The sequence below is a fragment of the Microbacterium sp. NPDC089320 genome (assembly GCF_040684875.1).
GTDB lineage: Bacteria > Actinomycetota > Actinomycetes > Actinomycetales > Microbacteriaceae > Microbacterium.
Genome location: NZ_JBFBGY010000003.1, coordinates 341,373 through 451,889 on the forward strand (window position 1 = coordinate 341,373; position 110,517 = coordinate 451,889).

Annotated in this window: 116 protein-coding genes and 3 tRNA genes (1 of these 119 cut by a window edge); 29 read left to right on the forward strand and 90 right to left on the reverse strand. The window is 67.9% G+C overall.

From position 1 onward, the window contains the following. The 9 genes in view from AB0N61_RS10145 to AB0N61_RS10185 are tightly spaced (at most 20 nt apart) and all read right to left on the reverse strand, a layout consistent with a single transcriptional unit that may run on beyond the window. On the reverse strand, nt 1-854 hold the 5' portion of the coding sequence (locus AB0N61_RS10145) for a hypothetical protein (protein ID WP_363363672.1). It extends 349 nt beyond the left edge of the window; 854 of the gene's 1,203 nt are visible here — the first part of the coding sequence; it begins with the start codon at nt 852-854; its stop codon lies off the left edge, out of view. After that, entirely contained in the window at nt 838-1,932 is a 1,095-nt protein-coding gene (locus tag AB0N61_RS10150) for a hypothetical protein (RefSeq protein ID WP_363363675.1), read from the reverse strand. Before AB0N61_RS10150 ends, AB0N61_RS10145 begins: the two co-directional genes overlap by 17 nt. Before the next feature lie 2 nt (nt 1,933-1,934). Then, nucleotides 1,935-2,441 (reverse strand): hypothetical protein, encoded by a 507-nt coding sequence (locus AB0N61_RS10155; RefSeq protein ID WP_363363678.1) that lies wholly within the window; start codon nt 2,439-2,441, stop codon nt 1,935-1,937. Further along, nucleotides 2,441-3,511 carry a tRNA (adenosine(37)-N6)-threonylcarbamoyltransferase complex transferase subunit TsaD gene (gene tsaD / locus AB0N61_RS10160; RefSeq protein ID WP_363363681.1) on the reverse strand — a complete coding sequence of 357 codons (1,071 nt, stop codon included), beginning with the start codon at nt 3,509-3,511 and terminating at the stop codon, nt 2,441-2,443. Before tsaD ends, AB0N61_RS10155 begins: the two co-directional genes overlap by 1 nt. Further along, nucleotides 3,508-4,014 carry a ribosomal protein S18-alanine N-acetyltransferase gene (gene rimI, locus AB0N61_RS10165; RefSeq protein WP_363363684.1) on the reverse strand — a complete coding sequence of 169 codons (507 nt, stop codon included), beginning with the start codon at nt 4,012-4,014 and terminating at the stop codon, nt 3,508-3,510. Before rimI ends, tsaD begins: the two co-directional genes overlap by 4 nt. Next, a complete protein-coding gene (tsaB, locus tag AB0N61_RS10170; RefSeq protein WP_363363688.1) occupies nt 4,011-4,634 on the reverse strand; it encodes a tRNA (adenosine(37)-N6)-threonylcarbamoyltransferase complex dimerization subunit type 1 TsaB in 624 nt (207 codons plus the stop codon). The genes rimI and tsaB overlap by 4 nt, the downstream gene beginning before the upstream one ends. Before the next feature lie 20 nt (nt 4,635-4,654). Continuing rightward, nucleotides 4,655-5,152: a tRNA (adenosine(37)-N6)-threonylcarbamoyltransferase complex ATPase subunit type 1 TsaE gene (gene tsaE, locus AB0N61_RS10175; protein ID WP_363363691.1), complete on the reverse strand. Its 498-nt coding sequence runs from the start codon at nt 5,150-5,152 to the stop codon at nt 4,655-4,657. Next, nucleotides 5,149-6,255: an alanine racemase gene (alr, locus tag AB0N61_RS10180; protein WP_363363694.1), complete on the reverse strand. Its 1,107-nt coding sequence runs from the start codon at nt 6,253-6,255 to the stop codon at nt 5,149-5,151. Before alr ends, tsaE begins: the two co-directional genes overlap by 4 nt. Beyond that, nucleotides 6,252-6,611, reverse strand: a complete 360-nt coding sequence (locus AB0N61_RS10185) for a holo-ACP synthase (protein WP_167946056.1) — start codon at nt 6,609-6,611, stop codon at nt 6,252-6,254. The genes alr and AB0N61_RS10185 overlap by 4 nt, the downstream gene beginning before the upstream one ends. A gap of 298 nt (nt 6,612-6,909) precedes the next feature. On the opposite strand from AB0N61_RS10185, the gene AB0N61_RS10190 reads away from it, so the two are divergent. Then, complete coding sequence (locus AB0N61_RS10190) at nt 6,910-7,743, forward strand: DUF559 domain-containing protein (protein ID WP_363363698.1); 834 nt, start codon at nt 6,910-6,912, stop codon at nt 7,741-7,743. Nucleotides 7,744-7,858: 115 nt separating this feature from the next. On the opposite strand, the gene glmS is transcribed toward AB0N61_RS10190, so the two are convergent. Together glmS and coaA are read right to left on the reverse strand one after the other, a co-directional pair. Further along, the gene (gene glmS / locus AB0N61_RS10195) at nt 7,859-9,706 is read right to left on the reverse strand and encodes a glutamine--fructose-6-phosphate transaminase (isomerizing) (RefSeq protein WP_363363701.1); all 1,848 of its coding nucleotides are present in this window, start codon (nt 9,704-9,706) and stop codon (nt 7,859-7,861) included. 57 nt (nt 9,707-9,763) lie between these two features. Then, nucleotides 9,764-10,708 carry a type I pantothenate kinase gene (gene coaA / locus AB0N61_RS10200; RefSeq protein WP_167946052.1) on the reverse strand — a complete coding sequence of 315 codons (945 nt, stop codon included), beginning with the start codon at nt 10,706-10,708 and terminating at the stop codon, nt 9,764-9,766. 36 nt (nt 10,709-10,744) lie between these two features. Between coaA and AB0N61_RS10205 the strand changes: the two genes are divergently transcribed. After that, entirely contained in the window at nt 10,745-11,689 is a 945-nt protein-coding gene (locus AB0N61_RS10205; protein WP_363363706.1) for a Ppx/GppA family phosphatase, read from the forward strand. A gap of 33 nt (nt 11,690-11,722) precedes the next feature. Here AB0N61_RS10205 and glmM read toward each other — a convergent pair whose 3' ends face one another. The 7 genes from glmM to AB0N61_RS10240 all read right to left on the reverse strand — a co-directional run bounded on the left by glmM (nt 11,723) and on the right by AB0N61_RS10240 (nt 17,925). Continuing rightward, entirely contained in the window at nt 11,723-13,081 is a 1,359-nt protein-coding gene (glmM, locus tag AB0N61_RS10210) for a phosphoglucosamine mutase (protein ID WP_167946048.1), read from the reverse strand. Nucleotides 13,082-13,095: 14 nt separating this feature from the next. Further along, entirely contained in the window at nt 13,096-13,581 is a 486-nt protein-coding gene (gene rpsI / locus AB0N61_RS10215; RefSeq protein ID WP_167946046.1) for a 30S ribosomal protein S9, read from the reverse strand. 27 nt (nt 13,582-13,608) lie between these two features. Beyond that, a complete protein-coding gene (gene rplM, locus AB0N61_RS10220) occupies nt 13,609-14,055 on the reverse strand; it encodes a 50S ribosomal protein L13 (protein WP_167946044.1) in 447 nt (148 codons plus the stop codon). A 179-nt stretch (nt 14,056-14,234) separates the two neighbouring features. Next, complete coding sequence (locus tag AB0N61_RS10225) at nt 14,235-14,903, reverse strand: endonuclease/exonuclease/phosphatase family protein (protein WP_167946042.1); 669 nt, start codon at nt 14,901-14,903, stop codon at nt 14,235-14,237. A gap of 129 nt (nt 14,904-15,032) precedes the next feature. Next, entirely contained in the window at nt 15,033-15,866 is an 834-nt protein-coding gene (gene truA, locus AB0N61_RS10230; protein ID WP_363363710.1) for a tRNA pseudouridine(38-40) synthase TruA, read from the reverse strand. A 52-nt stretch (nt 15,867-15,918) separates the two neighbouring features. Next, a complete protein-coding gene (locus AB0N61_RS10235; RefSeq protein ID WP_363363711.1) occupies nt 15,919-17,460 on the reverse strand; it encodes an APC family permease in 1,542 nt (513 codons plus the stop codon). Between the two features lie 90 nt (nt 17,461-17,550). Further along, entirely contained in the window at nt 17,551-17,925 is a 375-nt protein-coding gene (locus AB0N61_RS10240; RefSeq protein ID WP_363363713.1) for a helix-turn-helix domain-containing protein, read from the reverse strand. A gap of 94 nt (nt 17,926-18,019) precedes the next feature. Between AB0N61_RS10240 and AB0N61_RS10245 the strand changes: the two genes are divergently transcribed. Continuing rightward, nucleotides 18,020-18,865 carry an SDR family oxidoreductase gene (locus tag AB0N61_RS10245; protein ID WP_363363715.1) on the forward strand — a complete coding sequence of 282 codons (846 nt, stop codon included), beginning with the start codon at nt 18,020-18,022 and terminating at the stop codon, nt 18,863-18,865. Between the two features lie 88 nt (nt 18,866-18,953). Here AB0N61_RS10245 and AB0N61_RS10250 read toward each other — a convergent pair whose 3' ends face one another. The 7 genes from AB0N61_RS10250 to AB0N61_RS10280 form a co-directional block, all read right to left on the reverse strand. Beyond that, on the reverse strand, nt 18,954-19,307 hold the full coding sequence (locus tag AB0N61_RS10250) for a hypothetical protein (RefSeq protein WP_363363717.1): 354 nt from the start codon (nt 19,305-19,307) through the stop codon (nt 18,954-18,956). Continuing rightward, a complete protein-coding gene (locus tag AB0N61_RS10255; protein ID WP_363363719.1) occupies nt 19,304-19,927 on the reverse strand; it encodes an Asp23/Gls24 family envelope stress response protein in 624 nt (207 codons plus the stop codon). Before AB0N61_RS10255 ends, AB0N61_RS10250 begins: the two co-directional genes overlap by 4 nt. Continuing rightward, the gene (locus tag AB0N61_RS10260; RefSeq protein ID WP_363363721.1) at nt 19,924-20,490 is read right to left on the reverse strand and encodes a sigma-70 family RNA polymerase sigma factor; all 567 of its coding nucleotides are present in this window, start codon (nt 20,488-20,490) and stop codon (nt 19,924-19,926) included. Before AB0N61_RS10260 ends, AB0N61_RS10255 begins: the two co-directional genes overlap by 4 nt. Nucleotides 20,491-20,613: 123 nt before the next feature. Further along, complete coding sequence (locus tag AB0N61_RS10265; protein ID WP_363363723.1) at nt 20,614-21,075, reverse strand: Asp23/Gls24 family envelope stress response protein; 462 nt, start codon at nt 21,073-21,075, stop codon at nt 20,614-20,616. A gap of 158 nt (nt 21,076-21,233) precedes the next feature. Next, nucleotides 21,234-22,427 (reverse strand): M20 family metallopeptidase, encoded by a 1,194-nt coding sequence (locus tag AB0N61_RS10270; protein ID WP_363363725.1) that lies wholly within the window; start codon nt 22,425-22,427, stop codon nt 21,234-21,236. Next, nucleotides 22,424-23,866, reverse strand: a complete 1,443-nt coding sequence (locus AB0N61_RS10275) for an MFS transporter (RefSeq protein ID WP_363363726.1) — start codon at nt 23,864-23,866, stop codon at nt 22,424-22,426. Before AB0N61_RS10275 ends, AB0N61_RS10270 begins: the two co-directional genes overlap by 4 nt. After that, nucleotides 23,863-24,471: a TetR/AcrR family transcriptional regulator gene (locus tag AB0N61_RS10280; RefSeq protein ID WP_363363728.1), complete on the reverse strand. Its 609-nt coding sequence runs from the start codon at nt 24,469-24,471 to the stop codon at nt 23,863-23,865. The genes AB0N61_RS10275 and AB0N61_RS10280 overlap by 4 nt, the downstream gene beginning before the upstream one ends. A gap of 105 nt (nt 24,472-24,576) precedes the next feature. Between AB0N61_RS10280 and AB0N61_RS10285 the strand changes: the two genes are divergently transcribed. Next, nucleotides 24,577-25,188 carry a TetR/AcrR family transcriptional regulator gene (locus tag AB0N61_RS10285; protein WP_363363730.1) on the forward strand — a complete coding sequence of 204 codons (612 nt, stop codon included), beginning with the start codon at nt 24,577-24,579 and terminating at the stop codon, nt 25,186-25,188. After that, a complete protein-coding gene (locus AB0N61_RS10290) occupies nt 25,189-26,868 on the forward strand; it encodes an MDR family MFS transporter (protein WP_363363731.1) in 1,680 nt (559 codons plus the stop codon). A 68-nt stretch (nt 26,869-26,936) separates the two neighbouring features. Here the strand turns inward: AB0N61_RS10290 and AB0N61_RS10295 are convergent, their stop codons facing one another. Next, nucleotides 26,937-27,119, reverse strand: coding sequence for a hypothetical protein (locus tag AB0N61_RS10295; RefSeq protein ID WP_167945932.1), 183 nt, complete (start codon nt 27,117-27,119; stop codon nt 26,937-26,939). 390 nt (nt 27,120-27,509) lie between these two features. Between AB0N61_RS10295 and AB0N61_RS10300 the strand changes: the two genes are divergently transcribed. Then, nucleotides 27,510-28,244, forward strand: a complete 735-nt coding sequence (locus AB0N61_RS10300) for a WhiB family transcriptional regulator (protein ID WP_363363734.1) — start codon at nt 27,510-27,512, stop codon at nt 28,242-28,244. Here AB0N61_RS10300 and AB0N61_RS10305 read toward each other — a convergent pair. Next, nucleotides 28,188-28,736, reverse strand: a complete 549-nt coding sequence (locus AB0N61_RS10305) for a hypothetical protein (RefSeq protein WP_363363736.1) — start codon at nt 28,734-28,736, stop codon at nt 28,188-28,190. The two genes, AB0N61_RS10300 and AB0N61_RS10305, sit on opposite strands and share 57 nt — an antisense overlap. 263 nt (nt 28,737-28,999) lie before the next feature. On the opposite strand from AB0N61_RS10305, the gene AB0N61_RS10310 reads away from it, so the two are divergent. Then, nucleotides 29,000-29,422, forward strand: coding sequence for a hypothetical protein (locus AB0N61_RS10310; protein WP_363363738.1), 423 nt, complete (start codon nt 29,000-29,002; stop codon nt 29,420-29,422). A gap of 103 nt (nt 29,423-29,525) precedes the next feature. On the opposite strand, the gene AB0N61_RS10315 is transcribed toward AB0N61_RS10310, so the two are convergent. From AB0N61_RS10315 to AB0N61_RS10335, 5 genes are all read right to left on the reverse strand, one after another. Then, nucleotides 29,526-30,707, reverse strand: coding sequence for a phage major capsid protein (locus AB0N61_RS10315; protein ID WP_363363740.1), 1,182 nt, complete (start codon nt 30,705-30,707; stop codon nt 29,526-29,528). Nucleotides 30,708-30,908: 201 nt separating this feature from the next. Continuing rightward, nucleotides 30,909-31,280 (reverse strand): hypothetical protein, encoded by a 372-nt coding sequence (locus AB0N61_RS10320; RefSeq protein ID WP_363363742.1) that lies wholly within the window; start codon nt 31,278-31,280, stop codon nt 30,909-30,911. Nucleotides 31,281-31,524: 244 nt separating this feature from the next. Continuing rightward, complete coding sequence (locus AB0N61_RS10325) at nt 31,525-31,908, reverse strand: hypothetical protein (RefSeq protein WP_363363744.1); 384 nt, start codon at nt 31,906-31,908, stop codon at nt 31,525-31,527. Between the two features lies 1 nt (nt 31,909). Continuing rightward, nucleotides 31,910-32,074: a hypothetical protein gene (locus tag AB0N61_RS10330; protein WP_363363746.1), complete on the reverse strand. Its 165-nt coding sequence runs from the start codon at nt 32,072-32,074 to the stop codon at nt 31,910-31,912. A 1-nt stretch (nt 32,075) separates the two neighbouring features. Continuing rightward, nucleotides 32,076-32,219, reverse strand: a complete 144-nt coding sequence (locus tag AB0N61_RS10335) for a hypothetical protein (RefSeq protein ID WP_363363748.1) — start codon at nt 32,217-32,219, stop codon at nt 32,076-32,078. Between the two features lie 80 nt (nt 32,220-32,299). On the opposite strand from AB0N61_RS10335, the gene AB0N61_RS10340 reads away from it, so the two are divergent. Further along, on the forward strand, nt 32,300-32,440 hold the full coding sequence (locus tag AB0N61_RS10340) for a hypothetical protein (RefSeq protein WP_363363750.1): 141 nt from the start codon (nt 32,300-32,302) through the stop codon (nt 32,438-32,440). Between the two features lie 301 nt (nt 32,441-32,741). On the opposite strand, the gene AB0N61_RS10345 is transcribed toward AB0N61_RS10340, so the two are convergent. The 4 genes from AB0N61_RS10345 to AB0N61_RS10360 form a co-directional block, all read right to left on the reverse strand. Next, complete coding sequence (locus AB0N61_RS10345; RefSeq protein ID WP_363363752.1) at nt 32,742-33,119, reverse strand: helix-turn-helix domain-containing protein; 378 nt, start codon at nt 33,117-33,119, stop codon at nt 32,742-32,744. Nucleotides 33,120-33,329: 210 nt separating this feature from the next. Beyond that, the gene (locus tag AB0N61_RS10350) at nt 33,330-33,659 is read right to left on the reverse strand and encodes a hypothetical protein (RefSeq protein WP_363363754.1); all 330 of its coding nucleotides are present in this window, start codon (nt 33,657-33,659) and stop codon (nt 33,330-33,332) included. Next, nucleotides 33,656-34,129: a hypothetical protein gene (locus tag AB0N61_RS10355; protein WP_363363757.1), complete on the reverse strand. Its 474-nt coding sequence runs from the start codon at nt 34,127-34,129 to the stop codon at nt 33,656-33,658. The genes AB0N61_RS10350 and AB0N61_RS10355 overlap by 4 nt, the downstream gene beginning before the upstream one ends. Beyond that, nucleotides 34,126-34,323, reverse strand: a complete 198-nt coding sequence (locus AB0N61_RS10360) for a helix-turn-helix domain-containing protein (RefSeq protein WP_363363759.1) — start codon at nt 34,321-34,323, stop codon at nt 34,126-34,128. Before AB0N61_RS10360 ends, AB0N61_RS10355 begins: the two co-directional genes overlap by 4 nt. Before the next feature lie 113 nt (nt 34,324-34,436). Here AB0N61_RS10360 and AB0N61_RS10365 point away from each other — a divergent pair, with 113 nt between their 5' ends. Together AB0N61_RS10365 and AB0N61_RS10370 are read left to right on the forward strand one after the other, a co-directional pair. Continuing rightward, nucleotides 34,437-35,006 (forward strand): helix-turn-helix transcriptional regulator, encoded by a 570-nt coding sequence (locus tag AB0N61_RS10365; protein WP_363363761.1) that lies wholly within the window; start codon nt 34,437-34,439, stop codon nt 35,004-35,006. Nucleotides 35,007-35,181: 175 nt separating this feature from the next. Then, nucleotides 35,182-36,111, forward strand: coding sequence for a site-specific integrase (locus AB0N61_RS10370; protein WP_363363764.1), 930 nt, complete (start codon nt 35,182-35,184; stop codon nt 36,109-36,111). Between the two features lie 80 nt (nt 36,112-36,191). Here the strand turns inward: AB0N61_RS10370 and AB0N61_RS10375 are convergent. From AB0N61_RS10375 to AB0N61_RS10415, 9 genes are all read right to left on the reverse strand, one after another. Further along, a tRNA-Met gene (locus AB0N61_RS10375) sits at nt 36,192-36,265 on the reverse strand. A 34-nt stretch (nt 36,266-36,299) separates the two neighbouring features. Continuing rightward, nucleotides 36,300-36,371: transfer RNA gene (locus AB0N61_RS10380), tRNA-Thr, on the reverse strand. Between the two features lie 67 nt (nt 36,372-36,438). After that, a complete protein-coding gene (locus AB0N61_RS10385) occupies nt 36,439-37,731 on the reverse strand; it encodes a peptidoglycan DD-metalloendopeptidase family protein (RefSeq protein WP_363363767.1) in 1,293 nt (430 codons plus the stop codon). A 122-nt stretch (nt 37,732-37,853) separates the two neighbouring features. Further along, a complete protein-coding gene (locus tag AB0N61_RS10390) occupies nt 37,854-38,648 on the reverse strand; it encodes an inositol monophosphatase family protein (protein ID WP_363363770.1) in 795 nt (264 codons plus the stop codon). Further along, nucleotides 38,645-39,637: a hypothetical protein gene (locus AB0N61_RS10395; protein ID WP_363363772.1), complete on the reverse strand. Its 993-nt coding sequence runs from the start codon at nt 39,635-39,637 to the stop codon at nt 38,645-38,647. Before AB0N61_RS10395 ends, AB0N61_RS10390 begins: the two co-directional genes overlap by 4 nt. Before the next feature lie 114 nt (nt 39,638-39,751). Then, nucleotides 39,752-40,546 carry an enoyl-CoA hydratase/isomerase family protein gene (locus tag AB0N61_RS10400; RefSeq protein WP_167945923.1) on the reverse strand — a complete coding sequence of 265 codons (795 nt, stop codon included), beginning with the start codon at nt 40,544-40,546 and terminating at the stop codon, nt 39,752-39,754. A gap of 46 nt (nt 40,547-40,592) precedes the next feature. Beyond that, nucleotides 40,593-41,084 carry an FBP domain-containing protein gene (locus AB0N61_RS10405; RefSeq protein ID WP_167945921.1) on the reverse strand — a complete coding sequence of 164 codons (492 nt, stop codon included), beginning with the start codon at nt 41,082-41,084 and terminating at the stop codon, nt 40,593-40,595. A gap of 259 nt (nt 41,085-41,343) precedes the next feature. Beyond that, nucleotides 41,344-43,986 (reverse strand): LuxR C-terminal-related transcriptional regulator, encoded by a 2,643-nt coding sequence (locus AB0N61_RS10410; RefSeq protein WP_363363775.1) that lies wholly within the window; start codon nt 43,984-43,986, stop codon nt 41,344-41,346. 119 nt (nt 43,987-44,105) lie between these two features. Next, a complete protein-coding gene (locus AB0N61_RS10415; protein WP_363363777.1) occupies nt 44,106-44,813 on the reverse strand; it encodes an FCD domain-containing protein in 708 nt (235 codons plus the stop codon). 170 nt (nt 44,814-44,983) lie between these two features. Here AB0N61_RS10415 and AB0N61_RS10420 point away from each other — a divergent pair, with 170 nt between their 5' ends. Beyond that, entirely contained in the window at nt 44,984-46,360 is a 1,377-nt protein-coding gene (locus AB0N61_RS10420) for a gluconate:H+ symporter (RefSeq protein WP_363364242.1), read from the forward strand. A gap of 7 nt (nt 46,361-46,367) precedes the next feature. Next, nucleotides 46,368-46,886 carry a gluconokinase gene (locus AB0N61_RS10425; RefSeq protein ID WP_363363779.1) on the forward strand — a complete coding sequence of 173 codons (519 nt, stop codon included), beginning with the start codon at nt 46,368-46,370 and terminating at the stop codon, nt 46,884-46,886. Here the strand turns inward: AB0N61_RS10425 and AB0N61_RS10430 are convergent. From AB0N61_RS10430 to AB0N61_RS10440, 3 genes are read right to left on the reverse strand one after another with little or no spacing between them, the layout of a single operon-like run. Then, nucleotides 46,880-47,359, reverse strand: coding sequence for a heme-binding protein (locus AB0N61_RS10430; RefSeq protein ID WP_363363781.1), 480 nt, complete (start codon nt 47,357-47,359; stop codon nt 46,880-46,882). The two genes, AB0N61_RS10425 and AB0N61_RS10430, sit on opposite strands and share 7 nt — an antisense overlap. A 26-nt stretch (nt 47,360-47,385) precedes the next feature. After that, complete coding sequence (locus tag AB0N61_RS10435; RefSeq protein ID WP_363363783.1) at nt 47,386-48,249, reverse strand: FHA domain-containing protein; 864 nt, start codon at nt 48,247-48,249, stop codon at nt 47,386-47,388. Between the two features lie 12 nt (nt 48,250-48,261). Beyond that, entirely contained in the window at nt 48,262-48,528 is a 267-nt protein-coding gene (locus tag AB0N61_RS10440; RefSeq protein WP_363363785.1) for a hypothetical protein, read from the reverse strand. Nucleotides 48,529-48,744: 216 nt separating this feature from the next. On the opposite strand from AB0N61_RS10440, the gene AB0N61_RS10445 reads away from it, so the two are divergent. Next, nucleotides 48,745-49,338 (forward strand): fasciclin domain-containing protein, encoded by a 594-nt coding sequence (locus AB0N61_RS10445; RefSeq protein WP_363363787.1) that lies wholly within the window; start codon nt 48,745-48,747, stop codon nt 49,336-49,338. Nucleotides 49,339-49,418: 80 nt separating this feature from the next. Here AB0N61_RS10445 and AB0N61_RS10450 read toward each other — a convergent pair. Both AB0N61_RS10450 and AB0N61_RS10455 read right to left on the reverse strand, forming a co-directional pair. Further along, nucleotides 49,419-49,503 (reverse strand) — tRNA-Tyr (locus AB0N61_RS10450). Between the two features lie 86 nt (nt 49,504-49,589). Then, entirely contained in the window at nt 49,590-50,519 is a 930-nt protein-coding gene (locus tag AB0N61_RS10455) for a PfkB family carbohydrate kinase (protein ID WP_363363789.1), read from the reverse strand. Nucleotides 50,520-50,650: 131 nt separating this feature from the next. Here AB0N61_RS10455 and AB0N61_RS10460 point away from each other — a divergent pair, with 131 nt between their 5' ends. Then, complete coding sequence (locus AB0N61_RS10460; RefSeq protein ID WP_363363791.1) at nt 50,651-51,193, forward strand: hypothetical protein; 543 nt, start codon at nt 50,651-50,653, stop codon at nt 51,191-51,193. Nucleotides 51,194-51,278: 85 nt separating this feature from the next. Here AB0N61_RS10460 and rpoC read toward each other — a convergent pair whose 3' ends face one another. From rpoC to AB0N61_RS10490, 6 genes are all read right to left on the reverse strand, one after another. Continuing rightward, on the reverse strand, nt 51,279-55,154 hold the full coding sequence (gene rpoC, locus AB0N61_RS10465; RefSeq protein WP_167945906.1) for a DNA-directed RNA polymerase subunit beta': 3,876 nt from the start codon (nt 55,152-55,154) through the stop codon (nt 51,279-51,281). An 85-nt stretch (nt 55,155-55,239) separates the two neighbouring features. Beyond that, nucleotides 55,240-58,743 carry a DNA-directed RNA polymerase subunit beta gene (locus AB0N61_RS10470; RefSeq protein WP_167945904.1) on the reverse strand — a complete coding sequence of 1,168 codons (3,504 nt, stop codon included), beginning with the start codon at nt 58,741-58,743 and terminating at the stop codon, nt 55,240-55,242. A 231-nt stretch (nt 58,744-58,974) separates the two neighbouring features. Beyond that, nucleotides 58,975-60,669 carry an ABC transporter ATP-binding protein gene (locus AB0N61_RS10475; RefSeq protein WP_363363794.1) on the reverse strand — a complete coding sequence of 565 codons (1,695 nt, stop codon included), beginning with the start codon at nt 60,667-60,669 and terminating at the stop codon, nt 58,975-58,977. Next, nucleotides 60,666-61,631: an ABC transporter permease gene (locus tag AB0N61_RS10480; protein ID WP_167945900.1), complete on the reverse strand. Its 966-nt coding sequence runs from the start codon at nt 61,629-61,631 to the stop codon at nt 60,666-60,668. Before AB0N61_RS10480 ends, AB0N61_RS10475 begins: the two co-directional genes overlap by 4 nt. Before the next feature lie 34 nt (nt 61,632-61,665). After that, the gene (locus tag AB0N61_RS10485) at nt 61,666-62,670 is read right to left on the reverse strand and encodes an ABC transporter permease (protein ID WP_167945898.1); all 1,005 of its coding nucleotides are present in this window, start codon (nt 62,668-62,670) and stop codon (nt 61,666-61,668) included. Between the two features lie 86 nt (nt 62,671-62,756). Then, nucleotides 62,757-64,430: an ABC transporter substrate-binding protein gene (locus AB0N61_RS10490; protein ID WP_363363797.1), complete on the reverse strand. Its 1,674-nt coding sequence runs from the start codon at nt 64,428-64,430 to the stop codon at nt 62,757-62,759. Between the two features lie 169 nt (nt 64,431-64,599). Here AB0N61_RS10490 and AB0N61_RS10495 point away from each other — a divergent pair, with 169 nt between their 5' ends. Continuing rightward, a complete protein-coding gene (locus AB0N61_RS10495; protein WP_363363799.1) occupies nt 64,600-65,520 on the forward strand; it encodes a sugar kinase in 921 nt (306 codons plus the stop codon). Nucleotides 65,521-65,587: 67 nt separating this feature from the next. On the opposite strand, the gene AB0N61_RS10500 is transcribed toward AB0N61_RS10495, so the two are convergent. From AB0N61_RS10500 to AB0N61_RS10520, 5 genes are read right to left on the reverse strand one after another with little or no spacing between them, the layout of a single operon-like run. Further along, the gene (locus AB0N61_RS10500) at nt 65,588-66,454 is read right to left on the reverse strand and encodes a MurR/RpiR family transcriptional regulator (RefSeq protein ID WP_167945892.1); all 867 of its coding nucleotides are present in this window, start codon (nt 66,452-66,454) and stop codon (nt 65,588-65,590) included. A gap of 14 nt (nt 66,455-66,468) precedes the next feature. Then, the gene (locus AB0N61_RS10505; RefSeq protein ID WP_363363802.1) at nt 66,469-67,980 is read right to left on the reverse strand and encodes a glycoside hydrolase family 3 N-terminal domain-containing protein; all 1,512 of its coding nucleotides are present in this window, start codon (nt 67,978-67,980) and stop codon (nt 66,469-66,471) included. Then, nucleotides 67,977-68,810 carry a carbohydrate ABC transporter permease gene (locus AB0N61_RS10510; protein ID WP_167945888.1) on the reverse strand — a complete coding sequence of 278 codons (834 nt, stop codon included), beginning with the start codon at nt 68,808-68,810 and terminating at the stop codon, nt 67,977-67,979. Before AB0N61_RS10510 ends, AB0N61_RS10505 begins: the two co-directional genes overlap by 4 nt. Next, nucleotides 68,807-69,784 carry a sugar ABC transporter permease gene (locus AB0N61_RS10515; protein WP_167945886.1) on the reverse strand — a complete coding sequence of 326 codons (978 nt, stop codon included), beginning with the start codon at nt 69,782-69,784 and terminating at the stop codon, nt 68,807-68,809. The genes AB0N61_RS10510 and AB0N61_RS10515 overlap by 4 nt, the downstream gene beginning before the upstream one ends. A gap of 14 nt (nt 69,785-69,798) precedes the next feature. After that, on the reverse strand, nt 69,799-71,091 hold the full coding sequence (locus AB0N61_RS10520; RefSeq protein ID WP_167945884.1) for a sugar ABC transporter substrate-binding protein: 1,293 nt from the start codon (nt 71,089-71,091) through the stop codon (nt 69,799-69,801). A gap of 317 nt (nt 71,092-71,408) precedes the next feature. Here AB0N61_RS10520 and AB0N61_RS10525 point away from each other — a divergent pair, with 317 nt between their 5' ends. The 3 genes from AB0N61_RS10525 to AB0N61_RS10535 all read left to right on the forward strand — a co-directional run bounded on the left by AB0N61_RS10525 (nt 71,409) and on the right by AB0N61_RS10535 (nt 73,451). Further along, nucleotides 71,409-72,269 carry a fused MFS/spermidine synthase gene (locus AB0N61_RS10525; RefSeq protein WP_363363806.1) on the forward strand — a complete coding sequence of 287 codons (861 nt, stop codon included), beginning with the start codon at nt 71,409-71,411 and terminating at the stop codon, nt 72,267-72,269. Between the two features lie 101 nt (nt 72,270-72,370). Beyond that, nucleotides 72,371-72,898, forward strand: a complete 528-nt coding sequence (locus AB0N61_RS10530) for a hypothetical protein (protein WP_056277172.1) — start codon at nt 72,371-72,373, stop codon at nt 72,896-72,898. 64 nt (nt 72,899-72,962) lie between these two features. Next, nucleotides 72,963-73,451: a SprT-like domain-containing protein gene (locus tag AB0N61_RS10535; protein WP_363363809.1), complete on the forward strand. Its 489-nt coding sequence runs from the start codon at nt 72,963-72,965 to the stop codon at nt 73,449-73,451. 50 nt (nt 73,452-73,501) lie between these two features. Here AB0N61_RS10535 and AB0N61_RS10540 read toward each other — a convergent pair whose 3' ends face one another. From AB0N61_RS10540 to AB0N61_RS10590, 11 genes are all read right to left on the reverse strand, one after another. Continuing rightward, complete coding sequence (locus tag AB0N61_RS10540) at nt 73,502-74,029, reverse strand: DUF3054 domain-containing protein (protein WP_363363811.1); 528 nt, start codon at nt 74,027-74,029, stop codon at nt 73,502-73,504. A gap of 136 nt (nt 74,030-74,165) precedes the next feature. Beyond that, nucleotides 74,166-74,825: a 2-phosphosulfolactate phosphatase gene (locus tag AB0N61_RS10545; RefSeq protein WP_363363813.1), complete on the reverse strand. Its 660-nt coding sequence runs from the start codon at nt 74,823-74,825 to the stop codon at nt 74,166-74,168. 81 nt (nt 74,826-74,906) lie between these two features. Continuing rightward, complete coding sequence (locus AB0N61_RS10550) at nt 74,907-76,379, reverse strand: ABC transporter permease (protein WP_363363816.1); 1,473 nt, start codon at nt 76,377-76,379, stop codon at nt 74,907-74,909. Continuing rightward, nucleotides 76,376-77,137, reverse strand: coding sequence for an ABC transporter ATP-binding protein (locus tag AB0N61_RS10555; RefSeq protein WP_363363818.1), 762 nt, complete (start codon nt 77,135-77,137; stop codon nt 76,376-76,378). The genes AB0N61_RS10550 and AB0N61_RS10555 overlap by 4 nt, the downstream gene beginning before the upstream one ends. Before the next feature lie 94 nt (nt 77,138-77,231). Continuing rightward, entirely contained in the window at nt 77,232-77,867 is a 636-nt protein-coding gene (locus AB0N61_RS10560; RefSeq protein WP_363363820.1) for a response regulator transcription factor, read from the reverse strand. After that, nucleotides 77,864-79,039, reverse strand: a complete 1,176-nt coding sequence (locus tag AB0N61_RS10565) for a histidine kinase (protein WP_363363822.1) — start codon at nt 79,037-79,039, stop codon at nt 77,864-77,866. The genes AB0N61_RS10560 and AB0N61_RS10565 overlap by 4 nt, the downstream gene beginning before the upstream one ends. A gap of 63 nt (nt 79,040-79,102) precedes the next feature. Next, a complete protein-coding gene (locus AB0N61_RS10570) occupies nt 79,103-79,894 on the reverse strand; it encodes a methyltransferase domain-containing protein (RefSeq protein WP_363363825.1) in 792 nt (263 codons plus the stop codon). Between the two features lie 43 nt (nt 79,895-79,937). Then, nucleotides 79,938-81,098 carry an AMP-binding protein gene (locus tag AB0N61_RS10575; RefSeq protein WP_167945864.1) on the reverse strand — a complete coding sequence of 387 codons (1,161 nt, stop codon included), beginning with the start codon at nt 81,096-81,098 and terminating at the stop codon, nt 79,938-79,940. Between the two features lie 16 nt (nt 81,099-81,114). Beyond that, a complete protein-coding gene (locus AB0N61_RS10580) occupies nt 81,115-82,026 on the reverse strand; it encodes a 1,4-dihydroxy-2-naphthoyl-CoA synthase (RefSeq protein ID WP_053098880.1) in 912 nt (303 codons plus the stop codon). A 40-nt stretch (nt 82,027-82,066) separates the two neighbouring features. After that, nucleotides 82,067-83,026, reverse strand: a complete 960-nt coding sequence (locus tag AB0N61_RS10585) for a permease prefix domain 1-containing protein (protein WP_363363828.1) — start codon at nt 83,024-83,026, stop codon at nt 82,067-82,069. 1 nt (nt 83,027) lies between these two features. After that, complete coding sequence (locus AB0N61_RS10590) at nt 83,028-83,360, reverse strand: helix-turn-helix transcriptional regulator (protein ID WP_167945858.1); 333 nt, start codon at nt 83,358-83,360, stop codon at nt 83,028-83,030. A gap of 78 nt (nt 83,361-83,438) precedes the next feature. Here AB0N61_RS10590 and AB0N61_RS10595 point away from each other — a divergent pair, with 78 nt between their 5' ends. Beyond that, nucleotides 83,439-84,458: a GNAT family N-acetyltransferase gene (locus tag AB0N61_RS10595; RefSeq protein ID WP_363363830.1), complete on the forward strand. Its 1,020-nt coding sequence runs from the start codon at nt 83,439-83,441 to the stop codon at nt 84,456-84,458. A gap of 57 nt (nt 84,459-84,515) precedes the next feature. Then, nucleotides 84,516-85,493 carry an o-succinylbenzoate synthase gene (locus AB0N61_RS10600; RefSeq protein ID WP_363363833.1) on the forward strand — a complete coding sequence of 326 codons (978 nt, stop codon included), beginning with the start codon at nt 84,516-84,518 and terminating at the stop codon, nt 85,491-85,493. A 19-nt stretch (nt 85,494-85,512) separates the two neighbouring features. Here the strand turns inward: AB0N61_RS10600 and AB0N61_RS10605 are convergent, their stop codons facing one another. Next, the gene (locus tag AB0N61_RS10605) at nt 85,513-86,136 is read right to left on the reverse strand and encodes a TetR/AcrR family transcriptional regulator (protein ID WP_167945852.1); all 624 of its coding nucleotides are present in this window, start codon (nt 86,134-86,136) and stop codon (nt 85,513-85,515) included. 121 nt (nt 86,137-86,257) lie between these two features. Between AB0N61_RS10605 and AB0N61_RS10610 the strand changes: the two genes are divergently transcribed. The 3 genes from AB0N61_RS10610 to AB0N61_RS10620 all read left to right on the forward strand — a co-directional run bounded on the left by AB0N61_RS10610 (nt 86,258) and on the right by AB0N61_RS10620 (nt 91,688). Next, entirely contained in the window at nt 86,258-89,059 is a 2,802-nt protein-coding gene (locus AB0N61_RS10610) for an efflux RND transporter permease subunit (protein WP_363363837.1), read from the forward strand. Continuing rightward, entirely contained in the window at nt 89,056-91,020 is a 1,965-nt protein-coding gene (locus AB0N61_RS10615; RefSeq protein ID WP_363363839.1) for a YhgE/Pip family protein, read from the forward strand. Before AB0N61_RS10610 ends, AB0N61_RS10615 begins: the two co-directional genes overlap by 4 nt. Before the next feature lie 71 nt (nt 91,021-91,091). Continuing rightward, nucleotides 91,092-91,688, forward strand: a complete 597-nt coding sequence (locus AB0N61_RS10620; RefSeq protein ID WP_363363841.1) for a 2'-5' RNA ligase family protein — start codon at nt 91,092-91,094, stop codon at nt 91,686-91,688. A 15-nt stretch (nt 91,689-91,703) separates the two neighbouring features. On the opposite strand, the gene ccsB is transcribed toward AB0N61_RS10620, so the two are convergent. The 5 genes from ccsB to AB0N61_RS10645 all read right to left on the reverse strand — a co-directional run bounded on the left by ccsB (nt 91,704) and on the right by AB0N61_RS10645 (nt 96,394). After that, a complete protein-coding gene (gene ccsB, locus AB0N61_RS10625; RefSeq protein ID WP_363363844.1) occupies nt 91,704-92,690 on the reverse strand; it encodes a c-type cytochrome biogenesis protein CcsB in 987 nt (328 codons plus the stop codon). A gap of 4 nt (nt 92,691-92,694) precedes the next feature. Continuing rightward, nucleotides 92,695-94,446, reverse strand: a complete 1,752-nt coding sequence (locus AB0N61_RS10630; protein WP_363363846.1) for a cytochrome c biogenesis protein ResB — start codon at nt 94,444-94,446, stop codon at nt 92,695-92,697. 28 nt (nt 94,447-94,474) lie between these two features. After that, nucleotides 94,475-95,254: a cytochrome c biogenesis CcdA family protein gene (locus AB0N61_RS10635; protein ID WP_363363848.1), complete on the reverse strand. Its 780-nt coding sequence runs from the start codon at nt 95,252-95,254 to the stop codon at nt 94,475-94,477. A 16-nt stretch (nt 95,255-95,270) separates the two neighbouring features. Next, a complete protein-coding gene (locus AB0N61_RS10640; protein ID WP_363363850.1) occupies nt 95,271-95,924 on the reverse strand; it encodes a TlpA disulfide reductase family protein in 654 nt (217 codons plus the stop codon). A 65-nt stretch (nt 95,925-95,989) separates the two neighbouring features. Further along, nucleotides 95,990-96,394, reverse strand: coding sequence for a MerR family transcriptional regulator (locus AB0N61_RS10645; RefSeq protein WP_363363853.1), 405 nt, complete (start codon nt 96,392-96,394; stop codon nt 95,990-95,992). A 60-nt stretch (nt 96,395-96,454) separates the two neighbouring features. Between AB0N61_RS10645 and AB0N61_RS10650 the strand changes: the two genes are divergently transcribed. Then, entirely contained in the window at nt 96,455-97,354 is a 900-nt protein-coding gene (locus AB0N61_RS10650; RefSeq protein ID WP_363363855.1) for an NAD(P)/FAD-dependent oxidoreductase, read from the forward strand. Between the two features lie 75 nt (nt 97,355-97,429). Here the strand turns inward: AB0N61_RS10650 and AB0N61_RS10655 are convergent, their stop codons facing one another. Together AB0N61_RS10655 and AB0N61_RS10660 are read right to left on the reverse strand one after the other, a co-directional pair. Continuing rightward, complete coding sequence (locus tag AB0N61_RS10655) at nt 97,430-98,059, reverse strand: histidine phosphatase family protein (RefSeq protein ID WP_363363857.1); 630 nt, start codon at nt 98,057-98,059, stop codon at nt 97,430-97,432. Between the two features lies 1 nt (nt 98,060). Beyond that, nucleotides 98,061-98,435: a DUF5684 domain-containing protein gene (locus AB0N61_RS10660; protein ID WP_167945830.1), complete on the reverse strand. Its 375-nt coding sequence runs from the start codon at nt 98,433-98,435 to the stop codon at nt 98,061-98,063. A 129-nt stretch (nt 98,436-98,564) separates the two neighbouring features. Between AB0N61_RS10660 and aspS the strand changes: the two genes are divergently transcribed. Next, entirely contained in the window at nt 98,565-100,346 is a 1,782-nt protein-coding gene (aspS, locus tag AB0N61_RS10665; RefSeq protein ID WP_363363859.1) for an aspartate--tRNA ligase, read from the forward strand. 75 nt (nt 100,347-100,421) lie between these two features. Here aspS and AB0N61_RS10670 read toward each other — a convergent pair whose 3' ends face one another. After that, complete coding sequence (locus AB0N61_RS10670; RefSeq protein ID WP_363363861.1) at nt 100,422-101,258, reverse strand: TSUP family transporter; 837 nt, start codon at nt 101,256-101,258, stop codon at nt 100,422-100,424. Between the two features lie 170 nt (nt 101,259-101,428). Here AB0N61_RS10670 and AB0N61_RS10675 point away from each other — a divergent pair, with 170 nt between their 5' ends. From AB0N61_RS10675 to AB0N61_RS10690, 4 genes are all read left to right on the forward strand, one after another. Continuing rightward, nucleotides 101,429-102,574 carry an extracellular solute-binding protein gene (locus tag AB0N61_RS10675; protein ID WP_363363864.1) on the forward strand — a complete coding sequence of 382 codons (1,146 nt, stop codon included), beginning with the start codon at nt 101,429-101,431 and terminating at the stop codon, nt 102,572-102,574. A gap of 128 nt (nt 102,575-102,702) precedes the next feature. Continuing rightward, entirely contained in the window at nt 102,703-103,521 is an 819-nt protein-coding gene (locus tag AB0N61_RS10680; RefSeq protein WP_363364244.1) for an ABC transporter permease, read from the forward strand. Next, entirely contained in the window at nt 103,518-104,312 is a 795-nt protein-coding gene (locus tag AB0N61_RS10685; protein WP_363363866.1) for an ABC transporter permease subunit, read from the forward strand. Before AB0N61_RS10680 ends, AB0N61_RS10685 begins: the two co-directional genes overlap by 4 nt. Then, nucleotides 104,309-105,388: an ABC transporter ATP-binding protein gene (locus AB0N61_RS10690; protein WP_363363867.1), complete on the forward strand. Its 1,080-nt coding sequence runs from the start codon at nt 104,309-104,311 to the stop codon at nt 105,386-105,388. The genes AB0N61_RS10685 and AB0N61_RS10690 overlap by 4 nt, the downstream gene beginning before the upstream one ends. Before the next feature lie 69 nt (nt 105,389-105,457). Here AB0N61_RS10690 and AB0N61_RS10695 read toward each other — a convergent pair whose 3' ends face one another. The 9 genes from AB0N61_RS10695 to AB0N61_RS10735 all read right to left on the reverse strand — a co-directional run bounded on the left by AB0N61_RS10695 (nt 105,458) and on the right by AB0N61_RS10735 (nt 110,404). Beyond that, nucleotides 105,458-106,213, reverse strand: coding sequence for an amino acid ABC transporter ATP-binding protein (locus tag AB0N61_RS10695; RefSeq protein ID WP_363363869.1), 756 nt, complete (start codon nt 106,211-106,213; stop codon nt 105,458-105,460). Next, nucleotides 106,210-107,007 (reverse strand): amino acid ABC transporter permease, encoded by a 798-nt coding sequence (locus AB0N61_RS10700; RefSeq protein ID WP_167945812.1) that lies wholly within the window; start codon nt 107,005-107,007, stop codon nt 106,210-106,212. Before AB0N61_RS10700 ends, AB0N61_RS10695 begins: the two co-directional genes overlap by 4 nt. A gap of 31 nt (nt 107,008-107,038) precedes the next feature. Next, the gene (locus AB0N61_RS10705) at nt 107,039-107,854 is read right to left on the reverse strand and encodes a transporter substrate-binding domain-containing protein (RefSeq protein WP_167945810.1); all 816 of its coding nucleotides are present in this window, start codon (nt 107,852-107,854) and stop codon (nt 107,039-107,041) included. Nucleotides 107,855-108,004: 150 nt separating this feature from the next. Continuing rightward, on the reverse strand, nt 108,005-108,304 hold the full coding sequence (locus AB0N61_RS10710; protein ID WP_363363872.1) for a Dabb family protein: 300 nt from the start codon (nt 108,302-108,304) through the stop codon (nt 108,005-108,007). Then, a complete protein-coding gene (locus tag AB0N61_RS10715) occupies nt 108,301-108,591 on the reverse strand; it encodes a glutaredoxin family protein (RefSeq protein WP_363363874.1) in 291 nt (96 codons plus the stop codon). Before AB0N61_RS10715 ends, AB0N61_RS10710 begins: the two co-directional genes overlap by 4 nt. Then, nucleotides 108,588-108,890 (reverse strand): rhodanese-like domain-containing protein, encoded by a 303-nt coding sequence (locus AB0N61_RS10720; protein ID WP_053098850.1) that lies wholly within the window; start codon nt 108,888-108,890, stop codon nt 108,588-108,590. Before AB0N61_RS10720 ends, AB0N61_RS10715 begins: the two co-directional genes overlap by 4 nt. A gap of 81 nt (nt 108,891-108,971) precedes the next feature. Beyond that, nucleotides 108,972-109,070 (reverse strand): AURKAIP1/COX24 domain-containing protein, encoded by a 99-nt coding sequence (locus tag AB0N61_RS10725; RefSeq protein WP_003792170.1) that lies wholly within the window; start codon nt 109,068-109,070, stop codon nt 108,972-108,974. A gap of 135 nt (nt 109,071-109,205) precedes the next feature. Further along, nucleotides 109,206-109,397 (reverse strand): helix-turn-helix domain-containing protein, encoded by a 192-nt coding sequence (locus tag AB0N61_RS10730; protein WP_053098849.1) that lies wholly within the window; start codon nt 109,395-109,397, stop codon nt 109,206-109,208. A 77-nt stretch (nt 109,398-109,474) separates the two neighbouring features. Next, complete coding sequence (locus AB0N61_RS10735; RefSeq protein WP_363363877.1) at nt 109,475-110,404, reverse strand: cyclase family protein; 930 nt, start codon at nt 110,402-110,404, stop codon at nt 109,475-109,477. Nucleotides 110,405-110,517: the final 113 nt, after the last annotated feature.

Consider the following 110,517-nt stretch of genomic DNA (forward strand, 5'->3'; position numbering starts at 1 on the left):
CGGAAGTACCCCACGACGGAGAAGGAGAACTCTTCGAAGCCCTCCTCGACCAGCTGCTCGGCCCGCTCCCTCTCGTCGCCCTGGAACTGCGACAACCAGGAATTCCCATCCGAGCGCCAGCGCTGGATGACCCCGACGACCTCGCCGTTCATGGCCCTCGCCGCGGAGGCCCAGATCTCCTCGACGCCCTCCGCGTCCTCACCGGCGACCGTGACGCTCGCGTTCAGGCCGATGCCGTTCCCGTTGTCGAGATCAGCAGCCCGCTGGCACTGATCCGCAGACTTGCCCGCGACATCGAGTGTCAGGCAGATCGTCTCACCCTCATCCTTCGTCGCGTACCAGACGAGCGCTCCGTCGTCCTGTCCGATCGCACGCAGACTGTCCGGGTCGAATCCACCCTCGGCCTGCAGCTCTGCGCGCCGTTCCTGCTGCGCGGATGTCAGCGCCACGGCATCGCCGGACCGCCCGAAGAGAGCCCAGCCGGCCGCGACACCGATCACGAGCAGAAGCGCGGATGCGAGCGCCGCCGCCTTCCACTGCTCTCTGAAAGCACCGCGAAGGCGTCTGCTCTCGACGGTCGGGCGTTCGTCGGCCGTGCGTTCACCGGTTGTCGAGAGCGGAGCGTCGGACGCGGATCGAGAGCTGTCGCCGGAGGGTGCGTCGTCGGCCGCGGGCAGCCCCTGGGCTGGGACGGGGGCTGCCTCGACGTCGCTCCGACCGTGCATGCCGGAGTCGCCCCGCATCGATTCGAGCTCCGTCAGCCGGGCCGCCTCTGCCTCGGTCATGCCGCCGTCACGCCCGTACGCCTTGATCTGCAGCGCGCGCAGTTCGGCGGAGTCACTCTCCTGCGGCATCGTCGCCCTCCCAGCCCCTCGTCACCGTGAGGTACTGCTGACCGTAGCCGAACTGGTACTCGTAGCGCGTCGTCTCCGCATCGTCGACGACGTCGAGCACGAGCGTGCGATCGGCATCGGCGAGCATGAGACCCTCGTCGCATGCCATCGGCGGGTCGGGCATAGAGCCGTCGTAGACGAGACAGAACCGCTGGGTGGACATGTCGACGCCCGTCCAGATCGGCACACCATCGTCGTAGCCGACGACCGTGATCGTGCGCCGCTCCAATCCGGTCTCCTCGGCGAGCGTGGTCGCTGCGTCAGCCTCCTCGGGGCTCGCGAACATCGACGTGGACTGTGGCGAGGTGATGTAGCTGCGGGTGATGACGGCCGGCTCGCCGCCGTGCGTGAGAAACATCTGCGCTTCGATGTCGTAGGTCTGGTTCTGGCTCACGGGCTTCGTCAGCCTCGCAGTGAGGCCCAGGATCTCCGCCTGCTCCTGCGTCGTGCACGCGGGAGCCGTCGCGTCCTCGTGCCCGAGCACCAGGCACACGTCGGCGCGCTCGTTCTTCGTCGCGAACCAGATCACGACGCCTTCATCCTCGGCCACCGCGCGAACGGAGCCCGGATCGAAGTCGCCCGATGCGACGATCGCGCTCTGCCACTGCTCCTGCTGCGCACTGAGCTGCATCGGGGCGGGTCCGCGGTCGGCGAAGAGAAGCCAGCCGAGCACGAGGCCGATGACGACGAAGACGCCGGTGATCGCGGCCGCCAGGCGCCAGTGCTGTCGCAGCGCAGCGAGCGCCGAGTCATCTCGGGGCGGGCGTGTCACGGGAGGCTCTGCCGGGGACGAGATCTCCTCCCCGGCCCCGACCGCGGCCCCGACCGGCACAGCATCCGACGTCGTCGCCGGTGCGTCCCGCGCGGGCTCGGGTGCACGAGGCTCCGGTCTCGTCGCCTCCGGCGGCGTCGCGACCCGCGTCTTCGCGGATTCCAGCTCACGCAGCCGCGCAGCCTCCGCCGCGTTCAGCGCACCGGCACGGCCATACGCCCGCGCCTGGAGGGTTCGCAGCTCGACGGCTTCGTCCGCGTCGAGCATCGCTATCCGAGTCTCTCGAACTGCATCCCCGCCCACACGAGCCAGCCGAGGCTGTAGACGGTCGCGCACAGCCCGAGCACGAGCGCCCAGCGGGCGATGGCACGGCTCTCGACGGGTCGGCGCAGCGACATGATCGAGGCGATCACGGCGACGACGGCGATCGGGATGCCCCAGCCGACGAAGAACGATGCGACCAGGGCGACGACCGCCGCCATCAGCGCCCAGGGAGCAAGGCGGGTGTCGTCCACGGGCGATGCGGAGGTCGCCGGCTCCCACTCGCTCTCCCGGCCGATGTCCTCGGCGACGGGCCCGCTGACGACCACCGGTTCCACTCCGACCGGCCCCGTCGGGAGCTTCGTGTATCCCTCCCGGCGCGATCCCGGCATACGCGCCGACCCTGCCGGATGCTCGACCTCGCTGCTCGGGCTCTCGATCCTGGCTTCGGGCATGGCCGTGCCGGAGGAAGGCTCACCACCCGCCCGATCCGGACTGCGAGGCACGTCGCTCATCACATCACCGCGACGCGCTCGTCGACCTGGATCTCGGTGACGGGAAGCGTGGAGTCGGCCCCGAATGCCAGCGTCGACGGGCGACGACCCGACGAGATGAGTTCCGCGGCGAGAGCGGCGATCATCGCCCCGTTGTCGGTGCACAGCGACAGCGGAGGGATGCGTACGGTCACGCCGGCCTTCTCGGCCCTTTCGAGGGCGACCTCGCGCAGCCGTCGGTTCGCGATGACCCCTCCGCCCAGCAGGAGGCGAGGCACCCCGAGGTCGGCGCACGCGGCGAGCGCCTTCGTCACCAGCACGTCGACCACGGCCTCGCGGAAGCTCGCGGCGACATCGGCGACAGGCACCGGCACCCCATCTGCCTCGCAGCGTTCGACCCAGCGGGCCACGGCCGTCTTGAGCCCGGAGAACGAGAAGTCGTAGCGGTGCTTCGCGAGATCGGATGCCCGCGACAGCCCCCGCGGGAAGCGGATCGCGTTCGGGTCGCCGTCGAGGGCCGCACGGTCGATCTCCGGTCCGCCGGGATAGGGCAGCGACAGCAGACGCGCGACCTTGTCGAAGGCCTCCCCCGCGGCGTCGTCCATCGTCTCGCCCAGCATCTCGACGTCGGTGGTGAGGTCCCGCACGTGCAGCAGCGACGTGTGCCCGCCGGACACGAGCAGCGCGATGGTCGGATACTCCAGGGGCTCCGAGTCGGGAGTCAGGATGTCGGCGGCGATGTGCCCGACCAGGTGATTGACCGCGTACAGCGGCTTGTCGAGCGACACAGCGAGTCCTTTGGCGGCACCGACCCCGACCATGAGCGCTCCCGCAAGGCCCGGACCACTGGTGACGGCCACGGCGTCGAGGTCGCCGAGCTCCACCCCGGCCTCGGTCAGCGCGACATCGATCGACGGCTGCAGGGCCTCGAGATGCGCGCGGGCGGCGACCTCGGGAACGACTCCGCCGTAGCGGGCGTGCTCGTCCATGCTCGACGCGATGGTGTTCGACAGCAGGGTGCGTCCGCGGACGATACCGATGCCGGTCTCGTCGCAGCTCGTCTCGATGCCCAGCACCAGCGGCTCGGTCATGCGCTCGCCTCCTTCGCGGCATCCGGCGCCGTCTCATCCCGATGCTCGGGTCGTCGATGCTTCAGTGCGAGGCGCATCACGATCGCGTCGACGTCGTCGGGTTGGTAGTAGCGCGGGCGACGACCGATCTCCTCGAACCCCTCGGAGCGGTAGAGCCCCTCGGCGCCCGGGTTGTCGGCGCGCACCTCGAGGAACACCTCGCGGGCTCCGCGTTCTGCCGCGAGATCGAGAAGCGACCGCAGCAGTGCGCGGCCACGCCCGGCGCCTCGGTGCTCGACATCGAACGCGATGGTCTGGATGTCGGCGTCACTCGACCCCTGAAGCGCACGAACTCCGCCGTAGCCGATGATGGCGCCCTCATGCTCGTCGACCAGATACCGGCCGTGCGGGCTCGCGAGCTCGAGCGCCATCGCTTCGGAGCTCCACGCGTCGGTGGGAAAGGAGCGGTGCTCTATGGCCATGATCGCGTCGAGATCTTCGGGCGTCGCCTCACGCACGGTCATGAGCCGACCCTCTTGAGCGCTCCCGGCACGGTGACATCGGGCTGCCGCAGGTACAGCGGCTCGGCACCGGCGAGCGTGCGTCCTGCAGCCACGGCTCTCGCGCCCACGCGCGCGAGGTCGACGCCCGACAGGGTCTCCACGTCGATGCGGCGGATCCCCTGGAGGTGCTCGTCGGCGTCGACGCGGGCCACCAGCACCGTGTCGGCGAGCAGCTGCGGGATGCCGTCGGCATCCGTTCCGTCGAAGACCGTGATGGCGACCTCTCGGCGGCGCGCATCGGTGACGATCGCGAACGGGCCGGTGACGGAGTGCTGCTCGATGGCGGTGAGCGCCGCGGCGAAGTGACTCGGCACGGGGACGACGGGAATGCCGCGCCCCAGGGCGAAGGTGCGTGCCGTCGCGATGCCGATGCGGAGTCCGGTGAAGGGCCCCGGCCCCATGCCCGCCACCACGCGGTCGATCCGGCCCGCGGCGGCCTCGGCGAGGGCACGCACGAGCAGCTCTCCGATGACCTCGGCATGACCGAGCGGATCGGCGGCCGAGGCGTCTGACAGACGGGTGCCGTCATCGTCGATGAGGGCGACGGCGGTGCCCAGGGAGGTGTCGACGGCGAGGATCACCTCTCCAGGGTAGTCGTCGTTCAACCGGTGGTCGCTGAGCGCCCCCCGCGCGTGATCGTCACGTGCCTCGGGGCGTCGGCGTCGAGTTCTGACGGGTCGAGATCGTCGTCACCTCCGACGGGCCGCTCCAGCTCGATGTCCCACCAGGTCTCGGCCAGGTCCTCGGCCATGCCGCGTCCCCACTCGATCACGACGACCGATCGGGCGAGGTCGAGATCGAGGTCGTCGAGCTCCGCTTCCGAACCGAGGCGATACGCGTCGACATGCACGAGTGGCGCGCGTCCGACGAGCGACGGGTGCGTCCGAGCGATCACGAACGTGGGGCTCTGCACGGGACCGCGCACGCCCAGGCCGTCGGCGAGTCCGCGGGTGAACGTGGTCTTGCCGGCGCCGAGCGGGCCGGTGAGGATCAGCAGATCGCCCGCCTCGAGCTGCTCGCCGATGCGGAAGCCGAGCTGCTCCATGGCCTCCGACGTCTCGATCTCGAGGCGTCCCAGGAAGGCCGGGTCCACGCTCATGCCGACCGCCGCGGAACGCGCGCGCCGATGCGCGTGACGATCTCGTAGTCGATGGTCGACGCGGCATTGGCCCACTCCGCCGCGGAGGGGACCCCCAGGGTGGGGTCGCCGAACAGCACGACCTCGTCGCCGATCGACACCGGGGCGTCGCCCACATCGACGACGAACTGATCCATCGCGATCCGGCCGACGTTGGTGTATCGGCGCCCGCCGATCGACACCGGCAGGCGTCCGGATGCGTGACGCGGCACGCCGTCGGCGTAGCCCAGCGGCACGAGCACGAGAGTCGTGTCGCGTGACGTGCGGTGGTCGTATCCGTACGACACCCCGGCTCCGGCCGGCACGCGGCGGACCGCGGCGATCGCGCCACTCAGCGTCATCGCGGGTCGGAGCCCGAGCTCGGCCGACGAGCGGTCCTCGAAGGGCGAGAGGCCGTAGATCCCGATGCCGATGCGCACGGCATCCAGACGCATCTCCGGCAGGTCGATCGCGGCCGCCGTCGCCGCGATGTGTCGGATCTCGGGATGGATGCCGAACGAGGCCGCCGCGGCGACGGCCTCCTCGAACTTCGCCAGTGCCTCTCGGTCGTCCTGCACCGAGGTGTTCGAGAGGTGGCTGAAGAGCCCGACGATGCGCAGCCGCCCGATGCGCTCGAGCCGCGCGGCCTCGGCGAGCACGCGACGCCAATCCGCCGGAGCGATGCCGTTGCGCGACAGCCCCGTCTCGAACTTGAGGTGCACGCCCACCGGGCGGTCCACCGAGGCGACGGCTCCTGCGGCCTCGAGCTGGTCGAACGACGAGATGCCCACCTCGATGTCGTGCGCTGCGGCCTGCTCGAAGCGCTCGCCCGGCGCGTGCAGCCAGGCGACGATCGGAGCCGTGATTCCCTGACGACGGAGGTCGAGAGCCTCGGGGATCTCCGCGACGCCCAGGCGGGTCGCGCCACCCGCGAGGGCGGCGACGGCGGCGGCTGCGGCCCCGTGACCGTAGGCGTTCGCCTTGACGACCGCGATGACCTGCACGCCGGTGAGTCGGCGGAAGTGTCGGACGTTGTCGCTGATGGCATCGAGTTCGATGCGGGCTTCGCGGAACGGAACGGTCACAGCGGCTCTCCTTCGGCGACCACGAATGCGGCGGCGAGCCCCGCGTCGTGGGTGAGGGTCAGATGCAGTCGGGTGATCCCGCGCTCTGCGACGACGTCTGCCGTGGAGCCGGAGAGCACGAAATGCGGGCGACCGGATGCCTCCGACGCGATCTCGATCTCGATCCAGTGCACGCCGTCGGAGCCGCCCAGCGTCTTGATCAGCGCCTCCTTCGCGGCGTAGCGCGCCGCGAGCGACGGCAGCCGGAGGCCCCGCTCCGCCGGCGCGAACAGCCGCTGAAGAAGCCGCGGCGTTCGCTCCATCGTGCGCTCGAACCGCGGGATGTCCACGAGGTCGATGCCGGTCCCGATGATCACCAGTTCAGCCTAGTCGCGGCATCCCGAGTCGGTCGGCGGAACGGTTGGCTGATCATCCCCCTTCGTCCCCTTCGTCATCCCCCTTTGTCGTCCCCCCCTTTGTCGTCCCCCTTTGTCGTCCGAATGCATGCTCAGATCACAAAGGCATGCTCGATTCCCTAATACCGACCTGCATCCGTCGTACGAGCATGCACGTGTGCGGTTGACTTCGCCTGCACAGCGTTCTGACATCGGCGTGAGTTCACAGCGCGCGGGTCTCCGTGATGCAGCTGCACCACCGGTGTCGGATGCTCGGAGGATGATCGAGCCGGCAGACCTCCTCCACACTCTCGGCGGGATCGCGCGCGGGAGGAACCTGCAACAGTTCGGATCGACCCGCGGTCAGCTCGCGGTTGCGGCACGCTCGGGCTCGATCAGCCGGGTCCGTCAGGGTGTGTACGCGCTCCCGACGACGGATCCGAAGGTGATCACCGCGGCAGCGCACGGCGGGGCTCTCACGTGTGCGGATGCGCTCCGCGCGCATGGTGTCTGGGTGCTTCCGAACGCCGATGCCATCGTTCATGTGTGGTTGGGCGGCTCCGGCCGCAGGCACCCGCACGCCCCGTGCGAGTGCCTGCCGCACCACTCTCCCGGCACCGCCGGTCTCGGAGTGGCCCCGGTCCCGGCGGCTCTCGTCCACGCGTACAGGTGTCTGGACGAGGAGGCGTTCTTCGCGGCGTACGAGTCCGCATGGAACAAGCGGCTGATCTCCGCGGACGACCGCAGGAGGATCAGGCGCGAACTACCGAAGGCGGCCCACTGGTTGCTGGATCTCGCTCGCGCCGATGCCGAGAGCGGACTCGAATCCATCCTCCGGCTGAGACTTCACCTTCTCGGCATCCGCCTCGAATGCCAGGTCGTCATCGGCGGCGTCGGCCGCGTGGACTTCGTCGCCGAGCGGCGCGTGATCATCGAGGTCGACGGCAGGCTGAACCACGAGGGTCCCGGGATGCGGCATAAGGATCTCGCGCGGGATGCCGCGGCATCCCGTCTGGGACTCGAGACGCTCCGATTCGACTACGCCATGATCATGCATGACTGGGATGCGGTCGCTCGCTCCGTCGTGGCGGCTATCGCTCGCGCGCGGGGATGATGCGCCGCACAAATGCATGTGCGAAGAACGGATGCATGCCCAGATTGCGCATCTGGGCATGCATCCGTCTTTCTGACCTGCAGGTGTACTGCCGGAGACGACTGTCGCCGGAGGCCTACTCGACGGTGACGGACTTCGCGAGGTTGCGCGGCTGGTCGACGTCGAGGCCCTTGGCGGTGGCGAGCGCCATCGCGAAGATCTGCAGCGGGACGACCGCGAGCAGCGGCTCGAACATCGGGCCTGCCAGCGGGATGCGGATCACCTCGTCGGCGAACGGCAGCACGGCGGCGTCGCCCTCTTCGGCCACGACGATCACACGGGCGCCGCGGGCACGGATCTCCTGGATGTTCGAGACGACCTTGGAGTGCACGAGAGCCGAGTGGCGTGGCGAGGGAACGAGCACGAACACGGGCTGACCCGGCTCGATCAGGGCGATCGGGCCGTGCTTGAGCTCGCCGGCGGCGAAGCCCTCGGCGTGGATGTACGAGATCTCCTTGAGCTTCAGCGCGCCCTCGAGTGCGATCGGGAACCCGACGTGGCGGCCGAGGAACAGCACCGAGCGCGTGTCCGCCATCCAGCCCGCGAGCTGGCTGACGTGCTCCTGCTCGCTCTCGAGGACCTTGGCGATCTTGTCGGGCAGAGCCGAGAGCTCGGCGACGTCGACGGATGCATCCTCGACCGCACCGCGGACGCGGCCCATGTGGAGTCCGAGAAGAAGCAGCGCCGTGATCTGGGCGGAGAACGCCTTGGTCGAGGCCACCGCGACCTCGGGGCCGGCGTGCGTGTAGACCACGGCATCCGACTCGCGAGGAATCGTGGCACCCTGCGTGTTGCAGATCGAGAGCGTGCGCGCACCGCGTTCGCCGGCGTACTTCACGGCCATGAGCGTGTCCATGGTCTCGCCCGACTGGCTGATCGACACCACCAGGGTGTCTTCGCCGATAACCGGGTCGCGGTAGCGGAATTCGTGGGCGAGCTCGACATCGACGGGGATGCGGGCCCACTGCTCGATCGCGTACTTGCCCACCAGGGCCGAGTAGGCAGCCGTGCCGCACGCGGTGATGATGATGCGGTTGATGCCGAGGAACAGCTCGTCGAGTCCGTCGAGCTCGGGGATGACGACCTGACCGTTCTGGATGCGGCCGCGGATGGTGTTGGCGACCGCCTCGGGCTGCTCGGCGACCTCCTTGGCCATGAAGCTGGACCATCCGCCCTTCTCGGCGGCCGCGGCGTCCCACGAGACGTCGAAGGGCTCGGCCTCGACCGGGGTGCCCGCGAAGTCGGTGACGGAGACGGCATCCGGGGTGATCGAGACGATCTGGTCCTGACCGATGGCGAGCGCCTTGCGCGTGTGCTCGATGAATGCGGCGACGTCCGAGCCGAGGAAGTTCTCGCCCTCGCCCAGGCCGATCACGAGCGGCGAGTTGCGGCGAGCGCCGACGACCAGGCCGGGGTGGTCCTCGTGCATCGCCAGCAGCGTGAATGCGCCCTCGAGGCGGTTGACCACGGCGCGGAAGGCGCCCTGCAGGTCACCGCCGTTGGAGCGGTATTCGCGACCGAGCAGCGCAGCCGCCACCTCCGTGTCGGTCTCGCTGCGGAAAGCGACGCCGTCGGCGAGCAGCTCATCGCGCAGCGAGGCGAAGTTCTCGATGATGCCGTTGTGGATCACGGCGAGCTTGTCGTCGTCGGCGAGATGCGGGTGCGCGTTCTCGTCGGTGGGCCCACCATGGGTGGCCCAGCGGGTGTGACCGATACCCGTGTTGCCGTCCGTGAGAGCGGCATCCTGCAGCGAGTCGCGCAGCACCGCGAGCTTGCCCGCCTTCTTGCGCATGCCCAACGAGCCGTCGCCGTCGATGACGGCGACACCCGCGGAGTCATATCCGCGGTACTCGAGACGGGCGAGGCCGGCGAGCAGGATGTCCTGGCTGGGCCGCGGGCCCACGTATCCGACGATTCCACACATGGGGACAAGAATAAGGCGGGGCTTTTGCGAAGGCCCCGAACGAAATAACCGGCCGAGTCAGAGCTTGCGCAGCAGCACGCTCTCGACGCTGTGATCGACGCCCTTGTTGAGCACCAGCCGTGCTCTGTGCTTGGTCGGCATCACGTTCTCGACGAGGTTCGGCATGTTGATCTCGTTCCAGTAGCCGAGCGCCGTGGTGATCGCCTCGTCGTCGGTGAGGTGCGCGAACACGTTGAAGTACGACGACGGATTGGAAAACGCGCCCTCGCGCAGCGCGAGGAAGCGGTCGACGTACCACTTCTCGATGTGCGCGGTGTCGGCGTCGACGAAGATCGAGAAGTCGAAGAGATCGCTGACCGCCACATCGTTGGGGGCGGGCGGCGGCTGCAGCACGTTCAGGCCCTCGACGATGACGACGTCCGGGCGACGCACGACCACGTGAGCGTCGGGCACGATGTCGTAGCGCATGTGCGAATAGAACGGCGCCCGCACCTCTGCCGCGCCGCTCTTCACCTCGGTGAGGAACTCCAGCAGCGCCCGGCGGTCGTAGGACTCCGGGAAGCCCTTGCGATCCATCAGGCCCCTGCGCTCGAGCTCGGCGTTCGAATACAGGAACCCGTCCGTCGTGACGAGCTCGACGCGCGGCGTGCCCGGCCAGCGGCTCATCAGCTCTCGCAGCAGGCGAGCGATCGTCGACTTCCCGACGGCGACCGAACCGGCGACTCCCACCACGAACGGGGTCGTGGAGTCGTCTTCCTGCAGGAACGAGCTGGTCGCTGCGCCCAGGCGCTTTGTCGCCGTCGCGTAGAGGCTGAGCAGCCGGCTCAGCGGCAGGTAGACCTCGCGCACCTCCGCGAGGTCGAGTCGGTCACCGATGCCGCGGAGCTCGACGACCTCGGTCTCGGTGAGCGGCTGGTCGAGGCCCGCCGCCAATCGAGCCCATTCGTCGCGCCCGATCTCTCGATACGGAGACAGCGGCAGCGTGGGGTCGGCGGTGGTCACGGATACATCGTAACGGCGCGCGAGTAGTCTCTTTCCGTGCGCCTGGGAGTACTCGACATCGGTTCCAACACCGTCCACATGCTCGCCGCCGATGTTCGCCCCGGTGGTCGGCCGCTGGCGACCACCAGCGACCGCACGGTCCTGCGTCTGATGCGGTACCTCGACGACGACGGATCGATCACCGAAGAGGGCGTGCGTGCACTCGAGGCAGCGGTGGCTCAGGCACGGCAGGTCGCAGAGGCTGAACAGGTCGACGCGCTGCTCGCCACGGCCACGAGCGCGGTGCGCGATGCCCGCAACGGTGCCGACGTGATCGCGCGCATCGAAGCGGTCCTCGGCCAGCCGCTGCAGGTGCTCGATGGAGAGACCGAGGCCGAGCTCACTTTCCTCGCCGTCCGGCGCTGGTTCGGCTGGTCGGCCGGGCAGCTGCTCCTGCTCGACATCGGAGGCGGATCGCTCGAGATCGCGGCGGGCGGCGATGAACTGCCCGACGCCGCCGCCTCCGTGCCGCTCGGCGCAGGTCGCATGACCGTGCAGTTCCTGCCGCAGGATCCGCCGGGAGAAGACGACGTCGAGCGCCTTCGGGAGCATGCGACCGCGACGTTGGCCCGGGTGCTGCCGCGGTTCACGACGCTCCCGCGGCCCGATCACGTCGTCGGGTCGTCGAAGGCGATCCGCTCCCTCGCGAAGCTCGCGGGCTATCCGGTTCCCGGATGGTCGGGGATCCAGCGGATGGTGCTCCCCCGGGCGTCCCTCGGCTCGTGGATCCCGCGACTCGCTCGACTGCCCGCATCCGCGAGACAGGAGCTGCCGGGGATCACCGCCGACCGCACCTTCCAGATCGTCGCCGCCGCGGTGTCTCTGCACACGGCCATGACCGCGCTCGACATCGATGAGCTCGAGGTGTCGCCGTGGGCGCTGCGCGAAGGGGTGCTGCTGCGTTACATCGAGCAGTTGAACTGGAGCGCGCCGCGCGGCTGACCGAGATCGTGGCCGCGCGGCGCGCTCGACGGTTCAGAGGGAGAGTCGCTCGCGCACGACGGCCACGAGCCGTTCGGCGTAGGACTGCGCGGACTCGGCATCGGCCGCCTCGACCATGACACGCACGAGCGGCTCGGTACCGGACTTGCGCAGCAGCACGCGTCCGGTCTCGCCGAGCTCGGCCACGACCTCGGCGACGGCCGCCTGCACGACGGGGTCGCCGTCGACGGCGTCCTTGTCGACGTCGCGGACGTTGATGAGCACCTGCGGGTACACCGTCATGACGCTCGCGAGCTCGGCGATCGTCTTGTTCTGACGAGCCATCTCGGCGACGAGGTGGAGACCCGTGAGCAGGCCGTCACCCGTGGTCGCGTACTCGCTCATGATCACATGCCCGGACTGCTCGCCACCGAGGGCGTAGCCACCCGCGTTCATGTCCTCGAGGACATACCGGTCGCCGACCGCGGTCTGCCTGACGGTGATGCCGTGCTCGCGCATCGCGACGTGCAGGCCGAGGTTGCTCATCACCGTCGCGACGAGGGTGTCGTCGGTGAGGTGACCGCGCTCTTTCATGGCGACCGCCAGGATCGCCATGATCTGATCGCCGTCGATGACGTTGCCCTGCGCGTCGACAGCCAGGCATCGATCGGCATCGCCGTCGTGCGCGATGCCGATGTCGGCCCCGAGACGGACGACAGCCTCGGCGAGCTGGTCGAGATGCGTCGAGCCGACGCCGTCGTTGATGTTCCAGCCGTCGGGGTCGGCTCCGATGACGGTGACATCAGCACCCGCATCGCGGAAGGTCTCGGGAGACACACCGGATGCTGCACCGTGCGCGCAGTCCAGCACGACCTTGATGCCGTTCAGGCGGTTCGGCAGCGAACCGAGCAGGTGCACCACGTAGCGGTCCTCGGCGTCGGAGAACCGGATGATCCTGCCCACACCGGCACCGGTCGGGCGGAGCTTCTCGCCCGCCATCGCCTCTTCGATGCGCTGCTCGACCACGTCGGGCAGCTTGACACCGCCGCGAGCGAAGATCTTGATGCCGTTGTCGGGCGCCGCATTGTGCGAGGCGGAGATCATCACACCGAAGTCGGCGTCACGGTCGGCGACGAGGAAGGCGAGAGCCGGTGTCGGGATGACTCCGGCCTCGAGCACATCGACGCCGGAGGATGCGAGTCCTGCCGAGACGGCTGCGGTGAGGAAGTGCCCCGAGACTCGGGGGTCACGGGCGACGACTGCGGTCAGGCGTTTGCCTTCGGCCTTGCGAGCCTCCGCAGTACGGCCCTGGCCCAGGACGACAGCAGTCGCCTGGGCCAGGGTGAGCGCGAGGTCGGCGGTGAGGATGCCATTGGCGAGTCCTCGCACGCCGTCCGTGCCAAAGATCGGCATCGGAGCGGCGGACCTTAACGCTTCGAGTACTGAGGCGCCTTACGGGCCTTCTTGAGTCCAGCCTTCTTGCGCTCCTTGACGCGAGCGTCGCGCGAGAGGAAGCCGGCCTTCTTCAGGGTCGAACGGTTGTTCTCCTCGTCGATGCCGTTGAGCGAGCGAGCGATGCCGAGACGCAGCGCACCGGCCTGACCCGAGGGGCCACCACCGGAGATGCGCGCGATGACGTCGTAGCCGCCGGCGAGGTTGAGGATCGTGAACGGGTCGTTGATGAGCTGCTGGTGCAGCTTGTTCGGGAAGTAGTCCTCGAGCGTGCGACCGTTGACCGTGATCGTTCCCGAGCCGGGGACGAGACGCACGCGGGCGATGGCCTGCTTGCGACGGCCGACAGCGGCACCCGGAACGCTCAGCACGGGGCGGGGAGCCGCCTCGACTGCATCGGTCTCGGGAGTCGACGTCGAGAAGTTCTGGAGGTTTTCGGTGGTGTCCTGGATGTCAGCCACGAGTATGTCCTTTGAGTCTTACGGCGCTTACTGGGCGACCTGGTCGAGGGTGTACGTCTGCGGCTGCTGTGCGGCGTGCGGGTGCTCGGCACCGACGTACACCTTGAGCTTCGACAGCTGCTGACGGCCCAGGCTGTTCTTGGGGAGCATGCCACGGATGGCCTTCTCGACAGCGCGGACGGGGTTCTTCTCGAGAAGCTCGGCGTAGGTGACCGACTTCAGACCGCCCGGGTAACCCGAGTGGCGGTAGGCCAGCTTCTTCTGGAGCTTCTGACCGGTGAGCGCGACCTTGTCGGCGTTCACGATGATGACGAAGTCACCCGAGTCGATGTGGTTGGCGAAGGTGGGCTTGTGCTTGCCACGCAGGAGCGTAGCGGCGTGCGAGGCCAGACGGCCCAGAACGACGTCAGTGGCGTCGATGACGACCCAGTCGCGCTGGACCTCGCCGGCCTTAGGGGTGTAAGTGCGCGTCACGATAGTGCTGCTTTCTTGTTCGAACGGAGGAGTTCGTGAATCCCACTCCGGGGTGGTTCTTCCCTACGGGGAGGAACACGCCAGTGGAGGGCTCACGTTCGTCGGTGCTCGGCAGTCGAGTACCAAAGAGACAGCTTACGTCATTCCGGACGTTCTCCCAAACCGGGAGCTCCGGGCGATCAGTCGAAGCGCGTCGTCACCAGGATCGGACGGTGGTCGCTCATCCCCTGCGGGAGAGTGGTCACCCTCTGGATCTCGAAGCCGACTGAGGTGGCGAAGTCGTAGTGGCCGCGGAAGACGCGATACCGGGTGTAGGTGTGATCGTCGCTCAGCGTCAGCGCGTACCCGTGTTCACGGATCGTCTGACCGAGGTTCTCCTTGAACACGGGGTAGTTGTAGTCGCCGACCATCAGCTGCGGCAGCCCCTCGCCGAGGGTCGCGAGCTCGGTGAGCGCCGCGCGGATCTGGTGCCGCCGCAGGGAGTTCAGCGCCGTGAGCGGTGCCGCGTGGAACGACGCCGCGATGAACTCGCGCCCCGCGTCGATGTCCCTGAGCCGGGCGCCCAGGACCCGCTCATGTGCGGGTTTCGCGATGCGGTCGTGCAACGACTTCTTCAGTTCGATCGTGCGGATCCCCTGCAGGTGGAACTCGCTGGCGCGATAGAACATCGCGAGTCCCAGCCGATTCCCCTGTGTCGCGTCCGCGAGCGTGAGGTCGCCGATGTTCTCGGGCAGATCGGCGACATCGCACTCCTGGAGGCACAGGATGTCGGGATCGTGCGTCGAGGCCAGCGCCGCGAGCTCTCCTGCGGCGCGGTGCTTCTGCAAGTTGTACGAGATGACCTTCATCGCACCTCACGGTAGTGCGTCAGGCTTGGATTCCGGTGGCAATCGCGCCCGTCGCGCCGGCATCCGGCCTGCCACCCCACCCTGCGACCCCACCCTGCAGCTGTCCGCCCTCCGCCGACGAGGACTCGCTCAGCGACGCGCGCGCGTCTGCTCCGCCCTGGTGGACAGCAGTTCGTCTGCCGGATAACCGACCTCGGTGAGAGTGAGTCCCCGCGCCGCCAGGACCTTGAACTCGCTGGTGCGGGTGAGTGCGTCGCGCAGCACGACCAGATCGTCGACGTCGAGGCGCCCCTCCCCCACGGCGACGCAGGCCCCGACGAGGGCCCGCACCATGCTGTGGCAGAAGGCGTCAGCCCTCACCTCGGCGACCAGCACGCCCTCGGCGTCCCTCGACCAGCGGTAGTCGAGCAGCGTGCGGATCGTCGTGGCCTCCTCGCGCGGTTTGCAGTAGGCGGCGAAATCGTGGAGTCCGATGAGCGTCTGCGCCGCCGCATCCATCGCGTGCTCGTCGAGCACGCCGCGGTGCGCTGTGGTGTCGTGTCGCCGCAGGGGGTCGTACCCCGCTGTCGAATCGGCGAGACGGTAGCGGTAGCGCCGCCAGACCGCTGAGAATCGGGCGTCGAATCCGTCCGGGGCCACCGATGAGCGCGTGACGGTCACGTCGGGGTACGCACCGAGCACGCCGCGCATCCGTCTCGCGATCGAGGCAGCCGGGTCCTGGGGGGCGCGGCCCTGCCGTGACTCGATGCGCGACCACTGCGCCTCATCGAGGTCGACATGAGCCACCTGGCCCTGGGCGTGCACCCCGGCATCCGTCCGGCCGGCGACGACGAACTGCACATCGGATCCGACGATCCGCGCGAGCGCCGCCTCGAGGGTTCCCTGCACGGTGCGCAGGGTGGGCTGCTTCGCCCACCCGCGGAAGTGGGTGCCGTCGTAGGCGATGTCGAGCCGGATGCGCACGGATAAAGCCTAGGGCGTGCTCGCGAGCGAGCCGACCCCGAGGGAGGGAAGGTCAGATGCCGCCGTCGATGGAGCGAATGCTGCCGCTCGGCTCGTCGGGCACCATGACCTGGGTGTCGCGATTGAGGCTCTCCCCGCGGAAGAACCGCTTCGAGCGCGGGAACAGGTACCAGACGAACATCAGCACGAGACCGATGGCGAGCGAGCCGATGCCGATCACGAACGTGCCGCCGATTCCGAAGAGCACGGTGTAGCCGTAGTCGACGTCCCACATGTCGATCGCCGACTGCACGAAAGCCGCCGTGAGCATCAGGCCGCCCAGCAGCGGGAAGAGACCCTTGAAGAAGAAGTCCCGCGCGGAGGCGGTGATGTCCTTGCGGAAGTACCAGACGCACGCGAAGCCGGTGATGGCGTAGTAGAAGGCGATCGCGAGTCCCAGCGACAGGATCGAGTCCTGCAGGATGTTGTCGCTGATCAGGGTCATCCCGACGTAGTAGGCGGATGCCACGACACCCATGACGATCGTCGAGAACGACGGCGTCTTGTACGTCGGGTGCACGTCCTTGAACTTCGCGGGCAGAGCGCGGTAGACGCCCATCGCGAGCGTGCCGCGTGCGGTCGGCAGAATCGTCGTCTGGGTCGAGGAGACGGCCGAGATGATCACGGCGACGACCAGCATCCAGCCAAAGGGGCCGAGCAGACCGTCCTTGATCGCGAGGAAGAAGTCGTCGGCGTTCGCCTCGTTGCCCAGGCCCGTGCCGGTGTCGCCGAGCCCGGCGTACATCATCGCGGCGACCGTGACGCCCACGTAGGTGAACAGCAGGATGACGGTCGTGAGCAGTGCGGCGCGGCCCGGGATCCTCTTCGGGTCCCTGGTCTCCTCATTGAGAGCGAGGCAGGTGTCCCACCCCCAGTAGATGAAGAGGGCGAGCAGGATCGACTCCGTGAAGCCCGACCAGGAGGTGAATCCGAACGGGTTGAGCCACCCGAGGTCGAAGGGCGTCGGGTTCGGCGCCGTGCCTGCGAAGAACTGCCACAGCGCGGCCACCACGAAGATCGCGAGCGCGAGGTACTGGATGCCGAGCAGGATGTTCTGGATGCGCTCGCCGATCTCGACGCCGCGCCAGCTGACCCAGGTCATCGAGGCGATGAAGAGGACCGCGACGAGGATGATGCGCCAGTCGTTGTTCTCGAGGTCGAAGCCGATGAGCGACCAGAAATAGACCGAGGCGATCTGGGCGAGGTTGGCGAGCACGACCATGCCGGCGACCGCCACACCCCAGCCACCCATCCAGCCGACCCACGGGCCGAAGGCCTTCGTGCCCCAGGTGAACGTGGTGCCGCAGTCGGGGACGGCGTTGTTCAGCTCCCGATAGGCGAAGGCGATCAGCAGCATCGGCACGAACGCGATGATGAACGCGATCGGCGCCTGGGCTCCGACGGCGAGCACGACGAATCCGAGGGTCGCGACCAGCGAGTAGACCGGCGCGGTGGACGCGAGCCCGATGACCGTGGACCCCCACAGCCCCAGCGAACCGCTTGCGAGCCCCTTGCCGTCGGGGCGTTCGAGATGGATCGGCGTCGTAGCTGACATGCTCAGAACATACGGCTACCGCGCATATCGCGTCAATCGTTTTCTTGGACCGACGGATTTCGTGGGTCTGCGCACGATTGAGCGACGGAATCAGTCGACCAGGTCGCGGCCCATCATTCCGTCGGCGTGGTCGGCGACCCACTCGACGAGCGGCAGCATCCGCTCCATGAGATCGCGGCCGAGCGGAGTCAGGCTGTACTCGACGTGCGGGGGCACCGTGGGAAAGGACTCCCGGTGCACCAGCCCGTCGTCCGCGAGGGTTCGCAGAGTGGAGGCGAGCATCTTCTCGCTGATGCCGCCGACCTCACGGCGCAGCTCGCCCCAACGATGCGTGCCGTCGGACAGCGACGAGAGCACCAGCACGCCCCATTTGCTCATCACGTGGTCGAGAATGACGCGCGTGCTGCATCCCGGCTCGAAGATCTGCGGGGTCGACTCGCGGATCTGCGCATAACTAACCGTCATGTCTGTACCTTACGTGAAAGTGGGTACCCACAGTGGGGAATGTTCGCGTCAGACGGACAGGTTATGGCCTCTGTCACCTACGAAAGGACACCCCATGACCATCCTCGTCACCGGTGCGACCGGCAACCTCGGACGCCTCGTCATCGCCAGCCTCCTCGAACGCGGCGCCGACCCGCAGTCGATCATCGCCGGCGCGCGCGACGTCGCGAAGGCCGCGGACCTCGGTGTGCGGGTCGCGCAGCTGGACTACACCGACCCCACCTCCGTCGCGTCTGCGCTCGAGGGCGTCGACAGCGTCCTGCTGATCTCCGGTTCGGAGGTCGGCCAGCGCGTCGCCCAGCATCAGGCGGTCATCGACGCAGCCCGGTCCGCCGGGGTCACGAAGTTCGTCTACACCAGCGCTCCGAAGGCATCGACCAGCGACCTTGTGCTCGCCCCCGAGCACAAGGCGACCGAGGAGCTCATCGCGGCCTCCGGGCTCCCCGCGGTGATCCTGCGCAACAACTGGTACACCGAGAACTACGCCGCCGATCTCGCCCGTGCAGCCGAGAGCGGGGTGCTCGCGGCCGGCGCCGGTGAGGGCCGAGTCGCCTCAGCCAGCCGCAAGGACTTCGCCGAGGCCGCAGCCGTCGTGCTGCTCGACGACGGCCACATCGGTCAGGTGTACGAGCTCGGAGGCGACGTCGCCTGGGACTACACCGAGCTCGCGGATGCGATCGCCGAGGTCTCGGGCCGGGACGTGACCTACCAGCCGCTGACGGCCGACGAGCAGCTCGCCGGGTTGCAGGCGGCAGGCCTCGACGAGGGCACGGCAGGCTTCGTCGTCGCCCTGGATGCCGGCATCGCGGCGGGTGCGCTCGCCCAGACCGACGGCACGCTCTCGCGTCTCATCGGCCGTCCGACCACGCCTCTCATCGAGGGCCTGCGCGCCGTCGCCTGATCAGCCGCACGGCATCCGGGCCACCCACCATCGGCCATGAGGCGCCGATCTTCACCCAAGATCGGCGCCTCTGCGCGCTCACGCGGACTCAGTCCGACGATGCCTCCCGAGGATGGACATACGCGATCGTGAGCACGATCTCGACGGGCCCCAGCCCGTCCTCCGCGAGCACCATCGTCATGGCCTCGCGGACGTCCCGGAGCAGCTCGACGGCACTCGCCGAGTACTCGATGCCGAGCGACGCCTCGACCACGACGCCGTCATCGGCGACGCGAACAGCCACGAGCGGCTCGTCGACCCTGCTGATGCCGATCGCCACGGCACCCTCGCCCACGAGATTCGACACCAGCGAGCCCGCTCGATACACGCTGCGCACACCCGGCGTCGACAGCGCCGCCGCTTCGATCCTCTCGGCGAGACCCGTGGGATCCGTCACGCTCATGATGTCTCCTCCGCCGCGCTGCTGATTCTCTGGATGTCCCGCACGGTGACATCGATCGCGGTCACCGTAAGCGACGTCTGCCGCCGCAGCCGCTCGGCGACCTCCTCGCGCAGCCGATCGACGGCTTGCGGGATCGACTCTCCGTAGACGGCGTTGACCTCGATCGTGATCCGGATCGGCTCACCCACCGCGGTGACGTCGCCGTCGAGCGTCGAGCGTCCGACCAGGATGCCGGGCACGGCGTTCTCCGCCGAGCGAATGAGTCCCCGGACCGCGCCCTCGGTGATTCCGAAGTCGACGGCGGGGTCGACCTCCGGGAAGGGGATGCGACGGCCGGCGCGAGCATCCAGAGCGATCCCCGAGAGGATGCGGTCGACCCAGCTGTCATCGACCTCGGGCATGGCAGCAGCATCGGCGTCCATCAGCTGACCGCCGAGGCCGTGGAGCCTCTCGAGCGCGTCGAGGGCGAGCTGGCACCCCGGCGATCCCTCGATCGAGGGGTCGAGAGGAAGCCTGCCGGCCTCGAGATAGTCGCTCAGCTCTTCGAGCGTGTGTCCGTCGAGGTCTCCCGGCTCGAGACCGAGCTGACGGACGTCTGGGGTCGCCTGCTCATCACTCATCGCCAGGCCTCCATTCGCACGATCATGAACTTTCGGGCGCGGGCGAGAAGGCCACGCGCCGTCGACACCGAGATGTCGAGCTCCGCGGCGATCTCGTCGTACGAGTACCCGCCCATCTCCCTGAGCACCCAGCACTCCCGCTGGGCGGCCGGCAGCTCCTGCAGGGCGGCCCCCAACGCCTCGATCCCCGCGCGCGCCTCGACGACACGCGCAGGCGAACCCGCAGGCGGCGCCGCCTGCTCCACATCGTCGACGTCGACCGTCGGTCTCAGCGCGCGTATGCGGTCCACTGCCTTGCGGCTCACGATCCGCATCAGCCAGCTCTTGACCTTCGCCGGGTCGTCGAGCTCGGAGAACCGCTGCCATGCGGTCACGAACGTCTCCTGCACGATGTCGTCGACATCGGCCGAGGCGTTCAGCATCCGCTGCGTGTAGGCCCGCATCATCGGCGTGTACCTGCGCACCAGGACCGCGAATGCGGCGACGTCCCCATCCATCGCCCGACCGGCGACGATCCGATCGTCAGCCTGCTCGAGTGCAGAGCGAAAGCGTTCCCCAGCCATGCGTCGACTCCCTTTTCCATTCCCCCGAACAGATTCGGAGCGGACCCGCGATCAGATCGGATCGTCGATCTGATCGCGAGGTCACGAGATGCTGATCCGATCACTCGTTCGCATCTCGATGGATCACAGGACACGCGTCTCCGGGACGTCTGCGACCGCGTCGTCGTCCGACGCGTCGTCAGAGGGGACGTGGACGTCGTTGATGGTGACGTTGACCTCGACGGCCTGCTTGCCGACGAACTCGCTCATGGCGACGGAGATCGCCGAACGGACGTCATCCGCGACCTTCTGCAGCGACGCCGGGTATTCGGCGACGATCGTGACGTCGACCGCGACCTGGGTCTCGCCCACCTCGACGCTGACGCCCTGGGTGAGGTCGGTGGAGTTGAGAGCATCGCGGATGGCTCCGACCGCGCGAGCCGCTCCGCCGCCGAGCGCGTGCACGCCGGGCACCTCACGAGCCGCGATACCGGCGATCTTGGCGACCACGCCGTTCTCGATGATCGTCGCGCCCGTCGAGGCGACGGTCGAGCCGGCCGGCGCGAGCGGGGCCGTGGGCTGCTGTGCGTTCGAGGCGTTCGCCATCATGTGCTCCTTCATCCGTGTGATCCGATCCCCTGCGGGGACGGCCGCCGTGCAGCGACACCCCTAAGACGGATGCTACGAACGATTCGTCACAAAATGGTCGTGATTCATGCCGGAGGCCGCTCCCCGGGCGGGGAGCGGCCTCCGCTGATCCCGCGTCAGCGGGCGGTGCGAGCGAATGCGACGGATGCCAGGGCTGCGGCCTGATCGCCGAGCACCGCATCGTCGAAGATCACCCGCGGCGAGTGGTTCCACTCGACCGCGCTCGGATCCGCGTCGGGCGGCGAGGTCATGAGCGCGATGAACGTGCCGGGCACCTCGTCGAGCACGAAGGCGAAGTCCTCGGACCCCATCATCGGCGTCGGCATGATCACGACCCGCTGATCGCCGAAGACCTCCTGCAGGACCTCGACGGTCTCCGCCGTCTCTGCCGCGTCGTTCACCGTCACCGGATACATCGTCTCGAAGCGGACGTCGGCCGACAGGCCGTGGGCAGCGGCCACTCCCTCGATCACTCGGGGAAGACCCTCGCGGAGGGTCGCGAGCGAGGCGGGCGACATCGTGCGGACGGTTGCGGCCAGCTCGACCTGCTCGGGGATGACGTTGACGGCGCCGTCCCCGGTCGAGAGGCGCGTGACCGACAGCACGACCGGGTCGAACGCGTCGAAGCGGCGCGTCACGAAGCTCTGCAGCGCCAGGACGATCTCGGCGGACGCCGGCACCGGATCGAGGGTCTGGTGCGGCTGCGAACCATGACCTCCCCTGCCGCGCACGGTGACGTGGAGCTGGTTGGATCCGGCGGCCACCGCTCCGCTCCGCGTCGCGAACAGACCGCGAGGGCCGGGTGCGACATGGATCGCGTAGGCGGCGACCGGACGGTCGCCGGCCGCGTCGAGCAGACCCTCGTCGATCATGATCTTCGCTCCCCCGTGCCCCTCCTCCCCGGGCTGGAACATGAAGATCACCGAGCCGCGCAGCTGGTCGCGCCGAGCCGACAGCAGCTTCGCGGCGCCCACGAGGCCGGCGGTGTGCAGATCGTGCCCGCATGCGTGCATGGCACCGTTGCTCGAGGCGAACTCCAGTCCGGTCGTCTCCTCGATGGGCAGGGCGTCCATGTCGCCGCGCAGAAGCACAGCGGGACCGGGCAGCCCTCCCCGCAGAACCGCGACCACCGACGTGGTCCGGGTGCCGGTCGTGATCTCGAGAGGCAGCCCGTCGAGTGCGTCGAGAACCTTCCGCTGCGTGCGCGGCAGGTCGAGGCCGAGCTCGGGGTCGGCATGCAGCGCTCGCCGCAGCGCGACGAGGTCGGGCAGGATCGCAGCGGCATCCGCCACGAAATCGGGAGTGGTCATGAGTCGCCCTTTCGTGAGGAGGAGTCGCTGACGCGCGGCATCCGCATGACGCTGAGCGCGACGGCAGAGACGATGAACGCGCCGGCGCAGACGCTCCAGATCGTGATGTAGCCGCCGATCGACGAGCTGAGGGAGCCGGATGCGGTGAAGCCCGCGAGCAGCACGGCGAACACCGCACCGGCAGCCGAGCCCCCGAGGGTGCGCAGCGAGTTGTAGACACCGGCAGCGATCCCGGTCGAATCGCTCGGGGCCAGTTCGGCGACGAGCGCGGGGAGGGCGCCGAGCAGGAAGCCCATGCCGATCCCGTTGATCGCCGAGATCACGAAGATCTGCCACAGCTGGTCGTGGAAGGCGATCTGGATGAGGGATCCGGACGCCGCGAGGGCCGCTCCGGTGACCAGGACGGCGCGGATGCCGACCCGGCGGGCGATCGGCGCGAAGGTCGCCGCTCCGACGGTGGCGAGGATCGTCACGACCGCCGTCACAGCCGAGGCCGTTCCTGCCGTCGCGGCGAAGCCGTAGCCCGAGACGTCGGGGTCGGCGGTGAGGAAGGTCGTCGACGGCGCCTGGGCGCCGAACATGACCATGCCGAACAGGAAGGCGGTCAGATACACGGGGCCGAGCCGAGGCGAGACGATGAGCCGCACGTCGATGGCAGGAGAGGTCACGCGCAGCTCCCACAGCACCCACAGCGCGAAGATCACGACCGCCGCGGCCAGTGTGACGATGGTCGACGGGGATCCGAAGCCCTCGCTGGACGCGAGACGCAGACCGATGAGCAGCACGACCATCGCGAGGCCGATGCCGATGAATCCGAGGACGTCGATCTTCGCCCCGGTTCGCGACGTGGACTCGGGGACCTTGAAGAACACGGCGTAGACGCTGACCGCGACGAACAGCACCGGCACGAGCAGCGTCAGGGTGAGCGTCGGCAGCACGGCCGAGAACACGCCCGCCGAGATCGTGCCGAGGATCGCCCCACCCGTCAGGCACGACACGAGCAGACCGATCGAGGTCCGCGCGGTCTCGCCCTTGATGCGGTTGTGCACGAGTGCGATCTCGAGCGGAAGCCAGACGGCGAGCGGCCCGACGAGGATGCGCGCGGCGAGCACCACCGGGTAGCTCGGCAGGAACGCGGTGACGAGGGTGCCTATCAGCACTGCGACAACGGCGATCCGCAGCATCCGGCGATGCCCGAAGATGTCTCCGAGCTTCGAGAGCAGCGGCACGCAGACGGCAGCGGCGAGAGTCTGCACGGTCAGGAACCAGGTGATGTCGGCGTCTGAGACGCGGAGGTGGCCGGCGATCTCGCCGAGCAGCGGGGCATAGAAGCCCTGGACGAAGCCGCTCGCGAGTTCGCAGAAGACGAGGAAGCCGACGACGGCGCGAGCGCTCACCTTCGGCAGGGATGCGGTCAGTGGTGGATTGTCAGTGGTCAAGGGGAGGCCTGTTCATCGGCGTCTGCAATGCGACGCGGCGGGGTGCTGACGAGAGCGTCGATGATGTCGACGAAGTGGCGCTCATCGATGTGAATGCGCTTGACGGACTGCCGGTACAGGGTGAGCCCGGCGATCGTGTCGAGGAGGATGTCGTGGTGGACGTCCTCCGGGAGTTCGCCTCGGGAGATGGCGCGATCGATGATCTCGACACCCTGCCGACGGCGGTGCTGGAAGAACGAGTCCCACAGGGTGGGAAAGACATCCGGCTCGAACATCGCGCGCAGTCCGTGGCTCTGCTCCGGGGAGAGCTCCTGGTTGCGCTGGTTCTGCAGCACGTGTTCGAGCAGATCGGCGCGGATGCTGCCCCGGTCGGGCATCGCTCCGATCTCGACCTGCGATCGCAGCACTTCCGCGACCAGAGCGCCCTTGTCCGCATAGCGGCGGTAGATGGCGGTCTTGCCGCAGCCCACCGCCTTCGCGACCTGCTCGACGCTCAGCGCCTGGTAGCCGCGCTCACCGAGCATCTCGCCAGCCGTCGAGAGGATGCGTCGGGTGAGGTCCTCGTCGGTGGGACGGCCGGACTTCTCGGTCGAATCGGATGCCATGGCCCAACGATACGATACGGAGTGTTTCGTAAGTATTACGGATTCGACACGATCACATCGGGCTTCACAGTGCACTCTTAGGTTGAGAGTGCAATATTGCACTCTATGAGCGAGAGTGCAGATTCATTGCGAGAGCAGCGCAAGCGCGGGACGTCGCGCGCGCTCACCGACGAGGCACGGCGGTTGACGACAGAGCACGGTTTCGCGGGCTTCACGGTCGAGGAGCTCTGCGCTGGTGTCGGCGTCTCGCGGCGCACGTTCTTCAACTACTTCGAGAGCAAGGAGAACGCCGTGTTCGGGTTCGCTGCGATCGACTCCCGGCAGGAGGCGCTCGAAGCGGAGTTCGTCGCGCAGGACGGCGACCTGCTCGACGACTTCATCGCTCTGACGATCGCGCGCTTCGATCTCTTCAACCCCCTCGAGGACGCGCCGGCGCTCTTCGCGGTGATCGAGCAGGAGCCTCGACTGCTCAAGGCCGCGTTCGAGCAGCTGGCGAAGAACGAGAGGCGCGACGGCGAACTCATCGTCCAGCGAAGCGGAAACGGCGACGATGCCGACCTGCGCGCCGAGGTCATGGTCCACACCGTCGGCGCGCTGGTGCGCCTGTGCATGGACCAGCTGCTGCATCAGCACTCGACCGATTCCTTCAGCGACCTCGTCACCCGACGCCTCGAGATCGCTCGCACCGTGTTCGCACCATCACAGAAAGCCGACTGAATGTCCGCCACCGCCACCACGGATGCGCCCTTCCTGCTCACGAAGCGCCGCATCTGGATCATCTTCAGCGCCCTGATCGCGGGCATGCTGCTCTCGAGCCTCGACCAGACGATCGTCTCGACCGCCATGCCGACCATCGTCGGCCAGCTCGGCGGCGTCGATCATCAGGTGTGGATCACCACCGCCTATCTGCTCGCGACCACCATCGTCATGCCCATCTACGGGAAGTTCGGTGACGTCCTGGGCCGTCGCAACCTCTTCCTCGTGGCGATCGCGCTGTTCACGCTCGCCTCCGTCGGCTGCGCCTTCGCCACCGACTTCTGGATGTTCGTGATCTTCCGCGCACTGCAGGGTCTCGGCGGCGGCGGTCTGATGATCCTGTCGCAGGCGATCATCGCCGACATCGTGCCCGCGAACGAGCGCGGCAAGTACATGGGACCGCTCGGCGCCGTGTTCGGCCTGTCTGCCGTCGCGGGCCCCCTTCTCGGCGGGTTCTTCGTCGACCACCTCACCTGGCAGTGGGCCTTCTACATCAACATCCCGGTCGGGATCGCCGCCTTCATCATCGCCCTGGTGGCGCTGAAGCTGCCGAGCAAGAAGGCCGAGAAGCCCATCGACATCTTCGGCGTCATTTTCCTCTCGATCGCGACGACCTGCCTGATCTTCTTCACCGACTTCGGCGGCGACAAGGAGTTCGGATGGGACTCCCTCGCCACCTGGGCCTGGGGTGCCGGGCTCATCGTGGCCGCGACCGCCTTCGTCATCACCGAGGCCAGGGTGCAGGATCCGATCATCCCGTTGAGCCTCTTCCGCAACCCGATCTTCGTCAACGCGACCGCGATCGGGCTGGTGCTCGGGATCGGCATGTTCGCGGCGATCGGATTCGTGCCGACCTTCCTGCAGATGTCGTCCGGCACCTCCGCCGCCGCCTCCGGACTCCTGATGATCCCCATGATGGTCGGTCTCATCGGAACATCGATCTTCTCGGGCATCGCGATCTCGAAGACCGGGAAGTACAAGATCTACCCCATCGTCGGAACGATCCTCACCGGCATCGCGATGATCTCGATGACCACCCTCTCCGCCGAGACGCCGATCTGGCTCATCTGCGCCTTCCTCTTCGTGTTCGGTGCCGGGCTGGGCCTGATCATGCAGGTCGTCGTCCTGGTGGTGCAGAACGCCGTTCCCGCCGGCGAGATCGGAACAGCGACCAGCACCAACAACTACTTCCGCGAAGTGGGTGCATCGCTGGGAACCGCGGTGTTCGGCACGATCTTCACCACTCGCCTGACCGAGAACCTGCTCGGCGTCTTCGCAGACGCCGGAGCATCGCCGGACGCCGCCTCCCAGGCCGCATCGACGATCGACCCGGCCACGCTGAACTCGCTCCCCGATGAGGTGCGAGACGGCATCGTGACGGCCTACGCGGATGCTCTCGCTCCGGTGTTCTGGTACCTCGTGCCGTTCATCGCCCTCGCGCTGGTGCTGTCGCTGTTCCTCAAGCAGATCCCGCTGTCGGATCAGGCGGGGCTCGTCGCTCGCGGCGAGGCCATCAGCGGTGACGAGGCGGAACGCCTCGAGGCCGAGCAGCGCGCAGAGGGTGGGCGGACCACCTCTCGGCGTGATGCCGAGAGCCGCACCGCGGTCGGAGAGAACGACGCCCCTCCCGCGCGTCGCTGATCTCGCACCGACAGACGGAGAACGGGCCCGTTCCTCTCATCGAGGACCGGGCCCGTCGTGCGTCCGGGTCAGGGGAGGTCGCCGACCTCGAGCTCGTCGGGGTGATCGGCGTTGTCGCCGTCGGCCTTCTGGCTCTCGCCCGGGGTGGCGGAGTCGACCTCGGGGTCCGGGTCGTTCGTCACGAAGTCGGCGTCCACGCCGGTCGCGTCGATCTCGGCATTCTCGTCCGGTGCTGCCTGGGGGTCTGACATGTGTCGCTCCTATCGTCCGTCTACGGGAAGGTGACAACAGCCTCTCGTCGCACAGCGGATCGGGCATCCCCCTTGACACCTTCCGCGGGATGCCGAAAGACGACCTCGACCAGGAAGCAGTGGACGGAGGTCCCGTGTGTCGTGTCCGGTCCGACGGGCAGGTGGAACGCAAAAACCCCCGGGAATCCCGGGGGTTTTCATCTGTAGCAGGAGCGGGGCTTGAACCCGCGACCTCACGATTAGGTCACCTACGAAATCGGGGGTTAGTGCGGGGTATCAGTAGGCCACACTCCCCCGTCTTTCCGGCATCAGCAGGTATCAGGAGAGCACGGACACGCTCACTGATTGTGCGGAGTAAAAGCGGGATCCTGGTGGGTCAGAATGATCAGCATGGGGACGGATGAGGGTAAGACCTGGTTGAGCTACGCCGAGGCAGCGAAGCGGGTGCGCTCGTCGGGGCGGACGGTGCGGAACTGGCGTCGTCAGGGCATGCCGATGTCGTGGCGGGTGGATGAGGTCGGGCAGCGATACCGGGTCGTCGAGCTGCAGGTGCTGCTCGCGTGGTGGCGGGAGAAGATGCAGGCGAGCCCGGTGCATTTCTACCGGCAGCGGGCGAAAGCGATCGAGCGGGGCGAGACACCCCCTCCGATCCCGGAACGGTTCCGCTACACCGCAGAACGTCGACAGGACACGCGATCTGACGCGTCACAGGTCACAACCCTCCCCGAGTACCCGGACGACGCTGTGCACGGCACAGACGCGAGTACACACGCGGAGAACAGCACACCAGTGCGTGTCATCGATCCGCTCGCCGACATGCCGACCCTCCGCGGTGGCGCCGAGTACTACGCGCTCACCGAGAAGCTGAAAGACGCGACCCCAGGATGCGCCGGCGTCGACGAGTTCACCGCCGACAGAGTCGACGACGAGACAGCCGCGATCTTGGCCGACATCTGCGCGCACTGCCCGATGCTCGCCAGGTGCGGGGCCTTCGCGACTGCGTCACGCCCGACAGCCGGATTCTGGGCGGGGCAGACCTGGCGAACATATGACGAACGAAGCGCCGCGCTACCAGGGAGGGGTCCAGTTCTCGCGGGCGGCGAGTTCATCGAACGGTATGCGTAGCGATGTCTCAAGGGGGCTCCCGACCGTCAGATCGTTGATCCGCGGACCGATTGTGTGGAGCGCTGTGATTTCACTCTCAGGCCATGCGAGGTCTTTACGCATCGCGACGAATAGATCGCCCACTAGGCGCATTGTGATCAGTGCCGGCGGATTCGTGACAGCCGCGCGGCGGAACCGGTAGAACGCCTGCACAACCTCGTCTGATCCCCATACTCCGACGAAGTTCTGGAAGTCGCCCATCGTGTCTTCAGCTGCGGCGAGGGCAGCATCCTTCCTGGACGGCGTGAGCATGTCTCCGAGCGCCTGAATAAAGGGCTGGTAGACCTCCCACTTCCGCTCAGCGGTGCGCTCCTCGAGGGCGAGAAGGCGCGCTGCCTTCTGCTCGGCGAGGCGCGCCTTCCCCGCATACCGACCTGCGATCACTGCCGCGATCACAGCGGCGCTCGCAGGCACTGCTGCGATCAGGATCTGCACTGCCAAGGGAACGTTCATGGGGCGATCGTATCGCCGGTGACACATGTGACACGGGGGAAGATCCTCGTGTCTTCGAGGAAGACCACACCCCCCGAACTCCATACCATCACGGGGATCGAGACTCCCACCGGCTTCGCGGACAGAGTGCTACACCCCTGGTAGAAAACGGGCGCCAAACGCGGGGAGAGAGGAACACCGCCATGCGGGAGGTGGGCCGGGGTTCGAGGCTTTGAGATGCGAACGCCCCTCCCCCTGCTGGACGTCATCGGTAGGGTAATCGCATGCCTGAAACCGTCATTGTCGCCCTCGTCACTGGCGGCCTCGTCTTTCTGAGCGGCGCTTCCGCAACACTCGGTCAGATACTCGCGCCCGCATGGCACGAGAAGCGACGGCGAGCCGTGGAGGAGCGCGACGCTGCAAAAGAAGCTGAAGCTGAAACCCAAAGGCTCGCTGCCGAGTTGCTCGAGACGGTGGCATCCATTCGCAGCGTGGGTAATGTCGCTGCGCGGCACGCGCGCATCCGGTTCTTGGGTTCGCTATCGACGGCTCGAGTGACGCCTGAGATTCTGTCGTTCACCGCGAACCTGATTGACCCAGGACATCGAGAGGTGAACGCTGAATACGTGGATTTCGCGACGAATGACCTCTTCGCCTGGCTCGCCGGGGACAAGCCTTCCTCTGAGCTGCAGGTGCGGTACAACTAGCCAGCCTCGGCCGAAGTTGACGTGCCTCGCCACACACGAAGAGGCCCCTGCGCATGAGTTCGCGTAGGGGCCTCTGTGGTGTGGTGCGGACTGTCCGCTGTACTTACGCGGAGATGTCGACCTTGGTCAGTGCCGCCGGCTGGAGGAACTGGAACACGGCTCGGACCTCGGCGCGGGCACGAAGCAGGTTGTGCTCGTACAGGTCGAGGAGCGTGGGCTCGGCCTCGGGGTCGACGGCGGGCTGCTCGTACACGCCCTTGTCCGTCATCTCGAGCTTCAGCGTCCCCTTGCGCTTAAGCAGGATGGTGCGCCAATCTCCGACCCAGGACGTGCCCGCCTCGATCTGCGGCGACACGACGACCGGGACACCCCACAGGCTGCGGCTCATGCCCTGACCGGCGAATGCGGTCGTGAGCGGGCGTCCCTCGTTGTCCTCGGACAGCTCGATCTCGGTCCAGTCGGTCGGGTTCAGGGCGATCCCGGTCGCGGCGATGCCCTTCACCTCGAGCGCTCCGATCGCGAGACGCAGTGTGCGGAACGTGTCGCCGACGAAAGCCTGCGTGTTCGTTCCGACGACCGTGTCGAGGCCGCGAACAGTAGCGCCACCTTCGCTCACACCGCCGTCGAGCAGAAGATCCTGCAGCGCTTCGGTGACACCGTACGCGAGCTCGACAGCCAGCCACGGATTGAGCTGAGCGAAGTCCTCCAGGAACTGCTTGCGGATCGGCTCGGAGAGGTGCGCGATCGTGGAGAGCTCCCACGGCACGGACTCGGTGCCATAACGGCTGGTGGGCTTCTTCGCGCCCGCGGCGACCGTGGTCGCGTTGTTCTCGCGGAGCGTCTGCCGCAGGTAGGCGCCCGTGGGCTCCGCTTCACTGTCGTCGTAGCTCACGAGCGAGAGCAGCGTCAGCGCGGGGCGCGGCTCCGCGACGAGAGGGGCGCTGTAGTCGATCGTCACGGTCTGGTTCGGCACCAGCGCCTTGTTCGACGTCTGCTCGGCGAGCTGCGTCTTGAACGCGGCCGCGAAGCCGTCTGCACGGTCGGCGCGGCTGAGGAACTGGTGCGCGTCGGGCGCGCCCTTCGCCCGCTTCCCGTCCGCCTCGTCGATCGCGGACTTCAGCGTTGAGGCGGCGAGGTCCTGCGCCTTGATCTTCGCCTGGATGGCGTCGATCTCGCCGCGGAGAACGGGCACGCGTGCAACGTCCTCCTCGGTCAGATCGGTGCCCTTCTTGGACAGCGTGTCGACCTCTGCGAGCAGGGCCTTCAGCTTCTCCGTGAGATTCATGTGCGGTTTCTCCAATGAGTGGAGTCGCAGCGCGTCGGCCGCGACTGAATGCGAGCCACCGCGCAAATTCGGGTGGCTGGCTTTCAGTACCGCCGCCCCTTCAGATCGGGACGGACACCGGTCGGCCTGACACGAGGATACGACGAAACGGCCGGCCCGTGGTAAGACACACCCACAGACCGGCCGCTCACGGCTCGGGGCTCAGCCGAGCGCGTCGTCCACGATCACGCGCGCCCGCTGCAGCGCGAGAGCCTCCCGCCAGTCGACGCCGGCCGCATCGGCGAACACCAGAGCGCACGCCCCGATCGCCTCGAGCAGCCGACCAGGAACACCAGGCGCCGCAGTGACGCCAACACCGACCGCGTCGATCTGCGCACGGTTTCCGGACTCGATCGCCTCGAGCAGCAGCACCGCGATGTCGACGAGCTCAGCATCCGACACGCGCTGCGCCGCGACCACTTCGCCCTCATCAATCGCGCGGAGAGTGTGCTCGGCAAGCCGCTGCAGCTGCCGCCCCTTCCGCTGCTTCGCGGCCGCAGCGACGAGATGCCGGATCGGCTCTCCCCCGCTCATAGCCTCGACCCCGCTATCGCCTCGTCCGACCACTTCTGCAGCTGGCTCTCCCAGTTCTCAAGCAGCCACGCTGCCCCCTCGTAATCGCCGCGACGATGACGAGCCTCGAGCCGTCGCAGCAGCTGCCTCGCATTCTTCGCAGCATGCCGCTGATACTGCGCCGATGCCCGAGCGGTTACGAGTTCCTCCCTCAGCTGCTCGACAGTAGCGATCGCCGTCATCGGCCCGATGATTCGTTCTCCGCTCACAGTGATGCCTCCCATTCCGCCCGCATTGCGGCCCACTCCTCTGCCGAATAGAACCGAGACGTAACGCCGTACCCACCTGCGATCTGGTAGAGATCGCCGGCACCGCCGACCATGAGCATGTTCCCCAAGGTCGGGCCACTCTCTGCGGGCGTGAGATTTCCGTCGGGATGCTCGCCGCCGCTCGCCGAGACGCAGCGGCGGATTCGCACGCCCTCGAGACCGGAGACGGCCGGGTCCACGTCCAGCCGCCATGTCTTCCACGAGCCCTCGACCACCCGGAGATTCGGGGCACTAGTCGTCGTGGCCGGACCGCTTGCGACGTCGATCATGATGTTGAAGTCGGCGCCGTAGTACTCGAACAGGTAATTCTCCGCGGCCACGTCACACCGTCCTGTAGATCTTGCCGCTGCTCGGGTCGATATAGATCGTGTTCGGCGGCAGACCGACCGACGCCGCAGCGATCGTCGGCGGGTTCATGTACCAACCGTCACCGCCGATGTGCCACATCCGAGCGCCGGCGAATCCGGCTGGGGGTTCAATAGCCATTTCACGCTCCTCCCAACGGGAGAGCATGCAGCTTGCCGTCCGGGCCGAGATAGAGCCAGTAGCCGCCGTTGTTGACGAGCCAAGCCCACGTGCTCTGCTTATCGGCGGCCGTGTGGATGACGATCTCCGTTGGCACGCTGGCCACGATTACCTGCTTCCTACCGCACACGCGGCATTGCTCTTGTCGACGGTTTCTCCCGGCAGGCCTTCGCGCGTATCACGAGCATGAGAGCCCGCATCCAACAGGCCCCGACGCACCTCGGAACCCGCGACCCCCAGAAGCTCGCGGAGCTGTGCATTCTCCCCACCCACCTCAGCGAGTGGCTGCACTGGACGACCTGGCTCATCATCACGCTGCGCGAATGACGCCTCGCGCGTACTGAACTCACGCTGGGCGCCGGCCACCTCGAGCCCATGTTCGGATCCGGCGGCCGGGTGACTGTCGCGGGCATCCTGCCAGCTCGTCATCATCAGCCAGCGCCGCCGGGAGGCGGTAAGACCGTGAGCACGCTGGGACGTCCGCTGCATGGACACCCCCTCCCGTGCTTCCGAGGCGACGTCTCCCTGAGCCTGCTCGCCGCAGGGGCATCGAGCAGCAAGCTGCCCGATCCGCGATGAGCATCTGTGACTGCTCTGAACGTGACCGGAGCGGGCGACGTAAGTACTTCTACCCTCCAGTCCGATAGTCGGACATGTTGACCACCTTGAAGTTGCCCCGGTAATCCGACATGTTCGGCGCGTCAACCTGTCGCGTGACTGGACATGTCCGAAGCTCTCGAACGTCTCCGAACCGGTAGCGGGTCGCCCGACCTCGACGGCCCGGCTCGTGCTCGATGAGAGCACCGATCTCCCGCAGCCGAGCCTGCGCCTGGTTGATCTGTGACCGGGATATCCGAAGCTCGCGCGAGAGTCGAGTCTGCGGGCACCATGCGATCCCTTTCTCAGCGTGGTCGAGCAGAGCGAGGAGCACGAGCGCCTCAGTCTTGGTGAGGTCGAGCTCGCCGATTCCTTCTCGGAACAGCCAGCGTGCGGTGATTCGCGCCACATCACACTCCTCCTTCGCCGGTCATGGCATCGATGTGCGCCTGCGCTGCGTCCGGGCTCCGGAACATCTGACAGGCACAGTCGCGGTGCGGGTGAGGGCCTGCGGGGCACCCAGGGGCAACCGCCGCCCACATGGTGTGCAGCTTCGCGAACTTCCGCTCCTTGACTCGGTGCACCGCCCACTCGGTGGCGGGCTTCGTCGTCCCGTCCATCAGCTCGCCCCTTCACGATCGCGGAACGCATCGTCGACCGACGACGGCCGCCGCAGTTCCCTCGATGCCGCGAGGCGTGCAGCACCGGCAGCCTTCGCTTCGTCTGACATGGCGCGCTTTCCGCGTATCGCCGAGAACAGGTGGAAGAACGGGGCATCGATCACGAACTCGGCACCCTCACCCAGTTCGCGGGTGATCCTCACGTACTCACGTGTGGCCGCGAGGTTCCGCAGTCGACGCAGATGCACGGCGTTCGAGGTGTACACCGACCACGTAGCGTCATCACGCATCGCGGTGATCGTCGTCTCCTGCTCGTCGCGCGCGGTCACGGCGTCACCAGCGCAGTCTCGACAATCGGAGTCGCGGCGAGAAGATTCCCGGCGAGCTCTCGCATCTGAGCGATGGTCAGCGGGTCATCGCGCAGCAGCACGACCACCTCAGGAGTCGTTGTCCCGTCCGTGAAGCGAATGGCACCGTGCTCCCATGTCGCCCAACGGCTCAGAAGAACGTGACCGAACTCGCGCTCGTATGTGATGGTGACGATTCGGTTTTCGAACTCCCATTCGACCCCGACCTGAGTGGCCCACTCCGGCTTCGCCGCGAGTGCCTCGGGATGCGCAGCGAGCCATGCCGACTTTTCTGCGCGGTCGCGGGCGTTCCACTCGGCGAGACTCTCGCCAGCGCCTTGGGTTTCTGCGATGATGTTCTCGTTCACTTCGTGCTCCTGGGATGGGGTAGTTGGGATCTCGGCCTCGGACTGGTTGCCGCCAGCACCGGGGCCTTTCTCATTGGCGGTCATGCCGACGCACCCGCCTCCGCGATCCAGGCCAGGACGTCCTCACGCCGGTACCGAACCACACCGCCGAGCTTCGTTACCTTCGGGCCCTGGCGCAGCGCTGCCCACCTCGCGAGTGTCGGGACCGACGTCTGCGTGTAGTCGGCGACTTGCGCTCGCGTCGCGAGCTCAGGGAGCTCGGCGCGTTCTGTCTTCATCTGTTGCATCACATCTCCTCATCATGAAATCCGCACCACTGCGAATAATCCGATACTACACGGAGTATCAGAAAAATCTAGGATGGCGCAAAATATCTTGTTAGTCTCGAGACGTGACTGACTCAGATGCCCGCATCGGCGCCAACCTCCAGAGCCTCCGAGGCGGAACCTCGCAGGCCTCGATCGCCTCATCGATGAAAGAGCTGGGGTGGAAGTGGACACAGCCCACGGTCGCTGCCGTGGAGAAGGGCGAGCGCTCACTGAAACTTGCAGAGGCAGTCGACCTCTGCGCGATCCTCGGCGTTCAGCTTGGTGAGCTACTCCCGCCGGACCGGCACGTCACTCGCACGGAGATCGTGCGCACGTGGACGGGGGTACGTCGACAGATAGAAGAAGCTCACGGCTCTCTGCGGTCGCTGGCGAGTCAGATGAACCGCCTCGCCACGCTGGTCGAAGCGAACCCTGAGGCAGCCGGAGAACTATGGGGCGATGGCAAGGACGATTGGCGCGACTGGGTGGAATGGGACACGAACGGCTACAAGATGTTCGCCTCTCTCGTCGTCGAAGTGGCCTCAGAGGAGCGGCGCGCCAATCTGGCCGATGCTCTCGCGAAGGTCACAGGCAGCGTCGTGCTTCAAGCAGGAAAGGACACCGATGGCGCGCCCGCGCACCCCGCTGAGTAGCTACGGGACCATCCACACAACGGAGCTCTCCCCCGGCCGGTGGCGTGCACGCACCAGGTACCGCTTCGATGACGGGAAACTACGACAGGTCGAACGAATCGCGACCAGCGAGGCCAAAGCCCGCACCGCCCTCCGACACGCACTGACGACCATCCAGGCGTCCACGGCAACCGAGGTGAAGCGCGAGACTCGCCTGCGCGACCTCGGCGAACGCTACCTCGCAGCGAAGGCTGGCCGTGCCCCGCGAACCGTCGAGACGTACGAGCGCGCCGTGCGGAAGATCATCATCCCCCGCATCGGGGATCTCACCATCTCAGAGGCCACAGCTGACCGCCTGCAGCGCTTCATCGACGCGATCGCCTCAGAGGTCGGTGTCGGCACGGCGAAGACTGTGCGCTCGGTCCTATCCGGGATGATGGGGCTCGCCGCACGCGCCGACGCCGTACGCCACAACCCCGTGCGCGAGCTCGCACCGCTCGAGCAGAAAGCAGTCGGAGCGACACCGATCCCCCTCGCGGACCTCGCCGGCATCCTCGCCAAGCTGCGAAGTGACCAGCGCGCGCACGACCTTGACCTCGTCGACCTGGTCGATTTCGTCGCCGGCACCGGAGTCCGAATCAGCGAAGCGTGCGCGCTCGCCTGGGACGACGTCGACCTCGGCGCCGGCACTGCCACGATCCGCGCGAACGCCGTACGCGCGACCGGCCGAGGCGTCATCCGCCAGCTGCACACGAAGACCGACGCCGGAACTCGGCGCATCCGTCTCCCCAGCGGCGTGCTCGGCGTCCTCGGAGATCGACGAGTGCGCGGCGGCCCCAACCCCCACGGCCTCGTGTTCCCAACGATCCTCGGCAATCTTCGGGATCCGCGGAACACAGCACGGGACTGGGCTCAGGCCCGCGCGCGTCTCGGCATCGGCGACTACAGCTTCCACAGCTTCAGGAAGACCGTCGCGACTGCTCTCGACCAGGCCGGCCTCACCGCCCGCGACATCGCCGAGTACCTCGGACACGCAGACCCCTCGCTGACGATGGGCACCTACATGTCGAAGACAGTCGGAGGAACCCGCGCAGCAGATGCCCTCGACGCGGTTCTCGGCAACTGAATCTGCGGAGTATGTGCGGAGTGGCGTGACCCAGAATGCAGAAAGCCCCGGACGAATCCGGGGCTGATCTGGTGTTTCTGTAGCAGGAGCGGGGCTTGAACCCGCGACCTCACGATTATGAGTCGTGCGCTCTGACCAGCTGAGCTACCCTGCCACACCGCATCCGCATCGCAGATACGAACGCTGTGAGCCCCGAGTCAGGATTGAACTGACGACCCCTTCCTTACCATGGAAGTGCTCTGCCACTGAGCTATCGGGGCGTGCTGCCCCTCGCGGGGCAACCACACGAGAATACCATCACTGTGGCGTCCTCATGAAATCGAGGCGTCAGTAGGACATCCGACCCGCGTTCTCACGCAGCCACGGCAGCGGATCGATGGTGCTGCCGTTGATGATGATCTCGAAGTGCAGGTGCGCACCGTACGAACGCCCGGTGTTGCCGGTGTGCCCGACGATGTCGCCGACCTTGACCGTCTGACCGGCCTTGACCTGCAGCGAGCCGTACTGCATGTGAGAGTAGTGACTCGTGATGACCTGTCCGTCGATCACGTGATCGATGTAGACGGTCACGCCGTAGGCGTTGCCCTGCTCGGTGGCGATGCGCACGACGCCGTCGGCGATCGCCTGGATGGGAGCGCCTTCACCGGGCACGAAGTCGATGCCCTCATGCAGACGTCCCCAGCGCATGCCATATCCCGAGCTCATTCCCACGCCGACCTTGAACGGCCACTGGATCGCAGCCTCGGCGTCGTTGGTGAAGACCTCGTTCGAGTAGTTGATCCCCTCTTCCGATGCCACCTGGATCAGCGACACGCTCGAGAAGCTGTCGGAGCGCGCGAGCGACTCGTTCTGCACGTCGGACGACGTCACGAACGCCTGGATCTCGTCGTTGGATGCAGCCTTCGACGCGGAGCCGGACGCGGCGACGAGCGATGTGGACGCGAGCGTCGGCGTTCCCTGGACCGCGGCGACAGCCTCGGCAGGAAGAGTCATTCCGACGGCGAGCAGACCTGCGAGGCTCATCACGCCGACGGTCGCACCGACGGCGAGGAACTTGCGCGCGGACGGACGACGGCGAGCGATGTGCTCGGCCGGCATCTCAGCGGCGGCAGCGGCCGGCGCGTCGGTCTCCGTGGCGGGCTGCGACATGGCCGCGGGCGCGACGTGACGGAATGCACGGGCCGCGGTCTCGAATGCATCGTGCGCACTCGGACGGCGTGAGCCGTTCTCTCCGTCCTCAGGACGGGGAGCCTCGGGCGCATCCTGCGCGGACGCCGCGGGCTCTGCCGCAGGGGCGGCGGTCGGCTCGGCGGCGATCGGCTCGTCGACCTCTGCGGGAGCCTCGGCGGGCTCGACCGCGACGACATCGGCGGAGTCGGATGCGGCAGACGCGGCCGCGACGGCGGTCGCGGCGATGAAGACCTCTGCGGTGTTCAGGCGCTGGCGGGCGGCGCGGCGAGACGTCGGAGCCTCGAACGGGACGGACGGGGCTTCGGAGACGGACGCAGCTTCGGAGACGGCTTCCGTCACTCCTGCCGCGGAGGCCTCGAAGGCCGCAGTGCGGGGACGGCTGGAGCGGCGCGTGGGCGCAGAGGCAGCCTGGGGATTCTCGAAGGGCAAATCAAATTCTCTCGGGTTAAACGTGAAGCTCGGGGGCGCTTACGACCTTCATCGATTCGGGCCGATGAAAGTAACGATCGGATAAACCCTAGCCTGATCCACCTGTGAATGCCATGAATCGTTCACGTTTCATCACGGAGAACATCGAGCACCCGCCGGTGGACCTCAGTTCCACCCGCGACGAGCATGGGTCTCGCGGAGGTGCAGTCGATCAGCGAGACCGTCCCGCCCGCCTCGGTGACGAGCAGCGCACCTGCCGCGTGATCCCACGGCTTGAGGCCACGCTCGAAGTAGCCGTCCAGCCGCCCGGCCGCCACGAACGCGAGATCGAGAGCGGCGGAGCCCGCGCGCCGAAGGTCTCTGGCGATCGTCATCACCCTGCGGACCGTCGCGAGGTCGCCGTCATGCGTCGCGGGGTCGTAGCCGAATCCGGTGGCGAGCAGCGCTCCCGCCGGCGTCTCGTTCGTCACCGAGAGACGCGTGTCGCCCACGAAGGCACCGTGACCGCGGGCCGCGGTGAACATCTCGGCGGACACCGGGGCGTAGACGGCCGCGGCGAGCGCTTCCCATTCGCCCGGGACCGCGTCGCCACGCACCGCAGCGATGCTCACGGCATACGAGGGGATGCCGTACGCGTAGTTCACCGTGCCGTCGATCGGATCGACGACCCACGTGATGCCGGTCTCGCCCCGCTCGGCCTCCGATTCCTCTCCGAGGAACCCGTCACCGGGTCGAGCGTCCTGCAGCCGTTCGCGGATGAGCGCCTCGACTTCGCGGTCGGCCTCGGTGACGATGTCGGCCAGAGTCGACTTCGTCGCCGCGAGGTGCACACCCTCGCTGCGGCGGGCGCGCGCCAGATCTCCCGCCTCGCGCGCGGTGCGCGCGGCGAGGTCGACCAGTTCTCGTTCGAGGCTCACTGGGGAGGCAGCGGCGGAGCCGGCGGGTAGGCGTCGTGAGCCGAGGGCGCGGGCGGAGCCGGCGGGTAGGCGTCGTGAGCCGGGGGCGCGGGCGGAGCCGGAGGCGTGGTGGAACCCTGCGAATACGGCTCCGGGGCAGCCGGGAACGGCGCCACAGGGAATGCCTGCTGCGTCGGGGCGACCGGGAGCGCCTGCTGCGGCTGCACCGACGGGTAGCCCGTGTAGTAGGCGTTCCAGTCCGGCGACCCGTCGGGCAGTACGGGGAGCGGCGTGACGCCGTCCGCATAGGTCGGCCATGCAGGAGCGGCCGCGACGTTCTGAGCGGCCGCAGCGCGAGCCTCAGCCGGCTTGCGAGGCGCGAACAGCGCATTCAGCAGCGGGATCAGTGTGGTGCCGACCGCCGCCAGGATCGTGAGCGCGACCACGATGCGCCAGTACAGCTCGCCGTAGTCGAAGGTGTGCGGGAAGGTGAGGAAGAAGATCAACATCGCCACGAGGCCGATGAGGAACACGATCGTGGCGATGTAGATGATGCGCGTGAACGTCGTCACGTGACGCCGCGCGGCCGGCGTGAACAGCCGCACATGCAGCAGGGCGAGCTGGAGGATTCCCACCACGAGCAGCAGCTGGAAGAAGCGCTCTGCACCGGTGAAGTACGCGTCGTCCTCGGGCAGCCAGATCTTGACCGCTCCGACCAGCAGAGCGACGATCCAGCTGACCATGCTCGACAGCGCGAGCCAGTCGGGTCGGTTCGGGGCGAGACCCGCCTCGAGGATCGCGATCCCGGCGAAGGCGGCGAGCAGGAGGATGGTGAGGAATGCTCGCCCGATCAACCCGTCCTGATCTCCGATCAGCACCCACACCACGCACACGAGCGCGGCAGCGATGAGTGCGCCGATCGCGATCCAGATCGCGCCTCTGATGAGGAGCGACATGTTCTTCTTCTCGACCAGCGCGGGGGGCTGCTGGGGGGTCTCCGGCTGCGACATCGCGTTCCTCTCGTTGAGCGGCGTTGCGTTCATCCTTGCATGCGCCGGCGCGCGGGCAGGAGTTTTGGCGCGATCCGTGGATACATCGACCCCGACCGCGACCCGGTGCGTCGATCAGCCCTTGCGCGCGGACGCCGCAGCGAACGCGGCGATTCGCGCCTGCGCGTCCGGTGTGGCCAGGGAGGCGCCGATCGAGCGCGCCTCTTCGCTCAGCTGCTCGGCGAACGTCCGTTCGGGCTGAGATCGCACGAGTCGCTTCGCGTGCCCGTAGGCATCTGCGGCCCCGGCGAGCCAGAAGCGGGCGACCTCCTCGGCGCGGGCTCTGACCAGGTCGGCTTCGTCCGCCGAGTCCGCCCCGTCGACGGCTTCTGCGACCAGGCCCCATTCCACGGCCTCCGCGGCTGTCAGGAGGCGGTCCTGCAGCACCAACTGCAGCGCCCGTCGCTGCCCGACCGCTCGAGCGAGCTGAGCCGAGACCGAGAGGTCGGGGGTGAGCCCGATGTTCGCATAGAGGCTGCCCAGCCGGGAGCGAGCGCCGACGACCGCATAGTCGCTGCTGAGCAGAATGCCGAGGCCGCCGCCGGCAGTCGTCCCATGGGCCGCCGCGACGACCGGCACCGCGGACTCCGTCAACGCCCGGATACCTGCGTTGATCACTTCGGCCAGAGCGGTGATCTCGTCACCCGATCCCATCGTCGTCGCCATCTCGATGACATCCCCGCCGGCGCAGAACGCCGGGCCCGCGGCGTCGATCAGGATCGCTTTGACATCCGGCCGCGCCGTCGCCTCGGCCGTCGTCTCACGCCAGGCATGCGCGAGATCGGCGTTGAACGCGTTGAGCCTCGCCGGACGGTTGAGCGTGAGCCGGGCAAGGCCCTCATCGACGGTGAACAGGATGGCATCGTTCATGGCTTCTCCTTCGAGCGCAGGACGTATGCGACCAGGCTAACCGCGATCAGGCCTGCTGCCGCACGCGGCCCACGAAGGCCTCCATGCGTCGCCTCGTGCCGTCGAGACGCATGTCCACCTGCCCGGGGGCGAGGATCTCGTTCGGGGCGAGCGGGTGCGCGAGCCTCACGTTCTCATGGCACGAGAGATCCGCGCAGATATAGGTGCCGACCGAGTCGCCCCGCTCCCCTGCCTCACCCGCGAGTCGGGCGGAGAAGAGCGCCACCTGGTTGCCCGGCTGCATCGTGTGGCAGATGTTGCACATGCCCGAACGACCGCGGCCTGGGTCTGAGACTCGCAGGACGAACCCCGAGATCTCATCCTCGTGCTGCGTGAGCACGTAGCCGCGACGTCCCGCACTCGGGTCTCGCCACGCGAAGAAGTCCAGGTAGTCCCAATCGATGAGGACGAAGTCGTGGGGCATCTCCATGACCCGCAGCTCGTCGGCATCCGCATTGACGAACGAGGCACGGACGTCTGCTTCGGTGAGCGCTCGCATCGGTCCAGTCTATGAACACCCGCGCTCGTCGGGCCGAGACCCGGTGTCCGATTTCGCGGCGACATGCACCCAGGGCGAGTTCCAGGGTGAATTACGGCGTGTACCATCGCGCTCGCTCACGGCTCGACTCACCTGCGCCTAACGTGAACACAGGTCGACGCGAGCACGAACTCCCAGGTTCACCCCTCCCCACGCTCCCGACTGCGAGGCGCACCCCGCGGTACCCGAACACGGGGTGCGCCTCAATCGACCGGATCGCTCACTCGTCGAGCAGCCCCAGCTCTGCGGCGCGCAGAAGCGCCTGCTCTCGGTTCGCCGCGCCCAGCTTGCGATATGCGCTGCGGCGCTGAACCTTCACCGTGTTCGGAGAGACGAAGAGCGCGGCGGCGAGCGCGGCGGTGGACGAGGTCCTCCGAAGCTCTCGCATCACCGCGAGTTCCCTCGAGGTGAGCCTGACCGCGGGTGGCAGCGCGCGGAACGGGCATCCGTCCGACGCACGCGCGAGGTAGTCGTCGAGGAAGCGTTGCTCAGCCGGCTCGCACAGCTCGCGGACCTCGCCCAGGACATCTCTGGAGAAGAGCGCCAGCGGAGCCTGAGAACGCTCCTCTCGCATCACGGCGACGGCGCGGGACATCGCTCGGGCCGCCGCCTCACTCCTGCCCAGTCGTGCTGCCGCAGCCGATGAGGTGACGGCCGCGAGACAGAACCGATCGAGATCCGGCTCGCGTTCGGACTGCGCCGCCTCGGCAGAGGCGAAAGCCCGCGCGTCGTCGTGGGTGAGCAGCGCGATGAACGCTTCTACGGCGAGCCGCGCCGGATCGTCTCCCAGCAGCGCGGCCGCGGTCCGTCGGGCCGCCGCCTGATCTCCGAGCGCGAGCGACGTCATCACCTGTGCGACCGTCAGCCGTGACGAGCCGAAATCGGAGACCGCCGAGTTGACTCCGCGGCCGAGGGAATGGGAGATGAGCAGCGCGGCCTCCGCCGGGTGGCCATCTCGCACCTCGATCTCGCTCTGGACGCAGACGATGTAGGGCCAGAGCTCGGTGGTTCCCAGATGGTGGGCGATCGAATCCGTGCGGCGCCGGGCTTCGTCGAGATCGAGCGCCGCGATGGCGATGATCGCGTGGGCGATCTGCTCCATGATCCCGAACTGCTCTGTTCGCCACGCGGGCGGAGGATCGGCCTCATCGATCTCGTCGAGGACCCTCCGCGCGTCGGACAGTCGTCCTCGCAGGGCGTAGACGCCGGCGAGCGTCGCGGCGCAGTGATACCAGCCACCGTCGTCATCGGGCATCCGCAGGCCGACTCCGTCTTCGAGGATCAGGATGGTGTGCGCGACCTGGATCGTCATTCCGAGCTGCAGAACCTCGATGGCATCCGAGATCCGCCCGAGCTGGAGGAAGCTGAGTCCGCAGTTGCTGAGCAGCAGCGCCGCGAACCCGGTGCACTCCGCGCGCTGCTCGGCGTCCATGGTGTCGAAGACCCGCATCACCAGGTCGGCGGACACCCCCGATCGCCGGAACTGCCCGGCGAACCGCTCGGCCAGCGTCTTCGCGCTGAGCATCCAGAAGCGTTCGACGGGGTCGTCGTCGATTCCGCGACGGTGGAGAGACAGCGCCGCGGCCCGGAAATAGGCGAACGCTCGCAGCCGTTGCCCCAGCCGCAGCAGCACGAGAGCCAGAAGCATGCCCAGCAGCGGATGACGTGAGAGCACGAGAGGGTTCTCGCGGCGAAGCAGCGTCACGACGTCCTGCGGGCTCGTCCGAGAGAGGATGAACCACGACTTGCGCCCGAGGCGCGACGCCAGCACGTAGTCCTTCGCCCTCATCGCGTTCGTCAGTGCGTCGAGATGCCTGCCGTGCTCGGAGGCCCATGACGCGACGGTTCGGCGGATCGGCGCCACGGCGTCGGGAGGCCGCTGATCGAGCCTGCGGGCGAGCGCCTCGCGCAGCAGCGGGGTGTAGACGAACGCGAGGCCGTCATCCGCCGGTTCCCACATGCCCAGCCCGAAGAGCTCGGCTCGGTCGAGGTGCGCGGGCCCACCATCCGGCCATCCGAGGCGCCGCACGATCTCGGGCGTCACTGCCCCCGGCACCGAAGTGCGCAGAAGGAACTCCTGGAAATCGGGTGGTGCGTCGGGACCGATCAGGCCGGCCAGCAGTGCGTCGGCGAGTTCGCGCACCTCGACTGGAGCGATCTCGTCGGGCGCGCTATGGGTCGCGAGCGCCAGCCCGAGCGCCCGGGCGGCGAGCGGCAATGCGCTCTCCTCGCCCAGCGCATGCCGGGGCAGCGACTGACCTGACACGCGTTTCACCACGGTCAGAGCCTCGTCTCGGGTGAAGGAGAGATGCGTAGGTCCGATGACGCAGACGTCGGCGGAGGCGAGCATCTGCAGCGTCCGCGTCGCCGTCGAACGGCGCGTCGCCACGACGATCCGCAGCAGCCGTGCGGCGTCGAGCAGGTGGAGGGCCCCGCCCAGAAGCGAACGCTCATCTACCCGTTCGGCGTTGTCGAGAAGGGCGACGCATGGTCGGGTGAGGTCGGCGAGTAGTCGTCCGAGCTCTCCGGCTGGATCCCGGATGCCGTCGAACCCCCGCAGTGCCGAGCGTGCCGCGCTCCGATCGGCGATCAGGTCCTGGACGACGACCTGCGTCAGGATCTCCCGAAGCATGAGGTGCTCGTTCGTGATGCTCTCGTCGAAGCCGAGCCGCACCGTGGCCGCCCCACGCACCTCCAGCGCGCCCGCCCACTGACCGAGCAGCACCGACTTGCCTCCCCCGGCCGGGCCGCTGACGACGGTCAGCGCATGGCCGCGATCGAGGATCTCGGTTAACCTCGGGCGATCGAGCATGTGCAGGGGAAGACGCGGCGCGCGCGACCGTTCCCCTGCCCCCTGGTCCATCGCTCGCCTCTCCCGAGAACCCCACACCGTTCGCGATCCGATCGTAGATCGGCGAACGAGCGCGGATCACGGCAGGAGCGGACGTATACCGAGATATCGGAAGGGCCGACACTCTCGGGCTACTGGGCGGCGCGCTGCATCGCCTCGTCGGCCTCCATGACGATGCTCCGCATCGCCGCCGCGGCCGCGTCCGCATCCCCGCCCGCTACGGCGAACGCGACATCCCGGTGCCACTGCACAGCGCTCTGATTCGCCACGTGCGGCATGAGATCGTGCGCAGTGCGGCCCCGCAGCACCGCCTCGACCACGCCACCCAGCGCGGCGAGCATCCGATTCCCGGACGACTCGAGCAGCAACCGGTGGAGCCTGATGTCGGCGGAGAGGTAGCGCTCTCGATCGGCCTCGTGGTCTTCCTCGTTCATCGCCACGACGAGCGAGACGAGCTCGACCTTCTGGTCCGACGTCGCGTTCACCGCCGCGAGCCGCGCGGCGAGCGGTTCGATCACGGAACGCAGCTGGCTGAGTTCGCGGAGCTGCTCGTCGCGACCCGGACCCGCGAGCCGCCACGCGATCACCTCGGGTGCATAGACGTTCCAATCGGCACGCGGACGCACCTCGACGCCCGACTTGCGACGCACCCAGACGAGGCCGAAGGATTCGAGGACCCGCACTGCCTCGCGCGCCGCCGAGCGGGACACACCTCGCTCCTGGGCGAGCTCCACGGTCAGCATCCGGGAGCCCGGCGGGTTCTCGCCGTCGATGATCGCGCGCCCGAGCTCCGCAACGAGCGAGTCGTGGACGGGGCTTGCGGGGCCGACGACGGTCATATGTCGAGTATGCCCGCCACAGCCTCATGACGTGGGACGTCTCACACGATTGTTTCGGTTATGTTGCGCATGACGTGGTATGCGTGCTTATTATGTACGGCATAAGGTCGTAAACCACGCCCGGATCAAGGAAGCTCATGGCACTCTTCACCCCCGCCACCGACGCGCTCATGACGGCGGTCGCCGACACGGCAGCCCCCGATCAGCCAGCCGGTCAGTTGATCACCGCCGCAGTGCTCGGAATCGCGATCATCATCGTCCTCATCACCTGGGTGAAGCTGCATCCCTTCCTGTCGCTCACCATCGGCGCGCTCGCCACCGGCGCGATCGCCGGCATGGATATCGCCGCATCCGTCACCAGCTTCTCGACGGGCTTCGGCACGACGATGGGCGGGGTCGGAATCCTCATCGCCCTCGGCGCCATCTACGGAAAGCTGCTCGCCGACTCGGGCGGCGCCGACCGCATCGTCGACACCCTCGTGGGCCGCGCCAGCGCACGCTCGCTGCCGTGGGTCATGGGACTCATCGGCGCGGTCATCGGTCTGCCGATGTTCTTCGAGGTCGGCCTAGTGCTCCTCGTGCCGGTCATCATCCTCGTCGCGCGACGCTCCGGTGCGCCGCTCATGCGCATCGCGATCCCGACTCTCGCCGGCCTCTCTGCCATGCACGGCCTCGTGCCGCCGCATCCCGGTCCTCTCGCGGCGATCGACGCTCTCGGGGCCAACCTGGGCCTCACTCTCGCCTTCGGCGTTATCGTCGCGATCCCCGCCGTGATCATCTCCGGGCCGCTGTTCGCCCGCTTCGCCGAGCGCTGGGTCGACGTTCCCGTCCCCGAGCTGTTCGTGACCGACGAGGACGAGGGGATCGAGCAGCGTCGCCGCCCGTCGTTCGGCGCGACGCTCTTCAGCATCCTGCTCCCGGTGTTCCTCATGCTCGCCAAGGCCGTCGCCGACATCTCGGCCGCGGGCTCCGACGCCCCCTGGAAGGTCGCGCTCGACTTCCTCGGAACACCCGTCATCGCGCTGCTCATCGCCGTGCTCGCCGGGTTCTTCATCCTCGGCCGTGGTGCCGGATTCGACCGCGCGAAGATCAACGACATCGTCGGATCGTCGCTCGGCCCGATCGCCGGCATCCTGCTCATCGTCGGCGCGGGCGGCGGTTTCAAGCAGGTGCTCGTCGACACGGGAATCGGCGAGGTGATCGCCGAGTTCGTCTCCGGGTCTTCCGTCTCGGTTCTGATCCTCGCGTGGCTGGTCGCCGTGGTCATCCGCATCGCCACCGGCTCCGCTACCGTCGCGACGATCACCGCCGCGGGTATCCTGCAGCCGCTCACTGAGACCCTCGACTCCCCCATGGTCGCGCTGCTCGTGCTGGCGATCGGTTCCGGATCGGTGTTCCTGTCGCACGTGAACGACGCGGGATTCTGGCTCATCAAGGAGTACTTCGGCCTCAGCATCCCGCAGACTCTGAAGTCATGGACTGTTCTCGAATGCCTCATCTCGGTCACCGGTCTCGCCGGCGTCCTCGTCCTGAGCATGTTCGTCTGAGCGCGCCATGATGTCCGTCAACGCACCCGTCCTCGTCTTCATGGGCGTCGCCAGCACCGGCAAGTCGACCGTGGCAGCCATGCTCGCCGGCCGTCTCGGCTGGGCATTCGAAGAGGGTGACGACCTGCATCCCGAAGCGAACGTCGCCAAGATGGCTGCCGGCCACGCCCTGAACGACGAGGACCGCTGGCCCTGGCTCGACCGCATCGCCGAGTGGATCGACGAACGCATCGACGCCGGCGAGCCCGGCATTGTCACGTGTTCTGCTCTGCGACGCAGCTATCGCGACGTGCTGCGCCGGGATGCAGTCACGTTCGTGCACTTCGCCGGGAAGCGCGAATTGATCCTGGAGAGGATGCTGCGCCGTCAGGGTCACTTCATGCCCGCCACCCTGCTGGACTCCCAGTTCGCGACGCTCGAGCCTCTGGGGGCCGACGAGCGAGCGATCGAGATCGACATCGCGCTGACGCCGGCCGAGCAGGCTGCGCAGATCGCGTCGCGCCTGCGGTTGCACCCGGACTACTGAGACGTCTCCTGACGCTGCAGCGATCGGATGCCCTCGACCACTAGGTCGTGATCGTCGACTGAGGGAAGCCCCGACACGGTCGCCACGGCGATGACACCGACACCGTCGACGCGGATCGGCACCGCACCACCCGCGACCGCGTAGACGGCCGGATCGAGCCATCCCGGCTCATACATGTCGCGACCGCCGTTCTCGATGCGCGCCTCGAGCAGTGCCGTACTTGTCTCGAACCGGAGAGCGGTCGCGGCCTTCTTCGCCGCCCAGACGTCGTTGTCCGAGGTCGCTCCCGGCAGAGATGCGTGGAAGAGCATCCCTGACGAGGTCCGCACGTCCACGACGACGGGGTGCCCCTGGGACAATGCCCGCTCGACGATCGTGCGGCCCAGTTCCCAGGCGTCCCTGCGATCGAAGCGGTGCAGGACGAGTTCGACGTGCTCCTTCTCCAGCTGCGCGATCCATGTGCCGCCGCTCATGTCCCCTACCTCTCGTGTGCGTGTCGTCAGCCGAGTTCCCCCGATCCGTACGGGCGAACGGGCTGCTGCCTCTGGAAGGCGTATTCGCCACCCTGACGCCCGCCGAAGGGGCGTCCGTGATCGGCGAACTCCTCACGATAGAACGCCAGCCGCCAGGATCCGATCTCGATCCGCGATCCGGTGCGGAGGATCCGGGCGTCCTCCGAGCTGTGCGGCAGATTGGGTCGCCCGCCGCCGGTGGGAGCGAACGAGTACAGGACGTACTCGTCGTCCTCATTGTGGCGGACTTCGGCATGCAGCGCTTCCACTCCCTCGAGGCGCAGATCGGCATCGGCACCTGAGCCGATCGTGGTGCGTCCGGGAAGGAGATCGAACTCTCTCGGCCTGGTGGTGTTCCAGTCTCCGCTCCCCACGGCGAAGATCAATCGGGGACGACCGGACCCGGGTATGTAGTGGGTGGTCGTCACCCGCCGCGGCGCCCGGCGCGCCAGAGTGGGGAACAAGGGGAAGAGGGTGGACGGCGGGGCGGGAAGCCGGAACCACCCGGCATCGTCCCGGTGCTGCACCTCCGAGATCAGCGCCGACAGGTGCCCGAGCCTGACATGCGGCGACCCCGCGATCGCTCGTCCAATGGGGCCTGACCGCACATCGCCGAGCTGGACGAGAGTGCCCTTCGGCCCTTCGACCCGCAGGCTGACTCCACGCCGTGCGAGCGCATCGGCGAGAGGCGCCAGCTGCGTGAGCTTGCGGCGTCCCACGCCCGAGAGTCCGGCGGTCGAGTCGAACGAGACGACGACTTCCCGGCCCGCAGCACGCACCGTGAAGCGCGTCGGAGGCGCGTCCTCGGCAGCGACGTGTTCGACCGTCAGGTCGATATCGAGGCGGATCATGGTGGCAGGCCGTCAGCCCGGCCGGCTCTCGCCGGACTCGCTGTCGCTGGTCGTCACGCGCAGCGTGCCATTGAACTTCCACGTCGCTCGCGGCGCATCCGGTCCGATATCCCGCGGGACTTCCACGGTCATGTCCTCGAAGGTGTAGTTGACAGCCGCCCCGCGGCCGGTCAGATAGGCCCACATCTCGCGGCCGAGATCCGTCCAATCGGTGATCGATGCGCCGCTCGGACCCGACGCCTCGGAGAACAGTCGGGCCGTTTCCTTCTCATCACTCATGGGATGCTCCTTCGCTGGTCCAGTGATGTTGAAGTGATTATGCGCGCACCAGATCACTCTGTCCACATGTTTTTGCATGCAGTCCAGAAAGTCGTCACCGTCGGCTGACGATGCTCAGAAAAAGATCGCTGCGGGTGCATCCAAACGGCGGAGACCAGCGGAATAACCCTGTGTCACGACCCTTGCCGTGACTCCGATCGACACTGGAGTTGAACGATGACTGGAAAGATCCGGGCCTCCCTCGCAGGGGTAGCCGCACTCGCCCTCGTCCTGACCGCCGCGCCCGCGCAGGCTGCCGAGACCTCACGCTCGTCGGGGAGCATCGTGGACGTCCTCGTCGCCACCTCAGGGGGAGGTACACCGGACGGCAACGCGAATGACTACGATCTGCTCGTCCAGGCGGTGCTCGCCACCGGTCTCGACAGCACGCTCGCCGATCCGGGCGGAACGTTCACGGTCTTCGCCCCGAACGATCGAGCCTTCCTGCGCCTCGTGTCAGATCTGGCGGGCACCGCACCCGCATCTGAGGCGGCGGCTCTCACCACGCTCACGACCGTCTTCACCACCGAGCAGATCACCGACATCCTGCTGTACCACGTGGTCGCGGGCAAGAAGCTGGGCCCGATCACGGTGATCACGTCCAGGTCCCTCACCATGGCCAACGGCGGCACCGTCCGACCGCGCGGCGTCTTCTTGCGCGACGAGACCTCGACGCTACGCGACCCGGCCCTGGTGCTGTGGCGGGTGAACATCCCAGCGAACAACGGAGTGATCCATACCATCGACCGCGTCCTGGTTCCCGCGATGTGAACGCGCCGGATACGAGAAACGCCCCCAAGGACGGGGGCGTTCTCCGGCTCGTGATCTCGTGATCGATTTCGACGAACAGATGGTGGCGAGTGAGGGATTCGAACCCCCGAATGCTGAGCAGTCTGATTTACAGTCAGATCCCTTTGGCCGCTTGGGTAACTCGCCTGAGCGCACCCGTCCGACTTCGACAGCCAACCGGGGGCACGATAGATAATCATACCTGCCGAGGGCAGGCGTGAGAAATCGAGCGCTCAGCTGCCGAACACGCCGCGGTCAGCGTCTGCGATCGACTCCGGAGTCCGCAGCAGACCGCCCTCGGCACGACACGTCGCAGCGGCCACATCCATGGCTCGGTCGAGCAGCAGCTGCCACCCCTCGGCGTCGGAGGGCGCACTCTGAGCAAGCCCGGCTGCGACCGCGGCGAGAGTCGCATCGCCGGCTCCCACGGTGTCGACGACTCGCCCCGGCAGCGTCGAGATCGGCGCGGTGACGATTCCGGCATCCGACTCGAGTGCCGCGCCATCGGCGCCCGCGGTCGCGAGCACCGCGCTCACCCCGAGCGCCCGCAGCCGGCCCCTCAGCGCGTCGAGATCGCCGTCGTAGAGAAGAGCCGCATCGTCGGCGCCGATCTTGACGATCGAGGCTCCCGCGGCCGCTCGTTCGAAACCTCGCACGAACTCGGCGCGGTCGCTCAGCATCCCCGACCGAGGATTCGGGTCGACCGCGAGGCGAGTGTCGCCGACGGCGTCGAGGAGCGCGTCGACCTCAGCAGGCACGTCGAACGGGAAGCAGCTCACCGCTACAAGACCCGATTCGGCGATCGCACGCACAGCTTCCTCGGAGTAGCGGATGCTGCGCCGCTGCGCGGCCTCGTTGAACACGTAGACGGGCTCTCCGTCCGGACCGCGCTGCACGATCGCCCGGGAGGAGCCCAGCGGTGCCTCACTGGCGATCAGCCGCACGTCGTGATCGTCGAGGTACTCCCGGATGTGGGCGCCCGCTTCGTCGTCGCCGACCATGGCGATCAGGGTGGTGGGAACGCCGAGCCTGCGGAGGCCGACCGCGACGTTCAGCGCCGCCCCGCCGACCAGCTCTCGCACCCCGCAGACGTCGTGGATCTCATCGATCAGCGCGTCTCCGACGACGACGGCACCGGGCGCACGGGAGGAATCATCACTCATTCCGCCGACACTACCGCGAGTGCGGCTTCCGCGGCGGCTCGGTCAGCCTCCCGGCGCGGGCGGGGCGCGGCGCTACGGTGAGCGCATGAACTCGAATCGCCGCCGGCGCAGCGGCTCTCCTGCTCCTCGCCGTGCTCACCGGCTGCGGTCCGACCGGTTCGGGCCCCACGTCAACGGGTGAATCCGCGACGCCGTCGTCGAGTCCGGAGACGGATGCAGCGGAAACTCCGACGCCCTCCCCCACGCCGACCGCGACGTCGATCGCGCTGCCGACGGACTGCCGGGCGATCCTTTCGGACGACGTGCTCGCGCAGCTCGACGGCGTACCCCTGAATGATGCCGCCTTCGGCCCGTCGGGGGTCGGCGACGATGGCGAACTCACCTGCGTCTGGGCTGACCCGAAGGCCGACACCACCCGTCTCGTCACCACCATCACTTTGATGAACCGCGGGCCGGCCCTCGACATGCTGAATGCCCTCGTGGCCGACGAGGGCTACACGTGCTTCACGCCCGACGGCGGCACGCGCTGCGAGAAGACCTGGCAGAACGAGCAGTACCCCGTCACCGACGGTCGCACTCTCTTCTGGCGCGACGACGTGCTGATCGACACCGAGTACTCGAACCTTGCACCCGAGGGCTACACATCGAGCATCATCGCGCACCTCTTCGACTGACACCTCGCGGATCCGAGCACGAAGAAGGCCCCGGGCGAATCGCCCGGGGCCTTCTCACTCACTCAGTACGTCAGAACCGAATCGATCAGTTGTACGTACCCGGCGTGATGTCGTCCGTCGAGAACGCGTCGAAGTCGACGTAACCGAAGTCGCCGTCGGCGTACGCACCGTCGGATGCGAAGATCCGGTTCGGGTAGCGCTCGCTCTTGGCTTCCTCCGTCGCCTCGACGGTGACGTCGCGGTACTTCGAGAGACCGGTTCCGGCGGGGATGAGCTTTCCGATGATGACGTTCTCCTTGAGACCGACCAGCGGGTCGCGCTTGCCCTCCATGGCGGCCTGCGTGAGAACGCGGGTCGTCTCCTGGAACGAAGCGGCCGACAGCCACGACTCGGTCGCAAGCGACGCCTTCGTGATACCCATCAGCTCCGGACGGCCAGACGCGGGGCGCTTGCCCTCTGCCACGGCCTCGCGGTTGATCGCCTGGTAGCGCTTGAGGTCGACCATCTCACCCGGCAGCAGGGTCGTGTCGGCGTGATCGACGACGGTGACCTTGCGGAGCATCTGACGGACGATGACCTCGATGTGCTTGTCGTGGATCGGCACACCCTGCGAGCGGTAGACGCCCTGGACGCCGCCGACGAGGTAACGCTGCACCTCGCGGGCACCCATGACACGCATGACCTCCTTGGGGTCGAGCGTGCCGACCAGGAGAGGCTGACCGACCGTGACGTGCTGGCCGTCTTCGACCAGAAGCGTCGCACGCTTCAGGACCGGGTAGACCACCTCTTCGTCACCGTTGTCGGGCGTGAGGATGACCTTCTTGGCCTTGTCCGTCTCGTCGATCGTGATGCGGCCGTCGGCCTCGGCGATCGGCGATGCCGCCTTCGGGGTGCGAGCCTCGAAGAGCTCCTGCACGCGGGGCAGACCCTGCGTGATGTCGTCTGCCGACGCCGAACCACCGGTGTGGAACGTACGCATCGTCAGCTGGGTACCGGGCTCACCGATCGACTGTGCCGCGATGATGCCGACGGCCTCGCCGATGTCGACGGTCTTGCCCGTCGCGAGCGAACGGCCGTAGCACTGCGCGCAGACACCGACGGCGGAGTCGCAGGTGAGGACCGAGCGCACCTTGATGCTCTCGACGCCCAGCGCGACCAGCTTGTCGATGAGCACGTCGCCCACGTCATCACCGGCAGAGGCGAGGACCTCGCCCTTGCTGTCGACCACGTCGGAGGCCAGCGTACGAGCGAACACCGAGTTCTCGACGTTCGCATCGCGCACGAGCTCACCCTGCGAGTTCGGAGCGGCGATCGGGAGCTCGAGGCCCTTCGACGTGCCACAGTCCTCTTCGCGGATGATGACGTCCTGCGAGACGTCCACCAGACGACGGGTCAGGTAACCCGAGTCGGCGGTACGCAGAGCGGTGTCGGCGAGACCCTTACGGGTACCGTGCGTCGCGATGAAGTACTCCGCCACCGACAGACCCTCGCGGTACGAGGAGATGATCGGACGCGGGATGATCTCACCCTTGGGGTTGTTCACCAGACCACGCATACCGGCGATGTTCCGGATCTGCAGCCAGTTACCACGCGCACCCGAGGACACCATGCGGTTGATGGTGTTGTCCTGCGGGAAGTGCGCCTTCATCGCGGCCTGGACCTCGTCGGTCGCCTCGGTCCAGATCTTGATGAGCTCCTGACGACGCTCGACGTCGGTCGTGAGGCCCTTCTCGTACTGGGACTGGACCTTCGCGGCCTGCTTCTCGTAGCCCGCGACGATGTCAGCCTTGTTCGGAGGCGTGAGGATGTCGCTCAGAGCGACGGTCACACCCGAGCGCGTGGCCCAGTAGAAACCGGCGTCCTTGATGCGGTCCAGCGACGCAGCCGTCTCGACCTTGGGGTACTCCTCGGCCAGCTTGTTGACGATCTGCGACAGCTTGTTCTTGTCAGCCTGCTCGCGGACGAACGGGTATCCCTTGGGCAGCGTGTCGTTGAAGATCGCCTGTCCGAGCGATGCGTCGACGAGACCGTGGCGCTCGTATCCCTCAGGCGCTTCGCCCTCGAGGAACGTCAGACCCGGGATGCGGATGCGGACCTTGGCCTGCAGGTCGAGGGAGCCCTCGTCCTTGGCCAGGATCGCCTCGCCCACCGAACCGAATGCACGGCCCTCACCGGCTGCGCCCTCCTTGACCGTGGTCAGGTGGTGCAGACCGATGATCATGTCCTGCGAAGGCAGGGTCACCGGGCGTCCGTCGGACGGCTTCAGGATGTTGTTCGACGCGAGCATCAGAACACGGGCCTCGGCCTGAGCCTCGACCGACAGCGGCAGGTGGACAGCCATCTGGTCACCGTCGAAGTCGGCGTTGAATGCCGCGCAGACGAGCGGGTGCAGCTGGATGGCCTTGCCCTCGACGAGCTGAGGCTCGAAGGCCTGGATGCCGAGACGGTGCAGCGTGGGTGCACGGTTGAGCAGCACCGGACGCTCGCGGATGATCTCCTCGAGCACGTCCCAGACCTCGGGACGGGTGCGCTCGACGGCGCGCTTGGCCGCCTTGATGTTCTGCGAGTGACCGAGGTCGATCAGGCGCTTGATGACGAACGGCTTGAAGAGCTCCAGAGCCATCTGCTTGGGCAGACCGCACTGGTGCAGCTTCAGCTGCGGGCCGACGATGATGACCGAACGGCCGGAGTAGTCGACGCGCTTGCCGAGCAGGTTCTGGCGGAAACGACCCTGCTTACCCTTCAGCATGTCGCTGAGGGACTTCAGGGCACGGTTGCCGGTACCGGTGACGGGGCGACCACGGCGACCGTTGTCGAACAGTGCGTCGACGGCTTCCTGCAGCATCCGCTTCTCGTTGTTGACGATGATCTCGGGGGCACCGAGGTCGATCAGACGACGAAGACGGTTGTTGCGGTTGATCACACGACGATAGAGGTCGTTGAGGTCGGAGGTCGCGAAGCGACCACCGTCGAGCTGCACCATCGGGCGCAGCTCCGGCGGGATCACCGGAACGACGTCGAGGACCATGGCGGCCGGGCTCATGCCGGTCTCCAGGAACGAGTTGACGACCTTCAGACGCTTGATCGCGCGGATCTTGCGCTGACCCTTGCCCTCGGAGATCTGCAGGTGCAGGCTCTCCGCCTCGGCTGCCAGGTCGAACGCCGCAAGGCGACGCTGGATCGACTCGGCGCCCATGTAGGCCTCGAAGTACTGACCGAAGCGGTCCTGCAGCTCGTGGAAGACGTCGTCCTCGGGACGCAGTGCGCCGACCTCGAGCGTGCGGAAGTCCTCCCACACGCGCTCGAGCTTGGCGATCGCCTCGTCGGCACCCTTGCGGATGAGCGACATCTCCTTCTCGGCGGCGTCCTTGACCTTCTTCTTCGCGTCCGCCTTGGCACCCTCGGCCTCGAGGGAGGCGAGCTCCTCCTCCAGGCGCGCCAGGCGCTCGGCAATCTTCGCGTCGCGACGGTCTCCGAGCGTCTTCAGCTCGAGGCGGATGTTGTTCTCCTGCGTGCCCAGGTCGCGGTGACGAGCATCCTCGTCGACCGAGATGACCATGTAGGCGGCGAAGTAGATGACCTTCTCGAGGTCCTTCGGCGCCATGTCGAGCAGGTAGCCCAGACGCGAGGGAACACCCTTGAAGTACCAGATGTGGGTGACGGGAGCGGCGAGCTCGATGTGACCCATGCGCTCGCGACGGACCGAGGACTTGGTGACCTCGACGCCGCAGCGCTCGCAGACGATGCCCTTGAAGCGGACGCGCTTGTACTTTCCGCAGGCGCACTCCCAGTCGCGGGACGGGCCGAAGATCTGCTCTCCGAAGAGACCGTCCTTCTCCGGCTTCAGGGTGCGGTAGTTGATGGTTTCAGGCTTCTTGACCTCGCCGTAGGACCAGGCGCGGATGTGGTCCGCGGTGGCCAGGCCGATGCGAAGCTCATCGAAAGTGTTTGACTCGAGCACAAATTCTCCTGTGTAGGAATTCTTCTGAAGAAATCGGGGAGGTGGGCCGCCGCCGGAGCTGGACGCTCAGGCGGCGGCCTGAACCTTAGATCTCGTCGATCGAGGCGGCCTCGAAGCGGCTGGAGATGTTGATGCCGAGCTCCTCCGCTGCGCGGAAGGCCTCGTCGTCGGTGTCACGCAGGTTGACGAGCGTGCCGTCGGCCGAGAGGACCTCGACGTTCAGGCAGAGCGACTGCATCTCCTTCATGAGCACCTTGAAGGACTCGGGGATGCCGGGCTCCTGGATGTTCTCGCCCTTGACGATCGCCTCGTACACCTTGACGCGGCCGAGGATGTCGTCGGACTTGATCGTGAGGAGCTCCTGGAGCGCGTATGCGGCGCCGTAGGCCTCGAGGGCCCACACCTCCATCTCACCGAATCGCTGGCCACCGAACTGCGCCTTACCACCGAGCGGCTGCTGGGTGATCATCGAGTACGGACCAGTCGAACGCGCGTGGATCTTGTCGTCGACCAGGTGGTGGAGCTTCAGGATGTACATGTAGCCCACCGAGATCGGCGCCGGGAACGGCTCGCCGGAGCGGCCGTCGAACAGCTGCGTCTTTCCGGAGGAGTCGATCAGGCGAACGCCGTCGCGGGTCGGGGTGGTCGCGTCGAGAAGACCGGAGATCTCCTCCTCGCTCGCACCGTCGAACACCGGGGTGGCCACCTTGGTGCCGGGAGCAGCCTCGAAGGCGTCCTTCGGGAGCCGTGCAGCCCACTCCGGAGTTCCCTCGACCTTCCAGCCCTGCTTCGCGATCCACCCGAGGTGGGTCTCGAGCACCTGGCCGAAGTTCATTCGACCGGGGATGCCGAGCGGGTTCAGGACGATGTCGACCGGGGTTCCGTCCGCGAGGAAGGGCATGTCCTCGATCGGCAGGATCTTGGCGATGACACCCTTGTTTCCGTGGCGACCGGCCAGCTTGTCACCCTCGGTGATCTTGCGCTTCTGAGCGATGTAGACCACGACGCGGCGGTTGACACCCGAGCCGAGCTCGTCGTCTCCGTCTTCGGCGTTGAACTCCTTGACGGCGATGATCGTGCCCTGCTCACCGTGGGGCACCTTCAGAGAGGTGTCACGGACCTCGCGGCTCTTCTCGTTGAAGATCGCGCGGAGCAGGCGCTCCTCAGCCGACAGCTCGGTCTCGCCCTTCGGCGTTACCTTGCCGACGAGGATGTCGCCGGGGCGGACCTCGGCACCGATGCGGATGATACCGCGCTCGTCGAGATCCTTGAGCAGCTCGGGGCTGACGTTGGGGAGGTCACGGGTGATCTCCTCCTTGCCCAGCTTCGTGTCGCGCGCGTCGACCTCGTACTCCTCGATGTGGATCGACGAGAGAGTGTCGTCCTTGACCAGGTCCTGGCTCAGGATGATCGCGTCCTCGAAGTTGTAGCCCTCCCACGTCATGAACGCGACGAGGAGGTTCTTTCCGAGTGCCAGCTCGCCGTTCTCGGTGGCGGGGCCATCGGCGATGACCTCTCCGATCTCGACGCGGTCGCCCTCGTTGACGACGACCTTCTGGTTGTACGACGTGCCCTGGTTCGAGCGGTCGAACTTGCGCAGGTGGTAGTCCTGCGTTCCCCCCTCGTCGAGCATGACGGTGACGCGGTCTGCGGAGACCTCGGTGACGACACCCGGCTTCTCGGCCGTGAGCACGTCGCCGGCGTCGATGGCCGTGTAGCCCTCCATACCGGTTCCGACGAGCGGCGAGTCGCTGCGCAGCAGCGGCACAGCCTGACGCTGCATGTTGGCGCCCATGAGTGCGCGCTGTGCGTCGTCGTGCTCGAGGAAGGGCACGAGCGAGGTCGCGACCGACACCATCTGGCGCGGCGAGACGTCGATGTAGCCGATCTCCTCGGGAAGGAAGAGGTCCACTTCACCGCTACCGCCCTTGGGGCGTGCGAGGACGTGGCTCTCGCGGAAGCGACCGTTCTTGTCGAGCGGGGCGTTCGCCTGTGCGATGTTGAAGTCGACCTCTTCGGACGCGGTGAGGTAGTCGATCTGCTCGGTGACGACGCCACCCTCGACCTTGCGGTACGGGGTCTCGATGAAACCGAACGAGTTGATGCGCGCGAACGTCGCGAGAGCACCGATCAGACCGATGTTCGGGCCTTCAGGGGTCTCGATGGGGCACATGCGGCCGTAGTGCGACGGGTGGACGTCACGGACCTCGACGCCTGCGCGGTCACGGCTCAGACCACCCGGTCCGAGGGCCGAGAGGCGACGCTTGTTGGTCAGACCTGCGAGCGGGTTGTTCTGGTCCATGAACTGCGACAGCTGCGAGGTTCCGAAGAACTCCTTGATCGCGGCGACGACGGGGCGCACGTTGATCAGGGTCTGCGGCGTGATGGCCTCGATGTCCTGCGTGGTCATGCGCTCGCGGACGACGCGCTCCATGCGGGACAGACCCGTGCGGACCTGGTTCTGGATCAGCTCGCCGACCGCGCGGATGCGACGGTTGCCGAAGTTGTCGATGTCGTCGGTCGCGATGCGGATGTCGGCCTTCTTGCCCGAGCGGATGCCGGGGAAGGTCTCTTCCGTGCCTGCGTGCAGACGCACGAGGTACTTGATCGTGGCGACGATGTCCTGAACGGTGAGGACCGAGTCGGTCAGCGGAGCGTCGAGACCGAGCTTGTGGTTGATCTTGTAACGACCCACCTTGGCGAGGTCGTAGCGCTTCGGGTTGAAGTAGAAGTTGTCGAGGAGCGCGCGGGCGGCCTCGGCGGCGACCTGCTCGCCCGGACGCAGCTTGCGGTAGATGTCGCGGAGCGCATCTTCCTTCGTGACGATGGTGTCCTTCGCGAGCGTCTCCTCGATCGAGGTGTAGCCGGCGAACTCCTCGAGGATCTCCTCGCTGGTCATGCCCAGCGCCTTGAGGAACACGGTGACCGACTGCTTGCGCTTGCGGTCGACGCGCACGCCGACCTGGTCGCGCTTGTCGATCTCGAACTCGAGCCATGCACCACGGCTCGGGATGACGCGGGCCGACACGATGTCCTTGTCGGACGTCTTGTCGGGGGTCTTGTCGAAGTAGACACCCGGGGAGCGGACGAGCTGCGAGACGACGACGCGCTCGGAGCCGTTGATGATGAACGTTCCCTTGTCGGTCTGCAGCGGGAAGTCGCCCATGAAGACGGTCTGGGTCTTGATCTCACCCGTGAGGTGGTTCATGAACTCTGCCTCGACGTACAGCGGGGCGGCGTACGTCTTGCCGCGCTCCTTGCACTCCTCGATCGAGTACTTCTCCGGCTCGAGGTACGGGTTCGTGAACGACAGCTGCATCGTCTCGCCGAGGTCCTCGATCGGAGAGATCTCCTCGAAGATCTCACCGAGACCGCTGTTCTCGTTCACGTCGGTGCGGCCGGCCTTCTTGGCCTCTGCGACTCGAGCCTTCCAGGCGTCGTTGCCGACGAGCCATCCGAAGGACTCCGTCTGCAGAGCGAGAAGGTCGGGGACCGTCAGCGTGTCGGAGATCTTGGCGAACGAAAGACGGGAAGCTCCGCGTCCGTTCTTGGTGGTGGTGGATGTGGATGCGTTGGGAGCAGCAGCCAAGGGAATAACCTCCGTGAGCCCCGCAGGGCTTCTCGATTCCTTTGTCGTCAGGTGGAGTGTGCGCTCAAAGACTCAACGAGATGCCGACCACCATATGAGGGCACGGAGAAGCGAGCGCAACTACCAACTATACGCAAGATTCTGCGACATGGCAAGCGGGATCCTTGACCTTCTTCGGATGCTGCGGTAATGGCATCCGAAGAAGGCCGAAAGAGTCGTGCGCGGTCCGCCTCAGGAGGCGATGTTGAGCTCGTTCCCCGGGATCGACGCCAGCAGACGCCGTGTGTACGGGTCCCGCGGGTTCGTGAAGATCTCCTCCGACGACGCCGCTTCGACGAGCGACCCGTCCTTCATCACGCACACGTAGTCGCTGATCAGGCGCACCACGGCGAGGTCGTGGGAGATGAACAGGTAGCTGAGGCCGTACTCGGCCTGCAGGTCGCCGAGCAGGTTCAGGATCTGATCCTGCACCAGGACGTCGAGTGCCGACACGGGCTCGTCGCACACGACGAGCTCGGGCGACAGCGCGAGCGCGCGGGCGATCGCCACGCGCTGACGCTGGCCGCCGGACAGCTCGGACGGATACCGGCGCAGCATCGACTGCGGCAGCGCCACGTCGTCGAGCAGCTGGCGGACGCGCTTTCGGCGATCTGCCCCGCTCCCCCGCTTGTAGAAGTCCAGGGGCTCGGAGATGAGTCGCTCGATCGTGAACATCGGGTTCAGGCTCGAGTACGGGTCCTGGAAGATCGGCTGCACCTTCTGTCGGAAGTCCCGCGTCTCGGTCCGGCTGAGCGCCGCGATGTCCTTGCCCTCGTAGCGGATGAGGCCGCTGGTGGGCTCGATGATCTTGAGCACCATCCGCGCCGTCGTCGTCTTGCCCGAACCGGACTCGCCCACGATGGCGACGGTCTCGCCGCGCGGAATCGCGAGCGAGACGTCGTTCACCGCGACGAAGTCGTCCTTCTGCCCGCGTACGGGATAGACCTTCGTGAGGTTCTCGATCTCGACGACGTTGTCGCCCTTGGGCACGGTCAGCTCCGCGGGTTCGGCGTCTCGCGGCTCGGACGGGCGCTCCTCAGCATGGAATGCCTCGGGGCGCAGACGGGCGGCCGCCACCGACGGCGCAGCCTGCACGAGCGACTGCGTGTAGGGGTGCTGCGGATTCTCGAGGATCTGCTTCGCCGGCCCCTGCTCGACGACCTTGCCCCGGTGCATCACGATGACGCGTTCGGCACGCTCGGCCGCCAGACCCAGATCGTGCGTGATGAGCAGCACGGCGGTGCCGAGCTCTCGCGTCATGTCGCCGATCTGGTCGAGGATGGTCTGCTGCACCGTGACGTCGAGGGCGCTGGTGGGCTCGTCGGCGATCAGCAGCCGTGGCTTGCACGCCAAGCCGATCGCGATCAGCGCGCGCTGTCGCATGCCGCCGGAGAACTCATGCGGGTACTGCTTCGCCCGCCGCTCGGGGTCGGGCAGGCCCGCCGCCGTGAGCGCCTCGATCACCTTCTGCTTCACGTTCTGCCTGGTGGCGAGCCCGTGCGCGAGAAGGGTCTCGGCGACCTGGGTGCCGATCTTGGCCACCGGGTTCAGGTTCGACATCGGGTCCTGCGGCACGAGGCCGATGTCGCGCCCGCGGATCGTGCGCAGCTCGTTCTCGGGAGCGTGAGCGATCTCTCGGCCGTCGAGGCGGATGCTGCCGGATGCCACCCGACCGCCGCCGGCGAGCAGGCCGATGATGGCCATCGCGGTCGTCGACTTGCCCGATCCGGACTCGCCCACGATCGCGACCGTCTGCCCCGGCGCGATCTCGAGGTCGACTCCCTCGACGGCGTGCACGACGCCGTCCATCGTGGCGAAGTCGACCGCCAGGCCCTCGACGGACAGCAGTGGCGCGTCGGGCATCGTGTTCTCTTTCGCAGCGTTCATCGTGCTCTCGTCCTCGGGTCCATGGCCTCGCGCAGCGCCTCACCGAACAGGGTGAAGCCGAGCGCGGTGACCGCGATGCAGATGCCGGGCAGGAAGGCCAGCCACGGCGCGATGGCGAGCTCCGCCTGCGCGTAGGTGAGCATGCGACCCCACTCGGCCGTCTCGGGGCGACCGCCGCCGAGACCGAGGAACGACAGGGCCGCCGCGTCGATGACGGCTGTCGCGAGGGTGAGCGTTCCCTGCACGATGACGGGGCCGATCGCGTTGGGCAGCACGTGCGACATCGTGATCCTGCCGCGTCCCAGCCCCAGGGTCTGCGCCGACAGCACGTAGTCGCTCGATCGCTGCTGCAGCATCGACGCCCGCAGCAGTCGCGCGAAGATCGGCACCTGGGAGGCACCGATCGCGATCATCACCGCGAAGGGGGTCTGCCCCAGGATGGCGGCGATCGAGACCGCCAGCAGCAGGTTCGGCACCGACAGGATGATGTCGACCACGCGCATGATGACCGTGTCGACCAGGCCGCCGAACGTGCCGGCGAGGAGTCCGAGGATCATGCCGCCGATCAGGCCGAGCGCGGTCGAGACGACGCCGATCAGCAGCGACGCCTGAGCGCCCCAGATGAGCTTGGAGAGGACATCGCCACCGAAGCGGTCGAGTCCGAGCGGGAACTGCGGCAGCTCACCCGGACCGGGGATGTGCGTGGGCGTGATGTACTTCGCGCCCGGCAGGGCCGTCTCGGGATAGGGAGCGAGCACAGGAGCGAGCAGTGCCACCAGGAGGAACACCAGGACGATGCCCGCGCCGATCCAGGCCGTGGGGTTGCGCCGGAGACGACGGAAGACATCGCGCCAGAATCCGCCGGGCCCCTCCTTGAGGCCGGCCTGGTTGACGGCGACGGTGTCGACGAGTTCGCCGCTCGCCGCCGAGGGGCCCTGCGCGGGTGGGAGCGAGATGGTCATGACGCCACCCCCTTTCGGAGAACGAGACGGAGCATCACTGCACCCGCACTCTCGGATCGATGAAGCTGTATGACACGTCGACCGCCAGGTTGATCAGCGCGTACGCGATCGCGATGAAGATGATGAACCCCTGCAGCACCGGGAAGTCCCGGGTGAAGATCGCCCTTGCGAGGAACGATCCGATGCCGGGGAACGCGAAGACGGTCTCGGTGAGCACCGCCCCCGAGATCAGGAGGCCGGTCTGCAGACCGATCGTGGTAATGACCGGCAGCATCGCGTTGCGCAGGATGAACCGGCCGCGCAGCGTCGACGATCCGACGCCCTTCGCCCGGCCCGTGCGCACGTAGTCGGCGTTCTGCACCTCGAGCACGCTCGCCCTCGTGATGCGGACGATGATGGCGAGCGGGATGGTGCCGAGCGCGAGCGCCGGGAGCACCAGGTGCATCAGCGCATCCCACGCGGCGTCGAACTCACCGGTGATGATGCCGTCCCACACATAGAAGCCGGTCGGATGCGTCGCGTCTATTCGTGGATTCTGCCGTCCGTCCGACGGCAGCCAGCCCAGCTGCACCGCGAAGACGTACTTGAGGATGAAGGCGAGGAAGAACACCGGGATGGTGATGCCGACGAGGCTCAGCACGACCGACGCGTGATCGGTGAACTTCCCGTGGCGACGAGCGGCCCAGTATCCGAGCGGGATTCCCACGCCGACGGCGAAGATGAGCGCGACCACGCTCAGCTCGATCGTGGCCGGGAACCGACGGAAGAACTCCTCGGTGACCGGCCGGTTGGTCTGGATCGATGTGCCGAAGTCGCCCTGCAGAAGGCGTCCGACCCAGATGAAGTACTGCTCGATGATGGGCTTGTTGAAGCCGTAGAGCTCGTTGACCCTCGCGATGGCCTCGGGCGTCGCCTTCTCGCCGAGAAGTGCCACAGCCGGTCCGCCGGGGAGGGCCCTGACCCAGGCGAACAGCAGGATGCTGAGGCCGACCAGGGTGGGAATGAGGAAAAGCAGTCGCCTGCCGATGGTGCGCAGCAAGAGGTCTCCGTTGATCAGAAGGTACGCCGGGCCCGGGTCCCCGCGGCGAGCGCGGGGACCCGGGTGGGCAACTCAGTCGGTCAGACCTACTTGGTGAGGACGATGTCCGTGAAGACCTCGTCGTTCACCGGGCTGGCGGGGTAGCTCTCGACGCGCGGGTCGAACGCCAGCGTGGGCGCCGGGTGCGCGAGAGGAACACCGGGGATGAACTGCGCGACCATCTCGTTGATCTCCTCGTAGAGGGCGGTCTGGTCCTCGAGGTTGGAGACGCCACGAGCCTCGTTGAGCTTCTGGAAGAGCTCCGGGTTGTCGAAGCCCCACTCCGAGCTCTGCTGGCCGAAGAAGACGCCGACGAAGTTATCGGTGTCGTTGTAGTCGCCGGTCCAGCCGAGCAGGTGGATGCCGTGGTCGGACGTGCCGGTGGTGCGGTCGAGGTACTCGACCCACTCCTCCGAGACCGGGGTGGTCTCGACGCCGACCTCGGAGAGCTGCGACGAGAGGACGGTGAAGATCTGCTCGGGGTCGGGCATGTAGGGGCGCGAGACGTTGACCGGGTAGTTGAAGGTCAGCTTCAGCGGGTTGGCCTCGTCATAGCCGGCCTCCGCAAGCAGCGACTTCGCCTTCTCGGGGTCGTAGTCGTACGTCGTGACGTCGGGGTTGTAGCCGTTGACGGTGTCGGGCACGAACTCGATCGCCTTCTCGGTGCCCTCGGGCAGCACCTGGCTGATCAGAGCATCCTTGTCGACCGCGTACGAGAGCGCCTCGCGGACCTTCGGGTCCTGCAGCTCGGGGAGCGCCTGGTTGAACGCGAGGTACAGGATCGTGAACGGAGGACGCGACACCATCGTGAAGCCGTCGTCCTCGAGCGCCTGCGTGTCAGCCGGACCGACGAGGTCATAGCCGTCGATCGAGCCGGACTCCAGGGCCTGACGACGCGCGGTCGGGTCGTCGATCGTGCGGAAGATGATCTCGTCGATCTGTCCCGCCTCGCCCCAGTAGTCGCCGTAGGCCTTGAGCGAGACCTGCTCGCCCGGCGCCCACTCGTCGAACTGGTAGGGGCCCGTGCCGACCGGGTGGCCCATCGCGTACTCCGAGAGGACGGGCGCCTCAGCCGAGCCGCTCACCTCGTCGGCGCCGAACTCCTGGAGGGCCGAGGGGCTCTGCATCGCGAAGGACGGGAGCGACAGCGACGCTACGAAGCCTGCGAACGGCTTGTTGAGATCGATCGTCACCGAGTAGTCGCCGTCGGGGGTGCAGGACTTGTAGACGGCGTCGGCGGGGTTCTCGGCGTAGCCCTTGAAGAGCTTGTTGTAGTAGTAGCCGAACGCCTCGGAGGCTGCGAGGCCGGTCCAGTTGTACCAGCGGTCGAAGTTCGCGCACACGGCTTCGGCGTTGAACGGGGTGCCGTCGTGGAAGGTCACGTCCTGCTTCAGCTCGAACGTGTGGCTCATGCCGTCTTCGGATGACTCCCATGACTCGGCCAGCAGCGGTGCCGGGTCGGCCGTGCCGGGCTCGGTGCCGACGAGTCCCTCGAAGATCTGACGCGAGACGCGGAAGCTCTCGCCGTCCTGAGCGAAGGCGGGGTCGAGGCTCGCCGGGTCGGAGGAGGCCGCGAAGACGAAGGTGCCGTCGACATCGCCGGACGCCTCTCCGCCGTCGTCGCCGCGCTCGCTGGCGACGCATCCTGAGAGGACCATCGCGGCGACTGCCGCTCCGGTGACGGCGATGAGACCTCGCCGACGCATGACTGAGTGGTGCATTGTGTGACCTTCCTGTCGAGCGCTGCTGTGCGCGTTCCGAAGACATCGTCGACTTCGGAAACGGTGATTCCTTGAAACTACCCAGTGCGCAGACCGATGCCAAACACCTGCAGGTTTCATTCCTGTTACGGATGTCCGGCGCTGTGGCCGATCCGGTAATCTCCAGAACGTGCCCGACACGTCTCCCCTCGCCGTCTGCGTCGGCGAGGGCCTCGTCTCCTTCGTCCCCGCCATAGCCGCGCCCCTCGAGGACGTCCGGACGTTCCATCGCTCGCTTGCGGGAGCCGAGTGGAACACAGCCATCGCCCTGGCCTCTGCCGGCATCCGCACCGCCGTCGTCTCGCGAGTCGGCGACGACGGATTCGGGAGGTTCCTCACCTCAGAGCTGCGCAGGCACGAGGTCGACGACTCCGCCGTGGAGATCGATCCCGAGGCTCCCACCGGCCTCTACGTCAAGGAGCTCTCGCCGCGGCCCGACGGGTCGGTCGACGGCACGATGCACTACTACCGCTCGGGCTCGGCGGCCGCGGCCCTGTCGCCGGCGACACTCGACTCCCCCGCCGCCTCCGCGCTGCTCTCGCAGGCCGCACTGGTGCACACCTCGGGGATCACTCCTGCGCTCTCGGAGGCGTCCCGTGCCGCGCAGGACGCCCTGTTCGACGCGCCCCGAGACGGCCGGCTGCTCAGCTTCGACGTGAACTGGCGACCTGCGCTGTGGCGCGGGCGCGAGGATGAGGGGCGTGCCGTGATCGCGGAGTATGTCCGTCGCGCCGACATCGCGTTCTGCACCCGCCCCGACGCCGAAGCGGTGTTCGGCACCGGCGAGCCGGATCGGCTGCGCGAGCTCTTCCCCGAGCCGAGGTACCTGCTCGCCACCAATCCCGACGGCGCCGTGGCGTTCGACGGTGCCGAGCGCACCGACAGCAGGTCGCTCGATGTCCCGGTCGTGGAGTCGATCGGAGCGGGAGACGCCTTCGCCGCGGGGTTCCTCGCCGGCGTGCTCACCGGACTCTCCCTCACGGGCAGCCTCGCCCGCGCGCACAGGATCGCCACCAGGGCCCTGGTCAGCACCCGCGACCACATCGACTGATCAGCGCTGCGACCGCCGCGGTCGCGACGGGCACCGGCGATGATGGACGGTCGCGTCGAAGACCCGTCTAGCGGCGTCGACGCGGCGCCGCAGCCTCGTGCGTCAGCTGGAGCGGGATGACCACGGGTTCGCCGCGGTGCTGGACGACGCGCACGAAGAGGATGTCGACCAGCGCCAGCTGCGCGATGCGACTCGACATCGCCGCCATGCGGAACGGGGACTCCTGCGCGTAGGTGATCAGCGAGACGTCTGCGGCGAGCGCGAGCGTCGAATCGGGGGCGCTCGTGATGGCCACGGACAGCGCGCCCGCATCTCTGGCGATCTCGACGGCCCGGACGACCTCGTGCGTCTCTCCCCCGTGGGAGACCGCGATGACGACGTCGTCGGAGGTCCGCAGCGACGCGGTCGTGAGAGCGAGATGCGGATCAGCGGAGTGGGAGACCGAGCATCCGATGCGCGCGAGCTTCTGCTGAAGATCCTGAGCAGTCAACGACGACGCCGCCTGCCCGAACACATCGACGTGGCGCGCCGCGACGACGGCCCTGGCCACGCGATCGAGCACATCGGCGTCCAGCCCGCGCGCCGTCTTCTCGATCGCATCGATCTCCTGCGCGGCGAGCTTCGCCGCGATCGCCGACGGCTCGTCGTCGGGATCGATCGCGGTGGTGTCGAGCCCGAATCGCGCCTGCTGCGCCTGGGCGAGTGTGATCGTGCGAGCGACGGCGACCCGCAGTTCCCGATACCCGCTGAACCCGAGCGACTGGGCGAAACGGGCCACGGTCGACAGCGACGTGTGGCAGAGCTGCGCGAGGTCGTTGATGGCCAGGTCGACGACGAGCGTGGGGTCGCCGAGGATCGTCTCCGCGACGCGTGCTTCGGCAGCACTCAGTCGGGGAACGGATCGGCGCACCAGCGCGAGAACATCGGCGTCCACGGTGTCATCCTGCCTCAGTCGGCGGCACCTGCGCTGTCGGACGACGAATCGGCGCGGCGCGGCGCGCCCCCGATCAGTCGATCTCTGGCCGCCTGGGCGCCGATTCTGCTCGCGGATCCGACTTCGACGAGGGCGAGCGGCAGCGGCTGCCGTGCCGCGAGGCCGACGTTGACGACGACCGCCTCGGGGTCGCGCAGGGCGGTGCGCTCGACCAGCGACCGCTGCCCGTCGTCGGTGTCCGGGCGATCCAGGAGCACGACCGTCAGTCCGTCTGCGGCGACGGCCGCCTCGAGGGCTGCGTCCTGCTCGTCGATCGACGTTCGAGCGACGTCGACGCGCACGCGATACCCGTCCGCGACGAGGGTCTCGGCCACATACGCGGACGCGCTGTCGACGGCGAGCGTCGAGCGGCGGCGAGCATCGACGACGGCGAGCGCCTCGGCATCCCGAGTGACTCCGGTGACGGCGCGCCGGACGATATCCGATCCGTCGTAGTCGACGGGCAGCGCGGTCTCGGCGCGGAGACTGAGGGTCTCGGCCAGGCGGGACACCCGTCGGGCAGCATCGGCGAGTCGTTCCCGAGTGAGCGAGCCGTCGTCGACCGCCGTGAGGATCCCGTCGCGGGCGGCGAGGAAGTCTCGCCGGTCCTGATCGGCGAGCGTGGCCTCGCCACGATTCGTCGGGTTGCCGATGCACAGCAGATCGGCGCCCGCCGCGAGAGCACGTGCGGCGCCCTCTCCGATGCCGACGGTCTCACGAATGGCCGCCATGTCGAGGGCGTCCGTGATGATCACGCCGTCGAATCCCCAGTCACGGAGCATCCCGAGCACGCGCGGATTCAGGGTCGCCGGCTCCGCGCCCCAGGCCGGGACGACGATGTGTGCGGTCATGACGGCGTCGACTCCCGCTGCCACGGCTGCCCGGAAGGGCTCGAGGTGCACGCGCGCGAACTCCTCGAGTTCCAGCGAGATCTCGGGCAGCGCATGGTGCGAGTCGGTACGCGTGTCGCCGTGTCCCGGGAAGTGCTTGACGCACGCCGCGACCGCAGCGCCCTGCAGACCCTCCACGGCCGCCTGCACGTGTCGGGCGACGAGGTTCTCGTCGCTGCCGAACGACCGGACGCCGATCACGGGATTCCGTGGATCCGTGTTGACGTCGGCGACGGGGCCGAGCACCACGTTGCCGCCGATCGCGGCCACTCGTCGAGCCAGCTCAGCGCCCGATGCCCGCGTCGCGTCGACATCGTCGACGATGCCCAGCTGAGCAGCGCCCGGAAGCGTGGATCCGCCGACGGACTCGAGGCGCGTGACGTTGCCGCCCTCCTCGTCGATGCCGATCAGGGCGTGCGGATTCGCGCGGAGGATGTCGTCGCTCAAGTCGGCTAGCCCGTCGCCGACGTTCTGACTGAAGTACACGACACCCGCGAGGCCGTCGCGCAGCTCGTCCAGAAGCCACTGCGGAGCCTCGGTGCCGAGGAATCCCGGCCAGAGCACCCCGTTGGCGAGGCGGACGAGGTCGTCGGTCATCCCTTCACCGCTCCCGCGACCATGCCGGCCGAGAGACGACGCTGCACGATCACGAAGAACACCATCACCGGGATCGTGATGATCGTCGACGCGGCCATGATGCTGCCCCAGTCGTTGGAGTGCAGTCCGAAGAACGACTTCAGACCGATCGAGACCGTGTACTGGTCGGTCGCGCTGCCGAGGATCGTCATGGCGAAGATGAACTCGTTCCAGGCGGTGATGAAGCTGAAGATGCTGGTCGCGACGAGACCGGGCATCACGAGCGGCAGCAGAATGGAGCGGAACATCCGCCACCAGCTCGCTCCGTCGATGTACGCGGCCTCTTCGAGCTCGACGGGGACGGCCGCGACGAACCCGCGCAGCATCCAGATGCCGAATGCCAGTGAGAGCGCGACGTAGACCACCATCAGACCGAGGATGCTGTTGAGCAGCCCCAGGCTCTTGACCTGCAGGAAGAGCGGGATGACGAGAGCCTCGAGCGGGACCATCTGCACCACGAGGATCATCATGAGGATCGTCGTGCGGAACTTGAACTTGAAGCGCGCGACGGCGACGGCCGCGAGCAGGCAGACGAGGGCGCTCACCAGGACGGTGACGAGCGCCACGATCGCGGAGTTGCGGAGATACGTGCCGAAGCCGCCGTCGGTGAGCACGAACGCGAAGTTGTCGAACGTGAACTCCTGCGGCAGGAGGGACTGCCCGCCACTCGACGCCTTGGCGTCGAGCGCGCTGGAGACCATCCAGTACACGGGGAACAGCGTGAAGATCAGCACGGCCGCGATCGCGATGCCGGTGCCGACACGCGACATGACTGACGGGCGCGGGTTCACAGCTCGTCCTCCTTCATGAGGGAGCGGATGTAGACGATCGTGATGCCGATCAGCACCAGCGTGAGCAGCACGGCGAGCGCGGCTCCGAAGCCGTAGCGGTTCTGTCCGAAGGACTCGACGTACGACCAGACGCCGAGGTTCAGCACGGACCGGTTGCCGCCGCTTCCGCCTGGCATCAGGTAGACCTGCGCGAACACCTTGAAGTCCCAGATCGTCGACAGGATGATGACGACCGAGAAGACGGGCTTGAGGGTGGGGAAGATGATCTTCCAGAAGCGCGTCCAGGCGTTCGCGCCGTCGAGGGCGGCGGCCTCGAGCATCTCCTTCGAGACGCCGAGGAGGCCGGCGAGCACGGTGATGGCGACGAACGGGAAGCCATGGTGCACGACGTTCAGCAGCACGATCGCGTAGAACGACCACTGATTGGTGAACCAGTTCACCGGGTCGTCCATCAGGCCGAGATCCTGCAGAACGGTGTTGAAGATGCCGCGGTCGGCATCGAAGATGAACGTCCAGACGTACGTTCCGGTGACGGCGGGCATGGCCCAGGCCACCATGATGCAGCTCGAGACGATGGTGCGCCATACCGTGCCCAGCTTCGCGAGCAGGAGCGCGACGAGCGTGCCGACCGCCACAGTGACGAACACGGCGACGGCGGCGAAGCCGACGGTGTTCGGCAGGACGACGGTCCACAGGGTCGGATTGGTGAGCGCCTCGACGTAGTTGTCGACGCCGATCCAGTTGTTCTCGCCCGTGTTGATCTCGCGGAGACCGTAGTCCTGCAGCGAGAAGATGACGACCTGGATGAGCGGCCAGAGCATGAGCACCGCGAGGATGATCAGCCCGGGAGCGAGAAGAAGCCAGGGGCGGGCCGCGATCAGCGAGAATCCTCGCCGGGGCGGCCGGCCGCCGGCCACGGAGGCGGAGGGGGACTCCGCCTTCGTGGCCGGCAGTGGCGCTTGCACCATCGACATGAAGGGATACAGCCTTACTGGTTGAGCAGATCGGTCATCTCAGCAGCGGCATCCTTCGTCGCCGTGGCGACGTCCTTCTGCCCGCTGAGGATGGACTGGATCATCGAGTTGGTCGTCTTCTTCGCCTGAACGGCGCCGAAGTTCGGGGTGACCGGCACGGATGCGCCGCCCTCGACCATCTGCTGCGCGAACGGAGCGACGAGCGGGTCGGTCGAGGCGAGCGCCTCTTCCATCGCCGACTGGACGCCCGGGAAGTACCCGGTCTCGTCCGCCCACTTCTCGGCGAACTCGCCCGTGGTCATGAGCTTGACGAACTCCCATGCGAGGTCGGCGTTCTCGGTCGTGTTGAAGACCGACAGGTGCGAGCCGCCGAGCACGGACGGGGCGATGCCACCGTCTTCGCCCGGGATGACGGCTGCGCCGATCTTGCCCTCGAGGTCGGGGTTGGCCTCGATCAGAGCCTTCGGCGTCCACGAGCCCGAGAGCATCATGGCGACGTTGCCCTGGGTGAACGAGTCACGGAGGTCCGTCTCCTTCCAGGTGGTGGCGCCGGCGGACGAGAATCCGTGCTCGGTCGCGAGTCCGGTGTAGAACTCGATGCCGGCCTGCGACTCCGTGCTGTCGAGCTCGCTGGTCCACGTCTTGCCGTCCAGCGTCGCGACCTCGCCACCGGCGCCCCAGACCCACGGGTAGACCTGGAACTCGGCGTCGCCCGCGACGGGGAAGGGCAGCATGTCGGGCTTGGCGGCCTTGATGGCCTCGCCCGCGGTGACGATGTCGTCCCACGTCTTCGGGGCCTCGAGGCCGAGCTCCTCGAACACGTCGGTGCGGTAGACGATCGAGCGGACACCGGCGTACCACGGCATGCCGTACAGCTCTTCGTCGTAGGTGCCGGCGACGGCGAGGCCCTCGACGAGGTCATCGCGCAGGCCGTCCTCGGCGTCGACGTACTCGTCGAGCGGCTCGAGCGCACCGGCGTCCGCGAACTCCGCGGTCCAGGTGGTTCCCGTCTCGGCGATGTCGGGCGTGGTGCCACCGGCGATCGACGTGACGAAGCGGTCGTGGGCATCGGCCCACTGGATCTCCTCGATCTTGACCGTCGCTCCGGTCTCCTCTTCGAAAGCGCTCGAGACCTCGTCGTAGAACGCGCTCGCGTCCGGGTTCGTGCCCTTCATGATCCAGACGGTGAGCTCTTTGCCCTCTCCGTCGACGGCTCCGCCGGTGTCACCTCCGCCACCGGCACAGGCCGCCAGGCCCAGGGTGGCCACGGCGCCCAGCGCCACGGCCGGAAGAATGCGCTTGTGCATCAGGGATCTCCTCTTTGAACGTCCTGGAGGCATCGGGTGCCTACCACGTAGGAAAAAGTATTCATCACTAACTAATTCCCTGCAAGTTATTCTCGGAAACGTCACGCGGCCGTAACATCGGCCTTCCCAAGAAGGCTCTGGACGCACGACAGGACTCGAAGGCCCGCACCCCCGACCGCGACCGCGGCATACGGGATCGGGGCGCGAAGGCGACGCGTCACGGCATCGCATGCGAGCGGTGACCCCGTCAATCCTCGCACCGTCCGGACCGAACACGCGTCCGCCGACGCGACGGAGTGAACGCGTACGCTCGAAGGATGGGCAGGAATCGAGCGAAGGACACCGAGCACCCGCAGGTCCGTCTCGACCACGGAGGCGTCGCTCGCATCGTGCCGTCGGAGTTCACGAGCGGATTCGAGCTCATCGTCGACGACACCCCGCAGTCGCACGTCGACCTCGACGACCCCACGCACCTGCACTTCGAGTACATCGTGCGCATGGGCGCGGTGATCGACCAGCTCGCACCCGGCCCTCTCACCGCGGTGCACCTCGGAGCCGGCGCCCTGACGATTCCGCGCTACATCGAGGCGACCCGGCCCGGCTCACGGCAGCAGGTGATCGAGCTCGAGGCGCCGCTGGCCACGCTCGTGCGCGAGCACCTTCCGCTGCCGAGAGGCGCGTCGATCCGCCTTCGGATCGGAGACGCCCGCGAGGGCGTCCGCCGCCTTCCTGCGGCCATCGTCGGCAGCTGCGATCTGGTGGTGTCCGACGTGTACTCCGGGGCTCAGACGCCCGCCCATCTCACCAGCATCGAGTTCTACCGCGAGCTCGCCGAGCTGCTCACCCCCGGGGGCCTGCTGCTCGTGAACGTCGCAGACGGCCCCGGCCTCGCGTTCGCCCGCCGTCAGGTCGCGACCATCGCCGAGGTCCTGCCGGAGATCGGCGTCCTCGCCGACACCCAGGTGCTCAAGGGGCGCAGATTCGGCAATCTCGTGATCGCCGCATCGGCCGCTCCCCTGCCGACCGAATGGCTGCCCCGGATGCTGGCCGCGGGGCCGCATCCGGCGAAGATCGCGCAGGGCGCCGAGGTGACCGCCTTCGTGCAGGGGGCACGCGTGGTCACGGATGCGGATGCTGTGGCCTCCCCTCGTCCCGACGCCTCGCTGTTCCTGCGCTGACCACCTCGACGGAGATCGGATGCGCGGACCTGGGGCGTGCCGCCCCGACGACAGCGCCGACGCGAGGCACACTTGACGGGGGACGCTGCGGAAGGAGAGCAATGAGTTTCATCCAGGGATACGACCCGGAGAGCCTTCGCGAACTGGTCGACCTCGGTGAATGCGCCGCACGGCTGGAGGAGATCGAGAGCCAGCGGAGCCTTCCGGCGCTGCTGGAGCGGGTCTGGCTGCTGAAGGTCCTCGACCGTCTGGACGAAGCGCTCCCCCTGGCCGACGAGGCCGTGCGCCAGTCGCGCATGGCGGGCACACGCAAGGACGTCCTTCGCTCGAGGGTGCTGCACGCGACGATCCTGCAGCACCGCGGAGCCCACGCCGCCGCCGAGCAGGAGCTCGCGACCTGCGCCGCTGAGGCCGAGGGCCAGCGCTGGCTGTCGATCGCCGCTTTCGCGCATCACCACCACGGCAGGAACGCGTACGAAGCCGGGGACTACGAGACGGCCCGCGAGAGCTTCAAGCAGTCGCTCTTCCTGCGTCGTGAGGCCGGAGCCGAGGACCGAGAGCTCGAGACGGTGCTGCTCGCCATCGAGGCAGCAGAGCGGCGCCGCACGACGCAGCTCGTCGCCGGCTGACGACCACCCACCTCCCGGTGCCCCGCTGCGGGGCGATGTCGGCGGTATGGCTTAGCCTGATCGCATGGCGGAACTTGACCGGGTGCGCGTCTGGGGCGAAGCACTGATCGCGCTGCACCTCGACGACAGCTGGTCGTTCGGCTTCGATCACGCGAAGCGGCGGGCGGGGCAGTGCGACTACACGAAGAAGCGCATCACCGTGTCTCGCTATCTGGCTGCGCGGTTCGAGGACGACGAGATCCATCAGGTGCTCCTGCACGAGGTGGCTCATGCCCTCGCGGGCCACGAAGCAGCCCATGGCGCGACCTGGAAGCGCGTGGCGCGAGACCTCGGCTACGTCGGCGGGACCACCCACCATGGCGAGACGGCGGTCGAGCTCGCACCGTGGGTGGGCCAGTGCCCCGCGGGCCACATCACCTACCGGCACCGGCGTCCGTCACGCGCGACGTCGTGCGCACGGTGCTCGCGCTCGTACGACGCGCGCTACCTCTTCGACTGGACGCGACGCGAGATCACGGCCGACACGAGGCTCGCCGCTCAGATGTCGCGCTGACCCGCTCACGGCACGATCGACCCCACCACTGGGGCCGGCTCCGACGACGGTCAGCGCGGGTGAGCACCCGTTTCCGGGTCGGCCTCGGGCTCTGTCGGCGGTCGATCCGTGGCGATGGCACCGTCGTCGGGCGTTTCGTCGTGCGCATCCTGGTCGACGGGAGCATCGTCATCCCGCTGATCATGAGCCCGCTCGGGCGTCACGCCGACGGCGCTCGCGCGTCCCGCGCGCCGACGCAGGAGTGCTGCCACGGCTCGCCATCCGACGAGGAACACACCGAGCACGAGGGTCGTGACGATGATGAACGCGATCTGGGCGGTATCGCCCGCCACGACGCGCAGAATCAGCCCGCCGACGACCGTGACGAGCCAGACGACGGCGCCCCAGGCCAGCGACCACGGACGTCGGGGTCTCGCCGGCAGAAGCGCTGCCACGACGTGACCCACCAGCAGGGCGACGAGGAACGGCCAGGCCGTGAGCAGGAACCCGGCGACGCTCTCGCCGTGCGACGCGCGGCCGACCATGGCGAAGACCAGCACCAGGACGGCGTCGACGATGAAAGCGGGGACGTACCTCATGCCACGACCCTACGTCGCGGATCTCGATTCCCGTGATGGGCGCACGGCTTGTTGCCGAGCACGTCGAGGGCCGACATCGACAGTGCGCTCAGGCACGCCGCAGGGTCGCCTCGTCGCCGCGGGCGGCGACGACCGCTCAGGCGAAGGCGACGAAGAGCCCGTCGCGCAGCACCGGAACGCTGTCCAGGGCGTCGAGCTCGGCGGCGTGCGACACAGTCGTCGGCACGACCCCGGATGCCTGCATCCGCTCGGTCGCGGCGACCCGGTCAGCGAGCTCGCGTGCCGAACCGCTCGCGCTGATCATGTGACGCAGCGCCCTCTTCAGCGCGCGGAATCCCTCGGCGGCCACGGCAGCATCCGGCGCTGTGTGGTCGATGCCGAGATCGGTCAGCGCCGCGACGACGGCGCCGGCTCCCAGATGGTCTTCGACCGCGAAGCGCGCAGTGCCCGCATCGTCGGCTTCTCCCGCGGCGATCACGCTCACCGATGTGCGCGACTGGCGTCGTTCCTGCACCGTCGCGATCGCGCGCGCCACTGCCGCCGCGTTGCGGAGACTTCCGAGCAGCACGACGGCATCGTGCCCCGCGGCGTCGGCGACAGCAGCGCCGTTGCGAGACCACTCGCGTGCGTCGTCGAGCGAGACCTCGGATCCGGATGCGACGGCGTCGGCCACGGTCGACGAGAAGCGGAGCACATCGACCACCACGACGACGTCCGCCGGTGCGAGGCGCGCGAGCCCGTCGACGCCCCACTCGAGGCGCACCTGATACGTGGACTGGTCGAACGGAGAAGGCATCCGTCCAGCCTAGGACGCCTGCCCACGCGGCGAAGCCCCGATGACCCATTCGGTCATCGGGGCGCCTGACCTGCCGCGGCGTCAGTCGGCGGCGAGTGCGTCGACCGGAGCCACCCGGGTGGCGAGCCGGGTGGGCGTCGCTGCCGCCACCAGGGTCAGCGCTGCGGTCGCCGCGACGATGATGAGCACGGGCAGCCAGGGCACGTGCGGCGCGACGAGGCCGGCCGGCTCGAAGTCGGGCAGGGTCGGGACAGAGCCGAGCAGCGACTGCGCCGCGATCCACCCATACGTCATTCCCAGGATCAGCCCGGTCAGCGTGGCGGCCACGGTGATGTGCGCTGCCTCGAGCAGCACCATCCGGCGCACCTGTCGGTTGGAGAGCCCGATCGACCGGAGGAGCCCGAGCTCGCGACGACGCTGCACGACGCCGATGGTCAGAAGGTTGACCAGGCCGACCGCGGCGATCACCGCCGACACGGCGACCAGCACCATCATCACCGACGCGAAGGCGTCGAACGGCGTGAAGAACTCCGCGGGCGTCTCGCCGTCGACCTGGGTGATCAGCATCTGCTTGACCGATTCGAGCGCGACGGCGAACATCGTGACGAGCGTGACCCCCATCACGACGCCGATCGCCATGCGCGACGAGCGCTCGGGATAGCGCAGCGCGTTCTCGGCCGCGAGGCGCGCGGTGGCACCCGATCCGAACATGCGCCCCACGAGCCGCAGCACCGGAGGCATGAACAGCACCGAGCCGAGCGCGAGACCGGTGAACGAGAGCAGCCCGCCGACGAAGGCGACGACCACCCCGAGCGGATGCACGAGTCCGACGACGACCCCGGCCGCCAGCAGGACGGTGCCGGCACCCACCAGCACCCATGCACCGATGTGGCGCCCCGGGCGGGACAGCTCCTCGTGGTTGCGTTCGACCGAACCCGCGATCGCCTGCAGCGGCGTCACGGTGAGGACGCGCCTGGACCCGACCCATGCCGCAGCCCACGTCGTGAGGGCGACGCCGATGGCGGGCACGGCGACGAACGGCTGGGCGAGGGAGAACCCCTGCGGCACGTTCTCGATGAGTGCGGAGCCGACCTGCACACCGACGGCGGAGATCGCGAGGCCGGCGAGAAGCCCGAGCGTCGCGCCGATCATCCCGACCACGAATCCCTGCCTGCCCACCTCGGCCCGCTGCGCCCTCGCCGTCGCGCCGATGAGCCGCATCAGGGCGATCTGGCGCGTACGCCCCGCGATGATCGTCGAGAACGTGTTGGCGGTGACGATCGCGGCGACGTACATCGCGACGCCCGTGAGCAGCACCGAGAGCAGCCCGACGACGAAAGCGAGGGTCTCGCTGTCGCCGATGAAGGGATCGGCCTGCAGCACCGCTCCGAGGTAGGCCGTGGTCTCGACGAGCACGACTCCGAAGGCCGCCGAGAGGGCTGCGACCAGGATGCTGGCGCCCATGCCCCGGTCGCGCAACCACGCGAGGCGCGGACCGGTCGCGGACGTCTGCGCGACGACGGCGAGAGTCGGCGACTCCATGACGGCGCTCATGCCGCGACCTCGGCGGCGAGCATGTAGGCCGAGATCTCCTCGGCGCTCTGGCGCGGGTGGTCGGCGACGATCCGGCCGTCTCCGAGAAACAGCACACGGTCGGCGTGGCTCGCCGCGATCGCGTCGTGCGTGACCATCGCGATGGACTGCCCGTGCTCGCGGCTCGCGGTGGCCAGCAGCTGCAGCACCTCGCGCCCGGTGCGGGAATCGAGGTTGCCGGTCGGCTCGTCGGCGAACACGAGGTCGGGCGACGTGGCGAGTGCACGGGCGATGGCGACGCGCTGCTGCTGACCGCCCGACAGCTGATGCGGTCGGTGCTGCAGTCGGGATCCGAGCCCGAGCGTCTGGATCAGTCCGTCGATGCGTGCCTTCTCGATGGCGCTGGGTCGCCGCCCGTCGAGCTCGAACGGCAGCATGATGTTGCCGAGCGCGGTGAGCGTCGGCACGAGGTTGAACGCCTGGAAGATGAATCCGACCCGGCGACGGCGAAGGATCGTGAGGTCGAGGTCCCCGAGCCCGGTGATCTCGGTGTCGCCGATCCAGCTCCGCCCCTGCGTCGGGGTGTCGAGGCCGGCCATGATGTGCATGAGCGTGGACTTGCCCGAACCTGACGGCCCCATGATAGCGGTGAACTGTCCGCGCCGGATGCCGACGCTGACGTCGTCCAGCGCGCGGACGGTGCCCTCTCCGGCGCCGTAGGTCTTCGTGAGGTGCTGGACGCGGGCTGCGAGCCCGAGGTCGGTGGTCGTGATCTCCATGCCTTCGACGCTACGGAGGGCGACAGCCCGTCCGCGTCGGCCTGATGGCGCATCCGCCTACATCGCAAGGATGATCCCGCGATCAGGCGTCGGGTCAGGCGAGCCCGTGCTCGAACGCGAAGACCACCAGCTGCACACGATCGCGCAGTGTGAGCTTCGTCAGGATGCGGCTGATGTGGGTCTTCACGGTCGCCTCGCTGAGGTATTCGCGAGCGGCGATCTCGGAGTTCGAGAGTCCGCGCGCGGCGAGCGCGAAGATCTCGCGCTCACGCTCCGTCAGCGTCGAGAACTGCACGGGCACCGGCTTCGGCTCCTCGGCGAAGTGCTCGAACAGCTCGCGGGTCGCGGAGGCGGCGATGACGCTCGAGCCGGCGTGCACGGTGCGGATCGCGGCGAGGAGGAACTCGGGATCGGCGTCCTTGAGGAGGAATCCGCTCGCCCCCTGGCGGATCGCTCGAGCGGCCGCCTCGTCGAGATCGAAGGTCGTGAGCATGACGATGCGCGGCGGATCGGGTTGAGCGAGGATCTCGGCTGTCGCGGCGAGCCCGTCCATGACCGGCATCCTGATGTCCATGAGCACCACGTCGGGTCGGGTCGCGTGCACGAGCCCGATGGCCTCTCTGCCGTCGCCTGCTTCTCCGACGACGTCGAGGTCTGGCTGCGAGGCGAGCAGCATGCGGACTCCGGCGCGGAACAGCGCCTGATCATCGACGAGGACGACCCTGATCATGCGACTTCTCCGATCGGGAGCGAGGCTCTCACGACGAACTGCGGGCCCTGACGCTCCGCATGCAGGCTGCCGCCGACGAGCTGTGCCCGTTCGCGCATGCCGATCACCCCGTGACCGCCGCCGATCTGCGGCTGCTCCCGACCCACGCCGTTGCGCACCTGGATCTCGACACGGTCGGCGAGCCACGCGAGATGCACGTCGACCGCACCGTCGCCGTGACGGATGGCGTTCGTGAGCGCCTCCTGCAGGATCCGGTACACCGCGAGCTGGATGGCCCCCGGCGGCTCGCCCGGCGGCATCGGATCGACGGTGATGCGGGGCTCGACGCCCGCCTGGCGCACCTGCGCGAACAGCGCCTCGAGATCGGCGAGCGTCGGCTGAGGGCCATCGCCCTGTCGGTGGCGCAGCTGGGTGAGCAGCAGACGCACGTCGCTCAGTGCGCCGCGAGCCGTCTGGGCGATGGTCCCGAGAGCCTCGGTGGCCATCTCGGGCTTCGCGGCGGCCGCGTACCGGGCGCCATCGGCCTGAGCGATCACCACAGCGAGTGAATGCGCGACGATGTCGTGCATGTCGCGGGCGATCCGCACCCGCTCCTGCTCCTCCGCAGCGAGGGACTCCGCCTTCAGCTGAGCCGAACGAGTGCTCCGAGCGCGCAGCACCACCCTCCACAGCAGACCGCAGACCCACGCGAATCCGAGGGCGAGCACCGAGACCACCAGGAGCAGCGTGCCTGTCGTGAGCTGGTCCCACCCGCTGGCGCCCGAGGTGACGCCGGTGACGACCACCAGATAGACCGCCGCGACCACGGCACCGAGCAGCGCCGAGCCGAAGCCCCACCACAGCACCGCGCGGGATCCCCAGGCGGCAGTCGCGTAGAGCACGAGCAGGATCGCGACGTCGATCGGCAGCGGCCCGAATCCGGACAGCATCTGCACGATCGCCCCCGCCCAGGCCGCGGCGAGCGCGAAGCCGGGAGCGAGCCTGCCGATCGCGACTCCGCCGAACATCAGGACGCCCGCGGTCACGATCGCCGCGACCGACGCACCGTTGATCCCCTCGCCGACCGCCCCTGGCCCGTAGAACACGACGGAGAACGGTGTGAGGATGACGAAGAGCAGCGCCGCCCCGACGATGTCGAGCACGAGCGCCGTACGGGAGAGCGGGCGGATCACTCCCCCACGCTACGCGGCACGGCATCCGCCCCGCATCCGCCTGCAGATGTATCCGTCGTGCGGTCAGGCTCTGGCGATGATCTCGCCGTGCGGCACGAGGTACCAGCCGTCACCGTCGTCAGCCCAGCGCATCCACGCGTCGCTGATCTGCTGCAGGTCACCCCGTGTGGCCATCTCGCTGTCGACCAGCTGTCGGGCGAGAGCGGACTCGAGGATGCGGTCGGCCCACATGCCGCCCCACCACGCGCGATCCTCGGGGGTCGCGTAGGTCCAGGTCGATGTCGTCGCCGTCACGTCCTCGAACCCGGCTGCCCTCGCCCAGGCGAGCAGACGCCGCCCGGCGTCAGGCTCTCCGCCGTTGGCCCGCGCGGCTCGCCGGTAGAGGTCGAGCCATCTGTCGAGCTCGGGAAGCATCGGGAACCAGAGGAAGCCCGCGTAGTCGGCATCGCGCACGCCCACCACGCCACCCGGCACCGTCACCCTGCGCATCTCGCGGAGCGCCTGCACGGGGTCGCCGACATGCTGCAGCACCTGATGCGCGTGCACGATGTCGAAGCTGTCGTCCGCGAAGCTCAGCGCGTGCACGTCTTCGACCGCGAAGTCGAGGTTGTGCAATCCCCTGCTCGATGCCAGACCCCGCGACAGCGAGAGGGCGTCCTCGTCGATCTCGGTCGCGGTCACATGTGCGACGATGCCGGCGAAGTCGACCGTGATGCTGCCGGGCCCTGCTCCGACGTCGAGAAGCCTGGTGGTCTCGGTCAAGTGCGGGCGGAGGTACTCCGCGGAGTTGGAGATGTCGCGGCTGCTGTGCGAGCGGAGAACGGTCTCGTGATGCCCGTGCGTGTAGGTGGCCATGATCCAGTGTGGCAGTGCTCTGCCGCGCGCCGAGAATCCGCCGTCAGTGCAGCTCCGTCACGGCCCGCCTGATCGACTCGCGGTCCGGCTTTCCCGATGTCAGCACGGCGAGCTCGTCGACCATGATCAGCCGAGACGGCCTCGCGTGCCTTCCCAGCTCCTCCGCCACGAGATCCCTCGCGTGTGCGAGCTGCTCCGCCTCGCTGCGCCGCAGCGCCTCGCCTCTCGGCGCGACGATGACCGAGGCCTCGCCCCATCGCTCGTCCGGCACGCCGACGACCACGGCATCGGTGAGCCCCGGAACGCTGCGCACCACCCGCTCGACGCGATCGAGCGAGATGTTGATGCCGCCGGAGACGATCACGTTGTCGGCTCGACCGTGCACCCGCACGACACCGTCGTCGAAGAGCCCGAGATCACCGGTGTGATACCAGCGGATGCCGTGTTCGTCGCGCGAGAAGTTCTTCGCCGTGAGCTCCCCGTCGCCGAGATATCCGTCGGCGAGCATGGGCCCGGCGATGCGCAGTTCTCCGTCGACCGCGCGCACGGCGACGGTGTCGAGGGGGACGCCGTCGTAGACGCATCCGCCGCTCGTCTCGGTGGACCCGTAGGTGCGGACCAGCCGGATGCCGAGATCGGCAGCGCGGTCGCGCAGCGGTTCGGGCAGCGCCTGGCCTCCCACGAGAATGGCTCGATACGCCTGGAGCGCAGCGCGCACAGGTCGGTCCTCCGCGGCATCGAGCAGCGTCGACAGCTGCGCGGGCACGAGCGAGGTGTAGAGCTCAGGGATGTCCGCGGAGCCGCCGGGCGCCGGACGCAGCATCGACAGCGTCGCGTCGGCGAAGGACTCGGGCGAAAACCGACCGCCCAGCGCGACGGGGTGCGTGCCCGCGATCAGCGATCTGACGACCACCTGGAGTCCGGCGACGTATCCGGCCGGCAGCGCGAGCAGCCAGCGCCCTCCGCCCACCCGCGTCGCCGTGGCTTCTGCGCTCGCCCTCAGTGCCTCGCCGCTCAATGCGACGCGCTTGGGCACGCCGCTCGAGCCCGAGGTGGCGATCACGACGGCCGTGCCGTCGGGTACCCATTTCGGCGCCTCGCCGAGCATCCCGAAACCGAGCGCCGGTCCGCCGTCGAGCGCTCGCGCCAGGGCCTCGCGCAGTGCGGCCGGATCCTCGGCGTCCGTCGGCGTCAGCGCGACCATGTCCGTCTCGATCCGCTCAGTAGTGCCAGGGGAACGAGGTCCAGTCGGCGTCCCGCTTCTCGAGGAACGAGTCGCGGCCCTCGACCGCTTCGTCGGTGCCGTAGGCGAGGCGCGTGGCCTCGCCCGCGAACACCTGCTGCCCGACGAGTCCGTCGTCCACCGCGTTGAAGGCGAACTTCAGCATGCGGATCGCGGTGGGCGATTTGGTGAGCACGGTGCGCGCCATCTTCAGCGCCTCGCGCTCGAGGTCTGCGTGGGGCACGACCCTGTTGACCGCGCCGGCCTCGTAGGCCCGCTGCGCGGAATACTCCTCGGCGAGGAAGAACACCTCGCGGGCGAACTTCTGGCCGGTCTGCCTCGCCATGTACGCCGACCCGTATCCCGCGTCGAAGCTGCCGACGTCGGCATCGGTCTGCTTGAACCGCGCCTCCTCCGCCGAGGCGATCGTGAGGTCGCACACCACGTGCAGCGAGTGCCCGCCGCCGGCCGCCCACCCGGGCACGACCGCGATGACGACCTTCGGCATGAAGCGGATGAGGCGCTGGACCTCGAGGATGTGCAGGCGGCCGGCACGCGCGGGGTCGTGCACGGTCGTCTCGTCATCGGAGTACTTGTAGCCGTCGCGGCCGCGGATGCGCTGGTCGCCGCCCGAGCAGAACGCCCACCCGCCGTCTTTCGGGCTCGGCCCGTTGCCGGTGAGGAGCACGGCGCCGATGCGGGGGTTCTGCCGTGCGTCGTCGAGTGCGCGGTAGAGCTCGTCGACCGTGTGCGGGCGGAAGGCGTTGCGCACCTCCGGGCGGTTGAACGCGATGCGGGCGACCCCGCCGTCGGTGCTCACGTGGGCCGTGATGTCGGTGTAGTCCTCGGCGCCGGGCGCGAGCACCCATTCGTCCGGGTCGAACAGGTCAGAGACGAATGCGCTGGTCACGGCATCCAGCCTATTCCCGCGTACGGTGCAGACGCAGCGCTCAGCTGCGGCGAGCGCGCGCCGTCTTGACCCAGCCGTCGACGATGTCCCAGATCGGGAAGGCCACGAGGCAGAAGCCCGCGACGACCCCGACGATCCGCAGGGTCTCCCCCGTCACACCGTTGTCGGTGAACACCGAGCTCACGAACTCCGGATTGATCAGCTCGCCCCGGATGAGCAGCGTGAGCGACCAGGCGGCGAAGAGCACGGCCAGCACCGTGTTGACCACGGCCGCTGCGAGCGTCCACCGTCGCTTCGCGTAGACGACCACCGCCAGCACCCCTTCGGCGACGAGCAGAGCGAGAAGGACGGTGATGCCCCACGGCCAGAGTCCCGGATGCAGGACGGAGATCGGTTCGCCACCGGTCGGGAAGAAGCCGAGCAGGGCATCCCAGAAGACCGCTCCCGCCGCGAGCACGACGAAGACGATCGAGGCGATGGCGTCGGCGAGCCCCGTGCCGTTCGGCGTCGGCTCCGGCAGCTGGTCGACCGTCCACCTCACCCCGGTGTCGGTGCCCGTCCGCTCCAGCATCACGAAGACCAGGGTCACCCAGAACCCCACGTGCACGATGGAGGTGAGGGCCGCGACCGCCGCCGCGCCGATGAGGTCGCCGGTCGGGCCGCCCTCGACGAGCTTGCCGATCATGACGCCGACGAAGGCGCAGGTCGGCACGATCCACAGCAGCAGCTTGAGCAGCCGCCACCAGACGAGGTAGTACTTCGGCCCGATCAGATGCAGCGGGCGGTCCGCGTAGCCCGCGGCGAGGATGCCGGGGTCGCCGAGCTCGGTCAGGACGGCGCGCTCGGCCTGCTCGGGGCTCTCCCCCTGCTCGAGTCGCGCTTCGACCGCATCGGCGATCGACGCCCCGAGCTCGGCCCGGACGTCGTCCTGCACCTCCGGCGTCAGGCTGCGGATCGTGGCGCTGATGTAGCGCTCGGTGAGTGTGGCTGTCGTGGTCATGTCAATTCTCCTCAGCGGTGAGGGTGGCGATCGCCGTCGTGAGCGATCGCCATTCTTCTGTCAGGGTGTCGGCGAGCCGGATGCCGGCGTCCGAGGTGCGGTAGAACTTGCGCGGCCGCGCCTCGTCGGTGTTCCACTCGCTCGTGAGGTACTCCTGCTTCTCGAGACGCCGAAGCAGCGGGTAGAGCGTGTTCGCATCGGTGGCGAAGCCGCGACGCTCGAGGTCTTCGAGCAGCCCGTAGCCGTAGCCCGCCGTGCGCAGCAGCTGCAGGCACGCCAGCACGACGGTGCCGCGGCGCAGTTCCTGCAGATGCGTGTCGAGGGTCTCGTTCATGTGAATCACAGTACTGTGCGTCACACACCATTGTCAATCACACATCGCTGTGAGCCGCAAGCAGAATACGGTGGTCGCATGGCGATCGAGATCCTCCGCATCGACGCGTTCGACGCTCGCGCAGTGGACGCGTGGTGGGATGCCTACGCCGCCGCCGAACGCGCGGATCGCGGTGCCGATGCCGTCGTATGGTCGCTCGAGGAATCTCGCACCGAGCTGCAGCAGGAGTCAGCCGTCGTCGATCGGCGCGCCTACCTGCTGCGGTACGGAGACCGGATCGTCGGCTCTGCGAGCCTCGCGCTCCCCGTGAAGGACAACACCCACGTCGCACACCTGGCGATCAGCGTGCCGCCGCAGCACCGACGACGCGGCATCGGCTCCGAGGCCCTCGCGTTCCTCGAAGGCGAAGCCGCGGCATCCGGTCGGTCGACCGCGCAGGCTTCGACGTCGTGGCCCTACGCCCTCGGTCCGGAGGGCGCAGGATCACCCGGGCGCGAGTTCGCACGCGCTCATCGGTACTCGCTGGCTCTCGGCGACGTGCAGAGCAGGCTCGACCTTCCGGTCGACCCCGAGCTGCTGCAGCGCATCGAGTCCGACGTCGCGGCGGCCGCCTCGCCCTACGAGATGCGCAGCTGGGTCGGCCGCATCCCCGATGACGTGATCGAGGGATGGACGATCCTCGATGCCACGCTCGAGACCGAAGCCCCCACCGGCGATCTCGACATCGAACCGCAGAGGCCCGATGTCGACAGCATCCGTGAGAACGAGGAGCTGCTCGACCGGCAGGGGCGCGTGTCGTTCGGCACGATCGCACTCGCGCCCGATGGCGGGGCCGCGGCGTATTCGCAGCTCGTCGTGTCGACCGACGACGGCAACGCGTATCAGTGGGGCACGCTCGTGCGCACCGCCGACCGGGGCCGCCGGCTCGGCATCGCGGTCAAGGTCGCCAATCTGCGGATGCTGCACCGCGAGGCCCCGCAGACCCGCGCGGTCTACACGTACAACGCCGAGTCGAACGCGCACATGCTCGCCGTCAACACGGCGCTCGGCTTCCGCCCGAGCGAGCGTCTGGGCGAGCTGCAGAAGCGCCTGCGCTGAGGCGTCTCGTCGGCACGGCGGATCCCTCGGAGGGCGCCGACACAGCAGAATGAGCACATGCTCCCACCGCTCGCAGATCTGCTCGGCTCGGCCAGGGTCGTCTCGCTTCCGATGCACACCCGCTTCCGCGGGGTCGATACCCGAGAGGCCCTGCTGTTCGAGGGACCGGAGGGGTGGGCGGAGTTCTCTCCGTTCGTCGAGTACGCCGACGCCGAGGCGGCCACATGGCTCGCGGCGGCGATCGACTTCGCGTGGAAGACGCAGCCCGATCCCCTCCGCGAGCGCATCGGCGTCAACGCCACGATCCCGGCCGTCGAGGCGGCGCAGGTCGCCGAGGTGCTGACCCGCTTCGCCGGCTGCCGCACGGCCAAGGTGAAAGTCGCAGAACCCGGACAGACGCTCGCAGACGACATCGCACGCGTGCGCGCCGTGCGGGAGGCCATGGGCCCGGAGGGTCGCATCCGCGTGGACGCCAACGGCCTGTGGAACGTCGACGAGGCGGAGCACGCCGTGCACGCGCTCGGCGAGTTCGACCTCGAGTACGTCGAACAGCCATGTGCCACCGTGCCCGAGCTCGCCGAGCTGCGCACCCGGGTGAAGTACATGGGCATTCCCGTGGCCGCCGACGAGAGCATCCGCAAGTCGTCCGACCCGCTCGCGGTCGCTCGCGAGAAGGCCGCCGACCTGCTCGTGATCAAGGCGCAGCCGCTCGGCGGCATCACCCACGCGCTGCAGATCACCGCCGCAGCCGGCCTGCCCGTCGTGGTCTCCAGCGCACTCGACACTGCCATCGGACTCTCGCAGGGTGCCGCGCTCGCCGCCGCACTTCCGGCGCTCGACTACGACTGCGGGCTCGGCACCGCATCCCTCTTCCTCGATGACGTCGCCGATCTGCGCCCGATCGACGGCTCGATCCCGGCCGCTCGCGTCACCCCGGAGCCCGACGCGTTGACACGGCTCGCCGCGTCGAGCGACCGACGCGACTGGTGGCTCGACCGTCTCGCCCGGTGCTACGCCGTGCTCGACGCGCGCTGACAGCCGCGCATCGGCGAGATCACTCGGCGAGCAGCAGCTGCACGAGTCGTCCGAGCTCCTCGCCGCCCGAGTGCCGCAGCTGATCGGAGTCCTGACCGGCCATCGCGCCGCGGACGGTCATCCCCTCCCAGATGATCATGAGCATGCGCGCGGCTTCTTCGGCGGGCACCTTCAGCTCGAGCGAGCTCACCGAGACGATGTCGGTGATGATCACCGCGATGCTCGACACCATCTCGCGCTCCTGCACGAGATAGGCGGCACCGAACGGGTGGTCGCGCAGTGCGCGGATCCGGATCTCGCTCATCAGCATGACGCCGAGGCGGTCGTCGCCGCCCGCGTCCATGATGCGCTGGACGAGCTCGACCGGATCGCACCCTTCGGAGAGGCCTCCCTCGGCGGCGATCTCGTCGACACGGTCACGCACCGCGTTGACGCGCTGCTCGGCGACGCTGCCCGCGAGCATCAGGAAGAGCTCGTCCTTCGACTCGAAGTTCGAATAGAAGGCGCCGCGGGTGAATCCGGCGCGGTCGCACACGGCCTCCACCGAGGCCCCGTCGAGTCCGACCTCGGCGAAGACCTGGGCTGCGGCGTCGAGAAGCCGGGCTCGCGTGTTCTCGCGGCTGCGGGTCGCGGGTGTCGTCATCGAATCCTCCTGCTCCTCATTCTCACATCCCGTACACAGACTCCGGGGCTCGGACCACCCTACGATACAGGTGTGTATTGGATACACTTATGTATCCAACCCGTATTCCCTGAGGAGCCTCGTGTCCACACTCCTGTCCTCGCTCGGCCGATGGTCCTATCGGCACCCGTGGCGCGTCCTCCTCTCCTGGCTCCTCGCGCTGGGAATCGCCGGCGCCGGGGCTCTCGCGCTCGGGGCGGGGACGGACAACTCCTTCTCGATCCCGGGAACCGAGTCCCAGGCGGGCCTCGAGCAGCTCAACCGTTCCTTCCCCGCGGTCAGCGGAACCAGCGCGCAGATCATCGTGGTGGCAGCCGACGGCGACTCGATCACGGACGACTCCTACCGGACCGACATCGAGGATGCCGTCGATCAGCTCGCCGACCTCGATGACTCCGTGCTCTCGACCACCTCGCCGTTCGACGAGATGGTCAGCGGCATGATCAACGACGACGAGACGGCGGGCATCATCCGCCTGCAGTTCGACGGCCAGGCCAGCGACGTCTCGGAGGCGACGCAGGACGACCTGCGCGCCGTCGTGGCCGAGCTCGCGGACGAGCTCCCGGAGGGATCGCAGACCTCGCTCGGCGGTGAGCTCTTCGCCACCTCCATCCCGGGAGTCACCCTCACCGAGGCCGTCGGACTGCTGATCGCGCTGCTGGTGCTGATCGTGACGTTCCGCTCGTTCGTGGTCGCAGGGCTCCCGCTGCTCACGGCCGTGCTCGGGGTGGGCATCTCGATGGCTGGCATCTTCGCCGCGACCGCCTTCGCCACGGTCTCCTCGACCACTCCCCTCCTCGCCCTCATGCTCGGACTCGCCGTCGGGATCGACTACGCCCTGTTCATCGTGGCGAGGCATCAGGATCAGGTCCGCAACGGCGTCGACCCGGAGGAGTCCACCGCTCGGGCCGTCGGCACGGCCGGCTCCGCCGTGGTGTTCGCCGGGGTGACCGTGCTGATCGCTCTGATCGGGCTGGGTTTCGCCGGCATCCCGTTCCTGACCACCATGGGCATCGCGGCGTCCGCCGCCGTCGCAGTCGCCGTCGCCATCGCGGTGACGCTCACCCCCGCTCTGCTCGGCTTCCTGAAGGGCCGCGTGGCCGGTCGACCACGTCGTGCGCCGAAGGCGAAGAAGGGCACGGCCGCCCCCGCCGAGCGACGTCGCTTCAGTGAGCGCTGGGTGACCGGCGTGACCAGGCGACCGGTCCTCGTGTCGCTCGCCGTCGTTCTCGGCCTCGGCATCGTCGCCGTGCCCGCCCTCAGCCTGGACCTCGCGCTGCCCAACGCGGGCGTGCTGCCGAAGGACTCCGAAGCGCGGCAGAGCTATGACCTGGTCGGAGAGCAGTTCGGCCCGGGCTTCAACGGCCCGCTGATCCTCACGGGCACGATCGTCACGTCGACCGATCCTCTGACCCTGATGGAAGACCTCGGCAACGAGGTCGCGAAGATCGACGGCGTCAAGGAAGTCGCCCTCGCGACCCCGAACGAGACCGCCGACACCGGCATCGTGCAGATCATCCCCGAGACGGCGCCGGACGACCCCGCGACGGCCGATCTCGTGCGCGAGCTGCGATCGCACCACGACGAGTGGCTCGACGAGTTCGGCATCGACCTCAAGGTGACCGGATTCACCGCGGTCGGGATCGACATCTCTGATCAGCTGGGCAACGCCCTGCTCCCGTTCGGCGTCTTCGTCATCGGCCTGTCGCTGATCCTGCTCACGATCGTGTTCCGCTCGCTGTGGGTTCCGGTCACCGCCGCCGCCGGCTACCTGCTCTCGATCGTCGCCGCGTTCGGCATCGTGGGAGCCGTGTTCGAGTGGGGCTGGTTCGCCGACGCGCTGCACGTGGCGAAGGTGGGCCCGATCATCAGCTTCATGCCGATCATCCTGATGGGCGTGCTGTTCGGTCTCGCGATGGACTACCAGGTGTTCCTGGTCTCTCGGATGCGCGAGGACTTCGTGCACGATCCCGACGGCAAGGGCCCCGACCGGGCGACCCGCCGGGCCGCCGCGCTCCGCGCCGTGCGCAGCGGGTTCACGGGGTCCGCGAAGGTCGTCACCGCAGCCGGACTCATCATGTTCGCTGTGTTCGTCGCGTTCGTCCCCGAGGGCGATTCGTCGCTCAAGCCGATCGCACTGGGACTCGCGGCCGGCATCGCGATCGATGCGTTCCTCGTGCGGATGACTCTGATCCCCGCACTCATGGCCATCCTCGGCGAGCGCGCGTGGGAGATCCCGGCCTGGCTGGAGAGGATCCTCCCGAGCGTCGACATCGAAGGAGAAGCGGTCGAACGCGAGCGTCATCTGGCCGAGTGGCCCGGTGACGACTCGGTCGTGGCCGCCGATGATCTCACGATCACGGATGCCGGTATCGACGGCCTGCACCTGCGGCTCGCGCCCGGCGCGTCGGCCGTGCTCACCGGGCCGTCAGCCGGCGCACTGCGCGCCCTCGCTCTGACGATCAGCGGGCGGGCGACGCCCGACGACGGACGCCTCCGAGTCGCCGGCCACCTCCTCCCCGGACGAACCGCGTGGGTGCGGGCGCACGTCGGATTCGTCCTGGCCGCCGACGCGCACAGCCTGTCCGCAGATCTCGCAGAGGCGCTGCGGGGCAGGCCCTCGCTCGTCGTGATCGACGCTGTCGATCGGCTCTCGCGCCCGGAGCGCGATCAGCTCGCCGCCCGACTGCGTGATTCCGACAGCACGACCACGATGCTGCTGACCGCGGTCGATCCCGATGTCGCCCTCGAGATCCTGGCCGATGCCCGCCGCACCGCCGCACGGGTGGTCGACATCGACTCGCCAGCCGCACACCCGCAACCCGAGTCCTCGATGCCACGCATCGCCGACGACTCCATCGATTCGACCGAGGTGAACGCATGACCCTCCCCATCGAGCGCGCCCGCTCGCGCAAGCCCATCACCTGGCTGACGATCCTCGGCGTCCTGCTGCTGCCCGCCGCCGTCGGCGGCATCCTGGTCGCGGCGCTGCAGAACCCGACCGAGCGACTCGAGTCGATGACCGCCGCGATCGTCAACCTCGACGAGCCCGTGGAGATCGACGGACAGCTCGCACCCCTCGGGCGGCAGCTCGCGTCAGGACTCGTCGAGGGGTCCGACGAACTGGACTCCAACCTCACGTGGGTGATCTCGAACGAGGAGGACGCCGCCGAAGGCCTCGCAGACGGCTCGTATCAGGCCGTCATCACGATTCCGGAGGAGTTCTCGGCCGCCGCGACCTCAGCGGGACAGGCGATCTCCGACGGCGGCGGCGATGCCGAGCAGGCGACGATCCGGGTGACCACACCGGACGACGGGCTCGTCGCCGATGATCTGATCACGAGCCAGATCGCGAACGTGGCGGCGTCGAGCATGGGCACGCTGCTCTCGGAGGCGACGACCGAGAACGTCCTCGTCGGGTTCACCACGATCGGAGACCAGATCGGCGAGGCCGCGGATGGCGCCGCCGACCTCGCCACCGGCGCACGGGATGCCGCGACCGGTGCCGCGGCGATCCCCGACGGCGCGACCCAGCTCGCATCGGGCGCCGCCGAGCTCGGAAACGGCGCCTCGTCGCTGGCATCCGGGCTCGACACACTCGCGTCGAAGACGCGCGAAGCCGCGGGCGGCGCGAGTCAGATCGGCACCGGCCTCACCACCGGAGCGACTGAGCTGCAGAATCAGGCCGGGCAGATGCCCGCGCTCGTCGGAGCAGTCGAGACGGGGACCGGCGCGGCGGCGGATGCCGCCGCGAAGACGGCGAGCCTCGCCCAGACGCTCGGCGCCATGGCCGCGAGCTGCGACCCCCAGGTATCGGGCGAACTGTGCGCACAGCTCGCCGCCGAGGCCGCGAATGCCGCGGATGCCGCGACGGCGGCCGGAACCGCGTCGGGATACCTCACCGCCGTCGCACCGCAGATCGCCAGCCTTCCCGCCGCGTTCACCACACTCTCGGCCCAGCTCGCCGAGGCCGGCGCGGGGGCGACGAGCCTCGCCGACGGTCTCGACCAGCTGGCCTCGCAGGGCCTCGATCAGTCCGCCAGCGGGGCACGAGCGCTGTCGACCGGGGCCGTCCAGCTGTCCGACGGAGCGACGGAGCTCGCGACCGGCGCCGGCGAACTCGCGACCGGTCTCGACACCCTCGCCACGGGAACGGGTGATCTCGCAGGCGGGCTGCGCACCGCATCCGATTCCCTCCCCTCGTTCAGCGACTCCGAGTCGACGTCGCTCGCATCGGTGATCGCCGATCCGGTGGCGTCGAAGGGCGCGGACGGCGCCACGATCTTCGGCCCGACCGCGATCCCGCTGCTCGCCGCCGTGGTGCTGTGGTTCGGGTCACTCGCCTCGTTCATCGTCATGCGGGCGTACACCGCACGCACGCTCACGTCCCGGCGCTCGTCGGCCGGACTCACCCTGCGCGCCTTCGCCCCGGCCGCCGCGATCGGTGCCGCTCAGGGAGTGCTGGTGTCCCTCATCGTGCAGATCGTCGCCGGTTACGACGCTGCGACCTGGTGGGCCTTCGCCGGGATCGCCGTGCTCGCGGGTGTCGTCTTCGCCGCCGTCAACCAGTCGCTCGTCGCGGTGTTCGGGGGAATCGGACGGTGGCTCAGCGCGCTCGTCGGAGTTCTCGCGATCGCGACCGGGCTGATCTCGACCGTGCCCGGATGGCTGGCTGATCTGGGCGCAGCGCTGCCGACCGCTCCCGCGTTCGCCGGTCTCATCGCCGCGAACGGCGGCGCGGCCGCAGCCCTCGTCGTCTGGGGCGTGCTGTCGCTCATCGCGACGACCGTCGCGGTCGCCCTGCGGCGCACCACCTCAGTGAAGGCGGCACTCGCCGCGGCGTGATCCGCCTCACCGAGCACGGCTCCTGACGACGACGGGCAACGCATACCGCGCGACCCGCCTACGATCAGGAGATGCGCCGCCCGTTCATGACCTCGCCCGCCCAGCTCGCCTCCTTGGAGGGACAGCAGTACCTCGTGCTGCGCCCCACGAGGGCCGTGTCGGACGTCTACCGGGCGGAGCAGAGGTCGGCGCTCGGGCGGCTGGACGCCCCGCACCCGCACACCGAGCACGTCACTCTGCGCGCGTTCCATGAGCCGGAACGCCGCGACGAGGTGCTCGCGCTCATCCGTGAATGGGCGGCGACACAGCGTCCGATCGAGGTCGTCGCCGAGGCCGTCGACGTGTTCCCCACACCGTGGCAGGTCGTCATCCTGCGGCTGAGTCGCACCCCGACGATCGTGTCGGCGTACGCGACGCTCAGCGACACCCTCGAGGGAACCGACTTCCGTCGTCTCGACGAGCGCAGCACGGACGACTGGACGTTCCACCTGTCGGTGATCTATGCCCGGACGCTCGCGCCTGCGGCGTGGACCGAGCTGTCGCACGCGTCGCGGCGCTCGCTGAGCTCACGCCCCTCCGAGACCGTCAGCGACGTCGAGTTCGTCTGGTACCAGGACGGCGCCGAGCACTCCGAGGTGATCCCCCTCGGTCAGCGCACGCTCCGGTGAGTGGCAGCCGGGCGCTCAGCTGAGGCCCGAGTAGGCGTGCAGACCCTTGAAGAAGACGTTGACGATCGTGAAGTTGAAGAGCACGGCCGAGAAGCCGACGATGGCCAGCCATGCCGACGGATTGCCGCGCCAGCCGCGCGTCGCCCGTGCGTGGATGTATCCGGCGTAGAGCACCCAGATGACGAACGTCCAGGTCTCCTTGACGTCGAAGCCCCAGAAGCGGCTCCAGGCGTAGTACGCCCAGATCGAGCCGGCGATCAGCGTGAACGTCCACAGGATGAAGCCGATGATCGTGAAGCGGTACGCCATGCTCTCGAGGCGCTCGGACCCGGGGAAGGTGCGCAGGAATCCCGGTCCGGTCTTCTCAGCCCCCTCGGAGATGAGGCGCTCGCGACGGGACTGCATCAGCTGGATCACCGAGAGGGCGAATGCCAGGGCGAAGAACGCGGTGCCGAGCGAGGCCACGAAGACGTGGATCACGAGCCAGACGCTCTTGAGCGGGTCCATGAGAGGCGAGACGTCGACATAGAAGTTCGTGGCCGAGAGGCCGAGCAGCACGACCACCAGACCCGTGATGAACGTGCCGAGGAAGCGCAGATCGATGCGCGTCAGCACGGCGAGGAACACGGCGACGATCAGCAGCGTGCCCATCATCGCGAATTCGTAGAGGTTGGCCCACGGCACTCGACCCGCCGCCAAACCGCGGGTGAGTGTGGCGGCGAGATGGAAGATGAACGCGAGCACGGTCAGCGAGGTGCCGATGCGGGCCATCACGAACCGCTGCGGCGCGACATCCGAGCCGGATGCCGCGACACCGTTCGCCGCGGTGCGACCGCGCGAGCCGGTTCCGGCTCCGACGAGTTCGAACTCCTGCACGGTCGCGGCGTCGGCCGACAGCTGCGACCGGCGAGCGAGGTCGAAGGCGTAGGCCACGAAGGCCGCCGCATAGATCGCGATCGCCGTCCACAGCAGGATCGGCGAGATCACTTCGAGATCGAACATGGTGTCAGTCTACTTTCGGGGTGTCGGATGCGGGGAGCTCGGGTTCGCCGTCGACGTCCGGCTCGGGAGCCGCTGCGGCCTCGACGGCTGTCGTGACACCCGCTGCGTCCATCAGGCGCGCGTGACCGGCCACGAGGTCGTCGACGGCCGTCGCGAGCGTGGGGTCCTCGCCGCGAGCAAGACCTGCGTACTCGAGAGCGACGGTGCCGTCGTGTGCCGTCGCCTTGACCCACACTCGGCGTCGGGGGATGAACAGCGCGAGCATCAGACCGCCGAGCGCGAGAAGCGCGAAGCCGAGCACCCACGGACCCGAGGCGTCGCGGTGGATCTGCAGCGAGGCGAACCGCTTGACGGACTCCGACGCGTCGGTCGCGCCGGCCGGCGACTCGTCCTCGAAGGTCACCGTTCCCATGCCGTTCGGCAGGTCGGCGGTCTGTCCTGGTGTCAACTCGATCGAATCGAGGTCTGTCGTGCGCCCGGTGACCTTCGTCATGCCGGTCGTGTCGAGCACGTACACGGAACGCGGGATGCCCTCGTTGATGCCGAGGTCGCCGGTGTAGACGTCGAGTGTGAGCGTGGGATTGGTGAGGTCGCCGAAGCCCGAGAAGAACGCGCCGGTGTCGAGCACACCCGTCGTCGGGTAGAAGAAGCCCACGAGGCCGACCTGCTCGCTGAGTCCGTCGGGGATCTTGATGACGCCCAGCGATGTCATGTTGTTGTCCTGCGGCAGGAACGGGGTGCTGTTGGTGAACACCACGTTCCCGTCGGGATCGCGCACCGTGATCGTCGGCGCGTATCCGTTGCCGAGCAGGAAGACGTTGTCGTCGGCGACTCCGAGCGGCTCGTTGACCTTGACCGACCCCGTGCGCTCCTCGCCGTTCTCCTGCACGGTGACGTTCGCCGAGAAGTCGCCGGCCTGACCGGAACCCGGCTCGCCGAACGGCTGATAGGTGACGTCGAAGCTGTCGAGACGCATCGAGTAGGGCGCGAGTGCTCCGTCGCCGACGAATCGCCCGCGGTTCATCGAGTCGTAGTCGAGCAGGGTGTTCGCGAAGGTCTCTCCCTCGACCAGCACGCGCTGCCCCGTGTAGGCGAACCCGCCGCCGACGCCGACCGTGATCAGCACTCCGACCAGCGCGAGGTGGAAGAGCAGGTTGCCGGTCTCGCGCCAGTAGCCGCGCTCGGCCGAGACCGACGACGATCGCTTGTCGTCGTAGCGCTCGACTCGGTAGCCCAGGGCCTTGAGCTGCTTCGTCGCGATGTCGATCGATGCGGCGGCATCGGTCGTGGCGTCGGTCGATGCGCGGTCGACCGCACGGAAGTCGGCGAGACGCTTCAGGCGCGCGGGCGTGCGCGGGGGCCGTGCCTGCAGCGCTTTCGCGTGGTGGCGGATGCGCGGAATGACGCACCCGACGAGCGACGCGAACAGCAGCAGGTAGATCGCCGAGAACCACGGCGAGAGATAGACGTCGAAGAGCTTGAGGCCGTCGAGGATCGGGAAGAGATCGGGGTTGTCGCGCTCCCACTGCGTGACGCCGTTGGGGTCGGCCATGCGCTGCGGGAAGATCGAGCCGGGGATCGCCGCGATCGCCAGCACGAGGAGCAGGATCAGAGCGGTGCGCATCGAGGTCAGCTGACGCCAGCCCCAGCGCAGCCAGCCCACCACGCCGAGGCGAGGCTGCGTGATCGACTCCTCACCGTCGACGTGGTCGGACGGCCGGAGCGGATCGCTCGATCTCTCGGTTGTGCTGCTCACGTCATCCTTCCGATGCGTCTTCTTCTGATCAGATCGGGAGGTCGACACTGCTCATCACCGCCGTCAGTCGAGACATGATGTCCGTCCAGAGTCCCGTCACCATCAGCAAGCCGAGGACGATCAGCAGCACACCGCCGATCACGTTCACCACGCGGATGTGTCGGCGCAGGAAGCCGATCGCTCTCGTGGCCCACCCGAAGCCGAGCGCGACCAGCAGGAACGGGATGCCGAGACCGAGCGAGTAGGCCAGCCCGAGCAGGCCCGCACGCACCGGGTCGCCTGCGTTGAACGAGAGGGCGAAGATCGCGGTGAGGGTCGGACCGAGGCAGGGCGCCCAACCGATGCCCAGCGCGACGCCCAGCAGGGGCGCGCCGATCAGACCGGCCTTCGAGTCGACGTGGAAGCGCAGCTCGCGCTGCGCGAAGCCGAAGAGCCCGAGGAACACGAGGCCCATCAGGATGATGACGCCGCCGAGGATGCGCGTGATGAGCTCGCCCCACTGGAGCAGGAACACGTTGGCCAGCCCGCCGAGGGCCGTGAGCGAGACGAAGACCAGGCTGAATCCGAGGATGAAGAGCAGCACGCCGACGACGAGTCGGCTGCGAGCGGGGGCCTCGACCGTGGACACGGCGGTGCCGTCGGTGGCGTTCGGCGTGCGGCGAGGAGTGACCGCTCCCCCGAGGAATCCGAGATAGCCCGGAACCAGGGGAAGGACGCACGGCGACAGGAACGACACGAGTCCCGCGAGCAGGGCCACGGGGATCGCGAGCCACAGGGCTCCCGATCCGATGATGACTTCGGGGTTCACGCCGCTCCCGAGAGACTCACGAGTCCTCCGCGAGCGCGTCCTTGACGAGCGTCGAGAGGATGGAGGTGCCGTCGATGGGCCCGATGATGCGGGCCGCCACGCGCCCCTGCTTGTCGAGCACGAGAGTGGTGGGCGTCGCCTGGATCGGCACCGACGATGCGAAGGCGAGCTTGGCCTCGGCGGTGTCGACGTCGATCAGGCTCGGGTAGGTCACGCCGAACTCGGCCGAGAACGCCTTGGCGGTGTCGGCCTGATCGCGGGTGTTGATCCCGAGGAACGCGACGTCGTCGCCTCCGTGCTGCTGCCAGACGCTCTCGAGGGCCTCGGCCTCGAGACGACACGGTGCGCAGCCGGCATACCAGAAGTTGACGACCGTGACCTTGCCCGCGAGCTCGGAGCTTGCGAAATCCTCGCCGTCCTCGGTGACGCCGCCGAAATCGCCGATGGGCTCATCGCGCTCGGCGGGCGGGATCTCGACGATCGCTCCGTCGGCCGCGACATAGCCCGGGTTGTCGCCGCTGAGGAACGAGTCGTTCACGGGATCGGGAGCGCAGGCGCTCAGACCGATGGCGAGCACCGCGGCGAGCACGGCACCGACCGCGCGGCGAGAAGGCCGGATGCGGGAGGAGCGGCCGCTGCGGATCGGACGAACCGTCGAGGCGAGTGGCACGATTCCCAGTTTACGCAGGGGTTCCTATGCATGGGCCGGGTGCCTCCGGGTGCAGCACGCCGCTGTCAGAGCCGAGCGAGCACGTCGTCGACGCTCGCGCGGAATCGGGGGCAGGTGGCGATGTCGTGCGAGCGGCAGCCCATCGCGTGCTCGGTCATCTCGCGCGAGCGGCGCATGTCCTCCATCCGTCGGTCGAGGTCGTCGAGGTGCTGCTGCAGCACCTCGTGTCGACCTGCGCTGCCGTCGTCGAGAAGCACGGCGATCTGATCGAGGGTCATGCCTGCGGCCTTGCTGCGCTGGATGACGGCGATGCGCACGACGTCGTCCTGCCCGTAGCGGCGCCTCCCCGCCGAGTCGCGCGCCGGGCGCAGCAGGCCGACCGACTCCCAGTGCCTGAGCGCGTTCGTGGGCAGCTCGAAGCGCGCTGCGACCTCGCCCACGGACCAGGGATTCTCGATGCTTGACTTCATGTTGACATGAAGTCACAGACTGAAGACGAACGCAAGCGAGCACCCCTCGGAAGGACCCTCATGTACGACGCGATCGTGATCGGCGCAGGCCCCGCCGGCCTCCAGGCGGCATTGACCCTCGGGCGGATGCACCGGCCCACACTGCTTCTCGATTCCGGCGAATACCGCAACGGCACCGTGCGGCACATGCACAACGTCGTCGCGAACGACGGCACTCCCCCGGCAGAGTTCCGGGCGACGGCACGAGAGCAGCTCGCCGAGTACTCCGTCGTCGAGATCCGCGACGTGGGGGCGCAGACGGTGACCCGTTCCGACGGCGGATTCGTCGTGCAGCTCGCAGACGGCGAGACGGCCGAGACGCGACACGTGATCCTCGCGACGGGCGTCGCCGACGATCTTCCCGCTATCCCCGGACTCCAGGAGTTGTGGGGCACGAAGGCGTTCAGCTGCCCGTTCTGCGACGGCCACGAGCACGCCGGCCGTTCCATCGGCATCCTCGGTCCCGCCCCGCGCGCCGAGCACCTGATCGGTCTCCTCGGTCGCATCGTCGCGGACATCACGGTGTTCCCGGTGGACCAGCCGTTCACCGACGATGAGGTGCGGACACTGGACGCACTCGGGGTCCGCGTCAGCGCGGAGCCGGTCCTCTCTGTCGCACCGCAGGACGACGACGTGCGCATCACCACCGCCACGGGCGCGCACACCGTTGCCGGCGTGTTCGTCGCCTCCGGCACGATGCGTCACCGTGCTCCCTTCGCCGACCAGCTCGGCCTGCAGATGCTGCCCTCGGGCTCGATCGAGATCGACGACTTCGGTCGCACCTCGATGCCCGGCGTCTTCGCCGCCGGGGACCTCGCGCACCGAGCCTCGCTTCCCGGACCGATGGCATCCGTGCTGCTCGCAGCCGCCGCGGGTCAGCTCGCCGCGGTCGGAGTCATCCAGTCGCTGACGGCCGGCTGACACCTTTCGAATCGCGCACTGTGCAGATCTCGAGCCGCAGAATCTGCCAGGTGCGCGATTCGAACGCGGGTGTCGTCAGACGGCCCCCACGTCGACGGCAGCGCCGGTCGCCGCAGGTTCGGCGTAATCGACCTCGCGCCACACGTCGCCGACGAGCTCGAAGGACGTGACACTCGACAGCGCGCACCGCCGGGTTCGCGGGTCGTGCCTGAGGGGCAGACCGGCCACCCTGAGGTGCGTGATCCAGATCGGCGCCTGGTGCGAGACCATGACGACATCACCGTCGTCCGCCGCGTGCCAGGCCTCCCCCATGACCCCCAGCATCCGCTCGGCGATCGACGTGTACGGCTCGCCCCAGCTGGGAAGCGCCGGCTGCCGCAGATGCCACCAGTTGAGCGGGTTCATCAGGGACCGTCGCATCTGCGTGCCCTCGAACACGTTGGTCGGCTCGATCAGCCTGATGTCGATCTCGGGCGTGAAGCCGAAGCGCTCGGCGAACGGCTCCGCCGACTCCTGCGCACGCTCGAGCGGAGAGGAGAAGAGCCCCACGACCGGTCGGTCGAGGCCGGCGATGTGATCGGAGGCCGCTCGTGCCATCTTTCGGCCCGCCCTGCTCAGGTGGTAGTCGGGCAGCCGGCCGTAGAGGACACGCTTCGGATTGTGGACCTCGCCATGGCGGACGAGGTGCAGTCGGGACGCCACCATGTCAGGCCGCGCGATAGCGGGACTCGCCGAAGCCGAGGATCAGGTACCCGATGTAGGGGAAGACGAAGAGCAGGAAGAAGGAGAACAGACCGCCCTTGCCGAACCGCTCGCCGAGCTTGATGGCCACGACGATCCCGAAGATGAATCCCACGATCGGAATAAGGTACAGCAGCGCCAGCCACCCGGACATACCGGCGATCTTCACGAGGAACACGACGTTCACGATCGGGATGATCGCGAGGATGCCGGGGTAGCCGGCCTTCGTGAACACCTTCCACAGGCCGACCGCGACGAGCACATAGAAGACGAGCGCGATGAGCCCCGTGGTGCCCGAGAAGATCGATCCGTACAGGTCGGAGATGCCGTTGGAGTCCATGGAGACCCTTTCGCTGGTCGAGCGGCTGTCGTGGCGATCCTACTGACCGATATGCCGAGGGCGGGGAGGCGGCACCCGCCCACGTAGAATGGGCGGGTTCATCATTTCCCAGATCAGGAGGAATCCTCCGTGCTTCGCACCCACTCGGCAGGCTCACTGCGAGCCGAGCATATCGGTCAGACCGTCACCCTCTCGGGTTGGGTCGATCGCCGTCGTGATCACGGAGGAGTCGCGTTCATCGATCTTCGGGATGCGTCGGGTATCGCCCAAGTCGTCATCCGCGACGAGGAGATCGCGCACCCGCTGCGCAACGAGTTCGTCCTCAAGGTCACCGGCGAGGTCTCCCGCCGCCCCGAGGGCAACGCGAACCCCAACCTGCCCACCGGCGAGATCGAGCTCATCGCGACCGACGTCGAGGTGCTGAACGAGTCCGCTCCCCTGCCATTCCAGGTGTCCACCGCTGTCGCGGACACCGAGACGGTGGGTGAAGAGGCCCGCCTCAAGTACCGCTACCTCGACCTGCGTCGCCCCGCGGCGGCATCCGCTCTGCGTCTGCGGTCGAACGTCTACAAGGCGGTCCGCGATGTGCTGCACGGCGAGGACTTCACCGAGGTAGAGACCCCGACGCTCACGCGCTCGACGCCCGAGGGCGCCCGCGACTTCGTCGTTCCCGCACGCCTGCACCCGGGCAGCTGGTACGCGCTGCCGCAGTCGCCGCAGCTGTTCAAGCAGCTGCTCATGGTCGGCGGCGTCGAGAAGTACTACCAGATCGCTCGCTGCTACCGCGACGAGGACTTCCGCGCCGACCGTCAGCCCGAGTTCACGCAGCTCGACATCGAGATGAGCTTCGTCGACCAGGAAGACGTCATCACGCTGATGGAGTCGCTGATCGTCGCGATGTGGAAGACCATCGGCGTCGAGGTGCAGACCCCGCTGCCGCGCCTGACCTATGCCGACGCCATGGCGAAGTACGGCTCCGACAAGCCCGACCTGCGCTTCGGACTCGAGCTCGTCGAGGCCACCGAGTACTTCGCAGAGACTCCTTTCCGGGTGTTCCAGGCCGAGTACGTCGGCGCGGTGCGTATGCCCGGTGGCGCGAGCCAGCCGCGCAAGCAGCTCGACGCGTGGCAGGACTGGGCCAAGCAGCGTGGTGCCCGCGGCCTCGCGTATGTGCTCTTCAACGAGGACGGCACGCTCGGCGGCCCGGCCGCCAAGAACCTCTCTGAGGCGGAGCAGGCCGGACTCGCCGAGTTCGTCGGCGCCGAAGCCGGAGACTGCGTGTTCTTCGCCGCCGGATCGACCAAGGAGAGCCGTGCGCTCCTCGGCGCTGCCCGCGTCGAAATCGGCCGTCGTCTCGGCTTCCTGAACCCCGACGAGTTCGCGTTCACCTGGGTCGTCGATGCTCCGATGTTCGAGCCGGCGGCGGATGCCGTGGCATCCGGTGACGTCGCCGTCGGCGCCGGAGCCTGGACCGCCGTGCACCACGCGTTCACCGGACCGAAGCCCGAGTTCCAGGACACGTTCGACACCGACCCCGCTTCGGCTCTCGCCTACGCGTACGACATCGTGTGCAACGGCTCGGAGCTCGGCGGCGGGTCGATCCGCATCCACCGCGAAGACGTGCAGAAGCGCGTGTTCGAGGTCATGGGCATCAGCGACGAGGTGGCGCAGGAGCAGTTCGGCTTCCTGCTCGACGCGTTCAAGTTCGGCGCCCCGCCCCACGGTGGAATCGCGCTCGGCATGGACCGCGTGCTGCAGCACCTGTCGAAGACCGAGTCGATCCGCGACGTCATCGCGTTCCCCAAGTCGGGCAACGGGTTCGACCCTCTGACTGCGGCTCCGGCTCCGATCACGGCCGAGCAGCGGGCGGAGGCCGGCGTCGACTTCGAGCCGGAGGACGACGAGGCCTGACCCTCGCGTCGCAGATCCGCATCGGGTCGCAGAGAATTCTCGGATTCTCTGCGACCCGAGTGCTTTTCTGCGACGTCAGCGCACCGCTGCGAGCGCCGCGAGCGCCGGCGCGATGTTCTCGTTCCACACGTCGACGCCGAGCTTGGCGATGAGGGCGACGACCACGACCAGGAAGACGACGCGGATGAAGGTCGTGCCCTTCGAGATCGCCATGCGCGACCCGAGGTAGCTTCCGGCGACATTCGCGACCGCGAGGATGCCGCCGAGCAGCCACAGCACAGCACCGTGGGGGATGAAGAGCAGCAGAGCACCGGTGTTCGTGGCCAGATTGACGATCTTCGCCTTGGCGCTCGCCTGGAGGAAGTCGTAGCCGAGCAGCGCGACGAGCGTGATCACCAGGAACGTGCCGGTTCCCGGGCCGATCAGCCCGTCGTAGAAGCCGATCACGAGCCCCGCGAGCCCCGCCATGATGTGGTGCTTGTGACCGCTGAAGCGGAGCTTGGTGGCCGCCCCCATCTGCGGACGGAATGCGGTGAACAGCGCCACGGCGAGCAGGGCGACCACGATGATCGGCTTGAAGGCCGCAGCGGGCAGCACGGTGGCGACGGCCGCGCCGCCGAAGGATCCGACCAGGGCGATCGCGGCCATCGGCAGAGCGGTGCGGATGTCGGGTTTCGCTCTCCCGTAGTACGTGACGCTGCTCGTGGCCGTGCCGAAGACCGAGGCGAGCTTGTTCGTGGCGAGCGCCTGGATGGGCGAGATGCCGGGGATCAGCAGAAGCGCGGGGAGTTGCAGCAGACCTCCCCCGCCGACGACCGCGTCGATCCAGCCTGCGGCGAAAGCCGCGATGACGATGAGGATCAGCGTGCCCCAGGTGAGCTGCTCGAGCCCGAGCACACTGCCGATGTCCATCCCTCCAGAATGTCAGACTGCGCACTGCCTCGAACGCCACCGCCGACCGACCCGTCACGCCCCCGACACCTGTCGTTCACCCGAGCCGCGATCGGCGGCAACCCTCGGCTCGTAGTGTCCTCTCGCAACCCGAAAACCGGCTCACAGCGCCGGACACCGAGAGGACCCTGATGACGAACTTCCACCGTCGCGCGCGCATCGGCGCCGGCATCGCCCTGTTCACCACTGCCGCGCTCGGCCTCACCGCCTGCTCCGGCGCAGCGGACGCCTCGGGATCCGGTGACGGAGACTCGTCGGTCGACGCCGCGTCCGCGACATCCGTCGAGGACTTCGGCTCGTTCGAGAAGCTGGAGGCTGCGGCCAAGGCCGAAGGCCAGCTCAACGTCATAGCACTCCCGCGCGACTGGGCGAACTACGGCGAGATCCTCGACCTCTTCGCCGAGAAGTACCCCGAGATCACGATCAACGAGGCCTCTCCCGATGTCTCGAGCGCCGAGGAGATCCAGGCCGCGAAGACCAATGAGGGCCTCGACACCGCGCCCGACGTCTTCGACCTCGGCCTCACGGTCGCGCTGCAGAACACCGACGTGTTCGCCCCGTACCAGGTGCAGACGTGGGACGAGATCCCCGACGCTCTCAAGGAGCCGACCGGCCTCTTCGTCGGCGACTACGGCGGATACATGTCGATCGGCTACGACTCCTCGAAGTTCGACGCCCCGGAGTCCCTGGATGACCTGAAGGATGCCGCCTACAAGGGCGCCGTCGCGATCAACGGCGACCCGACGCAGGCCGGCGCTGCCTTCGCCGCCGTGGGCCTCGCGACCGTGCAGTCCGACGGCACCCTCGACGACTTCCAGCCCGGCATCGACTTCTTCTCGGAGCTGCAGAAGGCCGGCAACCTGCTCAAGGTCGACGTGACCACTGCGACCGTCGCGAGCGGCGAGACCCCCGTCGTCTTCGACTGGGATTACCTCAACGCCTCTCACACGACGGACAACGCGGACTGGAAGGTCGTCGTGCTCGACGGCACCGGCTACGCGGGCTACTACAACCAGGCGATCAACAAGGATGCTCCGAACCCTGCCGCCGCGCGCCTGTGGCAGGAGTTCCTCTACAGCGACGAGGTGCAGAACCTCTGGCTCAAGGGCGGCGCGCGCCCGGCTCGCATGGAGGCCATGACCGAGGCCGGCACCATCGACGCCGACCTGGCTGCCGCTCTGCCCGAGGTGCCCGCCGAGACCGTGGTTCCGACCGAGGAGCAGTCGACGAACGCGGGTACTCTGCTCGGCGAGAAGTGGGCTGCGGCGGTCCAGTGACCCTCACTCCCGCAACGGAGGCGGATGCCGCGGCATCCGCCTCCGTCTCCGCCGCACCGCACAGCGCTGGGCCTGCGACCTCGTCGCGGGCCCAGCGCTCCGCGCCCTCCGTCGCCTGGCTCGGTCTCGTGCCGTTCGCCGCATATGTCGTGCTGTTCCTCGCCGTGCCCACCATCCTCGCCATCGGCTCCGGCTTCTTCACGAAGGACGGGTCGTTCACCTGGTCGAACCTGTCGGCCCTGGCGGACCCCGTCGTGCTCACGACCTTCGCGAATTCGGCGACCCTGTCGCTGCTCACCGCCGTCGTCGGCGCGATCGTCGGTGCACTCGTCTGCTACGCCCTGCTCGGCCTGAACCCCGATGGCGGCATCCGCTCGACGGTGGATGCCGCTGCCGGCGTCCTCGCCCAGTTCGGCGGCGTCATGCTCGCCTTCGCCTTCATCGCGACGATCGGCATCCAGGGAGTCGTCACCCTCTTCCTGAAGAACGATCTCGGAATCGACATCTTCGCGAACGGCACGTGGCTCTATGAACTCCCGGGGCTGATCCTGCCCTACATCTACTTCCAGATCCCCCTCATGGTCATCACCTTCATGCCCGCCCTCGCCGCACTCAAGCCGCACTGGGCCGAGGCGAACCTCACACTCGGCGGCACGCGCGCGAGCTTCTGGCTGCACATCGGCATCCCCGTGCTCGCGCCGTCGTTCTTCGCCAGCCTGCTGCTGCTCTTCGCGAACGCCTTCTCGTCCTACGCCACCGCCGCCGCCCTCGCCAGCCAGGGCTCGCAGATCGTGCCTCTGCAGATCCGTGCCGCTCTGACGAGCGAGACGCTTCTCGGCCGCGAGAACCTCGCCGGTGCGCTCGCGCTGGGCATGATCGTGATCGTGGGAGTCGTGATGGCGCTCTACTCACTCATCCAGCGCCGGGCGGCGAGGTGGCAGTCATGAATCGCCTCGGCCCGTCACTCGCGACCCGCTGGATCATCGGCGTGGTCGTCGGCGCGTTCTTCGCGATCCCGCTCATCTCGACCCTGCTCTACACGCTGCGTCAGACCGACGGCAGTCTCGGACTCGAGCGCTGGGCCGCGCTGTTCGACCCCGCGGAGTCGGCGGCGATCAAGCCGATCTGGATGGGGCTGGGCAACTCCCTCGTCCTCGCGCTCGTGACCGTCGCGATCGTGCTCCTGCTGCTCGCGCCGACCATGATCCTGGTGAATCTGCGCTTCGCGAAGCTCAAGCCGGTGTTCGAATTCGCCGTCCTGCTGCCGATCTCGATCCCCGCGATCGTGCTGGTGGTCGGCCTCGCGCCGATCTACCTGCAGATCGGACGCACCCTCGGCACCGGCACGTGGACTCTGGCCTTCGCCTACGGCATCACCGTGCTGCCGTTCGCGTACCGCTCGATCCAGGCCTCGATCGACGCGGCCGATCTGCGGACGCTCGCCGAGGCCGCCCGGTCGCTCGGCGCCAGCTGGCCGACCGTCGTGCTGCAGGTGCTCGCCCCCAACCTGCGGCAGGGGCTGCTCGCGGCATCGCTCATCTCGATCGCCGTGGTGCTCGGAGAATTCACGATCGCCTCGCTCCTCAACCGCCAGGTGTTCCAGACGGCCATGGTGGTCGTCCAGAAGCAGGATCCGTACGCACCTGCGATCTTCACCCTGCTGGCGCTGCTGTTCGTCTTCCTGCTGCTCCTACTCATCGGCCGCGTCGCGCGCGGCACCGGAAAGGCCCGCTCATGACCCTCCCCCAGACCGCCGACAACATGCTGCTCGCCGAGGCGGGAGAGGGCACGCGTGTGCAGCTGCAGGACATCGTGAAGAGCTACTCCGGCAACACGGTGCTTCACGGCGTCGACCTCGACATCGCGCCGGGCGAGTTCGTCTCGCTGCTGGGACCATCCGGCTGCGGCAAGACCACGCTGCTCCGCGTGCTCGCCGGCCTCGAAGGGCTCGACAGCGGAGCTGTGCTGCTCGGCGGCAACGACGTCTCGCGTGTGCCCACGAACAAGCGCGACATCGGCATGGTCTTCCAATCGTACTCCCTGTTCCCGCACCTGCGCGTCGCGGAGAACACGGCGTTCGGGCTTCGCCGCCGCGGTGTAGCCAAGGCGGAGGCCGCGAAGCGGGCTCTCGACGCCCTCGCACTGGTGGGACTCGCGGATTTCGCCGACCGATTCCCGCACCAGCTCTCCGGAGGGCAGCAGCAGCGCGTGGCGCTCGCACGCGCTCTGGTCACCGAACCCAAGGTCCTGCTGCTCGACGAGCCGCTCTCTGCGCTCGACGCGAAGGTGCGGGTGCAGCTGCGCGACGAGATCCGGCGCATCCAGCTGCGGCTCGGAATCACGACCGTCTTCGTGACCCACGATCAGGAAGAGGCCCTGGCCGTGTCCGACCGGATCGCCGTGATGAACGCGGGGACCATCGAGCAGATCGGCACGCCCGAGCAGCTCTACACGACGCCGTCCACGGCGGGCGTCGCCGCCTTCGTCGGACTCTCGAGCGTGGTGTCGGGGGTCGCGGAGGGCGACCACGTGGTGGTGTGGGGCCAGAGACTCCCCCTGCAGTCGCCGGCCGACGGCCCTGTCGACGTGTATCTGCGGCCGGAGAACGTGCACTTCGCGTCCGAGGCGGATGCCGCGACCGACGCGCTCGTGCAGGAGAGCACGTTCCTCGGCAGCATGCGCCGCACGCTCGTGCGCACCGAGTCGGGCGAGCTGGTGCGGCTCCAGCACGCGCCCGGCATCCACCCGGCCTTCGGCGATCGCGTGCGGATCGCGGTGGCGCCCGAGCCCGTGGCCGTGCACCCGCGAGGCTGACCCGCACACGAGACCCCCTCCTGCTGACTCAGCGGGAAGGGGTCTCGTCGTGACGGGTGCGTCGCGAATTCAGAGAACGCGAGCCAGGAAGTCCTGCGTGCGCGGATGCTGAGGGTGAGCGAGCACCTCGCGGGGGTCGCCCTCCTCGACGATGTGTCCGCCGTCCATGAAGATCAGTCGCGACCCGACCTCGCGGGCGAAGCCCATCTCGTGGGTCACCACCAGCATGGTCATCCCCTCATCGGCGAGCGACCGCATCACCTGCAGCACCTCGCCGACCAGCTCGGGGTCGAGCGCCGACGTCGGCTCGTCGAACAGCATCATGTCCGGGTTCATGCACAGCGCTCGCGCGATCGCGACGCGCTGCTGCTGACCGCCGGAGAGATGACCCGGGTAGGCATCGGCCTTCTCTGCGAGCCCGACCCGGCCGAGCATCTCGGTGGCGATCTTCTGCGCCTCGACCTTGGACCTCTTCTTGACCCGCTGCTGCGCGATCATGAGGTTGCCCATCACATCGAGGTGCGGGAACAGGTTGAAGCTCTGGAACACCATGCCGATGCGCGTGCGCACGCGGTCGATGTCGACATCGGGGTCGGTGATGTCGATGCCTTCGATGAGCACCTTGCCCGCGGTCGGCTCCTCGAGCAGATTCACCGAGCGCAGCAGCGTCGACTTGCCCGAGCCCGAGGGCCCGATGATGCAGACCACCTCTCCCGCCGTGACGGTGAGGTCGATGCCCTTGAGCACCTCGTTGTCGCCGAAGCTCTTCACGAGCCCCTGCAGGTCGATCGCCGGCGCGTGGACGTCAATCAGTTCGGTGCTCATCGCTGCCTCGACATCCTTCGTTCCAGGTACGCGCTGAAGCGCGTGAGCGGGATCGTCACGATCAGGTAGAGCACCGCCGCCATGATGAGCGGGGTGCCGTTCGCGTTCTGCGTGCTCGCATCACGCGCGAAGTTCGTCAGCTCCTTCGACCAGATGAAGGAACCTGCCACGAAGAGCAGCGACGTGTCTTTCAGCAGCAGGACGAACTCGTTGGTCAGCGGCGGGATGATGATGCGGAATCCCTGCGGCACGACGATCCAGAACGTCGTCTTCATGGGCGACATGCCGAGGGAGCGCGCAGCCTCCGTCTGTCCCTTCGGAACAGCCTGGATACCGGCGCGGATCGTCTCGGCCATGTACGCCGATGCGACGAGGATCAGACCTATCAGGCCGAGCACCACCGGCCCGCCGAGCTTCGTACCGGGCACGCCGAGTCCGATGGGCAGGATGAACGCGATGGCGAAGATCGTGAGGATCGCGGGCAGTCCTCGGAACAGCTCGATCCATGCCGTCGCGATCCATCGGAAGGGTCCGATGCTCGACAGCTTCATCAACGCCAGCAGCACTCCGAGGAGGAGGCCGCCGACGAACGCCACCGCCGTGAACCACAGCGTGTTCACGAGCGCCGTCGTGATGATGCCCGGAAGCATCTGAGCGGCGATCTCCGGGTTGAAGTACAGCTGCGCGATCCTCGCCCAGTCGGTGCTGACGATCAGCCAGACCGCGACGGCGATCAGCACCACATAGACGGTGTACCGATACAGCTTGCTCTTCGTGGTGCGCCTCAACGCCATTGTCAAGGTCTCCCTCTACGTCGCTCGCCGATTACTTCGCGGTGAAGTAGTTGTCGTAGATCGTCTGGTAGTCGCCGTTGTCGCGGAGGTCCTGCAGAGCTCCGTCGATCGCCTCGCGGAGGGCATCCTTCTCGCCCTTGGCGAAGGCGAAGCCGTAGGACTCGCCGGTCTCGTACTCCTCGACGATCTTGTAGGCGCTGTCGGCCTTCTCGTGCTCGAGGTTCACGGGCTGGTCCTGAAGGATCGCGTCGATCTGACCGGCCTGCATCGCGGGCCACAGCTCGCCGTCCGAGGGGTACTGCACGAGTTCGGCGCCGGTGGCGTTCTCGGTCGCGTAGGCCTCGCCCGTGGTGCCCTGCTGCACGCCGACGTTCTTGCCCGAGAGGTCGTCGATCGACTCGATGCCGGAGTCCGTGCGGACGAGCAGCGACTGCAGCGATTCGTAGTACGGCTCGGAGAAGTCGATGTTGGCCTTGCGCTCGTCGGTGATGGTCATGGCCGAGGCTCCGATGTCGCACGTGCCCGCCGCGAGCGTGGTGCCGGACTGCAGTGCGTCGAATCCGACGTCCTGTACCGCGAGCTTGAGGTCGAGTTCCTTGGCGATCGCGTCGAGCAGGTCGATGTCGAACCCGGTGTAGCCGGTGCCGTTGTCGCCGCCCTCGAACTCGAACGGAGCGTAGGGGATGTCCGAGCAGACCGTCAGCGTGCCGGCCTCGATGAGGTCGTACTCGTCGCCCGCCGCGGGCTCACCCGATCCGGCGTCTCCGCCGCCCGTCGCGCATCCGGCGAGGGCGAGAGTGGCGGTCGCGGCGAGCGCGATCCCGGCGATGATGTTGCGACGCTGCATGTCAGCTCCTGAAGGACGAGGGTGTGGTTCCCCACGGACGGGTAGGAGAACATCTAAACACGCACCGCCGGGCCGGACCCGCCGTCGGCCGTCTTCTGCGGATCACATTTGTGTTGCAAGTGTGCCCGAATATGACGCGCGTGTTACGACTCAGAGCTCGAAGTCGACAGCCACGCGCGAGGAGACCACCGAGCGCACATATGCCACGACGTCTTCGTGGGCGGGGTGCACCTGATACTCCTCCAGCGCCTCGATCGAATCGACATCGGCGACGAGAGTGACATCCCAGTTCGCCTCCGGGTATGCGACGTTCGCGCCGGCGGAGATCGAGCGGAGCTGCGGCACGACGCCGTCGAGCGCATTCAGGCGGCGAGCGACCTCGGCGGCCTGCTCCGCGCGCGTGGCGGCGTCGGGGGCGGCGAGCTTCCAGGTGACGACATGGCGGATCATCGCGATTCCTTCTCGAGTGCGTCCTGCTGCACGGCTGCTTCGAGAGCGTCGCGCAGTCGGTCGGCGGACAGGCGCCAGTGCGCGTGCAGGTCGCCGTCGATCAGGACGACGGGGATCTTCTCCCACCACAGCTCGTAGAGCACAGGGTCGTCGGCGATCGAGGCCTCGACGATCTCTATGCGCTCGGCTGCGGCGTCGGGGAGTTCGGCGACGACGGCGTCGATGATCTCGGACGCCACATCGCACAGATGGCAGTCCGGCTTGCCGATGAGGGTCAGCGTGGTCACGCCGACGGCACCTCGATGTCGCGACCCTGCGCGATCCACTCGCCCGTTCCGCCCTCGACGTTGGTGGCGTCGTATCCGCGCGACTCGAGTGCCTCGACGACGCGCGCCGATCGACCGCCGGCCTGGCAGATGACGTCGAACGACTCCGCGGGCAGCTCTTCGAGCCGGTTGCCGATCTCGGACATCGGGATGTTGACGGCCCCGGGGACGTGCCCGGCGGCGAACTCGTCGACCTCTCGGACGTCGATGAGCGGAGTGTTCGAACGCTCGGCGAGCTCGGTGACGGTGATCGACTTCATGGCATGCTCCTGCGACGAGTGGGAAACCGGGGGCAGAGACACAAAGCGCCCGTCCGGAGACAGGCGCTCGTGTCTGGTCGCTTACTTCTTGTTGCGACGCTGGTGGCGAGTCTTACGAAGCAGCTTGCGGTGCTTCTTCTTCGCCATGCGCTTGCGGCGCTTCTTGATGACAGAACCCACGGAAACCTCACTAAGTCAGTGGCTGGGTGTCGTCGGAGACGGACACCCGGGTACGGGCACGGAAAAATGCCTCGGATCAGTCTAGCAAACCGTGGAGCGTCCGCTGCACGCGCCCGCCCGACCGCTCCGAGAGCGTCAGCCGACGTCGGCTATAGGTCGTTGCAGCGCCTCGGCGACCGCGGATTCCGGAACCCGGAAACTACGACCGAAGCGGATGGCTGGCAGCTCCCCAGCGTGCACCATCCGGTAGACCGTCATCTTCGACACGCGCATGAGTTCGGCGACCTCAGCCACCGTAAGGAACCGGACATCTGGAACCTCGGGCATCCCACGTACCCCTTTCTCGATTTGTGCACACTCTAGGGCGAACCTGGGACGCGTGTAAACCCGTGTGGCCTGTGTGATCAGTGTGCTTCCCCGATGGTGGCGAAGGCGCGAACAGGAAAGGTTCCGAATCCGCGCACGGCCGGAGGAGCCGCCGTGAATCTCGCGCCACGGGCGGGCACCTCGGCCAGACTCGTCAGGTGCTCGACCACATGCACCCCGGCGGCGAGCAGGATGCTGTGCGCTGGCCGCTCTCCCCCGCTCTCGGTGTCGTCGATGTTCAGAGAGTCGATACCCACGAGGCAGACACCCGCATCGACCAGGAAGCGAGCTCCGGCAGCGGTCAGGAAGGGAGCGCCCCGCCCGTACTCGGGCGTGCCGAAGTGTCTGCTCCACCCCGTGTCCAGGAGCACGGCCCTGCCGCACAGGTCGCGGTCGGCGAGCGTGACCGCATCGATCCCCCTGCGCTCGGCGTCCCACGCATCGTGCAGATGGAACACCTCCGCCCGCAGGTCCACCAGCGAGCTCAGCTCGAGCGACGCCAGGTCTCCCCCGTCTGCGTAGCGGTGATACGGGGCGTCGAGGTAGGTGCCGGTGTTGCCGATCATCGTGATGACGTCCATCGCGAACTCGGTGCCCGGCGCGTACTTCGCGCGGGAGTCCTCGCGGGTGAGATGAGGGGTGATCGTCGGCTCGGGAAGCCCCGGGTAGGTGACGAGCCCCGCCTCGATCGTGTGGCTGAGGTCGATCACGCGCCGCACGGGTCGCCCGGGCTCCGCCACGCCCCGGCTGCCCCGATGAGCCTCCTCCACGATGCGGAGTCGATCCAGCTCCACCGAGCTGACGAGCGCGAGACCGAGATGCCGCACGAGCTGCGCGCCGATCTCCTCGGCTCCGAGGCCTGGGTCGGGCAGGTCGAGGCGGAAGCCCTCTCCACGCATCCCCCCGCCGTTCGCGAACGAGATCGCGAAGTCGAAGTGCGCGCGGTATTCAGGGGATCCCGTGGTCATCCCCTCATCATGGCAAGCGTGGGCGGGCGCCGTCGATCACAGCCGAGACATAGGACGTGTCCCGCAACCGCTCAGGCTGATCTGGGACGGTGGTCGGACGACTCACGATGGCA

What these genes read in the sequence shown, in the direction of transcription:
- AB0N61_RS10150 (WP_363363675.1), bottom strand. Translation starts at nt 1,932, where the DNA reads ATGCTCGACGCGGACGAAGCCGTCGAGCTGCGAACCCTCCAGGCGCGG.
- AB0N61_RS10155 (WP_363363678.1), bottom strand. Translation starts at nt 2,441, where the DNA reads ATGAGCGACGTGCCTCGCAGTCCGGATCGGGCGGGTGGTGAGCCTTCC.
- tsaD (WP_363363681.1), bottom strand. Translation starts at nt 3,511, where the DNA reads ATGACCGAGCCGCTGGTGCTGGGCATCGAGACGAGCTGCGACGAGACC.
- rimI (WP_363363684.1), bottom strand. Translation starts at nt 4,014, where the DNA reads ATGACCGTGCGTGAGGCGACGCCCGAAGATCTCGACGCGATCATGGCC.
- tsaE (WP_363363691.1), bottom strand. Translation starts at nt 5,152, where the DNA reads ATGAGCGTGGACCCGGCCTTCCTGGGACGCCTCGAGATCGAGACGTCG.
- AB0N61_RS10190 (WP_363363698.1), top strand. Translation starts at nt 6,910, where the DNA reads ATGATCGAGCCGGCAGACCTCCTCCACACTCTCGGCGGGATCGCGCGC.
- glmS (WP_363363701.1), bottom strand. Translation starts at nt 9,706, where the DNA reads ATGTGTGGAATCGTCGGATACGTGGGCCCGCGGCCCAGCCAGGACATC.
- glmM (WP_167946048.1), bottom strand. Translation starts at nt 13,081, where the DNA reads ATGCCGATCTTTGGCACGGACGGCGTGCGAGGACTCGCCAATGGCATC.
- AB0N61_RS10225 (WP_167946042.1), bottom strand. Translation starts at nt 14,903, where the DNA reads ATGAAGGTCATCTCGTACAACTTGCAGAAGCACCGCGCCGCAGGAGAG.
- AB0N61_RS10235 (WP_363363711.1), bottom strand. Translation starts at nt 17,460, where the DNA reads ATGTCAGCTACGACGCCGATCCATCTCGAACGCCCCGACGGCAAGGGG.
- AB0N61_RS10240 (WP_363363713.1), bottom strand. Translation starts at nt 17,925, where the DNA reads ATGACGGTTAGTTATGCGCAGATCCGCGAGTCGACCCCGCAGATCTTC.
- AB0N61_RS10245 (WP_363363715.1), top strand. Translation starts at nt 18,020, where the DNA reads ATGACCATCCTCGTCACCGGTGCGACCGGCAACCTCGGACGCCTCGTC.
- AB0N61_RS10250 (WP_363363717.1), bottom strand. Translation starts at nt 19,307, where the DNA reads ATGAGCGTGACGGATCCCACGGGTCTCGCCGAGAGGATCGAAGCGGCG.
- AB0N61_RS10255 (WP_363363719.1), bottom strand. Translation starts at nt 19,927, where the DNA reads ATGAGTGATGAGCAGGCGACCCCAGACGTCCGTCAGCTCGGTCTCGAG.
- AB0N61_RS10260 (WP_363363721.1), bottom strand. Translation starts at nt 20,490, where the DNA reads ATGGCTGGGGAACGCTTTCGCTCTGCACTCGAGCAGGCTGACGATCGG.
- AB0N61_RS10265 (WP_363363723.1), bottom strand. Translation starts at nt 21,075, where the DNA reads ATGGCGAACGCCTCGAACGCACAGCAGCCCACGGCCCCGCTCGCGCCG.
- AB0N61_RS10270 (WP_363363725.1), bottom strand. Translation starts at nt 22,427, where the DNA reads ATGACCACTCCCGATTTCGTGGCGGATGCCGCTGCGATCCTGCCCGAC.
- AB0N61_RS10280 (WP_363363728.1), bottom strand. Translation starts at nt 24,471, where the DNA reads ATGGCATCCGATTCGACCGAGAAGTCCGGCCGTCCCACCGACGAGGAC.
- AB0N61_RS10285 (WP_363363730.1), top strand. Translation starts at nt 24,577, where the DNA reads ATGAGCGAGAGTGCAGATTCATTGCGAGAGCAGCGCAAGCGCGGGACG.
- AB0N61_RS10290 (WP_363363731.1), top strand. Translation starts at nt 25,189, where the DNA reads ATGTCCGCCACCGCCACCACGGATGCGCCCTTCCTGCTCACGAAGCGC.
- AB0N61_RS10295 (WP_167945932.1), bottom strand. Translation starts at nt 27,119, where the DNA reads ATGTCAGACCCCCAGGCAGCACCGGACGAGAATGCCGAGATCGACGCG.
- AB0N61_RS10300 (WP_363363734.1), top strand. Translation starts at nt 27,510, where the DNA reads ATGGGGACGGATGAGGGTAAGACCTGGTTGAGCTACGCCGAGGCAGCG.
- AB0N61_RS10305 (WP_363363736.1), bottom strand. Translation starts at nt 28,736, where the DNA reads ATGAACGTTCCCTTGGCAGTGCAGATCCTGATCGCAGCAGTGCCTGCG.
- AB0N61_RS10310 (WP_363363738.1), top strand. Translation starts at nt 29,000, where the DNA reads ATGCCTGAAACCGTCATTGTCGCCCTCGTCACTGGCGGCCTCGTCTTT.
- AB0N61_RS10315 (WP_363363740.1), bottom strand. Translation starts at nt 30,707, where the DNA reads ATGAATCTCACGGAGAAGCTGAAGGCCCTGCTCGCAGAGGTCGACACG.
- AB0N61_RS10320 (WP_363363742.1), bottom strand. Translation starts at nt 31,280, where the DNA reads ATGAGCGGGGGAGAGCCGATCCGGCATCTCGTCGCTGCGGCCGCGAAG.
- AB0N61_RS10330 (WP_363363746.1), bottom strand. Translation starts at nt 32,074, where the DNA reads ATGGCTATTGAACCCCCAGCCGGATTCGCCGGCGCTCGGATGTGGCAC.
- AB0N61_RS10340 (WP_363363750.1), top strand. Translation starts at nt 32,300, where the DNA reads ATGAGAGCCCGCATCCAACAGGCCCCGACGCACCTCGGAACCCGCGAC.
- AB0N61_RS10355 (WP_363363757.1), bottom strand. Translation starts at nt 34,129, where the DNA reads ATGACCGCCAATGAGAAAGGCCCCGGTGCTGGCGGCAACCAGTCCGAG.
- AB0N61_RS10360 (WP_363363759.1), bottom strand. Translation starts at nt 34,323, where the DNA reads ATGAAGACAGAACGCGCCGAGCTCCCTGAGCTCGCGACGCGAGCGCAA.
- AB0N61_RS10395 (WP_363363772.1), bottom strand. Translation starts at nt 39,637, where the DNA reads ATGTCGCAGCCGGAGACCCCCCAGCAGCCCCCCGCGCTGGTCGAGAAG.
- AB0N61_RS10400 (WP_167945923.1), bottom strand. Translation starts at nt 40,546, where the DNA reads ATGAACGATGCCATCCTGTTCACCGTCGATGAGGGCCTTGCCCGGCTC.
- AB0N61_RS10405 (WP_167945921.1), bottom strand. Translation starts at nt 41,084, where the DNA reads ATGCGAGCGCTCACCGAAGCAGACGTCCGTGCCTCGTTCGTCAATGCG.
- AB0N61_RS10410 (WP_363363775.1), bottom strand. Translation starts at nt 43,986, where the DNA reads ATGGACCAGGGGGCAGGGGAACGGTCGCGCGCGCCGCGTCTTCCCCTG.
- AB0N61_RS10415 (WP_363363777.1), bottom strand. Translation starts at nt 44,813, where the DNA reads ATGACCGTCGTCGGCCCCGCAAGCCCCGTCCACGACTCGCTCGTTGCG.
- AB0N61_RS10420 (WP_363364242.1), top strand. Translation starts at nt 44,984, where the DNA reads ATGACGGCGGTCGCCGACACGGCAGCCCCCGATCAGCCAGCCGGTCAG.
- AB0N61_RS10425 (WP_363363779.1), top strand. Translation starts at nt 46,368, where the DNA reads ATGATGTCCGTCAACGCACCCGTCCTCGTCTTCATGGGCGTCGCCAGC.
- AB0N61_RS10430 (WP_363363781.1), bottom strand. Translation starts at nt 47,359, where the DNA reads ATGAGCGGCGGCACATGGATCGCGCAGCTGGAGAAGGAGCACGTCGAA.
- AB0N61_RS10435 (WP_363363783.1), bottom strand. Translation starts at nt 48,249, where the DNA reads ATGATCCGCCTCGATATCGACCTGACGGTCGAACACGTCGCTGCCGAG.
- AB0N61_RS10440 (WP_363363785.1), bottom strand. Translation starts at nt 48,528, where the DNA reads ATGAGTGATGAGAAGGAAACGGCCCGACTGTTCTCCGAGGCGTCGGGT.
- AB0N61_RS10445 (WP_363363787.1), top strand. Translation starts at nt 48,745, where the DNA reads ATGACTGGAAAGATCCGGGCCTCCCTCGCAGGGGTAGCCGCACTCGCC.
- AB0N61_RS10455 (WP_363363789.1), bottom strand. Translation starts at nt 50,519, where the DNA reads ATGAGTGATGATTCCTCCCGTGCGCCCGGTGCCGTCGTCGTCGGAGAC.
- AB0N61_RS10475 (WP_363363794.1), bottom strand. Translation starts at nt 60,669, where the DNA reads ATGAACGCTGCGAAAGAGAACACGATGCCCGACGCGCCACTGCTGTCC.
- AB0N61_RS10480 (WP_167945900.1), bottom strand. Translation starts at nt 61,631, where the DNA reads ATGACCATCTCGCTCCCACCCGCGCAGGGCCCCTCGGCGGCGAGCGGC.
- AB0N61_RS10490 (WP_363363797.1), bottom strand. Translation starts at nt 64,430, where the DNA reads ATGCACCACTCAGTCATGCGTCGGCGAGGTCTCATCGCCGTCACCGGA.
- AB0N61_RS10505 (WP_363363802.1), bottom strand. Translation starts at nt 67,980, where the DNA reads ATGACCGACGACCTCGTCCGCCTCGCCAACGGGGTGCTCTGGCCGGGA.
- AB0N61_RS10515 (WP_167945886.1), bottom strand. Translation starts at nt 69,784, where the DNA reads ATGTCGATGGTGCAAGCGCCACTGCCGGCCACGAAGGCGGAGTCCCCC.
- AB0N61_RS10520 (WP_167945884.1), bottom strand. Translation starts at nt 71,091, where the DNA reads ATGCACAAGCGCATTCTTCCGGCCGTGGCGCTGGGCGCCGTGGCCACC.
- AB0N61_RS10525 (WP_363363806.1), top strand. Translation starts at nt 71,409, where the DNA reads ATGGGCAGGAATCGAGCGAAGGACACCGAGCACCCGCAGGTCCGTCTC.
- AB0N61_RS10530 (WP_056277172.1), top strand. Translation starts at nt 72,371, where the DNA reads ATGAGTTTCATCCAGGGATACGACCCGGAGAGCCTTCGCGAACTGGTC.
- AB0N61_RS10535 (WP_363363809.1), top strand. Translation starts at nt 72,963, where the DNA reads ATGGCGGAACTTGACCGGGTGCGCGTCTGGGGCGAAGCACTGATCGCG.
- AB0N61_RS10540 (WP_363363811.1), bottom strand. Translation starts at nt 74,029, where the DNA reads ATGAGGTACGTCCCCGCTTTCATCGTCGACGCCGTCCTGGTGCTGGTC.
- AB0N61_RS10545 (WP_363363813.1), bottom strand. Translation starts at nt 74,825, where the DNA reads ATGCCTTCTCCGTTCGACCAGTCCACGTATCAGGTGCGCCTCGAGTGG.
- AB0N61_RS10550 (WP_363363816.1), bottom strand. Translation starts at nt 76,379, where the DNA reads ATGAGCGCCGTCATGGAGTCGCCGACTCTCGCCGTCGTCGCGCAGACG.
- AB0N61_RS10555 (WP_363363818.1), bottom strand. Translation starts at nt 77,137, where the DNA reads ATGGAGATCACGACCACCGACCTCGGGCTCGCAGCCCGCGTCCAGCAC.
- AB0N61_RS10560 (WP_363363820.1), bottom strand. Translation starts at nt 77,867, where the DNA reads ATGATCAGGGTCGTCCTCGTCGATGATCAGGCGCTGTTCCGCGCCGGA.
- AB0N61_RS10570 (WP_363363825.1), bottom strand. Translation starts at nt 79,894, where the DNA reads ATGGCCACCTACACGCACGGGCATCACGAGACCGTTCTCCGCTCGCAC.
- AB0N61_RS10575 (WP_167945864.1), bottom strand. Translation starts at nt 81,098, where the DNA reads ATGGTCGCGCTGACGCCGACGGACGCCGAGGATCCGGCCGCACTGCGC.
- AB0N61_RS10585 (WP_363363828.1), bottom strand. Translation starts at nt 83,026, where the DNA reads ATGACCACGACAGCCACACTCACCGAGCGCTACATCAGCGCCACGATC.
- AB0N61_RS10590 (WP_167945858.1), bottom strand. Translation starts at nt 83,360, where the DNA reads ATGAACGAGACCCTCGACACGCATCTGCAGGAACTGCGCCGCGGCACC.
- AB0N61_RS10595 (WP_363363830.1), top strand. Translation starts at nt 83,439, where the DNA reads ATGGCGATCGAGATCCTCCGCATCGACGCGTTCGACGCTCGCGCAGTG.
- AB0N61_RS10600 (WP_363363833.1), top strand. Translation starts at nt 84,516, where the DNA reads ATGCTCCCACCGCTCGCAGATCTGCTCGGCTCGGCCAGGGTCGTCTCG.
- AB0N61_RS10605 (WP_167945852.1), bottom strand. Translation starts at nt 86,136, where the DNA reads ATGACGACACCCGCGACCCGCAGCCGCGAGAACACGCGAGCCCGGCTT.
- AB0N61_RS10615 (WP_363363839.1), top strand. Translation starts at nt 89,056, where the DNA reads ATGACCCTCCCCATCGAGCGCGCCCGCTCGCGCAAGCCCATCACCTGG.
- AB0N61_RS10620 (WP_363363841.1), top strand. Translation starts at nt 91,092, where the DNA reads ATGCGCCGCCCGTTCATGACCTCGCCCGCCCAGCTCGCCTCCTTGGAG.
- ccsB (WP_363363844.1), bottom strand. Translation starts at nt 92,690, where the DNA reads ATGTTCGATCTCGAAGTGATCTCGCCGATCCTGCTGTGGACGGCGATC.
- AB0N61_RS10645 (WP_363363853.1), bottom strand. Translation starts at nt 96,394, where the DNA reads ATGAAGTCAAGCATCGAGAATCCCTGGTCCGTGGGCGAGGTCGCAGCG.
- AB0N61_RS10650 (WP_363363855.1), top strand. Translation starts at nt 96,455, where the DNA reads ATGTACGACGCGATCGTGATCGGCGCAGGCCCCGCCGGCCTCCAGGCG.
- AB0N61_RS10655 (WP_363363857.1), bottom strand. Translation starts at nt 98,059, where the DNA reads ATGGTGGCGTCCCGACTGCACCTCGTCCGCCATGGCGAGGTCCACAAT.
- AB0N61_RS10660 (WP_167945830.1), bottom strand. Translation starts at nt 98,435, where the DNA reads ATGGACTCCAACGGCATCTCCGACCTGTACGGATCGATCTTCTCGGGC.
- AB0N61_RS10670 (WP_363363861.1), bottom strand. Translation starts at nt 101,258, where the DNA reads ATGGACATCGGCAGTGTGCTCGGGCTCGAGCAGCTCACCTGGGGCACG.
- AB0N61_RS10675 (WP_363363864.1), top strand. Translation starts at nt 101,429, where the DNA reads ATGACGAACTTCCACCGTCGCGCGCGCATCGGCGCCGGCATCGCCCTG.
- AB0N61_RS10685 (WP_363363866.1), top strand. Translation starts at nt 103,518, where the DNA reads ATGAATCGCCTCGGCCCGTCACTCGCGACCCGCTGGATCATCGGCGTG.
- AB0N61_RS10690 (WP_363363867.1), top strand. Translation starts at nt 104,309, where the DNA reads ATGACCCTCCCCCAGACCGCCGACAACATGCTGCTCGCCGAGGCGGGA.
- AB0N61_RS10695 (WP_363363869.1), bottom strand. Translation starts at nt 106,213, where the DNA reads ATGAGCACCGAACTGATTGACGTCCACGCGCCGGCGATCGACCTGCAG.
- AB0N61_RS10700 (WP_167945812.1), bottom strand. Translation starts at nt 107,007, where the DNA reads ATGGCGTTGAGGCGCACCACGAAGAGCAAGCTGTATCGGTACACCGTC.
- AB0N61_RS10705 (WP_167945810.1), bottom strand. Translation starts at nt 107,854, where the DNA reads ATGCAGCGTCGCAACATCATCGCCGGGATCGCGCTCGCCGCGACCGCC.
- AB0N61_RS10710 (WP_363363872.1), bottom strand. Translation starts at nt 108,304, where the DNA reads ATGATCCGCCATGTCGTCACCTGGAAGCTCGCCGCCCCCGACGCCGCC.
- AB0N61_RS10720 (WP_053098850.1), bottom strand. Translation starts at nt 108,890, where the DNA reads ATGAAGTCGATCACCGTCACCGAGCTCGCCGAGCGTTCGAACACTCCG.
- AB0N61_RS10730 (WP_053098849.1), bottom strand. Translation starts at nt 109,397, where the DNA reads ATGCCCGAGGTTCCAGATGTCCGGTTCCTTACGGTGGCTGAGGTCGCC.
- AB0N61_RS10735 (WP_363363877.1), bottom strand. Translation starts at nt 110,404, where the DNA reads ATGACCACGGGATCCCCTGAATACCGCGCGCACTTCGACTTCGCGATC.